Below are 115,343 nucleotides of genomic sequence, written 5' to 3'. Positions count from 1 at the left end.
AAGCCGAAGCCGGTGTCCGCGATCATGGGGATGAGCGAGGAGTAGGCGGAAAGCTGGAAGGTCGCCGCCGCGAGATTACGGGGGTGGAGGCGCTCCTTCAGGTAGGCGTCGGGGTCCTTCTGCGTGAGGCTCTCCATGCCCGTGCGAGCGGTGTAGAGCATCCCGGAGAACATGAGGGAGTAGAGCGCCCCGGCGAAAGCTTCCCCATCCTTCATGTGCCACCCATGCTGGATGTTCATGGTCCAGGCATTCAGCGCGAACCGCCGGAACTGCATGAGGACACGGAAGGTCGGTGAACGGTCCAGGAGGGTTCCGGCGCCGATGCGGTCGTGCTCCATCGTGGCGCGGGAGGCGGCCCGCCGGATGGCCTCTGCGAAGGCTTCGCGGGCCTGGGGGTCGGTCCAGCCGGCGGGGTTGAGGCCCATGATCTTCTCCTTCCCCATGAACCCCGTCTTCGATTGGGCATTGAGGTGGAGCTGGGCGAGGACGCGGGATAGCATCTCCTCGTCAAGGCCGAACCACTTCATACGGTCCAGTTCGGCGGGCTTCAGGCGGGAGAGGTCGAAGACCGGGACCTCCTTGCCGTCCGCAAGCTTCAGGAGGGTGATGCCATCGCGCTGGTAGATGCGCACGTCGGTGTCGTTGAAGAGGACGTAGTTGTGCAGGTCGGGGTTCGCCTGTTTGAAGGCGGCCTTCTGGGCGACGATGTCGGGGTCGTCGTTCCGGTGCTTGGTCTCCCCAGATAGTGAATATTCACTTGCGTCCATTTCCTTCTGCGTGAAATCCCCGAAGTGGACGTCGAGTTGCCCTCCGCCCTTCCCGCTTAAGTATTTTGTTCCACGGATGCCAACATCGTTAAGCATCTTGGAGACCTCTAACGCCTCTTCCCCCTCCGTTAACCCCCCGCCTGATTTTCTTTGCACCCAGGACCGCAACGCTTTCAGAATGGATACATCGTCGAAACCCTTGTACCAGTCCACGGTCTCGAAAATGGCTTGAACATCCTTCGGAAGCTTCTTCACCGCCGCTTGGATGTAGGGGGCCTGGGCGTGAAGAGGCATCTCCAGGTCCAGGAGATGCTCCTTCGGGGTGGTAATTTTTACTTCATAGAGGTGGGACTTGTTCTTGATGCTTGCGATGTCATCGGGGTTGAGGTCCGCCAACTGCTTCCTGAGGCGCTCCAGCAACGGCGCTTGTTCCCGCGCATTCTTCGCGAGGCTCTCCATAGGGCCATTCATAAGATCACGGCCCAGTTCCAGAAGCCTGTCGACTTCCTGGAGAAGGCGTTCGCGCAGGTGAACAGGTTTCTTGTTCACGGCCGGCATGTTGACAGCCCCTGCCAGGGACTCACGAACATAGGCGGGATTGTCCAGGCCCGTGTAGTCCAGTTCCACGGTGGACCCGTCCTTCATGGTGATGCCGGGGGCCTGATAGTCCTCCCGATATTTTTCCCCAACCTTCTTATGCGCCCCGAAGTAGAGCCCCCACCCCTCGTGCTGCGTCCCCTCCCCGGAGTTGATCCAGGACTTGGAGAACTTATCGAACTTGAAGGGGGAGCCGTGCCACCCGGTGTGCGTCCAGTCCGGCAGGCGCTCCGGCGGGGTGGTGTGCATGCCGTCGTAAGTGCGGCGCATGAGGTCGAAGAAGCGCTGCGCCATGAGGGCGGAGGCAGACTCCCGGATGCGCCGGTTGATCGCCTGCATCCCGGAGAGGCGCAGGACCGCGTCGGCGCCCATGCGGGAACTCCCCAGCGTGCGGTCGAGGAAGCCGTCCGTGTCGCCCGGAAGGCGGTCAATGCCATCCCCGAAGTCCTGCCCCATGCCGAGGGGCCTCCAGTCGTCGGCAAAGGCGAACATGGCGTCGAGGTCACGGGTCAGGGCGCGGGCGTACTCGCGGTTCCCAGCATTGTCGAGCATCATCCGAAAGCCGGGCATGTGCTGCGCCATAGCGCGTATGCCGGCAATGTCAGCGAGCCTCCCGAGGTCGAACAGCGCCGATACGCCGAAGGACGATCCGAAGATCATCGTGGCGTAGTTCTTGGCGATCTCGAAAAGCTTCTCGAAGGTCGACCCCTGCCCATCCTTCGGCACACCACGGATGCGGTCGAACTGCTCGCGGAGGAGCTTGGTGTCGGCTGCGATCTCCTTCGGGGACTGCCCAGCCTCCCGGCCGCGCTTGACCGTGGCGACGACCAGCCGCTCGAACTCGTTCACCGACCTGATACCGTCGATGATGCTGTTGCCGTCCTTATCGACGGCCTTGAGGCGGCCGAGCGCAATCCAGGAAGACGCCTGCCTGTTGTAGCGGTCGAACAGCTTGAAGGCGTCGGTCTCTACGAAGTGCTCCAGGCGGTGGCCGTTCAGCTCGAAGCCTTCATCCAGGTCGAGCTTGAAGTGGGTGAAACCAGGCTTCTGCCCCTTCGAGAGGCGGGCCAGGACCTCGTCAATATCCGCTCTGGCGATGCCCAGGCCCTCCATGACGTCCTTGAGCTGCCCGGCGGTGGCCCCGTTCCTGGTGAGCATGTCGTAATCGTTGAGGCCATAGAAGCGGTCCACGATCTTCTGAAACATGCCCTCGGCGATGGTGCCGGCCTTGTCGCCCAGCTCGGGATGCTTGGACAGAAGGGCACCCTCCAGCCACTGCCGGAACTTGAGGCCGTTTCCGTCCACCCCAAGGATTTTTCCGACAAGCCATGCACGGGGGCTGTAGTGGGGGTCCTTCGGGACGCTGCCGAAGCCGCCCTCACTGTCCCCGCCGAGCGGACGACCAGGGTTCTCGGGATCGACGTCGGCGCGGGGGCGGATGTTGCCGTCCAGGAGGGCGTCGTAGGCACGGGTCAGGGCCTCGTCCACGCGCTTGACGTGCTCGGAATAGCGCATGTCACGGTCAGGTGCGCGGTCTGCCCGGTAGCGCCAGACCTCTTGCGTAAACTCCGTCCACTCCCGCGACAGCCCAGGGGCGCGTTGCCAGAAGTGGGTGTAGCCCTTCTCCTTCGCCCATGCGTTGAATGCGGGGTAGGTGACGGCGTAGACGCGGTTGTTCCACCCCGATTGGATGGCCTGCATCATCTGCCCGACCGACTGCGGATTGACCACCTTCTCCCCATCCGGCCCGACCCGCCCCACAACATCGAACCCGAACAGGGCGCCCATGAGCCGGGCAAGCGGGTTCTTGGAGTTGCCGATCTGCCCTGCCATGTCGGGGCGGAGGCTCTCGATCCCGGTGCGGGACACGTCCTCCTGCCCCAGAGCGGCGGCAGGGTGCGTCGAGGGCGGGAGAGTGAGTTGGTCCGTTGCCTGCGCGGAGAGGCCGCCAGCGCCCCCGTAGGGCATCGCAGGGGCTTCCTGCGGAGAGGCGTGGGTCGGTGCCGCAGGCGCGGAAGGCGGGAGGGCCTCGGGGGTCCCGTGAGGGGCGGCGGGGCGATCCCAGGAGCCGGGGGCCGTGGCCTTGTTGAGGGCGTGCCCGGCCTCGTTTCGGATGTCGTTGGGCATCCGGCCCGGCAGCATGAAGCCGAAGCCGGCGCCGAAAGCCGCCGCGTAGGCGTAGTCCGATCCCTCGGTGGCCTTCCCGAAGGTGTCGGAGAGGGCGGTGGAGCCCACATTCCCGAGCGCTCCACCCGCCGCTCCGGCGAGCCGCGTCCCGATGCGACCAAGGCGCAAGGCGCCTCCGGCCCAGGTTCCGACGCCAGCGGACATCAGGCCGACTACGGCGTCCACGGGGTTTACCATGCCCACGAAGAAGTCTACGAAGCGCCCGCTCAACCCACCCGCTGCCAGGGTCTGCTCTACCTCGGCCTGCGCCTTCGCCTGGGCAATCAGGAAGTCCGTGTGCTCGGGGGAGACTCCGACCAGCCTGTCGTGGAACTTCTCGGGAAGCTCCTTCTGCGCCTGCCGGAGCACCTCGGGGTCGGGCCTGTAGCCGTCCTGCGCCTTGAACATCGGCGTGGAGGAGAAGACATAGGCGGTGGCCGACTGGCTCCAAGCGGCTTCCGTCATAGCCCAATATCCGGGAGAGGGCGCGACCGTGCGAGGGTCCGGTTGGGCGACGGCCTCCGGCGTTCCGGCGAGGGGGTACGGTACCGAGGTATCGATGCCGTGACGCCGGGTCCCGGTGTAGGCGTCTCCGCCGGCCGTGGCCGCCTTCGCCATCTTTCCCTCGGCCCAGCGGATCAGGTCCTCGTTGGTTCGGATGCCGTTCTCAGCGAGCCAGGGGTTGGCCTTGAACACCCGCCGTCCGTGCCCCTCTCCCCCGGTCGCCTCCAGGGTCGTGTAGAGAGCGCCCTTCGGGTCCTTCAGGATGGCGGGGCCGGCTCCGGCGCCCTGGTAATAGACCACGTACATCTCGCCGGCCGTGGGTTCCCGGCCGAGTGCCGCCTTGGCCCGCTCGTAGGCGTCCTTCATCTTGGGCATGGTGGCCCGAAGCTGCGCCTCGGGGTCGGTGCTGTCGCCGATGCCGGCCTTGTCCCGTTCCTCCTTCAGGAGCTGGCCGATGCCGAAGGCGGATGACGTCTTCGCCTGGAGGCTGGGGTCGAACCCGCTTTCCTGCTGAAGGATGGCGATGACGAAGTCGGGGTTGATCCCCGCCTCCTGCGCCATCTTGTAGGCACGGGTGGAGATGGGATTGGAAGCGACGTTGCTGGGAACCGATGGGTCCTGCGAGACACCGTTGCCAACCGGCCCGGCTCCCCCACGGAGAATCCTCGCGAGGGTCGTTCCTTCGTTGCCCGCCCGGTCGACCTGGAGTTCCCCGTGGCCGAACACGTGGTCGGTCTTGATGCCGTACGTGGTCATCAGGGACTGCCCGAGCTTCCGGGCACTCTCGATCTGGGCGGGGGTGGGATGCTCCCCGTCCCCGACAAGGGAAATCCCGATGGCGTCGGCGTTGGAGAGGTCCCCTCGGACGCGTTGCGTGGATGAGGGGTCCTTGACGTGGTTCGTCCGCTTCTCCATCGGCGCCGCCTGGACGACTTCTCCATCCCGGCCGATGTAGAAGTGGTAGCCGAATGCCCCTCCCCGCTCCGGGTCGTCCTTCAGCCCGTACGCCACGGCCTCGTCCACGGTGCTGTTCGACCCCGTATAGTGGAGGACGATGCCCCGGAACGGCTTGGCGTTGGCCGAGGCCGTGCGACCGTAAGGGGCTCCGGGGATGCCGGCGTATCGGAGCTGGATGCCGTCAGCGGAGAACTGCCCGGAGGTGGGGGCGGGCGGCCGCTGGGGCGCACCCCCGGTGCTCGGGCTTGCCGCAGCCGGGGCGTCAGGCGCGGGCGCGGATGGCTCCGCAATCGCCTGAGGAGCTTCTGGAGGGGCGGGAGGGGTCGCCGGAAGGTCTACGACCTCGATCTTGGAACCGCCGCCCTGGGGCTCGCTGTGAGCGGGGGGAAGGTCTGGGAGGTCCGGGATGTCGGCGGGAAGTTCCGGTAAGGCGGGCACCAGGGGCGGGGCGGTGCCATCCTTGGGAGGGGTCAGGGACGCGTCAAGCTGTTCGGTCGGGGTGAGTGGGTCCATGGTTCCTATGGCTTGGGGTGGCGGATCAGGCGGTAGAACGGGAGGTGGGAGACCCCTGACGGGGCGGGCGGGCCGTCAGGCAGGACGAAGCCAAGGGCGGCCCAGGATGTGAGCCGATGCGGGCTGCGGGCGTCCACGAAAGCCGCCACCGGGACGAGAAACGTCTTCCCGAGCCAAGCCTCTAGTGCATCCCGCAGTTCGGGGCTGTCGCGGTCGAGAGGCGGGCGAATGTATATACAAATGCCGTCCCTCCCCCAGCATACCCCAACAAGCTCTCCATCGTCGGCGTAGATGCCAGCGCCGCCGTAGCCGTCGAACCTCGCGTAACGGGCTATCCGTTTGATGTTGAGACGCGCATCGATCTCCCTAAGGTCTTCCTCCCGGAACTCCTTTACGACGCCACGCCAAGGTTCTTCACTTTCAATCTTCCGTATGTAGGCCACTGCATCCTCCTTTATCTATTCTGACTAGGCAGCTTCACGTACCCCTCTTTCGGGATGCTGAAGAGGTCCGAGAAGAATGTCTTGATCGCGGCCCCGGTCTGGGATTGCGGCGCCTCACGGAGCGCCTGCCCTACCGCGTTATCGCGCTTGATGGCTTCATACTTGAGGACGTGGCCGTCCGTGAAGGTGATCGGGGATCGCCCCCCATCCTTCGACGCGCTGTAGAGTTCCTTGCCGCGAGCGTCGGTGACGGTCCAGACGCCGTTCTCGTAGTGCACCGACATATCCTTCGGGCTGTTCACCCCCACCTCGTTGAGGGCCTTCTGGTGCTGTTCGTAGACACCGGAGAGGAGTTCCTCGAAAACCGGCTCACGCCCCTTTGCCAGGAGGGGGGAGCGGTTGAACTGGAGGATGCCGTTGATGACAGGGACGTCCTTGGTGATGCCCTCAGTGGCGGCCTTCACGGCGTCGGTGGCGGAGATGCCCTGAGTGCGCACCAGGAGCCGGGCTCGCTTGATGATCTCGCTGTTCGCGTCCCCAAGGTTGGTCGGGCTCCCCTGATACCAGTTCCAGGGGCCGTACCCCTTTCCGTCCGCCAAACTCTTCACGGCACTGTCGATCTCCTTGTAGGCGGCGCGGACCTGATCGCCATCCGCAGCATCCGGGGAGATGGCGCGGGAGGCACCCTTCAGCGCCATCTGGTCCGTGTTCCCCATCTTCCGCAGCGTATCATAGGCTTCGTAGAAGTCCCGCGTCTGTCCGTCGAGGAGCTGGGCGACGTAGGCCGGGTTCCGGTCCCGGAGCATGGTGTAGAGATTGGCGTTCTTCCGAAGCCGGTCGAGCGCATCCGGGTCCGTCACGGAGACCGCATCGGCGGCCCCGCGAACAGCGCTCGTCATGGAGTCCCGCCACGCCGGGAGCATGACGCCGTTGTTGACGAGGGTCTCCATCTTGGCGAGCGAGGCGGTGAAGTTCACCTTGCCGTCAGGTTCGGTCGGCATCTGCTTGCGGGTGGACGCGTCCACGGCCTGCCCGTAGCGGGTCGCGGCCTCCTCCTTGAGTTCCTTGGCGGAGAAGGTCGTCTCCTTCCCCGTGAACGGGTTCTTGACGATCTCGTCCGAGATGAAGTCGAAGTCCCCGTTGCGGAGCTGGAAGGCGGCTAGGGCGGCGGCGCCACGGGTGCGGCGTTCGTTCGCCTCCCACTCCTTTCCGAAGGTCTCGTTGGCCTTGGCCCGGAGCTGGTTGACGTCGTCCGCGAAGCGGGGATTGGCCCCGAGGCCCGGCCCGTCCTTCATCGGCGCGTCGAGCACCTTCAGGACGTTCCGGGCCTGCTGCGGCGTCAGGTTGGGCGCCTGCATGGCCGTCTTCAGGGTGCCCATGGCGAGGTCGTCGAGGTCGTTCCACTTGACGTTGGCGGCGCCTGGGAGCTGCTTCATCTCCCCGTAGACGGCCCCCATGCGCTCGCCGACCTGCTCCGGGGTCATGGAGGCGATGTCCCCGCCGAGGATCGAGCGCATTCCGGTGGACATGACGTAGCCGTTGCGCTTGGCGGAGAAGCCTGCGACCTGCTCCTGCTGGCGCTTCAGGAGCATCTCACGGGTGCCCTCGACGCTCCGGTAGAGGGCCTCGTTGCCGTGGAGGTCGCCGGGTCCGGTGACGGAGAACAGCCGGTCGCTGTAGGGCTTCGAGCGGTCGGCGAGGAACTTGTCGATGGGGAGGGGGCGGCCTTCCTCGTCCACGAGGGAAAGGGTTCCGTCCGGCCCCAGGTCGCGCTCCAGGTCGGCCCGGTACTGCGCCCCGATGTTCTGCCCGACAGCCGAGCTGTAGATGCCCTTGGCGGCAGGGTTGTCGATGGCGGGGACGGTGCCGCTGGCGACGCCCTTGTTCAGCTCCTCCTGGGAGGCGGAGGTGACATAGCGGTACGCCTGGGCCTTGTCGTACTCGTCCTGCTGCTTCTTGAGTTCGGCAGCGCGGCGGCGGGCCTCCGCCATCGTCTCGGCATCGGTGCGCTGGGCGAGGTGAGCGAAGCCGCTAGAGAAGGACGACAGAGCTTCCGACCAGCGGGCCATGTCATTGTCCTGGACGGGGCGTTCGGGGGAGACGTAGGTGTCCCCGCTGTCACGGGAGACCTGGAGGGGTGCGGGGCCGGAGAGGTCGCGGGTTTCAACGCGGCGGGTCGCCATGCTGGGGAGGCTCCTCAGTTCAGCAGCCGGGAGCGCTGCGCCGGCTCCAGCAGTTCAATGCGGGCAGAGGCTACCGTGAACGCTTCGATGATGACGTCGAAGGCGGAACCGGCGGCCTGGAGGTCTCGCCGGAGACGGTCGTTCTCCTCGGCAAGCCGGGCGTTTTCCTTTCGGAGTTCGGTGACGGTGTCGGAACGCATGGTCTTCACTCCTGGGGCTTCAGATGGTCGGGCCATGTGCGGCCGAACGGGGCGGGGTTGTCAGCCGCGTGGCGGGAGCGGGCCGACAACGCCCACTTCTCCGCCTCGGCTTTCGCCAGTCGGTCCACAGTCTCGTTGAGCCGGTCCCCGGCATGCCCCCGCACCCACTTGAAGGCGGCCAGAGGCCGGGTATCGAGGACGGCATAGAGGGCCTGCCAGAGGTCGCGGTTGGCGACGGGCTTGCCGGCGGAGCCACGCCAGCCTTTCCGCTCCCACCCATCGCGCCAGACGGTGGCGCCCTTGACGACATACTGGCTGTCGAGGTGCAGCACGCTCGGAACGTCGGCGGGCAGCGCCCGAAGCGCCTCGGTGGCGGCCATCAATTCCATGCGGTTGTTCGTGGTGCGGTCTTCGCCTCCCGTCAGGGGAAGGTGCGTTCCGTCCTCGGTGACGATGACGGCGGCCCATCCGCCGGGGCCGGGATTGTCGATGGCGGAGCCGTCCGCATAAGCAACGATCATGCGAGCACCGGAGCGGCAATGACGGGACATAACGAGAGGCTGCAAAGCCAATCGGGCATGGGAGGTTCTTTCTGTTTGGGGAGGTCGTGGGAGGAGAGGTGCCCGCCGCCTCCTGGAACCGGGAAACAGCGCGGGCGGTCGGCGGGAGGACGGTGTGGGTTCAGGGGCCGGCGGCGCGGCGTGGGCAGGGATCGGACCTGCGGCACGTCACGGGGACGATCTCACCAGTTGCGGGCGTCGTTCGTGTCGAAGCCGTCTTCGTCCAGGGCGGCGGGCCGGAGCGCCTGGGCAGCCTTCGGGGAAGCGGAGACGGCCTTGTGAAGCTGGCGCTTCAGTTCCGCCACTTCCTTCTTCAGCGCATCCCGGCCGGCTTGGGCATCGTCATACATTTCCTCGTAATCGCGGATGTCCCGGCGCAGGGTCGCAAGCTCCTCGGCTGTGATGAGAACGGGTGCCGGAGGATCGCCGGCCAAGCCGCAAGCGTCTTCGAGGGAGACCACCGGGCCGCCGGGGGCGTGCTGCAAGGTCTTGATGTGCGCTTCCGCAGTGGCGAGGGCGTCCCGCAAAGCCGTCTCGCGGCCTCGGGCGTCCTGAAGCTCGCCGGAAAGCCGCTCCACAGCCTCGGCAAGGCGAGTGATCTCGGCTTTCAGTTCGGACACCTTGGCGGTGGAGGGCTTGGCCTTGGGCGGGGTGGCCGGCGCGGGAACCGCCTCTTCCTCGGCTGCGGCGAGGGCCGGGGTGTCGGCATCCTCCGCCGGGGGCATGCCCGCCGTCAGGTGGTCGAGGAAGGCTGCCACAGTCCCGCCGTAAATCTCATCGGTGAGATTTTTGCCGACACTGGAATACTTCTTGGCGACCTGCATATAGCGGTGAGCGGTTGGATAAGAGAACGCGCAGTTCTCCTCGACCCATGCCTTGAACGCGCCGTGGGCGCATTCCGCCTTCGCCTGCAACAGCAGGTCCCCGGCCTCCTTGGCCTTGAGAAGCATGGTCTTGCCGGCCCCCTTCGCGGCGTCATGAGCGGCATTGATGGCCTCGGGGAGGGTCATCGGAGGAGCGAGCATGGGGGCGGCGAACGGTTCGGCAAGGGTCGTGGCGGTGATCGTGGTATCAAGCATGCGGGGAGTGCTCCTTCATGGGGCGTGAAGAGAGCGGCGCCGCGTCGGGGTGGGACCGAACGCGGTCGCATGGGTGCCACGGGCGCACGGAACCACCCTCCCCCGAGGGGAGAGGGCCGGACGATACGCCAGGGGAAACGAAGAGGTGTCAGCCCGCGCCGGGCGCGGGTGGCGCAGCGGCCGGCGGGATGATCTCGACAGGGCCGGAGAGGCCCTCAAGCCGGTGCATCCGCAGGCGGACCTTGCTGCCGTCCTCGCGCTTCTCCAAGCGGGTGGCGAACGGCGCCTTGCCCGTGGCGGCGATGACATGCCAGTTGTGGCCTTCCACCAGGGGCGCATCGGCGGCGGGGAGGCGGGCCGTGTAGCCCATGCTCAGGGGCACGAAGGCGAAGTCGCCATCGACCACCACGGGACGCACAATGCGCCCCTGGGAGGCGTCCTTGCCCGCGTCACGGGCGCGTTGCTCGCGCTGGCCCCGCGTCTTCCGGCCCCTCTTCTCGGCCTTCCGCGCGGCCTCCTGTTCGGACGGGGGCAGGAACAGCCGGCGACGCCACGCGGCGAGGCTCTCGAAGTCGGGCACCTGCGGCCGGATGATCCAGCCCGCCCAGTCGTCAAGCCCCCCGGTGGCGGCGATCTGCGCCAGCACAACGGCCTCCGCTCGCCAGATGCGGAAGATATGAAGCAGGGCGGAATGGCCGGAGCCGACAACCGGAGGCCATCCCGCCCACGGCAGGAAGCATTGGGGGTAACCCTTCGCGGGGTAGACGGGGTGATGACCGGCGGGCCCATAGGGCGTGCTCTCAGCCCATGTCTCCAGCTCGGCTTCATCCGCCCATAGGTGGCGGACATGCAGGCTTTCCACGTCCCGCCCCAGGGTCATGCAACGGAAGGAGCCGTCGAGGTGGGACCAGATGTCATCCACGCCGGCATGGAGCCGGGCAACGTGCGCTTCGCGCTCCCGGTGGGCTCGGTAGGCGACGACATGGGCGTTGTGGGGCTCACCCTGCTCCGGCTCCTCCGCGCTGGCGGCATCGTCCCCTTCGTCGAGCGGCGGCAGCTCCAGGCCATCCCACAGGCTGGCGGAAGCGAAGGGGTCTTCGTTCGGGAGGCAGGCGTCTTGGGCCGCGACATGGGGTTCCAACAACATCGGTGATCTTCCTGCACGGTGCGGCGCATGGGCCGGGGGAACGACCACGAGCCCTTACGGGCGTCCTTGAGAGGGCAGTCGGGGCCACGAAGGGTGGCGAGGGGGCGGGCATGGCCCACGGCGGGAAGGCGAATGTGGACACAAAAAAGCGCAGCATCATGCTGCGCATTGGCGGTCGGAGTTAGGCCCTCGTGCAACCTAAGTCGGCCCCCTGGAAACACAGGGTTTTCCCACCCGTGCAGCGGGCAAGGTACGACGGGGAGAGAGGACGGGAACGCCACCTTGGCTATCCCTCCCTACAGGTCCCCCTCAAGTGCTCTTTAAGATAACCTATAGTACAGACTGACCCCGGTTGAGGCTCCCGTGGGACAAAACCCGGCAGGCTCTCCAATGGCCTGGGAGCCCGCCAGAGTCGCGCCAGCGCCGCGCGGCTGGCAACGTAGCCAAGCGGCACGAATGGGCCTCAGGCGGACTCCCAGGCGATCCCAGGCCATGGCGGAGGAGGCCCCTCAGTCGCCCTCGCCCTCCGGCTGCGTTGACGGCAACAGCCGCTCGCGGATGCGGCCTTCCCCGACCCCCATCTCCGCAAGACCGAGGAGGGTGCAGAGCGACCCGCCATCGGGCCGCAGGTCCGCCCCAAGAGTGCGCGGGTGGGTCCGTCGCCGCTCCTGCCGATCTTGCGGGACGGCGAGGGGGGAGTGCATGGGGCGCCCTCTCACCGGTCCGCCTCCCGCAGGATGGGGTCGGGGAACAGGAGCACGGTGGCAATGCCCGCTTCCTGCGCCTTCACCGGGGCGGGCCATTCGATGGGCGTCATGCCCTCCTGCGCCATGAGGTCGAGGATTTTTCTCCTTGCCCCGTTCCCGAAGTCGCCCCGCGCAAATGCCGCGAAGAGTTCCGGCATGGGCGTCTCGAACCAATCGAACCACAGGGGGTGCGTCAGGGCCACCCAATGGGCGATGGAATACCAGCCGGGCGGCGGGGCGCGGTCGAGGCCGTCAGGCCGGTCGAGGTTGAGGCAGTCGCGCGGCGACCACCCATCCCAGGTCATGAGTGGGCGGCCGTTTTCCAGGTGAGTGGGGATGTCTTCCACGCGGCATCCGTAGGGCGTGGAGGAGAATGGAAGGGGGGATGAAGTCGGCATGGGGGCAGCGTTTGCCGCGACGGGTGGTGTCGGCATTGGGTTTGCTCTGAACCGCGTTTCTGTTTACGGTACAGAAACAATACGATGTGCAGATTTAGGCGTCAACAATTTCTGCACAGGGTTTAGAAAATGCTCGGTGTTCAGCTCAGGATGGCGCGTGCCGCACTCGGCTTGGGTGTGCGAGATGTTGCGGAGAGGTCGGGTGTTTCCGCCTTCACCATTGTCCGTATCGAGGCCGGGGAGCAGGTGAAGGACAGCACCCTGAACAAAGTCCAAGTAGCTCTTGAAGCCGCTGGTGTGATCTTCGTACCCGAGAACGGAGAAGGCCCGGGTGTGAGACTGCGGAAACCCAAGACGTAGTGAAGGCGCCTGCAATCGACAGAGAGGCCCTCAGGGGCGCTTCGGTGGCCGACAAGGAAAAGCTCCCAGCGAAGACGAAACGGGAGTCAGCGAGTCCCGCAGGCGATTGGGTGCGGCAGGAGAACGGGCACGGCCTCCTCGGTGGTATTGTCGAGATGATCGGAAGAGGTCGTGTTTTCAGCCGATAACTGCCGATGTATGACAACGATCAATCTTACGCTTACAGGTTCGCATCAGTGAGGTTGCGCGATGGGCACAAGGATCATCCCTTGGTATGTCGGTGTCGCAATGGTGGTTCTCCTCGGTCCCGCTCAGGCTCAGTCGAACCTATCGGCGACGGGCCTAACTAAGCACCGGCCATCACCCGACACCATTCAGCCTTCCCCAGCTATCGACTTCACCGGACCCAAGAGGCATTGGGTAGACACGGCTCCACCGTTCGCCCCCGCCGGCTCCCCGGAGGATGCTGCGGCCGGCGTCGCCAAGCGCACCTACACGCCGCCGCTGATACCGAACAACAAGTAGCTTCACCGAGTACCTTGGCCCGCTTCAGAGGCCAGTCCCTTCGTCGCCCGTGGCGCTGACGGCAAGCCCGTCACCAACTCGCGGGACGTGGCCCGATACTTCGGGAGGAACCACCGGGACGTCCTCGCCGCCATCGACGACCTGATGCGGCAGATGCCCGGAGGAGGGTCTGCGGAATTTTCCGCACACCCCTACGTCCACCCGCAGAACGGACAGACCTACCGCTCCTTCAACATGGACCGGGACGGCTTCACACTCCTCGCCATGGGCTTCACCGGACCCAAGGCGCTCCAGTTCAAGATGGCCGCGACGTGCGCGTGGTGACGATCAACGGCGCCCCGTGGTGGGTGGCGTCGGACGTGTGCCGCGCCCTCGGCGTCTACCTCCGAGCGGATGGCGGGGTGAACACGACTGCGGCGCTGACCAAGCTCGGCTCCGATGAGCGGATGAACCTGCCCTACGTTGAGGCCAAACGGATTGGCCTCCAGGCAGCAGCAAGCCGTGTGTGGGGCGTCTCTCTCATCTCCGAGAGCGGGCTCTACAAGCTCATCATGCGCTCCGACAAGCCCGAGGCATATCATTTGGTAGGCTCATGCAACCTTGCGGGCAGCGTAGATGGTGTGTTTACACCGCCCCCAATTAAGGGTATAGCTCAAACTCTCGCATGCTAGATTCTAGCATAAGCGATTTTCTCAGACATTACTGTTACTTGATGCGGCTCGGGCCGACGGACTGCCATCCGCCGCCCGAACCGTTGGCCCCTAACGAGTTGTGCCTCGCGTGGGCCACCAAGACAGAGGAGTGTTCCCCGCCGAGCAGCGCGGAACATACTCATTCTGGTTGCGGATACAAGCGCGGGGCTCCCATGAAGAGGCGTGCCCATGCCCGACTACCCGATGCTTCATCGACCGCTTCGCCGTCACTCTAAGCCAATGACAGCACAAATGGCGGAAAAGGCCCGCACCCTTGTTGCCTGTGGGTATACACAACAGGAGGCTGCGGCTTTCTTGGAGGTCAACCAAGGCCGCATCTGTGAGGCCGTGAAACGGGTGCGGAAGTTCCCAGACGAAGGTCACCAGCTCCCCCTTCCCGGCCTGGGCTGAAACAAGCGAGACCCTCTGCATCGGTGCTGGGGGTCTCCGCCCCCCTAGAGCGGCGCTAGGGGACAATTGCCGTAAGGCAACCGCTTCGCCTCCATCCCTGCCGCCCCGGAGCATCTCCCACGCGCCGATAGTGTGGGGCCTCATCATACGCAGCGGCCCCAGCGTCGTTGCCAGCTTGTTGGCGCAAGGGCACGGCTGTTCTCAGTCGGTGGCTTGTTCTGAACCGCCATCCTCGGGGCGTCGAGGCTCCCGATTGGTCCCCGCACAAGGTGCGTGCGCTGCGGCGGTCTTCATGAAGGTGATGCTAACCGCCTCGTCCTCGATCATGGAACGGGTCCACCATGACCGGGCGCCCGCGATTAGTTCCAGATTGTCCCGCAGCGCGGCGAGCATCTTCTCGCCCGTTTTGTCGCCCGCTTGCGCGGCGGCGGCGAGCATCTTGATAATGGAGGAGGATGCTACGGCAGGACATTTTGACGAAACAGGACCGGGCATGCAGCTTCTCACTTCCGCTCGTATTCGTCCGGTGGAGCGCATCTTGCGTTGCCACATTCCCCGCCTGGGGCAGCTTCACCGCCTCGACGCCTCGCCATGGGGCCGGCGGGCTACTCCCTCCGGGCGCGTCACCCTGCCCCCTGGAGTTGCGTGTAACGATTGACTTGCAACCGGGCAATGGGCATACGCTCGAAGCACCCTGGTAACATCTGAGGTCCCCATGAAAGCCCGCGTCCTTGCTTTCGCGATGCTGGCGCCCACCCTTGCGGGTTGCGGCCTAACACTGCCGGTTTCCGGGGCCTCAGAAAGCGGCGATGAAACCTTCACAGGCACGGCCACCGGAGGCGTTGACGGAGCGGGCACCCTGCAAATCGTCACCAGCCGGGGCCTTCGCTGCACCGGGGACTTTGTCTATGCCACCCGGCGGGACGGTCGCGGTACGTTCCGATGCGCCAACGGGCAAGGCGGAGCATTCGACTTCGTGTCCACCGGGGACAGAGGCACCGGATCGGGCAGCATCGGGGGCAAGCGCTTCACTTTCCAGTTTGGATGAAGGGCGTCTCGCGGGTTGCAAAGCCCACCCCGCGACGCTCACGCATCGGCCGCCCCCTACGCCGCCAGCTCATAGGGCGCGATAAGAAGCTCCGCAGGAATATCCCACTCCCTCTGCAACACCCGGATCATGTCCAGGCTCAAGGGGCGCTTGCGGTTCAGCAGCTCGGAGGCGCGGGACCGGGAGCCGAGGAGAGCCGCAAGGCCAGCCTGCCCGCCGTGCTCCGCCATCACGTGCCGGATAACGGCAACGGGGTCGGCCTGCGGCAGGGGATATTGCCGGTCCTCATAGGCGGCGATCAGGTCGGCGAGCACGTCGAAGCGGTCGGCATCCTTGGTTCCAGGCTCGGGCTCGCGGTCGAAGTACCGCGCGATCTCCTTGAGCGCCCATTCGTAATCGGCTTCGGTCTTGATCGGTCGGATATCCATCACACGGCCTCCGGGTCGATGGCGGCGTATTCCTTGTGGGTGCCCACGAACTTGATAAGCATGCGCCGGTAGCGATACGCGACATGGACGATGAGGCGGAACTTGTTGCCGCCGATGTCGAAGATGACACGATTGTCCCCGACGAAATCGACCGTGCTCCCGAACGCGGCCTTGATGTCCGCCGGCCCCGACCACTCGGCCTTGCTGGCGCGGGCATACCAGAGCAGCAACGGCACCTCGGCGGCGGGGTAGCGCGTCCAGAAAGCCTTCAGGGTCCGGCGGGCGATGATCTGCATGGGCGCCTTGTAGCACGTTCCCAATTGTGGAACAAGAAAATGTTCTCAATTTGGGAACAGAAGCAACGTGGGTGTTTGTTCCCCCGCAGCCTTCACCTGGGCAGCTTCACCGCCTCCACACACGCCCTCTTCGCCTCCATTCCTGCCGCCCCTGGATAGCGCCCAGACGCCGCTGGCGCGGCCATCGTCATGGGCAGCGGCCCGGCCTCCTTGGAGTGGCCTACCACGTCCGCCAGGGTCCAGGCCGTAAAGCCCTTGGCGCCCTGTTCAAGAGCCTCCCCGCTCACTCCGAGCGGCACTCTACCTTCGCCGGCAGCTTCACCGCCTCCACACACCGCCGCGCCTGTTCCCGTAGCGGCCCTGCCGAATACCGCCCCAGCGTCATGCCCTGCCGCTTGTGCCCGACCACCACCGCAATAATGCTCTCCGGCTGGTCCGCCCGCTCCGCCTGGGTGATGAACCACCTACGGAACGAGTGGAAGTTGACCAAGCTCCGGCGCTTGCCCGGAATGACCTCGTCCACCCCCACCTCCCGGCGATATTCGGTGAAGGCGTTCGATGCCTTGAAGGACCGCTCCCGCAAGCTGCCCTCCTTCTTGGGCGCCGGCCATTCCGGGAACAGGTCGTCCTCAGGCGCCTTGCCCGCCGTCCGGCGTGTCACGATGCCCGCCAAGGCGGGATGGATGGGCACGGCGCGGGGCGCCGGCTCCTTTTTCTGCGGCTTGAACACGAACAGGCCATCGGCGCAGTCGCTCACCTTCAGGTCCACGATGGCGTCGAGGCGGGCTCCAGTGAGCGCGGCAATCCGCATGAGGTCGTGCATGGCCGGCGTGGCAGGGCCATTGAGGAGGGCGACCACCTCATCTTCCGTGAAGGCCCGCTCCAACTCGTTGTAGGGCGTCGGTGGAGGAGCGATCTTGACGCCGTGCCAGACGTTCGACGCGACGTGCTCCCGCTTCTCCATCCATTGCCAATAGCGGGAGAGACGGCCAAGGTACTTGTTCAGCGTCACGGCACCCCGGCCACCGGCTATTGCCCCCAGGCCGTCCGCAAACCGCGCTGCCACTTTCCGGGTGATGGCTTCCACCACGGGGGCGACGTGCTCTTGCTCGCACCACTCCTTCAAGAACCCGATAGCCCGTGCGTCATCGGCCTGGGTGCGGGCCTTGGTGTGCTGCTGCGCCATGTAGGCTTCGTGGTGAGCGTCGAGCGGCGCGGCCTTGCCGGTGGCAATGTCGGCATATTGCCGTGCCCTCTTCTCCCGCCGGGGATCGAAAACGGCCATCGGCTGTCCGGTGTCCGGGTCCGCCTCCTCCGCAACGGGCGGCCCGACGATCTCATACGCCCTCTCCGTGATCGTGTCGGACAGCAGCGCCAGTTCGGCGGGATCATCCTCAACGCTCCGCCGGTAGGCTGCAAGGTTGAGGGCCTCATTGACCAGCGGGTCTTTGCCCTTGCTGCCGCCGGCCTCCTCGATCTGGCGCCGGAACTCGGCCACGACGGGCCACTTCAGCCGGTTCGCCACGGCGAGGCTATCGGTGTTCAAGGAGCGCTTCAGGCGCGTCCCGAGCTTGCCATGGAGCCTGCGGGGCACCGCGACGGACACCCGCCACTTCCCGTCCTTGAGTTCGAGCCAGCGGCGATCAGAGTTCGAGGAAGGAGCCATGGTGGGACCCGCTGTGACCATGAGCGAAAGGCCATGCGACCCCGCTTGCGTACCCGGTATGCGTACCCGGAGGATCGCCATAAGTCCATGAAATTAAACGAGAGAATGGACCATGGAAGCCAAAGGTAAGCCTCCCCTCGGCTCCACCAACCCGATCCGGCATCAAAGCCCCATTAGAAATCAATAATTTATAGAAGATCGCACAGTCGGTGCGGGCCCGATGCCGTTGGTGCAAACGGACAGATGGGCGGGGCTTTCGGGTGCGGGGGAACCGATTTCCCGCGCAGGCGAGAGACGCCCATCGCCGATCCCGGGCGCTGTTCACAAAAGCCCATCGCCCCATCACCTCCCGCGACGCGGGGCTCTCCTGCAAGCACAGCGGAACGCTCGCGCGGCCGATCCCGAGCCGCTCCCAGAATCTCCGTAGGGCTCCCCTTCAGCCGCCGGCCCTCCACCCGCTGCACAGCCGACACACCCCCGGCCGCCCGATCTGCTCCAAGCTTCGCTCCACGCCCCCGCACAGAGGGCGACGGGCGCGGCACCGGGCAGGCGATGACCTATCAGGCGTTTCGATCCACGCTCCTACACGGAGGGCGACATGCCCCCGCAGGGACGTACGGCCTTAGTTTCCGGTTTCGATCCACGCCCCCGCACGGAGGGCGACCATCCACCCCGCGCCCGTCGTCAGCAGCGCGCGCGTTTCGATCCACGCCCCCGCACGGAGGGCGACGCCATCGCGACCCGCGTGACCAGCACCACCTCGGAGTTTCGATCCACGCCCCTGCACGGAGGGCGACGCGAATTTCATGCTGTCCTCATGCATATTTTTAGACGTTTCGATCCACGCCCCCGCACGGAGGGCGCCCATCACTGACGACGCCGACCACCCCGAGATGCAGTTTCAATCCACGCCCCCGCACGGAGGGCGACCAGGGCAGCCATCCATGGGTATCCGGAGTGAGCAGGTTTCAATCCACGCCCCCGCACGGAGGGCGACGCTTGGCCATGGCGAGCGCGCGGCATAGGCTCGGATGTTTCAATCCACGCTCCTACACGGAGGGCGACATGCCCCCGCAGGGACGTACGGCCTTAGTTTCCGGTTTCGATCCACGCCCCCGCACGGAGGGCGACCATCCACCCCGCGCCCGTCGTCAGCAGCGCGCGCGTTTCGATCCACGCCCCCGCACGGAGGGCGACGCCATCGCGACCCGCGTGACCAGCACCACCTCGGAGTTTCGATCCACGCCCCTGCACGGAGGGCGACGCGAATTTCATGCTGTCCTCATGCATATTTTTAGACGTTTCGATCCACGCCCCCGCACGGAGGGCGCCCATCACTGACGACGCCGACCACCCCGAGATGCAGTTTCAATCCACGCCCCCGCACGGAGGGCGACCAGGGCAGCCATCCATGGGTATCCGGAGTGAGCAGGTTTCAATCCACGCCCCCGCACGGAGGGCGACGCTTGGCCATGGCGAGCGCGCGGCATAGGCTCGGATGTTTCAATCCACGCCCCCGCACGGAGGGCGACATCGGCGTGAAGGTGCCGGGGCGGAAGACTTCAATGGTTTCAATCCACGCCCCCGCACGGAGGGCGACGGCGGTAGTCAGCCTTACGGGCGGTGGAGCAGCGGGGTTTCAATCCACGCCCCCGCACGGAGGGCGACGGCGGTAGTCAGCCTTACGGGCGGTGGAGCAGCGGGGTTTCAATCCACGCCCCCGCACGGAGGGCGACCGGCGCGCATCGCTATCCGTGAAATAGTATTCACGTTTCAATCCACGCCCCCGCACGGAGGGCGACCCGCCGCCGAATTCGGCGCCACATGGAACTACGGGTTTCAATCCACGCCCCCGCACGGAGGGCGACTCGCGGTTTGAAGGTTAGCCCACACGCCGCGATTGGGTTTCAATCCACGCCCCCGCACGGAGGGCGACGAGCGCGGGGCGGAGGCAATGCGAAAGACGTGCACTGTTTCAATCCACGCCCCCGCACGGAGGGCGACCGGCTATTGCGGAGAGCCCAGCGTCGAGTCTTTCATGTTTCAATCCACGCCCCCGCACGGAGGGCGACTCGATGCGGAGCGTGGCGTTGGTGGCGATGCCGGTTTCAATCCACGCCCCCGCACGGAGGGCGACGCCACGCGCGGCGCGGCGACCTCACGCAGCAGATGGTGTTTCAATCCACGCCCCCGCACGGAGGGCGACTCATCCAGAAGCTCCAGGAGACCTACCTGGACGAGTTTCAATCCACGCCCCCGCACGGAGGGCGACGCACCTTCAGTTCTCCGGACGCTTCTACGAGCAAAGTTTCAATCCACGCCCCCGCACGGAGGGCGACGTCGGAACTCTGGCCACAGGTGGCGAGAATCCTCGTTTCAATCCACGCCCCCGCACGGAGGGCGACTCCGGGACATGAAGAACCCGGGGGAGAAGATCGGGTTTCAATCCACGCCCCCGCACGGAGGGCGACCGTTGTAGTAGGCGGGCATGTCATTCCGCCGCCTCGTTTCAATCCACGCCCCCGCACGGAGGGCGACACGCGCCGCGCCATCTGGTTGCGCTCGCGAAAGCGTTTCAATCCACGCCCCCGCACGGAGGGCGACGCCTCCGCCGAACTGGCGCAGCTGCGCGCGGAGTTTCAATCCACGCCCCCGCACGGAGGGCGACTCCGAACAATGCTCTGGTGAAGCTCCTCGAAAAGCTGTTTCAATCCACGCCCCCGCACGGAGGGCGACTTCAATGGTCTTCATGCGAGTTCACCCTCCCCCATGTTTCAATCCACGCCCCCGCACGGAGGGCGACCCCCTCCGCCATAAGGCATTCGCGGGGGAAGGGGAATCTCGCGCTCTGCGCGAACCGCAGGGGAGAGGACGGCGAAGCGCGGGCATCGCCGGTCGCAGATAACCTGCCCTCAAGCCGGATCAATGACTTGGCGCGGGTGCGAAGCGCGCGGCGGAACCACGTGTGCTTGCGGTTCGCGCAACGCCGGGACTTCCCCGGGGTCGGGCGGCCGGCGGCCGGGCGGCAGCAGCCCGCCCCTGGCCTCACGGGGACGGCGCCACTCAGGCCGGCGGCCGCGGCGGATGTGGGAACGCCCCATCCGCACCTCGGGCGCCGCGGCATCATCAGGAAGCCCTCGGGCAAGAGCGATGGCGTGCCTTGCGGCCCGCCGCAGCATCCCTGTGTCAGTCGAAGGCGTCCACGCGGATGCGCCCCTCGGCCAGCCAGCGGCCGATCTCGGCCCGAGCCTCCGCCGCGCCGAGCCCGCCTTCCGAGGCGAGGATGCCCGCGAGGGCCTCCTCCACGCCCCGCGCCATGGCGCGGCGGCCGCAGACATAGACCACCGCCTTGCGCTCCATCAGCCACGCATAGACCTCGCCGGCGTTCTCCTTCAGCCGCTGCTGGACATGGGCGCCGTCGTCCGGATCGCGGGAGAAGGCGGTGTCGAGGCGCGTGAGCGTACCGTCGCGCAGAGCGTCTTCCAGCAGGTCGCGCCACAGGAAATCCCCGGCCCGGTGCCGGTTGCCGAACAGGAGCCACGCCGGGCCCGCCCGTCCGCTCGCCCGCCGCTCGGTGATGAAGCCGGGAAACGGCGCGATGCCGGAGCCGGCGCCGATCATCACCACCGGCCACTGCGGATCGGCCGGCGGGTTGAAGCCGGGATGGGGATCGAGCCGCGCCTCGATCTGCCCGCCCGGCGCCGCCTCCCGCAGGAGAAAGCCGGAGACGCGGCCGTAATGCGGGGCGCCATCCTCGCCCGTCCAGGCATGCAGGCGCACCGTCAGCTCGATGCGGCGCGGATCGACCCGGCTGGAGCTGCCCACGGAATAGGAGCGCTCCCGCTCCCCGCCGCCGGGGGAAAGGCGCACGAGGTCGCCCGGCCGGAAGTCGAGATCGCGCGCGCTTTCGAGCACGATGCGCCAGGTTTCCTGGGTCGCATCCCGCGGCGTCGCGCTCTCCGCGCCGGCCGGCGCCGGCACGTCGAGCCGCTCGCGCGCCGCGAGCGTGAGGGTGACGGGCGGGCTCACCGGCGGAAGGCTCGGCACATCGCACTTCACGCCCAGCTCGGCGCGCAGCGCGTCCATCCAGCCCACCCAGGCGGCGGAAGGCTCTCCGTCCGCCTCGCGCATCTCCATGGCCTCCACCGCCCCGGCGGCGAGCAGGGCGGCGCGCAGGGCGCGCGCGCCGCCGCAGAAATTGGTGTAGGTGCGGTCGCCGAGGCCGAGCACCGCGAGCTTCACGCCGTCGAGGGCGCCGGGCTTCAGCCCGCCCGCCACATGGCGGGCGCCGGCCGGCACCTCGCCCTCGCCGGTGGTGGCCGCCACCAGCAGCACCAGCCGGAAACGGGCGAGATCCTGCGCCCGCACCGCGCCGAGGGGGGCGATGGTGGCCTTCTCCCCGGCCCGCACCAGTCCCTCGCAGGTGGCGGCGGCGAGCCGCGCGGCGGTGCCGGTCTGGCTCGCGTGGGCGACGAGGATCTCGGCCCCGGTGGCGAGCGGGGCCGCGCGGTCGCGCCGCCAGCGGCGGAACCAGGAGACGAAGCCCGTCACGGTGAGGCCCGCCAGGGCGATGGAGATGGCGAGGTTGAGGCTGCCGGACCACGCGCCGGCCCAGGTGCCCTCGTGGATCTGCTTCACCAGCCCCGGCCCGCCGACAAGGGGCGTCACACCGGTATCGGTGACCACGAAATTGCCGCCGCCGGGCCCCGCCACGCGGATCATGACCGTGCCGCCCCGGAACCGGCGCGCCATGACGAGGCGGCTGGTGTCGAGCTCGCGCGCGGCGGTGGCGATGGCCGCGCCGATGGCCACCGGCTGCTTCACCCGCGGCAATTGCGGGCGCGGGCCCGTGCCGATGCCGAGGATGAGCATCGCCGCCGTCACCGGCGCCACCAGCGTCACCGGCAGCAGGCACCAGCCCACGATCATGTGCCAGCCGATGAGGCTGTTGCGGAACCGCAGCCACGCCAGGAACGGCCCCGCCACCATGATGGCGAGCATGAGGAAGCTCGCGACCTCCACCACGATGCCGAGGCCGAGCAGGAGCGACTTGTGGAGGTTCTCGGCGGTGCGGAACACGTCGATGCCGCCGGCCGGCGCCGGTGTGTGTGTGCGCGTCGCGAGATCCCATGTGCCGGCGATCTCCGGCGCGCTCGAGGTGACGCTCACGGCGCGGCCACCGTCGGCCACCGACACCGCGCTCACCTGGCCGCCCGCCTCCAGCCGGCCGACGAGCGCGGCGAGGGCGCTCGCATCGACGCTGGCGCCTGCGCCCGCCCGCGGCTGCGCGGAGCCGAGCATGGGGCGGACCGAGAGGACGGCGCCGGACAGGATGATGACGAGGAAGATCGGTGTGAGGACGAGGCCGATCCAGCGATGCAGGGCGATCAGCGTCGGGCGGACGCGGGCGAACGACAGGGGTGCGAATGACACGGGCAGGCTCCGATGGGCCACCCGGCGCGAGGCCGGCCGGCGCATCCTCATTGAACGATCCGCACCGGGGAAGTTTGTCCTGCGCCGGCGAGATTGTAATTGTCCGTGGCTGTGGCACGGAGCTGATACGATTGGTTACACATTCCCGGTCGCCGGCGCAGCGCGGATCGGGCCATCCCGTTCTCGGCGCCCCGGAAAGGCGGGCCGGAAGGAAGCATGGAACGCACGCCGCATATCCTCGTCGTCGATGACCATCGCGAAATCCGCGAGCTGCTGGCGAAGTACCTCGCGCGCAACGGCCTGCGGGTCAGCGTCGCCGGCGGGGGCGCGGAGATGCGCCAGCTCATGCGCGCGGGAAGCTTCGACCTCGTGGTGCTCGACATCATGATGCCGGGCGAGGACGGCCTGACCCTGTGCCGCCAGCTGCGGCAGGCGAGCGACGTCCCGGTGGTGCTGCTCACGGCGGTGAGCGAGGAGACCGAGCGCATCGTGGGGCTGGAGATCGGCGCCGACGATTACGTGACCAAGCCCTTCAACCCGCGCGAGCTGCTGGCGCGCATCCGCGCCATCCTGCGCCGGGCGCAGAGCGCGCCGCGCCCGGCCGGGGAAAGCGACGCCAGCTACCGGTTCGACCGCTGGCTGCTGGACGCCGGCCGCCGCGCGCTGCTGGACGAGAGCGGGCGGGAGGCCCGCCTGGGGGCGGCCGAGTTCCGGCTGCTGCTCGCCTTCGTCACCCGCCCCGCGGTGGTGCTCTCCCGCGACCAATTGCTCGATATCACCGCCGGCCGCGCCGCCCAGGCGTTCGACCGCAGCATCGACAACCTCGTCAGCCGCCTCAGGCGGCGCATTGAGCGCGATCCCCAGCACCCGGCGCTGATCCGCACCGTGTGGGGCGACGGCTACGTGTTCGCGGCGCCGGTGGAGGTGGAGCCGTGAGGCGGCTCGGGCGCGTGCTGTGGCCGCGCAGCCTCGCCGGGCGGCTGGTGGTGCTGCTGGTGGCGGCGCTGGCGCTGGCGCAGCTCGCGCTGGTGCTGCTGCTGCGCAGCGAGCATGACAGCGTGGTGGGCGGCATCGTCCGCGGCCAGGCGCTGAGCCAGACGGTGACCCTCGCGCGGCTCGTCGCCACGGCGCCGCCGCAGGAGGCGGAGCGGCTCGCCAGCGCCTTCGGCGCCCGCGACGCCTGCGCCTGGATGAGCGGCGAGCCGCCGCCGGCCCGGCCCATGACTCCGGTGGAGCAGAGCCTCGCGCAGATGCTGAAGCAGCGCCTCCACGGCCTCGACACCGGCGCGCCCGAAGTGCGGCTCGACGCCCGTGGCGGCAGCGGCGCCGCCGACTGCCCCGGACGTGCCGCCGAGGCCTTTCCCTGGCTGCCCCGGGAAGGCGCTGGCAGCGAGCGCGGAGGCGAAGAGAGCGGCGGCCGGCCGGCGGAGGACGGGCGGCGGCGCGGCACCGGCGTGGTGGCGCTCAGCGTGCCCCTCCCGGACCGAGGATGGCTCCACTTCAGCACCACGGTGAGCCTGCCCGGCATCTGGAACCGCCCCACCCTGCTCTCGTTCCTCGTCTCCGCCCTCGTGGTCTCGGCCGTCACCTTCGCGTGCGTGCGGCTGCAGACACGCTCGCTGCGCGCGCTCGCCGACGCCTCCGAGCGCTTCGGACGCGGGGAGAGCGTGCCAGCCCTGCCGCCCGGCGGCCCCTCGGAGGTGGCGGCGGCCACCCTCGCCTTCAACACCATGCAGCAGCGGCTCAGCCTGTTCATGAACGACCGCATGCGCCTGCTCGCCGCCATCAGCCACGACCTGCGCACGCCGCTGACCACCCTGCGGCTGAAGGCCGAGTTCGTGGACGATCCCGCCGTGCGCGACGACATCGTCGCCACCATCGACGAGCTGGCGGCCATCTGCGAGGCCACCCTGGCCTTCACCCGCGCCGAGGCCACCAACGAAGCCACCTGCACCGTGGACCTCGACGCTCTGTGCGCGGGGGTGGTGGAGGAGTTCGCGGGACTGGGCGCCGATGCGGAGATGGCCGCGCACGCGGGCCTCACGGTGGCCTGCCGCCCGGTGGCGCTGCGGCGCGCGCTGCGCAATCTCGTGGACAATGCGGTGCGCTACGGCCGGCGGGCGCGCGTCTCCACCGCCCGCGCCGGCACGGGGCAGGTGGCCATCCAGGTGGATGACGCGGGGCCGGGGCTGCCCGAGGAGCTGCTGGAGGACGCCTTCCGGCCGTTCGTGCGCCTGGAGCCGTCGCGCAGCGCCGAGACCGGCGGCATGGGGCTGGGGCTCGCCATCGCCCGCAGCATCGTGAAGGCCCACGGCGGCGAGCTGACCCTCGCCAACCGCCCGGAGGGCGGGCTGAGGGCGCAGATCCTGCTGCCCGCGCACGCCGGGGCCTGATGCCCCCTCGCGCCCTTGGCCCATGTGCGGATCCCGCTCGCGTCCTTCGGCCTGCGACCCGCGCCCACGCGGATCGGCGGGGTCCGCCCCTTGCGCCCGCCGAATGACGAAGGCCAGCCGGCATTGCGCCGATGCCGGCAGAGATGCGGGCACCTTGCAGCACAGCCCGCGAACCCCTTTAGTTTTTAATCAGTCTAATTCAGATCAAGGCGATCCATGTGCATATCGCATAACGCAACGTCATCGCGTGTGACATCCCCTCTTCTCGAAGCGGCGATGGCGAATACAATCCGATGGAGTTTCTGCCCCAATGGAGTTCGCCATGCCTGACCCGGAGCGCGACCTGCCCCATGCGCCGCGCCGGGGGGAAGAGGTGCCCGCGACGGAACGGCTCGGCCGCGGGCGCCTGCTCGTGACCCTCGATGCCCTCCTGACCACCCGCAGCGTGACCGCGACCGCGCGCCAGCTCGGCATGCAGCCCTCCGGCGTCAGCCGCACCCTCGCGGAGCTGCGCCTGCTGCTGGACGACCCGCTGCTGATCCGCTCCGGGCGCGGCCTCATCCCCTCGCCGAAGGCCGAGGAGCTGCGACCGCGGATCGCCGCCATCGTCGGCGAGATCCACGGCGTGTTCGAGGGCACACCCGACCCCGCCGCGCCGGCCCCGCGCCTCGACGACCGCTTCAACCAGCCCCACCCCCATCCGGTGCCGCCGCTGGCGGTGCTGGCGGCAGATCTCTCGCCGGAGGCCCCGGCGCCCAGGCGCGGCCGGCGCCCGCGCGGGAGCGAGGAGGAGAGCGGCCCCACCCCCCTGCTGCGGCTGGCGGATGCCATCTGCGCCGTGGGGCCGAAGCACAAGAAGCAGGGTGGCATCCTCGATCCGGCCGTGGCCGAGGACGCCATGGACATCATCCTGGGCGGGGAGGCCGACCCGGTGCAGATCGGCGCCCTGTTCGGCATCCTGCAGCTGCGGGGCGTGACGGCGGCCGAGCTTGCCGGCTTCGTCACGGCGGCGCGCCGGCACGTGAAGGCGCGCTTCGATCCGGGCCGGGCGTTCTCAGTGGATCTCGACTGGCCGTGCTACGTCTCGCCCAAGGCGGTGCGCCCGCCGTGGTTCTTCCATGCCGCGCGGCTGCTCGCGCAGGCGGGGCACAGGGTGGTGCTGCACGGCCATTGCGGCAGCGGCGCCGTCTCCGGCCGCAACGGCCTCGCGGCGGCGACGCTGGACGTGCCGGTCTGCGCCACCGCGGCCCAGGCCCGCGCGGCGGTGGAGGCGCAGGGCATCGCCTACGTTCCCCTGCCCGATCTCTCGCCGCAGCTGTTCCGCCTGCTGGCGCTGCACGGGCTCACGGGCAGCCGCTCCCCGGTCAACGACCTCGTGCACCTGCTCTGTCCCGTGCCGGCGCGGGCAAGCCTGCTCGGCGTCAGCAAGCCGTCCTACCGGGAGCTCCACCGCGACGTGGCGACCATCCTGGGGCAGAAGCACCTCGGCATCGTCGAGAGCACCCGCGACGTGGCCGAGCTGAACCCGTTCCGCGCCACCACCATCATGCGCCTCGCCGGCGGCGTGCCGGCGGACGCCTTCATGCCCAGCGAGCCGGAGCCACGCGCCCTGGGCCGCACCGGAATCACCAGCATGGAGCACTGGCGGGGCGTGTGGACCGGCGAGGCGAGCGACCCGCGCGCCGAGCGCATCATCATCTCCACCGCGGCCGCCGCGCTGATGACGCTGAGCGGCCACCCCAAGGCCGTCTTCGCGCCGTTCCGGGCGGAGGCCGAGGCCCTCTGGCGGGGCCGCAACGCAGGCGGCGCGGCAGCGGCACGAGCGCAGCGGGCGGGAATGGGCGGCGAACGTGGCGCCACGGCAACACCCTGCCGCCCGAGCTGACGCGCCGTCCGGCCGCCGGCCGCCACCGGACCGGCGACCCTCGCGCAGAATGTTGTTTATGAAGGATTTTTGAACCCGCGCACGGCATCGGCCCCAGGCGGCGGCCCGCGGCGGGCGGGCGCGCACGCGCGCCATCCTGCGCGGCATGGTGGCGAAACGGGCCTCGTTTCCGTGCGCCTGCCGAAATTTAGAACGAGTTCAAATCATTGCGATTGATTGGCATTTTCGCCTTGGCAAATATCCGCCCCGACTTCTCTTCCTTGGGTAAGCCAGAAGTATTGCAGACGTATTATTGGGAGACATTGATGCCTCACCTTGGTGCAGGGCGGTGCCTGAGGCCGCAGATTTCAGACATGGCGACCGCGGCGGGCGCGCTTCTCGGCCTGACCGTTCTTCCGGCCTCCGCCGTCGCGCAGAGCGCGTCCACCCCTGCCGCGCCACAAGGCGGCAACGACACCGAGACGGTCGCCCTCGACACCGTGGAAGTGAACGCGCGGGCCAATGAGGCCAACACCAATCTCGCCCCCCTCGGCATCTCGCGGCTTCCCTCCACCGTGCAGGAGATGCCGCAGACCGTCACCGTGGTGCCGCAGGAACTGATCCAGCAGCAGCAGATCACCACCCTGCAGCAGGCGCTGCAGAACGTGCCCGGCGTCACCATGTCCACCGGCGAGGGCAATGGCGGCGCCAACGGCGACCAGTTCCGCATCCGCGGCCTGCCGGCGCGCGGCGACATCTATTCCGACGGCCTGCGCGACTTCGGCGTCTACACGCGCGATACCTTCGACACCGAGAGCGTCGAGGTCATCATGGGGCCCAACGGCGAGGCCTTCGGCGTCGGCAATGCGGGCGGCCTCATCAACCAGACCACCAAGCGCGCGCACCTCGGCAGCGTCACGAGCATCGACCAGCAGATCGGCTCGGGGATGCTCTACCGCACGACCATCGACAGCAATTTCGAGATCGACAAGACCACCGCGATCCGCCTCAACGGCGTGTACAACAAGCAGGACATCGCCGACCGCGACAACATCTTCTCCGACCGCACCGGCTTCGCGGCGAACCTCGGCTTCGGCATCGGCACCGACACCAACTGGTTCGTCAACTACATGTACCTGCATGGCAACAGCATGCCGGACATGGGCACGCCCTTCCTGCAGGGACGCGACGGCATCTACCGGCCGATCACCGACTTCGGGCTGCCGCAGATCGACGCGTCCACCTCCTACGCGCGCAACTTCAACCACGACATCACCGACGTGAACGTGGTGACCTCCAACTTCTCGAAGGAGGTGAACAGCTGGTTCACCTTCAACAACGACACGCGGCTCGCCATCTATGACCGCGATTTCAACGCCACCAATCCGGCCGCCTGCACCGGCACCTGCGCCGCCACCATCCTCTCCGGCGGCAACTATCGCCTGAGCTACGGCGCCGGCGGCGGCATGGCCTACCAGCAGACCGGCTGGGGCTTCCAGAACGTGGCGAGCGGCCGCTTCGAGTTCGAGGTCGCGGGCTTCAAGAACAAGGCCATCGTCGGCCTCGACACGGTGTACCAGGAAGATCAGCGTCATCAGTTGACGGCCGTGAACCGCGTCAACAACCAGATGATCGTGAACCCGACCTTCGGGTATCCGCAGACCTACTTCTACTACAACGGCTACAACGCGCGCCTCGCCAACGCCACCGACATCGGCCTGTTCGCCAGCGACCGCTTCTGGTTCACCGATCAGGTGTCGCTGCAGGCCGGCCTGCGCTGGGACTACTTCAACAGCGAGTTCAACGGCGTCGCCTCCAGCATCCAGGGCAGCGCCACGGCGCGCGAGCTGAGCCCGTCGGTGAGCCTCATCTACGAGCCGACCAAGGACTACACGGTCTACGCCTCCTTCTCGCGCACCTACCGCCCGCTCGGCACCGATATCGGCGCCGCCGTCGGCGGTGTCGCCTCGGAAGTGCCCGCCGGCTCCGACGTGAACGAGCCCGAGCGCTCCGACCTCTACGAGCTGGGCATCAAGGCGAACTTCCTGGATGGCCGCCTCGGCGCCACCGCCGCCGTCTTCCGGGTGGACAAGACCAATTCCTACACGGTCGATCCCGCCACCGGCGACTACGAGCCGGGCTTCTCGGACGCTGGCCTCGGCCTGCGCGTCTCCGGCGTCCAGCTCGGACTGAACGGGCGCATCACCAGGCAGTGGACCGTCAACGCCGGCTATTCCTATCTCGACGGCGAGGTCACCTATTCCCAGACCTTCGCGCAGATCGGCAACACCGCGCCCGACGTGCCGCCCAACAACTTCAGCTTCTGGACCAGCTACGATCTCGAATCCCTGGTCCACCAGGGCACCAAGCTCATGGTCGGCGGCGGCGCGCGCTATGCCTCGGCCTATTGGTCGGACGCGGCCAACCTGGCGGAAGTGCCCGAGACCTTCGCGCTCGACGCGATGATCTCACTCGAAAGCCTCGACAAGAAGTGGCGACTGGCCCTCAACGCCTACAACCTCACCGACCACCTCAACTACGCCTCGTCGTTCAACACGGTTCGCGTCGTGCCCACCTCCGGGCGGACCTTCCTCGTGAACCTCGGCACCACCTTCTGAAACCCCTCCCCCCGCGCCGCGCCGGCGCGGGGGTCCCCTGCCGTTCCGGGCCCCTGCCATGCTGCTCACCATTCCCGATATCCTCACCCCCGACGAGCTGCGCCACGTTCAGGCCGAGCTCGACGGAGCGGGCTGGATCGACGGGCGGCGGACGGCGGGAGACCTCGCGGCCAAGGCCAAGAGCAATGCGCAGCTTCCGGTGGAAAGCCCGCTCGCCCTGTCGCTCGGAGAGCTGGTGCTGCGGGCGCTGGCGCGCAGCGCCACCTACAATTCGGCGGTGCTGCCGCTGCGCATCCTGCCGCCCATGTTCAACCGCTATGATGCGGGCATGGCGTTCGGCCTCCACACCGACAACGCCATCCGCGCCATTCCCGGCACCAACGGCTTCCGCATGCGCGCGGACGTCTCCTCCACCCTGTTCCTGTCGCCGCCGGAAGACTATGAGGGCGGCGAGCTCATGATCGAGGACACCTACGGCACGCACGCGGTGAAGCTGCCCGCCGGCCATCTGGTGCTCTACCCTTCATCGAGCCTGCACCAGGTGGCGCCGGTCACGCGCGGAAGCCGGCGGGGCGCGTTCTTCTGGGCCCAGTCCATGGTGCGCGACGATGGCCAGCGGGCCATGCTCTACGATCTCGACGTCGCCATCATCGGCCTGCGCCGCCGCATCGGCGACGACGACCCGGCCGTGCACGGGCTCGTCAACCACTATCACAACCTCCTGCGGCGCTGGGCCGAGCTGTGACGCCCCCGCCCGCCGCCCCGGCGCGCAAGCCCACCATGGACGAGGCGCACCTCGCCCTCGGCCAGATGTGCCTGGACCGCGGCGACGGCGCCCACGCGCTGGACTGGTTCCGTGCCGCCGCCCGCGCAGGAAACGCCTGTGCCTTCAACATGATCGGCCGCTGCCACGACCTCGGCTGGGGCACCGCGCCCGACCCGGCGGCGGCGGCCCCCTATTTCCGCCGCGCCGCCGCCATGGGCGACGGCTGGGCGCTGTTCAACCTCGCGGACCTTCACGCGCGCGGCCGGGGCGTCGCCCACGACGACCCGGTCGCCTACGCCCTCTACCTGGAGGCCGCGCGCCGGGGCATCGGCCGCGCCTACAACATGCTGGGCCTGTTCCACGAAGCCGGCCGCGCGGTGCCCGCGGACAGGGAGAAGGCCGCGGATTTCTTCCGCGCCGGCGGCGAGATCGGCGATTGCTGGGCCGCCTTCAACCTCGGCCGCCTGCTGCTGGAGGACGGCGCACGGGACGCCGCCCTGCCCTGGCTCGAACGGGCGCTGGAGACCGGCTTTCCCCACTTCCACCAGGCGATGGCCGAGGCCATCGGCGAGCAGGACGACCCCCGCCTCGCCGCCCTGGCGCGCCGGGCCGCCGCGCGCGCGGCCGGCCGGAGGGCGTGAGATGGCGGTGCCGCCCGACTGCGTCAGCCTGCCGGACTACGAGCGCCACTTCGCTCGCCGCGCCGACCCGGCCGTGCGCGCCTATGTGGACGGGGCGGCCGCCGACGGCATCACCCAGGCGCGCAACCGGGCGGTGCTCGATGCGCTCTGCCTGCTGCCGCGCGTGCTGCGGGACATGCGCGGGGCGAGCGCCGCCATAGACCTTTTCGGGCAGCGCCTCGCCCATCCCATCATCGCCGCGCCCACCGCCTACCATCGCCTCGTCCACCCCGAGGGCGAGCTTGCCTCGGCGCGGGCCTGCGGCCTCACCGAAACGCCGTTCGTGGCGAGCACGCTGGCGAGCACCCCGATCGAGGCCATCGCCGCGGCGACCGCCGGCCCCCTCTGGTTCCAGCTCTACGCCCAGCCCCGCTGGGACGACACGCTGGCCCTGGCACGGCGCGCGGAAGCGGCCGGCTGCACGGCGCTGGTGCTGACCGCCGACGCACCCGTGAGCGGCATCCGCAACATGGAGCAGCGCGCCGGCTTCCAGCTTCCGGAGGGCGTCCGTGCGGTCAACCTGCCGCCCGCCCCGGCATCCGCGCCGCCGGCCGCCGGCAGCCCCGTGTTCCAGGGCATGCTCGATGCGGCGCCGACGTGGGAGACGGTGGAGCGGCTGTGCCGGGAAACGCCGCTGCCGGTGGTGCTCAAGGGCGTGCTGGCGCCCGACGACGCGGCGCGCGCCATCGACGCCGGATGCCGGGGCATCGTGGTCTCCAACCACGGCGGGCGGGTGCTGGACACGGTTCCCGCCGCCATCGAGATGCTGCCCGAGGTGGCCGCGCGCGTCGCCGGGCGGGTGCCGCTGCTTGTCGATGGCGGCATCCGCCGGGGCACCGACATCGTGAAGGCGCTGGCCCTGGGCGCGACGGCGGTGATGATCGGCCGGCCGGTGCTGCACGCCCTCGCCGTGGGCGGCCTGCCCGGCGTCGCCCACATGCTCACCGTGCTCAAGACCGAGCTCGAGGCCACCATGGCGCTGACGGGTTGCCCGCGGGTGGCGGACATCGACGCCGGCCTGATCCGGGGCGGGCGCTGACCCACGGGCGGCGGGCCGGCCGCAACGACCCTGCGCGATGCCCGGCGCGGGCGGGCGGTCGAGCTGGAGGCGCATGCCCGCCAAACCCGTGCCATGCGGGCCGATGCCGCTCTGGCACCGGGGGGACCGGAGGTCTACACCTGATCCGGTAGCCGAAGCCCTCCATGCCCGAGAGCCGAACGTGACATCTCCAGTGCCGAAACCGGGTTTGCGCGGCCGCCTCGCCCTCCTTTGGGCGCATCGCTGGTTCGTCCTCGCGGCGCTGGCGCTGGCGGCGCTGGGCGCGTGGCAGGCGGCGCGGGCCATCCTGGGGCCGGCGGTGGTGGTCGAGCAGGTGGAGCGCGGCGACCTTGTCCAGACCGTGGTGGCGAGCGGCCATGTGGAGACGCCCTACCGGGTGGAGATCGGCGCCCAGATCACCGGCATGGTGGGCGAGGTGCTGGTGGAGGAAGGGCAGAGCGTCACCCGCGGCCAGCCCCTCATCTCCATCGAGCGGGAGGAGCTGAACGCCATCCTGGTGCAGGCCCAGGGCGCGGTGGCGCAGGCCGAGGCGCGCCTGCGCCAGCTCACCGAGCTGACGCTGCCGGTGGCGAAGGAGAACCTCGCCCAGGCCCAGGCCCTGCTGAAGAACGCCCAGGCCACCTACGACCGCACCTCGGAGCTGGCAGGCCACGGCAATGCCACCCGCGCCGCCCTCGACGACGCCCAGCGCGCGCTCGACCAGGCCCGCGCGCAGGTGAACGCCGGCCAGTTCCAGGTCTTCACCGCCAGCCCCGGCGGCAGCGACCAGGTGGTGGCCCAGACCCAGCTCGATCAGGCCAACGCCGCTTTGGAGGCCGCCCGCTCGCGCCTCGCCTATGCCACCATCACTGCCCCGCGCGACGGGGTGCTCATCTCCCGCAGCGTGGAGCGGGGCACCATCGTGCAGCCGGGGCGCACGCTGCTGGTGCTCGCCCCCGCCGGCGACACCCAGCTCGTGGTGGACGTGGACGAGCGCAACCTCGGCATGATCGCCCTGGGCCAGCCGGCCCTCGCCTCGGCCGACGCCTATCCCAGCCAGCGTTTCGCCGCGAAGGTCACCTACATCAACCCCGGCGTCGACATCACCCGCGCCACGGTGCAGGTAAAGCTCACGGTGCCCGATCCGCCCGCTTACGTGCGGCAGGACATGACCGTCTCCGTGGACATCGAGACCGCGCGGCGTTCCGGCGTGCTGGTGCTGCCGCGGCGGGCGGTGCGGGACCTCCAGTCCGGCCAGCCGTGGGTGCTCGCCATCCGCGACGGGCGGGCCTACCATCAGGCAGTGAAGGTAGGGCTCGCCGGCAACATGCGCCTGGAGATCACCGAGGGGCTGAAGGCCGGCGATCTCGCCATCCCCGAGGGCGCCGGCATCGCCGCCGGGCAGCGGGTGAGGCCGGTGCTGCCATGAAACCCAGATCATGAAACCCAGATCATGAGCCCACGATCATGAGCCCGCTGCTGCCGTTCGAGTGGGTAGTGGCCATCCGCTTCCTGCGCGAGGGGCGGATGCAGACGCTTTTCATCCTCGTGGGCATCGCCATCGGGGTCGGTGTCATCGTGTTCATGACGGCCATGCTGGCGGGGCTGGAGCAGAACTTCCTGAAGCGCGTGCTCACCTCCCAGCCCCATGTGCAGCTCCTGCCGCCGGACCAGATCGCCCGTCCGCTGCGCGACGCGCCCGGCGTGCTGGAAGACCCGGTGGTGCAGCGGCCGAGCCAGCGCATCATCTCCATCGACCAGTGGCGCAAGGTCATCGACGCCGCGCGGGCCATGCCGCAGGTGCTGGATGCCTCCCCCACCGCCGCCGGCTCGGTGCTCGCGGCGCGCGGGGATGCGAGCCGCTCGGTCACCATGAGCGGCGTGGAGCCGGAAACCTATTTCCGCATCGTGCGGGTGCCGGATTATATCGTCGCCGGCCAGCCGCGCCTCACCAGCGAGGACATCATCATCGGCACCGAGCTGGCGAAGGACCTTGGCGCCAGCGTCGGCGACAAGCTGAACCTGCGCGCCGCCAGCGGGGCGACCCGCGTCCTCACCATCTCCGGCCTGGTGGACCTCGGCAACAAGAGCGCGAACCAGCGCACCACCTTCGTGGCCCTGCGCACCGCGCAGTCGCTGCTCGGCATCATCGGCGGGGCCACCACCATCGACATCACCGTGCGCGACATCTACGCCGCGGAGGCGGTGGCGCAGGAGATCGGCGCCTCCCAGCGGGTGGAAGCGGACAGCTGGATCAAGACCAACGCCCAGTTCTTCACCGCCGTGCAGGCGCAGAAGAACACCAACCTGCTCATCCGCGTGTTCGTCGGGCTCTCGGTGGCGTTCGGCATCGCGGCGGTGCTGGTGGTGTCTGTGATCCAGCGCTCGAAGGACATCGGCATCCTGCGCGCCATGGGCACGCGGCGCGGGCAGGTGCTGGCGGTGTTCCTGCTCCAGGGCGGGGTGCTGGGCTTCCTCGGCTCGCTCGCCGGCGCGGCCCTCGGGGCGGGCGCGCTCGTCTACTGGCACGGCATCGCCCGGCAGGCGGACGGCTCGGAGCTGTTCCCCCTCATCCTGGAGCGGAGCCTCTTCTTCGAGACCGCGCTGCTGGCGACGCTGACGGGCCTCGTCGCCGCGACCATCCCGGCCCTGCGCGCGGCCGATCTCGACCCGGTGGTGGCGATCCGTGGCTGAAGCGATCCTGAAGCTCGAGGAGATCCGCAAGTCCTACAACGTGGGGCTGCCGTCGCAGACGGAGGTGCTCCACGGCATCGATCTCTCCCTCGCCAAGGGAGAGTTCGTCGCCCTCATCGGCCCGTCCGGGTCGGGCAAGAGCACGCTGCTCAACATCATCGGCCTGCTCGACCGGGCGACCTCCGGCCGCCTCATCATCAAGGGCGCGGAGACCGGCACCTTGCCGGAGCACGAGATCACCCGGCTGCGCGGCCATTCCATCGGCTTCGTATTTCAATACCATCTGCTCATCTCCGCCTTCACGGCGCTCGAGAACGTGATGATGCCCATGCTGGCCGACCGCCGCTTCGCCAGCCCCGAGATCGAGGAACGGGCGCGCGCGCTGCTGGCCGAGGTCGGCCTCTCGGCGGTGGCCGGCAACAAGGCCACCAACCTCTCCGGCGGCCAGCAGCAGCGCGTGGCGGTGGCGCGGGCGCTGGCCATGCGGCCGGACCTCGTGCTCGCCGACGAGCCCACCGGCAACCTCGACACCGCCTCGGCGGACGAGGTCTTCGCGCTCATGCGCCGGGAGAATGCGCGCCACGGCACCTCCTTCCTGCTGGTGACGCACAATCTCGATCTCGCCGCCCGCTGCGACCGCATCATCAAGGTGGTGGACGGGCGCATCGCGCCCTGAGCCCCGGCGTCCGCTTCCACCTCCCGCTCCGCGCACGCTGCCTGGTGGCCTTCCGCCAGCGCGGCGGCGCGCGCCTGAACGCGGGCCTTTCGTTATTTCGAATAATTTGAAATTCTCAATTTTTCCAATGCACCTATTGAATCAGACCTATTTTCGATATATCTAACTCACATCGAAATGAAACGGAGGCGCAGATGCGCAGTTTTTCAAGAGGACAAGGCCACGGTGGCAGCGAGGGCCGTGACGGACACCATGGCGCGAACAGGCACGGGCACGGCGGCCGCCAGCATGCCGGCCCTGGGGAGGAGCACGATCGCCACCGCCATGGCGGCCACGGCGAAGCGCGCGGCGGTTTCATGCGCGGCGGGCACGAGGGGGCGGAGGGCCGCGACGGGCGGCACGGGCACGGCTTTGCCGGACGCCCCGCGCATCGACACCGCGGCGAACGGGCCGGACACGGGCCGACGGAGGGCGGCGCCCTGCTGGTGCAGGCGGCGCGGGCGCTCTACGAGGCCGCGCGCGCGCTTTACGGGGAGGAGCGCCGCCCGGTCGAGGCGCGGGCCACCCAGCATGAGCCCCAGGCCCCGGTGCGGATCTCGGTGTGCACGGGCCGCGGCTGCCGCATGCGCTGGGACAGCGCCTCGCTGGTCGAGGACCTGCGGCGGGCGGCTGCGCGCGGGGAAGCGGTGACGGTCACCACCTGCCGCTGCCTCGGCATGTGCGATGAGGGGCCCGTCGTGGTGGCCGCGCCCGCCGAGGGCTTTGCGGCTTCATCCGGGGCTCCGGCCGAACGGGTCTTCGTGAACGTGGGAAAACGGGATATTCAGGAGATCATCGAGGCGGCCGGGGGCCGCAGGCAATGAGGTGGCGTTGGTGTCTCGTTCCAGTTCCGGTCCGCGCGATGAGTCCAGCCGGCATGGCGGCCGAGGCCGGGGACCCGACGACCACGGCTGGGACCGCCCGGCGGGGCGCGGCGGCGGCGGCCGGCTGGGCCGGCTGTTCGCGCATGGAGACCTGCACCTCCTGGTGCTCTCCATGATCGCGGAGAAGCCGCGCCACGGTTACGAGGTCATCAAGTCCATCGAGGCGCGGGTGAACGGCGCCTACAGCCCCAGCCCCGGCACCATCTACCCCGCCCTCACCCTGCTGGAGGAGCAGGGCTATATCCGGGTCGAGGCGAGCGAGGGCAGCCGCAAGCTCTATGCCGTCACCGGCGAGGGCGAGGCCTACCTCGCCGCCAACCGCCCGCAGGTGGAGCACATGCTGGCGCGCATGGACGAGGTGCGGACCCGGCGCGGCGACGCTCCCGCCCCGGTGGTGCGCGCCATGGAGAACCTGAAGCTCGCCCTGCGCCTGCGCCTGGAGCGCGGCCCCCTTTCTCCCGCCGAGGCCCAGGCCATCGCCGAGGCGCTGGACGGGGCAGCCGTCGCCATCGAGCGGAGCTGACACCGTGAAGCCCTGGATCCGCGACCGGCTGCGCGCCCTGGCGTCAGCCAGCAGGCTCGGGACGCGCGACGAGGCGGCGCCGCGCGAGGCCATGCCCGCAGAGCCCGCGCCGCCCGGCACGGGGCCTGCCCCGCATCGTCCCCCGGCTCCCGTCCGCCGGCTGGAGCCCACCTCCTGAAGCCTCCGGCATCCGCCGGGCCGCTTCCCTGATTTTTCCCGAACCCACGCGCACCCCACGAGCCGCCCCCGCGGCCCGCGCGCCGGCGCGCGCCCGCCATGGAGAATGCCATGTCCAACGCCCTGAACCGCCACCAGGCGGAACGCGTCCGCCAGGAGCCGAAGCGGCGCATCCTCACCGTCGCCGCCGTTCGCGACATCACCCCCCGCATGCGGCGCATCGAGCTGACCTCGCCGGACCTCGCCGACTTCGCCAGCCGCGCGCCGGACGATCACGTCAAGCTGTTCCTGCCGGACGCCACGACGCCCTCGGGCGAGGCGATGCGCGACTACACGCCCCGCCGCTTCGATCCTGAACGGCGGCTGCTGACCCTCGACTTCGCCCTGCACGAGGCCGGCCCCGCCACGCGCTGGGCGCTGGCCGCCGCGCCGGGCGACCGGCTCGCCATCGGCGGGCCCAAGGGCTCGGTGATCGTGCCGGACGATTTCGACTGGTACCTGCTGGTGGGCGACGAGAGCGCCCTGCCCTCCATCGGCCGGCGGATCGAGAGCCTGCGGCCCGGCGTGCCGGTCACCAGCGTCGTCATCGTGGAGGATGCGGCCGACATCCAGCATTTCGACACGGCGGCCCGCCACGAGTCGGTGTGGGTGCTCCGCTCCGGCCGGGCGGGCGCGGATGCCGCCCTCCTGCGCGAGGCCCTGGCGCGGTGGCGCGCACCCGAAGGCGAGGGCTATGCCTGGATCGCCGCCGAGGCGCAGGTGGCCCGCGCCGCGAAGGCCTACATGCTGGACGAGCGCGCCCACCCCAAGGCGTGGCTCAAGGCCTCGGGCTACTGGGTGCGGGGCGCCGCGGGCGCCACCGACAAGATGGAGGGGTGACGCGGAACGCCCCGGCCACCGAGGCCGGGGCATTCCGCAGCTCGCGCCGCGCGCAGCATCGGCGCGTTGAGCATCTTGACCAGGAGCGGGCGCTTCAGCGGCGCAGCGAGGGAAGGGCCGAGAGCGGCACGATGATATTCGCCCACACCCGCGTGTCGTTGCCGCCGTAATTCTCCTGCCATACGTCGGTCGTCAGCTTCAGCTGCACGTTGACGAGCCCGAAATCGTAGCCGACGAGGCCGCCGACCGCGAACTGCCGCTGCCGCGCGTAGCCGGCATAGGGCGCGGTGAGGTCGGTGGAGCCGAAGGCCACGGCGCCGATCTCGAACTTGCCGAACTTGTGGGTGGCGGTGAGGTCCACGTTGAACCAGGACGGCCCGCCGTCGAGGCCGTCGCTGCCGGTGCCGTAGACGAAGGTGGACGACAGGTTCCATCCGTCCTTCAGGTAGCTGAGCGCGGCGAGCCCCTGGAAGGAGGCGAAATCCCGGCCCACGTCGGTGCTGGTGGGCAGGTAGATGCCGGCCTGGAAGCCGCCGTAGAAGCCGCCGCCCAGGTCCCATTTCAGCTGGGCATCCAGGATCGCATTGGCGAAGCCCGAGAACTGCGGGCCGCCGTGCACGTCCACGTTCACATAGGGCATCACCGTATCGAGCAGGAGCCGGCCGCCGGCGATGGTCCATGGCGTGGACCAGATGAGCCACGCCGGCACCAGGGCCGTCACGTCCTGGCGCGGGTCGGAATCGCGCGAGCCGTAGGTGGGAATGGTGATGCTGTAGAGCCCTTCCGGCAGCGGGAAGCCCATGGGAATGCCGGTGGAGATGCCCGGCATCAGTTCCGAGCCCGCCTGGGCGGCGGCGGGAAGCGCCAGGGCCAGCGCCCCGGCGATGAATGTGCGGATGGTCTTCATGTCCTCCCCCAGCGCGCTGTTGTTCAGCGGGCGGGCCGGCTCCGCGCCGGCATCGCGCCCCGCATGCGCGTCGAGGGGGAAGCTAGAAAACGGGAACTATGCCGTCTAATACTTGATCGTATGCAGCTTCATACCTTCCTGGGTATGAGCATATCGCGCCCGCAGCCCGGATCTTCCTTCCGTCCGGCGAAAGCCGGGCCGGAACTTCAGCCCCGCCCCGGCGCGGCCAGGTCCGGCGCCGCCTCCGTGTCCTGCTTCAGGCGGTAGGCGAGCTGGCGGCGGGTGATGCCGAGCAGCGCCGCCGCCTGGGTGAGGTTGCCGCCCGCCCGCTCCACGGCCCGCTCCAGCAGGCGCCGCTCGTGGCTGTGCAGGTCGAAGCCCTCGCTCAGCAGCGTGTCGTAGAGCCGCTCCCGCCCGGCCTCGTCGCTGCGGCCGAGGGCGCCGCGACGGTCGATCACCGCGCCCGGCGCGGCGGGCGGCGCGCCGCCCGCGAACAGGTGCTCCACCTCGATCTGGCCGCCGGCCGGAGCCAGGAGAATGCCGCGCTCCACCAGATTCTGCAGCTCGCGCACATTGCCGGGCCAGTCGTGCGCCATGAGGGCCCGCATGGCGCGGTCGCTCACCCCGCGCACCTGCTTGTGGTAGCTCGGACCGATCTTCTCGATGAGGGCCGCCACCAGCAGGGGAATATCCGGCTTGCGCTCGCGCAGGGGCGGGATCACCACCGGATAGGTGGCGAGGCGATAATAGAGATCGGCCCGGAAGCGGCCCTCGGCGATGGCGCGGCTCAGGTCCACGTTGGTGGCGGCCACCAGCCGCACGTCCACCTTGCGCGCCTCGCTGCCGCCCAGGCGCTCCACCTCGCCGGTCTGCAGCACCCGCAGCAGCTTCACCTGCGCGGAGGGAGAGAGATCGCCCACCTCGTCGAGGAAGAGGGTGCCGCCGTCGGCCCGCTCGAAGCGGCCGGGGCGGGACTGCTGGGCGCCGGTGTAGGCGCCCTTCTGCACGCCGAACAGCTCGGCCTCGATCAGCTCGTTGGGCAGGGCCGCGCAATTGACCGCGACGAACGGCTTCTCGGCGCGCGGGCTATTCTCGTGCAGCCAGTGGGCGAACACCTCCTTGCCGGCGCCGGTCTCGCCCAGGAGCAGCACGGTGATGGGGCTGTTGGCCGCCTTGCTCAGAAGATCGAAGGCGGCGCGGAAGCCGGGGGAATCGCCCACCAGCCGGCCGCGGCTGCACTGCTCCTGCAGGCGCCCGCGCAGCTGGGCCAGTTCCTCCTCCATCTGCTTGAGCTGGCCCTCCACATTGTCGGGGCGGAAGTAGTCGAGATAGGCGTCCTCGCCCCACGCCTCCGCCGGCTTGCCGACGATGACGCATTTCGCGTCTCCCCGGCAGACGCACTGCACCTCCCGGAACACGATGAGCCGCTTGAAGAACTGGGTGGTGTAGCCGGAGGCGTAGCCGACCACGCTCCAGCAGGCCGGCTTCTCGCTCTTGCCGAAGACCTGGAGGTGGGATTCCGCCTCCCACGAGCTTTCGAGCTCCACCTCGCCCTCGAAGCTGCCGGTCTCCCAGTCGATGTCCGCGCGGGTGATGGTGGATTTCACCACCCCTTCCACCGCGTGCAGCTCGGGGCCGATGCGGAACACCTCCTCGGGGGCGCCCGCACCGGTGAGCTTGTGGGCGAGGTCGGCATCCTGCCGCCCGGCGGCGAAGCCCATGCGCAGCAGCAGCCCCTGGGCCCGGCGCGCGCCGAGCGTGTCGAACAGCTCGCGCCGCAGCGCCCCGAAGGCCTGCGTGTGCAGCAGCAGCATGCGGCTCTCGTCGAGCCAGATGTGGGCGTTGTCCAGGTCGAATCTCAGCCGGGAGCGCAGGTCGAACTGCTCGATCAGCTTGCTCTTCGCCATTCTCGGTTCTCCTCCCCCGCCCGTCCTCCGGTTCGGAGCGGCGCGGGTGTGGCCCCCGCTTGCCCTCCGTCCGGTTTCGTTGTCCGCGGCATGCCGCCGTCTTCTAGCACATGCCGCCGGAGCGACACGGGTGAGGCGGCGCCAGGGCGGCGCGCGGCCGAGGCTATCGGGGGTGGGAAAGTCCCTCCAATATCATTGAATGGGCCAATTCATACCTTTAAGGTATGGCGAGATGATAGAGACGCGAGCCGCGCCACCCCATGGACCTGAGGCACCTGAGATATTTCATCGCCGTCGCCGAGGAGAAGAACATCGGCCGGGCGGCGGCCCGCATGCACATCTCCCAGCCGCCGCTGACCCGCCAGATCCAGCAGCTGGAAGCGGAGCTGGGCGTGACCCTCTTCATCCGCACCCCGCGCGGGGTGGAGCTGACCGAGGCCGGCGAGCTCTTCCTGGCCGAGGCGCGCAACATCCGCGCCGTGGTGGAGCAGGCCACCGAACGCACCCAGCGGGCGGGCCAGGGCAAGCTCGGCCGGCTCGACATCGCCATCTTCGGCTCCGCCATCCTCGACGTGATCCCGAAGCTGCTGCGCGCCTACAAGGCCGACTTCCCGAACGTGAAGATCGTGCTCCACACCATGAACAAGGGCGAGCAGATCGAGGCCCTGCGCCAGCGCCGCATCGGCATCGGCTTCAACCGCATCCTCAGCCCCACCCCCGGCATCACCGCCGAGCTCGTGACCACCGAGGCGCTGGTGCTCGCGGTCAATGCCGCCCATCCGCTGGCGGCGCGCGAGGTGGTGCCATTCGAGGCGCTGGCGGGCGAGCCGCTGGTGCTGTTTCCCACCGGCGCGCGGCCGAGCTTCGTCGATACGGTGATCGGCCTGTGCCGCAGCGCCGGCTTCGTGCCCGAGGTGTCGCAGGAAGTGGGCGACGCGGTCACCGGCGTCGCCCTGGTGGCCGGCGGCTTCGGCCTATGCCTGGTGCCGGAATCGGCGACTGTGCTGGCCTTCCCCGGCGTGGTCTACCGTCCACTCAGCGGCGTTCCGGCGCCGGCGCGGGTGGACCTGAGCTGCATCTACCGCACCGACGACCAGTCGCCTCTGCTCGCCGCCTTCCTGCAACAGGTGCGCCGCTTCCGCTCCGGCCTCAGGGGCTGAGCGGGCTTATACCATCGTCCCCGGTCTTTGACCGCTGCCAAGTGGGACCGCTCAAGCGCCGCGCGGGCTTGACCAAAGGCCCATGAGTCAACCTCATGGGCCTTTGGTGTTACGCTTGCGGCGGGCGCGGGCGGCAGGCGTTCTTGCGCAGGGCGCCCACCACCTTCAGCATCAGCGGGCTCTCCGGCCGGATGCGGCAGGCGAGCGCCTGGCGATCGCGCTCCTCCTCCACGCTCACATGCGCGCGGCTCATGGCGCCGGCCTGGTAGCGGCCGTCCAGCACCTCCACCTTGCATACGCCGCAGCCGCCGCCCCGGCAGCCCAGCGGAATGCCCTTGCGGCCGAGGCGCGCCATGCCCGTCAGCACGGATTCGCTCTCGTCGCAGAGGTAGGTTTCGCCGGTGTCGGCGATATGGATCTCGTGCTTCATGGCGTTCCTCCTTTGTGTTTCGTCCTGCGGGCGCATCGGGGCGTTCTCGCCCTCTTCCCGCGCGTCTCGCGGGCCCGGGCGCGCCGGCCCGGGCCCCGGCCCCTTGAGGGGGGCAGGCTCAGGCGGCCGCGTCCTTGATGAGGCCGCGGGCCTTGGCCATGGTCATGGCGGTGTCCAGGATCATGTCTTCCTGGCCGCCGATCATCTTCTGGCGGCCAAGCTCCACCAGGATGTCGCGGGCCGGCACGCCGAAGCGCTCCCCCGCCTTTTTTGCGTGCAGCAGGAAGGTGGAATAGACGCCCGCGAAGCCGAGGGTGAGCGCCTCGCGGTCCACCCGCACCAGATGATCCATCATCGGCACGATGACGTCCTCGGCGAGGTCCATCAGCTTGAAGAGGTCCACCCCGGTCTCGATACCCATGCGCTCGCACACCGCCGCGAACACCTCCAGCGGCGTGTTGCCGGCCCCGGCGCCGAGGCCCGCCACCGAACCGTCGATGCGGCTCGCCCCGGCCTCGATGGCGGCGATGGAATTGGCGATGCCCATGCCGAGATTGTGGTGGCCGTGGAAGCCGATCTCGGTGGCGGGATCGAGCACCTCGCGCAGGGCGCGGACACGGGCGCGCACGTCGTCCGGCAGCATGTAGCCGGCGGAATCCGTGACATAGACGGTCTGCGCGCCGTAGCCCTCCATCAGCTTGCCCTGGCGGGCGATGCCGGCGGGGTCGTTCAGGTGGGCCATCATCAGGAAGCCGGTGGTGTCCATGCCGAGCTTGCGGGCGAAGGCGATGTGCTGGGGCGCGGTGTCGGCCTCCGTGCAGTGGGTGGCCACGTGCACCGAGCGGGCACCGGCATCATAGGCGGACTGAAGCTCACGCATGGTGCCGAGGCCGGGGATGAGCAGCACCGAGACCTTGGCCTGCTTCATGCGCCCCGCCACCGCGGCGATGTATTCCTCGTTGGCGGCGAGGGCGAAGCCGTGCTGCAGCGAGTTGCCGCCGAGGCCGGCGCCGTGGGTGACCTGGAGATAGGGCACGCCGGCATCGTCGAGGCCGGTCGCGATCCTCACCATCTGGTCGATGCTGATCTGCTCGCGCTTGGCGTGCATGCCGTCGCGCAGGCACATGTCGTGCAGGATGACCTTTCGGCCCTTCAGGCTTTCGGAAGAAGTCGTCATCACGCGGCCTCCACGGCTTTCGGCTTGATGCGCCCGGAGAGGATCTCCTCGGCGAACATCTCGGCGGTTCGGGTGCCGGCGGCGGTCATGATGTCGAGGTTGCCGGCATAGCGGGGCAGGTAGTCGCCGAGGCCGGCGACCTCCATGAAGACGGACACCTTATTGCCGTCGAAGATCGGCCCGTTCACGAGGCGATAGCCCGGAACATACTTCTGCACCTCGCCGATCATCTTCAGGATGGAAGAGGTGATGGCCGCTTCGTCCGGCGCATCGGCGGTGAGACAATAGATGGTGTTGCGCATGATCATCGGCGGCTCGGCCGGGTTGATGATGGCGAGCGCCTTGCCCTTCCTCGCCCCGCCCACCTTCTCGATGGCGCTGGAGGTGGTGTAGGTGAACTCGTCGAGATTGGCGCGCGTGCCCGGCCCCACCGATTTCGAGGCGAGGCTCGCCACGATCTCCGCATAGTCCACCGGCTGCACCTGCGACACGGCGGCGACGATGGGAATGGTCGCCTGCCCGGCGCAGGAGATCATGTTGACGTTCATCTCCAGCCGGTCCGCGTGCTGGCGCAGGTTCACCGGCGGCACGCACAGGGGGCCGATGGCGGCCGGCGTCAAGTCGATCATGATGACGCCCAGCGCGTTGAGCTTGCGGCTGTTCTCCGCGTGCACATAGGCGCTGGTGGCGTCGAAGGCGATCTGGATGCCGTCCGCCTCCACGTGGGGCAGAAGGCCGTCCACGCCCTCGGCGGTGGTCTTCAGCCCCAGCTCTCGGGCGCGGGCGAGGCCCTCGGAGGCGGGGTCGATGCCCACCATCCACACCGGCTCAAGCACGGCGCTGCGGCGGATCTTGGAGATGAGGTCGGTGCCGATGTTGCCCGAGCCGATGATGGCGCACCTGATCTTGCTCACGGGTTCTGCTCCTCGAGGCCGGGGTGGTGGGTGCCGTTGGCGGCGGCGCGCTGCGCCTGGGTGAGGCCGGCAACGAAGAAGGCGTCCTTGCCGTGCTCCGTGATGAGGATGCGTACCGTCTGCGGATCGCACGGCAGGCTCTCGCTCACGGCCTTGGTGACGGCGGCGGCGACCCGGCGCTTCTGCTCGCCGGTGCGCCCCTCCAACATGTGCATTTCAATAATGGGCATGGGAAAAGACCTTGCTTGCAACGGGTTGAGACGTCATTCCACGAACCGCACGCCCACCGAGCCGAGCTCCTGGAAACGCGCGATCACATGGTCGCCCGCCTTCACGGGGATGGCCTCGGTGATGCCGCCGCTCATGACGAAGCTGCCGGCGGGGAGCGTCTCGCCCAGCTCCGCGAGGATGTTCACGAGCATGGCGATGGCCTCGGCCGGGTGGCCGAGCACGGCGGCGGAGGCGCCCATGGCGGCGATCTCGCCATTCTTTTCCAGCACCACGCCGAGGGTGCGCAGGTCGAGATCCCCGGCGTAGCGCGCCCGCCCGCCGCCGACGAAGCGGGCGGAGGAGGAATTGTCGGCCACCACGCTTTCGAGGTCGAACTTGAACCCGGCGAAACGGGAGTCGATGATCTCCAGCGCCGGCAGCACATAATCGGTGGCGGCGAGCACGTCGGCCGCGGTGCAGCCGGGCCCCTTCAGCTCCGCCTTCATGACGAAGGCCACCTCGCACTCGATCCTGGGATGCACGAGGTCGGACAGGGTGATGGCGGAGTTCTCCGGCCGCGCCATGCGGTCCGTCAGGAAGCCGACGGAGGGCACGGAAACCCCCATCTGCCGCATCTTCGCCTTGGAGGTGAGGCCGGCTTTCCAGCCCACCAGACGGTGGCCCTGGGCGATGAAGCGCCGGCGCAGCTCGTTCTGCACCGCATAACCGTCGGCCATGGTCATGGCCGGGTATTCGTCGGTGAGCTTGGGAATGGCGACGGCCCGCTTCTGCGCGCCCTCGATGCGCTCGGTGAGGCGCACCACGTCCTCCCGCGACAGGGTGATGGAAGCGCTCATGCCGCGGCCTTTCCGGAAAAGCGCACCCGGCAGCTTCCGAGGCCGCCGACGGTGCACACCAGTTCGTCGCCGTCCTCGACCGGGATCAGCGTGGATTGCGAGCCGGAGAGGATCACCTCCCCGGCCTTGAAGGGAATGCCGAGCTCGCCCAGCGTGTTGGCGAGCCAGGCCACGGCATTGGCGGGAGAGCCCTGCACCGCCGCCCCGACGCCGGTGGCGACCACCTCGCCGTTCTTCTCCACCACCATGCCCGCGAGCGTGAGGTCGAGCCGGCGCGGATCGCCCTTCGCTTCGCCGAGCACGTAGACTCCGCAGGAGGCGTTGTCGGCCACCGTGTCCTGGATCCTGATGGCCCAGTCCGTGATGCGGGAATCGACGATCTCGAAGCAGGGGCGCACATGATCGGTGGCGCGGATGACGTCCATGGCGGTGACGCCCGGCCCCTTCAGGTCCTCCTTCAGCACGAAGGCGAGCTCCGCTTCCGCCTTGGGCTGGATGAGGCGGGAGAGGTCGACTATGGCGCCGTCGGCATGCGCCATGGCCGAGGTGAGCATGCCGAAATCCGGCTGGAACACGCCCAGCAGCTCCTGCACCGGCCGGCTGGTGGCGCCGATCTTCTTGCCGACGATGATTTCTCCCGCGCCGAGGCGCCGCGCCACGAAGCGCTCCTGGATGCGATAGGCATCGGCGATGGTGAGGCCAGGCGCGCGCGCCAGCAGCGGCGGCACCGGCCGGCGGGCGAGGAAGGCGGCGTAGAGCGCGTCGCCGTCGGCGTTGATCTCGTCGAGGGTCATGTCCGCCTCACAGCTTCACGCACACGTTGCGCAGCTCAGTGTAGAATTCCAGCGAATGCACCCCGCCCTCGCGCCCGATGCCGGATTGCCTGGCGCCGCCGAAAGCGGTGCGCAGATCGCGCAGGAACCAGCTATTCACCCAGGCGATGCCCACCTCGACACGGGCCGCCACGCGGTGAGCGCGCGCGAGGTTCGAGGTCCAGATGGTGGTGGCGAGGCCGTATTCGGTATCGTTGGCAAGGGCCACCGCCTCCGCCTCGTCGTCGAACGGGCGGATGTGGCAGCAGGGGCCGAAGATCTCTTCCCGCACCACCGCCGCCGTGTCCGGCAGGCCGGTCCAGATGGTGGGCTCCACCCAGGCGCCCTCGGCCAGCTCCGCCGGCACCTGCGGCACGCCGCCGCCGGTGACGACGGTGGCGCCCTCCTCCACCGCCCTCTTGTAATAGGAGAGCACCTTGGCGCGGTGCTCGTGGCTGATGAGCGGGCCGTAATTGGCGTTCGGATCATCCGGGCGGCCGAACCGCACCGTCTCCACCCTGGCCTTCAACGCCGCGACGAACCGCTCGAAGATGGGCCGCTCCACATAGACGCGCTCGGTGCCGAGGCACACCTGGCCGGAATTGAGGAAGGACGAGCGGAAGATGCCCTCCACCGCCGCCTCGAAATCGCAATCGGCGAAGACGAGGCCGGCATTCTTGCCGCCCAGCTCGAACGACACGTCGCGCATGCCCTCGGAGGCGGCCTTCATGATGGTGGCGCCGGTGCGCGTCTCGCCGGTGAAGGTAATGGCGTTCACGCCGGGATGGCGGGTGAGGAACTCGCCGGCGGAATCCGGGCCGAAGCCGTGAACGACGTTGTAGACGCCCTTCGGCATGCCCACCGCGTTCATCACCTCGCCGAGCAGGGTCGCGGTGTTGGGCGTCTCCTCCGAGGGCTTCACCACCACCGTGTTGCCGCAGGCGAGCGCGGGGCCCACCTTCCATGTCATGAGCATGAAGGGCGCGTTCCACGGGCACACCACGCCCACCACGCCCTTGGGCACCCGCAGCGCATAATTGAGGGCGCCCGCGCCATCGGGCGTCGCCATCTGGAAAGCTTCCGTGGGCACGTTCTTGATGACGTCGGCGAACACCTTGAAGTTGGCGGCGCCGCGCGGAATGAAGACATTCGTCATCACGTGGCGCGGCTGGCCGGTGTCGGCCATCTCCGCTTCCACGAAATCCTCGAACCGGCGGGTGATCTCGTCGGCCACCGCGTAAAGCAGGGCCACGCGCTGCTCGGTGGAGAGGCGCCCCCATTCGCCGTGGAGCGCGGCGCGGGCGGCGCCGACGGCGGCGTCCACCTCGGCCCGCCCGGCCTCGGCGATGGAGGAGATGACGCGGTTGTCGAGGGGCGAGCGCTTGTCGAAGCGCCGCCCGTCGGCGGCCGGAACGAACGCGCCGGCGATGAAATTGTCGATCCGGCGCACGCCCGAAGGTGAGGGCAGGTCTTGCGCGCGACTGATGCTGGAGAGCGCCATGGCTGGTGGAACCTTCTGGAACCTTCACGGAGGGCTTTTGGCCCCGTGAAATGAGGGTATGGCGGGCTGGAAATACCGTCTAATACTATCGGGTCGCCCGCGTGATATCTGGAAGGTATGGCTCGCGCCGCGCGCGGGCCACGCCCGGCGGCGTCAGATGGCCTTGAACAGGGGGCTGCGCACCTGCTGCGCGTCGGCGGCCGAGATAAACCTCTCGGTGTAGATGTCGCGCTCGAACAGGCGCCCCTGCATGAGGGTCGCGATGGCGGCCTCGATCATGGCCGGCGGCCCGCACAGATAGGCCTTGTGGCCCCGGAAATCGTTGCCGAAATGGGCCTTCGCCGCCTCGTGCGCGAACCCGCGGAAGCCACGCCAGTCCGACCCCGCCGGCTCCTGCGAGAGGGCGGCCACGTAAGTGAAATTGGGGTGCTTCCGGGCGAGCTCCATGAACTCCAGGTGATAATAGAGCTCTTGCCGCGTGCGCTGGCCGTAGACGAGTGTGATGGGCTTCTCGAACCCCTCCGCGAGAAGATCGAGGATCATGGCGCGCGGGCTGGAAAGGCCGGAGCCGCCGGCCATGAGGATCACCGGCATATCCGCCGATTTCTTCACGAAGAAGCGCCCGTAGGGCCCCGTCAGCGTCACCCTGTCGCCCACGCGCAAGGTCTCGTGCACGTGGGTGGTCGCCCGTCCGCCGGGAACGCGGCGGATGTTCAGCTCGATCTCCCGCGCCTCTGCCGGCGGGCTGGCGATGGAGAAGGCCCGCGTGCCGATGCCCTCGGGCAGCTCCAGATTGACATATTGCCCCGCCTGGAAGCGAAGGCCGGCGGGGTCGTCCAGGGTGATCCAGACCCCCTTGATGGTGGGGGTCAGGTCCTCCATGCGGCTGACGGTGCCGGGAAAATCCCGCACCGGCAGGTTCAGCGCGTCCGCGTCTTCCTCGATCTCGGCCTCGATCACGAGGTCGCCCTCGGCGCGGGCGCAGCAGGCGAGGCACATGCCCTCCTCGCGCTCGAAGTCCATGAGGGCGAAGCTGGAGGCCTCGCCGTGGTCCACCGCGCCGTCCGCCACCTTCACCTTGCAGGTGGCGCACAGGCCGTGGCAGCAGGCGTGCGGCAGATAGATCCCGGCCCGAAGCGCGGCATCGAGGATGGTCTGCCCCTCCGCGATGGAGATGGTCTGGCCCAGGGGCTCGATGGTGAGATCGTGGCTCATGCCGCGGCCTCCGCCATCAGGGCGTTGAGCCCCGGCGTGCGCATGCGCAGCTGGGTCTTGTGGGTGATGCCGTTCTCGTCGAGCGTGCGCTCGAAATCGGGCGTGAAGGGCGCGTTGGCCTTCAGCCATTCCACCTTGGACCAGTCGAGCACGGCCGCATCCGGATCCGGCGCGAGCAGGGCGGAGAGCGGGCCCTCCACCAGCTCGCGGAAGGTGGCCTGCGGCGGCACGCAGATGAGGAAGGGCGCGGCGAACAGCAGGTGGTCGTCCCAGCTCACATAGACCAGCCGGTTGCCGCCGAAGTTCGCCTCGATGTCGCGCGCAATGCCCACATAGGGCTTCATGGAAGTGGTGGTCATCGCCCGCCCTCAGCTGTTGGAGGTGGCGAGGCCGCGCCACGCCTCGAAATTCTGCCGGTCCTGAGAGAGGGAATAGTCGCCGTTGTCGGCGCCGTCCCTCAGGCTCACCCAGTCCATCCACGCGCCGAGGTCGCCCTTGATGGGCTCCTGGAACAATTGCGGCATGGGCAGCCAGGCCTGCACATACTTCTCGGGCTCCGCCTCGAAGACTTCCTGGCAGCCGTCGGAGCAGAAATGGTAGGTTTCGCCCTTGTAGACGGCCTCGCGGTGGCACAGGGTGGTGGGGTCGTCCGGCTCGGTGAAGACGCAGGGGAGCTGGCAGCACTGGCACAGCTTGGCGAGGCCATAGTTCTTGAAGGGCGTGCCCGCGGCGGCCAGCTTCTTGATGTGATCCCAGCGCGGCCTGTAATACCTGTCGAACGTGGTGGGATACTTGGCGGAAAGCCAGCTCATGTCGTCATCGGACGGAATCCAGCTATGGAAGGCCGTGCCGAAGCTCCACTGGTAGAGGCCCAGCATGAACTGGTGGGACATGTGGTCGATGGCCTTCTCCGCGTCGTCCCAGTGCTTGGGCGGGCGGATGCCGTAGCGGGAAAGATCCCGGAACAGCGCGCTGCCGTTCTCCACGCCGTAGATCTGCCACGCCTCGCGCCAGGACATGACGCGCTTCGGCAGCATGTAGTCCATCATGGTGGAAACGAGGCCGAGCACCCGGAAGCCGCGCCAGAACCACTTGTCGATCCAGCCCTGAACGATGGGCAGGTTGTCCGGGTCCTGCTCCAGCATGAACTTGATGCATTCGAGGCCCAGCGTCATGTGCCGGGCCTCGTCGGACTGGGCCGAGAAGCCGAAGGTGACGGTGGCCATGTCGCCATTGTAGGCGGCGCCCGACATGAACGGCACGAACAGCAGGTTCGTCAGCACGTATTCGAACGAGAAGCCGATGGCGATCATGAACTCGAACGGCCCGGCGCTCATGGCGTCATCGAAGAACGAGCGCGCCACAGAAGTATACCAGATGCGGTCGCGGGCATCGGCGAAGGCGTGGAAGCCGGTGTAATACTTGTTGTAGTTGGAGAGGGCGTGGATCTGCGTCTGGGCATGACGCAGCTCGTCGATGGCCTGCATCTGGCAGGCGACCTGGGTGCCGACGCCGGGAAACTCGCGCCCCACGCGGGCGAAGCCCTTGTGCGCGGCATACTCGCCGGGGCTGATGGCCTGCAGGAAGATCTTCAGCGCCGAAAGATAGCGCGCATCGGTAATGTTGAGATGCCCGTTGTTCTGGGCGTGGGCATCCACGATGGCGTAGAACTTGCGCTCCTTCTCGGCCTGATACTTCCAGTAGGCATCCATGGTGAGGCGGAAGGGGTCCTCCCACTTCTCCCAGTCGTGCACCTTGATGCCCTCGTAGGCGGCGTAGGGAAATATCTTCTCCTTCGGCTGGTAGCTCGGCTCCCAGCCGAGGTCCCGCGTCATCAGGCGATACTTCTCCTTGAGACCGATCTTCTTCCTCTCGACCTTCGCATCCATGGTCGTCTCCTCGGGATTTGCTTTTGTCTTTCGGCCTTTCCGGCCTTGATGGCAGAACGTTCAGCGGCGCCAGCTCAGGGTGAGGCAGTCCTCGTCCTCGCTCACGTTGCCGGCGAGGGTGATGAGGTTGATGTGCAGCTCCTGCAGGTCGAACGCGCGACCCAGGCGCTCCTCCACGCTGGCGCGCTGGATGACGAGGCAGTCGGGCGCGTCGATCTTCACCATGGCCGGCTGGCGGTTCACCACCGCATGGGGATTGTCGTCGGCGATGGCCTCGATGATGGGCCGGGTGTCCTCATTGGCCTGGAGGGCGATGAACACGGTGGACATGGGGCATCCCTCCTTCAGATCATGATCCCGGATTTCTCGAGCCGGGCGCGCAGGGCCCCCGCCTGTTCCTCCACCGCCGGCACGGCGGCGGCGCCGAGGGCGATGCGCGCCACCGGCTCCAGCGCCTCGGCGGCGCGGGCGCTCCAGTCGCCGCACCATTCGGCGAGCACGGTGCGGTTGTGGGCGGATTCCGCCGCGGTGGTCTTCAGCACCGCGTCCACCCACTTGCGGGTCTCCTCGAACCACGCGCCCATGAACTGGGTGAGCAGCGCCACCGCCGCGCCGCCGCGGACGGGAAACTCGTCCTCCACGATGCGCGCGTAGACGAGGGGATAGAGCAGGCCGTCGAGCGCCACGTTCTGGGCCACGAACAGCTCGAACGGATCGCGCACCACCAGCGTGTCCTCCACGTAGCGGCGCAGCGGTTGCCACGCCGGGCCGTGGAGCCAGGCCGCCTTGCCCGCCTCCAGCGCCTCCACGTCGCCGAGCAGCAGGCCGAGCCGCGACAGGTATTGCGCGATGCCGAGCTGGTCCATGGCCGCGAACATGCACGGCTGGGTGAAGGCGACGCCGTAGCCGTAGCCGCACACGAAGGTGTCGTTCTGGTTGGCGCCCCACGCCGCGTGGCGCAGCGGCACCAGCAGGTCGAGGGTGATGCGCCGCAGGTCCTCCGGAAGCAGGCCGGCGAGGCCGCGCGCCTCCGCGAAGGTGAAGTTGGCGTCGGCGGTTTCCTGCTGGCGGGCGCGGGCGACGGTGTAGCTGCTGTAGTAGAACTGGCGCGGGTCCTTCAGCGCGTACCAATCCTCCATCACGATGCGGGTGATGCGCGGGTCGTAGAGCTCCTGGTCGGGGTCCCAGCTCGGCCGGTAATGGAGGTTCTCGGCGGCCTGGATGTCGTAGCTGCCTTCCTGGTAGCGCGAGGCCGGCTTGTCGCCGAAGCGGCGCGCCAGATGGTCGAAGGTGTTGCGCAGCGGCTGAATGGAGACCGTGCGAAGGTCGATCTGCATGGGCGGCTCCTGAAGGGGCGTTCCTCGGGTCGGGTTCTTTTTGGGGGCTTGGGCGTTTCGGGGCTTGGGGCGATGCCCTGGAGGGGCGCTCCGCGCGGGGCGGAGCGCCTTGGATCACCGGGTGCGGCGGCCGGTGGCGTCGCCGAGACGCCAGTCGAAATCGCCGCGCGCATCGGCGCGCGCCGGGTCGGGCGGGAACGGCTCCACCCGGTTGTCGGCGCAGAACGCCGCGAAGGCCTCGCGGCCGAGGATCATCTCGACGAACAGCTCCGGCTCGCCGATGGCGAAGTCGAACTCCACGAAGCCCGCCGCCCGCTCGTGGGTGACGCGGACGAAGCGGCGGCTGATGTCGAGAGGCGCGGGCTCGATCTCCCGCGGGGGATCGCGGAGCTCCACCGGCGCCGCCTCAGGTCACCACCGTCAGGAAGCTGTCGTGCAGCTTGCCCTTGGGGAAGTCGAGGCCGTGGGGGAAACCCTCGAAGGTCCAGGTGATGGTGCGCCCGTCGGGATAGGGCTCGTAGCCGCCGGCGAAGGTCTCGAACCGGTTGCCCGAGGGGTCCCAGGCATAGATAGTCTCGCCGCGGGTGACGCCGTGGCGGGTGGGGCCGATGTCGATGGGCACCTTGTTCATGCCCATGATGTCGCCGGCGCGCAGCACGCGCTCCCAGGTCGGCATGCGGAACGAGAGGTGGTGCAGCTTGCCCGGCTCGGGATACTCCACGAAGGCGATGTCGTGGGTCTTGTGCGAGCAGGAGAGGAACAGGCCGATCTCCGGCTCGCCCGCCTCCACCGGCCCCAGGATGCGCTCCACCAGGTGGAAGCCCAGCACGTCCACGAACAGGGGCTTGTTGGCGAGCACGTTGGGCCCGTAGAGCAGGCAGTGGTCGAGCCGGGTGGGGGCGATGCCGCGGTCGGCCTCCGGCGCCCACGGCGGCGGATTCACTTCCGGCAGGCCGTTGCCGACCCAGGACTTGGTGGCATAAAGCTCGAACAGGTGGCCCGTGGGCAGGCGGAAGCGCACGCGCTCTCCGGTCTCCAGGAGCTCCCCGGCCGGCAGGCGCTCGGTCTCGATGCCATAGGCACGCACGTCGCGCTCGAGCTGGTCGAGGGTCGCCTCGTCCAGCACCTTGAAGCCGATGAAGTCGATGCCCGCATGGTCGCTCTCGCGCAGCACCAGGCTGTGGTGGTCGCGCTCGTCCCAGCACTTGAGATAGGCGCGGCCCTTGTCGTCGCGGCCGGTCTCCACCAGCCCCAGCACGTCGCGATAGAAACGCACGGCCTCGTCGAGGTTCAGCACGCGCAGCTGGGCGTGCCCCGGACGCAGGATTCCGGTCATGGCCATGTCTGGTCTTCCTCCCATTGGACATTGCTTCTTGTCACCGGGCGGAAAAACTTCACGATCCCGCCCGGCGCTTGCCACTTCTCATGGCAAGAGCGATGCCAACTCATGGAAAACCGCGCCATTGCTGGCTTTGCCCGCAGAGAAGGGCGACGAAGGGGGGTGGGAGGCCTGACTATTTTGTGCGGCGGGCCACGACGCATGACAAAAACGTAAAGCTGCAATGCAATAAGTGCAATGCAGCTCCAGCCGCGCGGCGAGGGCGCCCTCAGCGGGCGGCCCAGGCCATGAGGTCCGCCGTGTCCGGCTCGTCCTCCGCCAGCTCGGCCGGCCATGCGCCCTCGCGCACCAGCTTCACCAGGGTGGCGTGGGCCAGCTCCTCGATGGCGCGCACGGCATTGGACAGCGGCCTGTCGGAAGGGCGCACGAGGTAGAGGTTGCGCGAGAGCACCGGATCGCCCATGGGCCAGATGCGCAGCACGCCCTGCGCCACCTCCGCCCGCAGCGCCGTGCGCGGCAGCACCGAATAGCCGAGCCCGCCCGCCACCAGCAGCTTGATCTGGCCGTAGGTGTCGATATCGATGACCGTGCTCAGGCGCACGTTCTCGGCAAGGGCGCGCTCCTCCACCAGCTCCCGCAGGCCGTGGCCGGGGCTCGGCAGGATCAGGGGCAGGTCCCCCGCCGCAGCGAACGAAACCGGCCCCTCGGGCGGGTGGGGCAGCTCGGCCGAGCGCGCCGGGCCGAGCAGGCACAATTCCTCCGAGAGCACGCGCCGCGCCTGGAGCGTGCGATCCGACACCGAGCGGTAGAGCACGCCGAGGTCGATCTTGCCCTCGCGCAGCCAGTCGAGCACGAAGCCGCTCATGGCCTCGGCCACGCGCAGCTTGATCTTGGGGTAGCGCCGGCGCGCCTCGCTGAGGAGCGGCACGCACAGCATCTCGCTCACCGTGCCGGGCAGGCCGAAGCGCACCTCGCCCTCCGGCTCGCTCTGGCCGCGCCGCACCGCCTCCTGCGCCACCTCCACCTGGGTGAGGATGAGCCGGGCGTGGCGCACCAGCGTCTCGCCCGCCTCGGTGGGGCGCACGCCCTGGGGGCTGCGGAACAGCAGTTCCACCCCCAGGTCCAGCTCCATGTTGCGCACGTGCTGGCTCAAGGCCGGCTGCGCGACGCACAGGCGGTGGGCAGCCTTGGAGAAGGAGCCCATCTCCACGATGGTCACGAAATAGCGCAGCTGGCGCAGGTCCATGGCGTCTCCCCTTTTTTGTTAGAGGAGAAGCTTATAGCACTTCGTTCGGGATCGGCTGGAAATTATGGGCGATCACCCTCCGGCCGGGCGAGCAGCACCGCACGGTGGGGCTGGTCGAGGCGGATGGCCGCCCCCTCCGGCCGCCCCCAGCGCGCCATGAGGGCCTCCACCTCGCCCCTGAGGGCGCGCGCCGCTTCCGCGCGGGCGGGATCGACGGCCACCACCTTGGCGAGGAAGGCGTCCACATCCGCGAAGCGGCGAACGTCGTCGAACTCGTGCGCCCTCACGAGGCGCGCGCGCCCCTGCGTCACATGCCCGGCGATGACCGCCTGCGCCGCGCGGCGGATGTCCGTCTCGTCCTCCACCGGCCGCATGACCTCGAAGAAAGGTCCCTCGGCCAGGGGCTCCACCACCAGCACCGGGCCGCGCGTGACGCGCATCGCCTCGTCGAGGGCCGCCGACATCAGGGCGGGCGGCACATGGTGGAAGCTGTTGAGCAGCACCGCCGCGTCGAAAGCGCCGTCGGCGAAGGGCAGCGCCTCGGCGCCGGCCTCCATGAACGCGCCCTCCGGCACCAGGACGCGCGCGGCCGCCACCGCCTCCGCCAGCGGATCGACACCGCTCACCCGCGCCCCCAGCGCCGCCAGATCGCGCGCCAGCGCCCCGCCGCCGCAGCCCACATCCAGCACCCGCCGGCCGGCGAGAGGCGAAAGCCAGTCCGCGATGAGCGCGAGCGGCACGCCCTCGGGCCGCGATGCCGCCGTGCCGGCGGTCCCTGCCTGCTCCATGGTGTCCTCCTTTGCCTTTCCGCGCTCTCAGGCGCGCGCCGCGAACTCGCGCCGCAGCGCCTCGCTCTGCGCGCCGAGCGCCGGCACCGGCCCGAAATGCGGCACCGTACGGTCGAACAGCGCGCCGGGCGCGAGGCAGCGCACCGGGCCCGTGGGGGTTTCCACCTCCACATAGCGGTTCTGCGGATGGTCGGTGAGATCCTCCATGGTGCTCACGCGGCCATAGGCGATGCGCGCCTTCTCCAGCCGCGCCACCATCTCGTCGCGCGGGTGGGCGGCGAACACCGCGCACACCCGCGCCTCCAGCGCCGGCCGGTTGGCGACGCGCTGGCTGTTGCCCGTAAAGCGCGGATCGGTGGCGAGATCGGGCTCCTCCAGCACGCCGGCGCAGAAATTCACCCATTCGCGCTCGTTCTGGATGGAGAACAGCACGGACTTGCCGTCGGCGCAGCCATAGGCGCCATAGGGCGCGATGGTGGGATGGCTGAGGCCGGCGCGCTCCGGCACCTTGCCGCCATAGGCGTATTGCAGGAAGGGCACGTTCATCCAGTCCGCCAGCGCGTGGTAGAGCGACACCGAGATGTGCCGCCCCACGCCGCTCCGCGCGCGGCCGATGAGGGCCTGGAGCACCGCCTGGAACGCCGTCATGCCGGCGGCGATGTCGCACACCGAGACCCCCACCCGCGAGAGCCCCGCCGCATTGCCGGTGATGGAGGAAAGCCCGCTTTCCGCCTGCACCAGCAGGTCGTAGGCCTTCAGGTCGCGATAGGGGCCGTCCTCGCCGTAGCCGGAGATGGAGCAGGTGATGAGGCGCGGGTTGCGCGCGCGCAGCTCGTCCGGCGCGAAGCCCAGGCGATCAATGACGCCCGGCGCGAGATTCTGGATGAACACGTCCGCCTTCTCGACCATCGCCGCAAGAACGGCGGTATCGGCCGCGTCCTTCAGGTCGAGGCAGATGGATTCCTTGCCCCGGTTCAGCCACACGAAATAGGCGCTCTCGCCATGCACCAGCGCATCGTAATTGCGGGCGAAGTCGCCTTCCGGGCGCTCCACCTTGATGACGCGCGCGCCCGCATCCGCGAGGCGGCCGGAGACGTAGGGCGCCGCCACGGCCTGCTCGACCGAGACGACAAGTATTCCTTCGAGATCACGGGGCATCGGAACACCGGAAAGCTTGATTCTGATGGGGGCTGGGGGCCTCGCCGCGCGCGCCGGCTGCCGCGGCCGGATGGCCCCTGCTCCCGCGCAAGGTCGCCGTGCCCGGCGGAAAATACAAATAGGACTGAAAACTAGGCGGCATAGCGCAATGTTATGGCCCCGCGCGCGAAAGCTTTTCCGGCGGCTATAGGCTTCGCCTCTAAAGGCCAGCGCAAATCCGTATTTCGCCGCGCGCCCGGTTTGCGGCAACTCTCCCTCCACCGACACGCGACACCGCCGCGCCCCGCTGGGCGCGCGCGTCGCAAAGCGCAGGACGCCGCCCATGACCGCCGCCTCCCGCCCCTCCCCGCTCCGGAGGGGGCGGCTCGCCGCCCTGTTCGTTCCCGCGACCCGTCCCGAGCGCTTCGCGAAGGCGGCGGCCGCCGGCGCCGATGCCGTCATCATCGATCTCGAAGACGCGGTCGCCCACGCGGAGAAGGCGGCGGCCCGCGCCGGGCTCGCCGCCGCCCTGGGCGCCGGCCTGCCCGGCGGCGTTCCCCTGCTGCTGCGCATCAACGGCGCCGGCACCCCCTGGCACGCGGACGACCTGGCGCTGGCCGCCCGCCTGCCCCTGGCCGGCGTGGTGCTGCCCAAGGCCGAAACCGCCGACGACCTGATCCACGCGTCGCAGCGGCTTGGGGGAATGCCCCTGGTGGCGCTCATTGAGAGCGCGGCGGGACTGGCGCGCGCGCGGGCCCTCGCGGCGCTGCCGCAGGTGGAGCGCCTCGCGTTCGGCTCCATCGATTTCGCAGCCGACCTCGGCTGCGCCCATACCCGGACGGCGCTGCTGGCTGCCCGCTCCGAGCTGGTGCTCGCCGCCCGTCTCGCCGGCCAGGAAGGGCCCGTGGACGGGGTGACCACCGCCCTTGCGGATGCCGCCCTCGCCACCGACGACGCCGCCCACGCGGCCGAGCTGGGCTTCGCCGGCAAGCTCCTGATCCACCCGAGCCAGATCGCCCCGGTGCTGGCGGGCTTCGCGCCCTCCGCGGAGGAGATCGCCTGGGCGCGGCGAATCGTGGCCGCCATCGCGGAAGGCGGCGCGGTGGTGAGCGTGGACGGTGCCATGGTGGACGCGCCGGTGCGCCTGCGCGCCGAGCGCATCCTCGCACGGGCCTGAGCGCCCCAACCAGAACAAGACCCAGGGACAAAGACCCATGAAGACCGTCGGCAGCGACCAGTACGAGGACATCCGCGACGCGGTGCGCGCCCTGTGCGCGGACTTTCCCTCCGAATACCACCGCAAGGTGGACGAGGCCCGCGCCTATCCGGAAGCGTTCGTGGACGCCCTCACCAAGGCGGGGTGGATGGCGGCCCTGATCCCGGAGCAGTACGGCGGCTCCGGCCTCGGCCTCACCGAAGCCTCCGTCATCATGGAGGAGATCAACCGCGCCGGCGGCAATTCGGGCGCCTGCCACGGCCAGATGTACAACATGAACACCCTGGTGCGGCACGGCTCGGAGGAGCAGCGCCGCCGCTACCTGCCGAAGATCGCCTCGGGCGAACTGCGCCTCCAGTCCATGGGCGTCACCGAGCCCACCACCGGCACCGACACCACCAAGATCAAGACCACGGCGGTCAGGAAGGGCGACCGCTACGTCATCAACGGGCAGAAGGTCTGGATCTCCCGCGTGCAGCATTCGGATCTCATGATCCTGCTCGCGCGCACCACGCCGCTGGCGGAGGTCGCCAAGAAGTCCGAGGGCCTCTCCATCTTCATCGTGGACATCAAGGACGCCATGAAGAGCGGGATGAGCGTGCGCCCCATCCTCAACATGGTGAACCACGAGACCAACGAGCTGTTCTTCGACAACCTGGAGATCCCGGCCGAAAACCTCATCGGCGAGGAGGGGCAGGGCTTCAAGTACATCCTCACCGGCCTCAATGCCGAGCGCACGCTGATCGCGGCCGAGTGCATCGGCGACGGCTACTGGTTCATCGACAAGGTCACCGCCTATGCCGGCGAGCGCACGGTGTTCGGCCGGCCCATCGGCCAGAACCAGGGCGTGCAATTCCCCATCGCGGAAGCCTTCATCGAGGTGGAGGCGGCCAACCTCATGCGCTTCGAGGCCTGCCGGCTCTATGATGCGCACGAAGCCTGCGGCGCCCAGGCCAACATGGCAAAATACCTCGCCGCCAAGGCCTCCTGGGAGGCCGCGAACGCCTGCCTCCAGTTCCACGGCGGCTTCGGCTTCGCCTGCGAATACGACGTGGAGCGCAAGTTCCGCGAGACGCGCCTCTACCAGGTGGCGCCCATTTCCACCAACCTCATCCTGAGCTTCGTGGCCGAGCACATCCTCGGCCTGCCGCGCTCATTCTGAGGAGCCACGCCATGAGCGACACCCCGAAGCTCGACCTCGACCACCTGCGCGGCTGGATCGGCCGCGAGGAGGTGGCGTGCGAGCCCGTCACCGCCGCGCTGGTGCAGCGCTTCCGCGCCACCTTCGACGAGGAGCCCGGCGCGCCGGCCGAGGGCGAGGCGGCGCCGCGCGGCATCCACCTGTGCCTCGCCCCGCCCGCGGTTCCCATGCATACGCTGGGGCCGGACGGCCACCCCGCGCGCGGCGGCTTCCTGCCGCCCGTGCCCCTGCCCCGCCGCATGTGGGCGGGCGGGGAATTCGTGTTCGAGGGCGACCTGAAGGTGGGCGACACCATGCGCCGCACGTCGCGGGTGGAGGACCTCTCCATCAAGGAGGGGCGCACCGGCACCCTCTGCTTCGTCACCGTCCGCCACACCATCGCGGCGGGGGAGCGCACCGTGCTCACCGAGCGCCAGGACATCGTCTATCGCCGCCTCGACACCCCCGGCGGCACGGCGCGGGCCCTGCCGGCGGCGGAGGAGGGAGAGTTCCGGCGGGAGGTCGATCCTTCCCCAACGCTGCTGTTCCGCTATTCGGCGCTCACCTTCAACGGCCACCGCATCCACTATGACCAGCCCTACGTGACGCGGGAGGAAGGCTATCCCGGCCTCGTGGTGCACGGGCCGCTGCAGGCGACGCTGCTCTACCGGTTCGCGGCGGAAACCCTGGGCCGCCCGCCGGCGCGCTTTTCCTTCCGCGGCCTCTCCCCCCTGTTCGACACCGGCCCCTTCCTGCTCCATGCGCGCGAGGAGGCGGCCGGCGCGGTGCGGCTCTGGACGGCCGCCCCCGGCGGCCCCCAGGCCATGGTGGCGGAGGCGCACGCTTGAAGGGCCGTCAGACGCGGCGGAGACCGCCCGCGTCAGGACGCAACGACAAATAACCCCTGTAGAATCATTGACCTGAGGCATTTGTCTTGGACTGGGAGTGCGGCGGCCGCCCGCACAGCCTTGCTCCGCCACGCGCCCCAGGTAAACGGCCGGCGCGGCAGGTGAATGCCCCACAACCCAGGTTGAGCGATCCCCGCACCGCAAGCATCGCAACGCAACGGGTGCACCGCACACATGGTTATAAGCGCATTCTATCTCCGCTAGGCTCATTCTCTATTGGCGCGCATGGCCCGCTTCCGGATAATGCGCAGAACGAACGCACCAGCTTCTGCAAGAAGTGCGGCAAGGAGGGGATCGGCACGCAGCGCGCCGACCGCCCCTCCGGCAACAGATCGGGAGGAAACATCATGAAGTTCACGCTCATCGGCGCCGCCGTGCTCGGCGCCGCACTCTTCGGCGCACCTGCGGCCATGGCGCAGCAGACGGTCATCAAGTTCAGCCACGTCACCACGCCCGATACGCCGAAGGGCAAGGGCGCGGAGAAGTTCAAGGAGCTTGCCGAAAAGTATACCGATGGCAAGGTGAAGGTCGAGATCTACCCCAACTCCCAGCTCTACAAGGACAAGGAGGAGATGGAGGCGCTCCAGCTCGGCGCCATCCAGATGCTGGCCCCCTCCCTCGCCAAGTTCGGCCCGCTGGGCGTGCGCGCGTTCGAGGTGTTCGACCTGCCCTACGTGTTCCCCGACAAGGAGGCGCTGCGCCGCGTCACCGACGGCGAGGTGGGCAAGCAGCTGTTCGCGAAGCTGGAACCCAAGGGCATCAAGGGCCTCGCCTATTGGGACAACGGCTTCAAGATCATGACGGCCAACACGCCGCTGGCCCAGCCGAAGGACTTCCAGGGCCTCAAGATGCGCATCCAGTCCTCCAAGGTGCTGGAGGCCCAGTTCCGCGCCCTCGGCGCGCTGCCGCAGGTGATGGCCTTCTCCGAGGTCTACCAGGCCATGCAGACCGGCGTGGTGGACGGCTCCGAGAACACGCCTTCCAACATCTACACCCAGAAGCACTATGAGGTGCAGAAGAACGGCCTGGAGACCAACCACGGCTACATCGGCTACGCCGTGATCGTGAACAAGGCCTTCTGGGACGCCCTGCCGGCCGACACCCGCGCCCAGCTCGAAAAGGCCATGGCGGAAGCCAGCGTCTACGCCAACTCCATCGCCCAGACCGAGAATGACGAAGCTCTGGAAGCGATGAAGAAGTCCGGCAAGATCGCCATCGCCAAGCCGACACCGGAGGCCACCGCCGCCTTCCGCAAGGCCATGGAGCCGGTCTATGCCGAGATGTCCTCGCGCATCGGCCAGGACACCATCGATCAGGTCCTCAAGGCCACCCGGTCCGTCGGCCAGTAACCTCCCGGCCGCGTGCGGCGCGCTCCGCTCCCGTCGGAGCGCGCCCCTTTTTTCCCTCCGCCCGGCCTTCGGCCGGCTCCGGGATTGGGAGGACCCATGGAAGACCCGCTCCACAAGCTCTATGTCATGCTCGCGGTACTCGCCGCCACGTTCCTCGGCTATCTCGCCTACCGCATCCGTGCGGAGGGCGTGGCCAAGGCGCTCGCCCACACGCTCGACTATCTGGAAGAGACGCTGATCTCGGTGCTGATGGCGGCGGCGACGCTGCTCATCTTCGTGGCCGTGAGCCAGCGCTACGCGGCCGGCGTGCCCATGCTCTACCCCTATGTGCGGGGCATCAACCTGGGCTGGGCCCAGGAGGCCTGCATCATCATGTTCGTCTGGATGGCCAAGATCGGCGCCGCCTACGGCGTGCGCACCGGCATCCACGTGGGCGTGGACGTGCTGGTGAACGCGCTCTCCCCCTCGCGGCGCTACTGGCTCATCCTGTTCGGGCTCCTGTGCGGCGCGGTGTTCACGGCGGTGGTGGGCTCGTTCGGCCTCAAGTTCGTGCTCGCCCGCTACGGCTTCGGCGACATGACGGCGGAAATGGAGCTGCCCTCCTGGATCGTCTATCTCGCCATCCCCATCGGCTCCTACCTCATGTGCTTCCGCTTCCTTCAGGTGGCGTGGTCGTTCCTGCGCACCGGCGCGCTGCCGGTCCATGACCACGGGCACGTGGCGGGGCTCGACGAGCTGCCCGGCTCCGACAAGTCCGCCCTCTTTCCGCAGGATGTCCGCCGATGAGCGCCGCCATCATCTTCGGCCTGTTCCTGGTGCTCATGCTCACGGGCATGCCGATCTCCATCGCGCTCGGCATGACGGTGCTCACCTTCGTCTATACGCTGACGCACATTCCGGTCGACATCGTCGCCCAGAAGCTGTTCACCGGCATCGAGAAGTTCGAGATCATGGCGATCCCGTTCTTCATCCTCGCCGGCAACTTCCTCACCCACGGCGGCGTGGCGCGGCGGCTCATCGGCTTCGCCACCAGCCTCGTCGGCCACTGGCACGGGGGGCTGGGGCTTGCCGGCGTGCTGGCCTGCGCCCTGTTCGCGGCGGTGTCGGGCTCCTCCCCCGCCACCGTGGTCGCCATCGGCTCCATCCTGCTGCCGGCCATGGCGGCGCAGGGCTTTCCCCAGCGCTTCGGCGCCGGCGTCATCACCACCTCGGGCGCGCTGGGCATCCTCATCCCGCCCTCCATCGTGATGGTGATGTACTCGGTCGCCACCACCGGCCTGCAGATGACGGGCCCCAACGGGGAGCGCGTCACCTCCGCCTCCATCGGCGACCTGTTCATCGCCGGCATCGTCCCCGGCCTGCTGCTGGCGCTGCTGCTCGGCGCCACCACCTGGTACCGGGCCTGGAAGAACGACTACCCCCGCCTGCCGAAGGCGAGCCTCAAGGCGCGCTGGACCGCCTTCCGCGAATGCGTGTGGGGCCTCGCCCTCATCATCATCGTCATCGGCGGCATCTACACCGGCGCCTTCACGCCCACCGAGGCGGCGGCGGTGAGCGCGGTCTATGCCTTCATCATCGCGGTGTTCGTCTACAAGGACATGGGCCTGAAGGACGTGCCGAAGGTGCTGCTCTCCAGCGCCAACATGTCGGCGATGCTGCTCTACATCATCTCCAACGCGGCCCTGTTCTCCTTCCTCATGACCAACGAGAACATTCCGCAGGCGATGACGGAGTGGATGGTGGGCCTCGGCCTCGGCGTCATCGGCTTCCTGCTGATGGTGAACATCCTGCTGCTGCTCGCCGGCAACGTGATGGAGCCCACCTCCATCGTGCTCATCATGGCGCCCATCCTCACCCCGGTGGCGGTGCGGCTCGGCATCGATCCCATCCACTTCGGCATCATGATCGTGGTGAACATGGAGGTGGGCATGTGCCATCCGCCCGTGGGTCTCAATCTCTACGTGGCGTCGGGCATCACGAAGCTCGGCATCAGCGAGCTCACGGTGGCGGTGATGCCGTGGCTGCTCGCCATGCTCGGCTTCCTCGCCCTCATCACCTACGTGCCGGGCGTGACCATGCTCGTGCCGCGCCTGCTGGGCATGTGAGGCCCGCCCATCCGCCGGCCGCGCCACACCCGGCGCGGCCGGCGTCTTCTTCCAGAGGCCGGAGGGCTTTTCTCATGAGCCTTCGGCCAAGCCCGCGCAGCACTTAGGAAAATAGCCGGCCGGCGCCGTTCGAAGACGGGAGCCGATGGTATAATTCCGCAGCGCGCGGCACATCGCGCCCGCCGCCATTTCCGAGGACACGACCATGACCCAAGCCACCGCCCCCTCGGCCCCCGCACGTTTCAACCTTGCGGAACACTGCCTCGCCCGGCAGGCGCAGAGCTTCGGCGGCCGGCGCGCGCTGGCCCTGGTGGGCGCCGCCGGCGCCACCGAGGAATGGACCTACGGCACCCTCGACGCCACGGTGCGGCGCATCGCGGCCGGGCTCCAGGGCCTCGGCCTGCCGCCGCAGGCGCGCATCCTCATCCGCGCCGGCAACGATTCCAGCTTCGTCCTCGCCTTCCTCTCCATCATCGCCGCCGGCTATGTGGCCCAGCCCACATCGGCCCAGCTCACCGAGGAGGAGGTGGTCGCCCTCTCGCGGGATTCCGGCGCGGCGGCCGTGGTGCTGGGGCGCGACTATCTCGCCGAGCGGGCGGCGTTCGGCCACTGCATCGTGCTCGACCCGGACGACATGGCGCGCCTTTCCGCCCATGCGCCCCTCGCCGACTATGCCCGCACCGGGCCCGACGACCCGGCCTATCTCGTCCATACCTCCGGCACCACCAGCCGGCCCAAGGGCGTGGTGCACGCCCAGCGCGCCGTGCTCGGCCGCCGGCCCATGCACAAGGACTGGCTGGGCCTCGCGGAAGGCGACGTGCTGCTCCACGCCGGCGCGGTGAACTGGACCTACACCCTGGGAGTTGGCCTGCTGGACCCCTGGGCCTGCGGCGCCACCAGCGTCATCTACAACGGCCCGCGCGATCCGACGGTATGGCCGCGGCTGATCGAGGAATGGCGCGCCACAATCTTCGCCGCCGTGCCCACCGTCTACCGGCAGATCCTGAAGAACTGCGACCTTACGGCCTTCGACCTCTCCAGCCTGCGCCACGGGGTGGCGGCGGGCGAGGCGCTGGCGCCGCAGCTGCTGGCCGACTGGCACGCCGCCACCGGCACCTGGATCTACGAATCCCTCGGCATGAGCGAGATCTCCACCTTCATCTCCAGCCGGCCGGGCGAGCCCATCCGCCCCGGCTCCCCCGGCCGGCCGCAGACCGGCCGGCGCATCGCCATCCTGCCGGTGGATGGCGGCACCACGCCGCTGCCGATGGGAGATACCGGGCTGCTGGCCGTCCACCGGTCCGATCCCGGCCTCATGCTCGGCTACTGGAACCGGCCGGAGGAAGAAGCCGCCGTGTATCGCGGCGAATGGTTCGTGGGCGGGGATCTCGCCGCCTTCGACGCCGACGGCTGGCTGTGGTTCCACGGCCGCAACGACGACCTGATGAACGCGCTCGGCTACCGCGTCTCGCCCATGGAGGTGGAGAAGGTGCTGGCCCAATGCCCCGGCATCGCGGAGGCGGCGGTGGCGGAAACACGGGTGCGGGAGGATGTGAGCATCATCACCGCCTTCGTGGTCCCCCGGCCGGACGATGCCGTGGCCGAAGAGGCGATTCTCGCATATTGCGCCGCCCACCTCGCCACCTACAAATGCCCCCGCAAGGTGGTGTTCGTGGACCATCTGGAGCGCACACCCAACGGCAAGGTGAGCCGCAAGGCCACCGCCCGTCGCTTCGCGCCGCCCCCCGCCGCCGCCGCGGCCGGCTGAGGCGGGCGGGCCCGGCGCCCCGGCGTTCACGCCGCGACGACCGCTTCGAAGGGATCGCGTGACCCGCGTTTTCTGCACACGCAACGACGCCCGCTTCGTTCGGAAACGCGCCCGCTACGGCCACAAGGCCAGCGGGCGCGCCGTTGTGTCCCTCAGGCCGCGGCCGCGCGGAGCGTGACCGGGATGGACTTGTAGGCGGGCACGCCGCATTCGCGGTCGTAATCCCCATGGTCCACCAGCACGTTGGCTTCCGGGTAATAGGCCGCGACCGAGCCCCTGGCGATGGGATAGGTGACTGCCGTCAGCCCCTCCAGCACGCGGCCGGCGCGACCCACCACGTCTACCCTGTCGCCCTCGGCGAGGCCCAGCCGCGCGAGGTCCTCGGCATTGACGAACACCACGTCGCGGCGCCCCGTGATGCCGCGATAGCGGTCGTTCATGCCGTAGATGGTGGTGTTGTACTGGTCGTGGCTGCGCAGGGTGGTGCACACCAGGGTATCGTTGTCGAGCCCGTCGTCCTCGTCGGTGCCCGGCGCCACCAGGAAATGGGCCTTGCCGTCGGGCGTATCCCACTTGCGGTTGGAGGCATCCACCCGCAGCCGGAAGCCGCCGGGCTGGCGGATCCGGGCGTTGAAGTCGAAGAAGTCGGGAAAGACTTCCTCGATCTTGTCGCGGATCTTGTCGTAATCGTCGGCCATGCCTTCCCAGTCGATGCTGCTGCCGGGGAACGTGGCACGCGCCAGGGAGGTGAGGATCACCACCTCCGAGAGCAGCTCGTCCGAGGCCGGCTTCAGCCGCCCGCGCGAGGCGTGCACCATGGACATGGAATCCTCCACCGTCACCGCCTGCGGCACGCCGTTGCGCGCGTCGAGCTCGGTGCGGCCGAGGCAGGGCAGGATGTAGGTGTTGGTCGCGGTCAGCAGCGCCGAGCGGTTCAGCTTGGTGATGATCTGCACGTTCAGGTCGAGCCTGCGGAAGGCGCTGAAGGCGGCCTGCGGGTCCGGCATGGCCACGGCGAAATTGCCACCGAGGCCGATGAAGGCGCGCGCCGAGCCGTCCACCATGGCGGCCAGCGCCTTCACCGCATTGTGCCCGTGCGCGCGCGGGGCGGAGATGCCGAACGCCTTGTCGAGCCGCGCGAGGAAAGGCTCGGCCGGGATCTCGGTGATGCCGACGGTGCGGTCGCCCTGCACGTTGGAATGGCCGCGCAGGGGGCAGATGCCGGCGCCGGGCTTGCCCATGTTGCCGCGCAGCATCAGCAGGTTCACGATCTGCCGCACGTTCTCCGTGCCGTGCCTGTGCTGGGTGATGCCCATGCCGTAGCAGGCGATGACGCGCTCGGCCGACCAATAGACCCGCGCGATGGATTCGACGGCCGCGCGGGCAAGGCCCGAGCGCTGCTCGATCTCATCCCAGCCGGTGGCCGCGATGTCCGCCACAAGGCCCTCGAGGCCCACCGTGTGCTCGGCAATAAAGGCGCGGTCGAGAAGCCCGTCCTCTCCCCGCGCGGCGCGGGCGGCGTCCTCCGCCAGCAGCGCCTTCATGATGCCCTTCAGCGCCGCGACATCGCCGCCCACCTTCACCTGGTGGTAGGCCGAGGCCAGTGGCGTGGAAGACAGGGTGAGCATCTCCACCGGGTCCTGCGGCGGGGCGAAGCGCTCCAGCCCGCGCTCCCGCAGCGGGTTGAGAACGACGATGGGCTTGCCGCGCAGCGACACGGCGCGCAGCGTGGAAAGCATGCGCGGATGGTTGGTGCCGGGATTGTGGCCGATGCAGAACACCAGGTCCGCGTGGTCGAAATCCTCCAGCGTCACCGTGCCCTTGCCGACGCCGATGGACTGCGGCAGGCCCACGCTGGTGGGCTCGTGGCACATGTTGGAGCAGTCCGGGAAGTTGTTGGTTCCGAGCGTGCGCGCGAAAAGCTGGTAGACGAAGGCCGCCTCGTTGGAGGCGCGGCCCGAAGTGTAGAATTCCGCCTGCCCAGGATGCTCCAGGGCGTTGAGCCGGGCGGCGATGCCGGCGAAGGCCTCGGCCCAGCTCACCGGCACGAAGCGGTCGCTGCCGGCGTCATAGCGCAGGGGATGAGTGAGGCGGCCGGCATCCTCGAGCGCGTGGTCCGGCCACGCCCAGAGCTCGCTGACGGTGTGCTGCGCGAAGAAGTCCGGCGTCACGCGCCTGGAGGTCGCCTCCCAGGTCACGGCCTTGGCGCCGTTCTCGCAGAACTCGAAGGAGGAGGTGTGCCTGGGGTCGGGCCAGGCGCAGCCGGGGCAGTCAAAGCCGTCGGGCTGGTTCATCTCCATGAGGGCGCGGGCGTTGGCGCTCGCGCCCATCTCGTTGCGCACCGCCTTCGCCACCGCGGCCAGCGCGTCCCATCCCCCGGCCGGACCGGAATAAGGCGCGACGCCTTCGATCGGGGATTTGCTCATGGCACACCTCTCCCTTCAGGGCGGCGCCGGGGACGGCGCCGCGGATGCTGCGTCATGCGAGCCGGGCGGACGGCAGCGAAAGCACGTCGCCGCGCCCTACGGCCCAGGGGGCGGCGACGGCCCGCGCGGTCGCCGCGAGGTCAGCCGATGAGGCCGCCCGAGGTCGGGTCCGCCGTCTTCGGCGCACGCATCGCGCCCACCGCCAGCACCAGCGAGATGAAGCCGGCGAGAAACAGCGAGGCGTGATCCACGACACGCAGGTCCACGTAGAAGCCGACCGCGCCGCCGGCGGCGAAGCCCACCAGCACCGAGAAGAAGATACCGGCCCACATCAGGTTCGGCTCGCCGTTGATGCCGTCCTTCCGGAACAGGCTCTGCGCGACAAAATTGAAGGCCATTTGTACCACGAACGTCACCGCGACATTGCCATAAAGCATGCCGTGGTTCTTGTGGTAGGCGTTGCCCTGGGCGCCGGCGACGAAGCTGACGGCGTAGGCCACCGTGTGGGGATCGATCAGCCCCATCCGCGAGGCGACACCGAGCGCGACGAGCGCGATGCACTCGAACCACAGCACCACCGGCGTGAAGATGCGGCCATGGCGCAGCCGCGTGGTCATCAGCACGCCGCACACCGCCGACCCCAGCCCGAACGCAACGACGGAGCCGATGGCGAAGATGAAGGCCGGCCAGTCCCCCTCCACCAGGCGATAGCCGCTCTGCACCACGTTGCCCGACTGCACGGTGGCGAAGGTCTGCGCATGGGCCAGGGTCCAGGCGTTCATCAAGCCCGCCATGAAGGCGAGGAAGAACCCGACGGTCCGCTTCTCCATCAGCGGGAAGCGGATCTTCTCCGGATGATCGTGAATGATTGCGGTGCTCACTAGGCGCCCCTTTCCTTTATCCAGCCCTCGTCTTTCCGAGACCGGCCGCGGGCCGCGGCCGTTTTGGCCGGGGGCCGCCCGGAGAAGCCCCGCCGGCAGGGGCGAGGTGACGCGGAGCGTCTTCTCGCAGCCCGCACGGAAATCCTGGCCTCGACACATGACTGCTTTGCAGATTGGGGATATCCGCTCAATATCCCATGTTGGATACTTCTTTCATCACTGAAAAAGCTGCACGCGGGCATGGGAGCGTACCGGCGCTCCGGAAGGGACGCAGCGAAGAATCCAGGATGACGGCCGATCGCCGCGCGATCAGGCCTCGAACTCGCGCCGCAGCGCCGCGCCGTGCTGGTCGAGGGCGGGCGCGGCGGGGCGCTCCAGGGGGTCCTCGTAGCCGCTGAGCTTGATGGGATTGCCCGGCATGCGCAGGCCGCCCGCCTCGATCACCATGTTGCGCGCCGCCGTCTGCGGATGCTCGATGGCCTCCGCCACGTCGAGGATGGGGCCCACCGGCACCCCGGCCTCGTGCAGCGCCTTCAGCCAGTGCGCCGCCGGCTGCGCCTTCAGCGCCGCCTCCAGCTCCGCCTTCAGCGCCACCACATTGTGGTTGCGGTCCGGATTTGTGCGGAAGCGCGCGTCCTCCACCAGATCCCCCCGGCCGACGGCGGCGCAGAGCTGCGCGAACAGGTGGTCGGAGCCGGTGGCGATCACGAACGGCTTGTCGGCCGCCTCGAACACGTCGAACGGCGCCATGTAGGGATGGCGGTTGCCGATGCGCGGGGGCGCCTTGCCGGTGGCCACGTAGGCCATGAAGCCGTGCTCCAGGAAGGAGAGCGTGGCGTCGAACATGGAGATGTCCACGTGCGCGCCGCGCCCGGTCTTCTCGCGGGCGTAGAGCGCGGAGGTGATGCCGGCGTACATGAAGATGCCGCCGCACAGGTCCGACATGGAGGTGCCGACGCGGGTAGGCGGGTCCGTGGGCAGGCCGGTATCCATCATGATGCCGCTCATGCCCTGGATGATGGTGTCGTAGGCCGGAAACTGCGCCATGGGCCCGGTCTGCCCGAAGCCGGAGGACGAGGCGTAGATCAGCCGGGGGTTGATGGCGGACAGCTCCTCATAGCTGAGGCCCAGGTGGGCCATGGTGCCCGGCTTGTAGTTCTCGGCCAGGATATCGGCCTTGCGCACCATGTTGAGGAAGATCTCGCGGTCGCCCTCGGCCTTCAGGTCGAGGATGATGCTCTCCTTGCCCCGGTTGAGGAACGAGAAATACAGCGACTGGTCTCCCACGAACGGCCCATAGGTGCGCGTATCGTCGCCGTGGCCGGGCTCCTCCACCTTGATGACCCGCGCGCCGAGATCGGAGAGGATCATGGTTCCGAACGGGCCGTTGAGGATGTGCGTGAGGTCTATGACCAGCAGGCCCTTGAGCGGGCCGTCGGGAGAATTGGCGCCGGCGGGCGCGTCGGCTTCGGACATGGGCACCTCGAAGGGGATTGACGGCTCGCGGGAAGAACACGCGGGGCCCTCCCTCCGCGCGGAGGGAGGGCCCCGCCGATGGGGCTCAGCCGTGGTTCACGGCGCTCTGCGGATTGAGGTTCGTGAGGTGTCCGCTCTCGGTGCCGGCATGGGGATCGATGACGGCGTTGATGAGGGCCGGCTTGCCGGAGGCGAGCGCCTCCGCCAGCGCGGCCGCGAGCGCATCGGGCGTCTCCACGTGATAGCCCTTGCCGCCGAAGGCCTCGATCACCTGATCGTAGCGCGCCTTGAGGTCGAGCACGGTGGGGGCGGGATCGCTGCCGCCGCTGCGGTTGTGGTCGTCGCCCTTGTAGATGCCGCCGTTGTTGAGCACGACCAAAGTGACGGGCAGCCCATAGCGGCAGATGGTCTCCACCTCCATGCCGCTGAAACCGAAGGCGCTGTCGCCCTCGATGGCCAGCACCTGCTTGCCGGTGGTCACCGCGGCGCCGATGGCGTTGCCGAGGCCCACGCCCATCACGCCCCAGGTGCCGACATCGAGCCGGTGGCGCGGCAGATGCTGGTCGATGAGGTTGCGGCCGATGTCGAGGGTGTTGGCCCCCTCGCTCACGATGTAGAGGTCGGGCTTGTCGGCCACCACCTTGCGGATGGCGCCGAACGCGCTGAAGAAATCCATCGGGCTCGGATTGGCCGCGAGGTGCTTCTCCATCTTCTCGCGGTTGACCGCCTTGTGGGCCGCGATGGCGTCGTTCCACGCCGCCTGCGGCGTCACGCCCGCGGCCGGCAGGCCGGCCAGCATCGCCTCCACGCTGGAGAGGATGTCGCCCACCACGGGGGCGGCGACGGCGCGGTTGGAATCCATTTCGGCGGCGTGGATGTCCACCTGGATGAGCTGGAAGTCCGGCGCCCACTCCGGGCTTTTGCCGTGGCCGAGCAGCCAGTTGAGGCGCGCGCCCAGGAGCAGGACCACGTCCGCCTCCTTCAGCACCAGCGAGCGGGCGGCGGCGGCGCACTGGGGGTGGGTATCCGGCAGCACGCCCTTGCCCATGGACATGGGCAGGAAGGGAATGCCGGTCGCCTCCACGAACTGGCGGATGGCATCCTCGGCGCGGGAATAGGCGGCGCCCTTGCCGATCACGATCAGCGGTCGCTTGGCATGGGCGAGCAGCGCCAGGGCGCGGGCGAGGGCGTCGGCGGCCGGCAGCTGGCGCGGCGCGGGGTCCACCACCTGGATGAGGGAGCGCTTGCCCGCTTCCGCGTCGATGGTGGCGCTGATGACATCCGCCGGCAGGTCGAGATAGACGCCGCCCGGACGGCCCGACACCGCCGTGCGGATGGCGCGCGCCACGCCGAGGCCGATGTCCTCCGGTCGGTTCACGCGGTAGGCCGCCTTCGCGTAAGGCTTGGCCGCGTTCATCTGGTCCAGCTCCTCATAGTCGCCGCGCTGAAGGTCGACGATGGCCCGGTCGCTGGAACCGGAGATGAGGATCATCGGGAAGCCGTTGGTGGTGGCGTTGGCGAGCGCCACCATGCCATTCAGGAAGCCCGGCGCCGACACGGTGAGGCAGATGCCCGGCTTGCCGGTGAGAAAGCCGCTGACGCCGGCTGCGTGGCCGGCCGGCTGCTCGTGGCGGAAGCCGATGTAGCGCAGGCCCTCCGCCTGGGCGAGGCGGGCGAGATCGGTGATCGGGATGCCCACCACGCCGAAGAGGGTTTCGATGCCGTTGAGCTTCAGCGCGTCGATGACGAGGTGCGCGCCGTCGGTGAGGTTTTCCGTTTCGCCTGCCATTGCCTGCCTCGATCTTCCGGGAAACGCGCCGGCCGCCATTCGCTTCGGGAACGGCGGCCGGCGTGCGAACGTGGTGCGGTCAGATCACCTTCTTGGCGCGGAGATCCTTGATCTCGTCGGCGCTGTAGCCGAGATGGGTGAGCACCTCGTCCGTGTGCTCGCCCAGCAGCGGCGCGCTGGTGATGTCCGGCGTGAAGTCGGAGAACTTGATGGGGCTGCCGATGGTGAGGAACTTGCCGCGCAGCTTCTGGTCCACCTCCACCACGGAACCGCTCCTGCGCAGGGATTCGTCGTGGGCGATGTCCTTCATGGAGAGCACCGGCGCGATGGGGATGCCGAACTTGCGCATCTCCTCCACCGCCTCGAACTTGTCCATGGTCACCAGCTTTTTCTCGATCTCGGCGAAGATGTCGAAGATGTGCGGCTGGCGGGCCTCGGGGGTGTTGTACTTCGGATCATCCTTCCATTCGGGATGGCCGATGGCCTCGGCGGTGGGGCCCCAGTCCTGCTCCTGGATGGTGAAGTAGACATAGGCGTTGGGGTCGGTCTCCCAGCCCTTGCACTTCAGCACCCAGCCCGGCTGGCCGCCGCCGCCGGCATTGCCGCCGCGCGGCACCGCATCGCCAAACGGCGTGTTCGGATACTGGGGGTATTCCTCCAGGTAGCCGAGCTTGTCGAGCCGCTGCTGGTCGCGCAGCTTCACGCGGCACAGGTTGAGCACGCTGTCCTGCATGGAGACGGTGACGCGCTGGCCCTTGCCGGTCCGCTCGCGCCCCACGAGCGCGGTGAGCAGGCCGATCAAGAGGTGCATGCCGGTGTTGCTGTCGCCCAGCGCGGCGGCGCTCACGGTCGGTGGGCCGTCCCAGAAGCCGGTGGTGGAGAGCGCGCCGCCGGCCGCTTGGGCCACGTTCTCGTAGCTCTTGATGTCGGCGTAGGGAGATTCGTCGTTGAAGCCCTTGATGGAGCCGAACACCAAGCGCGGGTTCAGCTCCTGCAGGCGCTCCCAGGTAAAGCCCATGTGATCCATGGCGCCGGGGTGGAAATTCTCGACGAGAACGTCCGCCTCCTTGATGAGCTGCTCCATGATCTTCTCGCCCTCGGGAGTTTTCGTGTTCAACTCCACCGAGCGCTTGTTGGCATTCAGCATCGTGAAATAGAGGGCATCGAGATCGGGAATGTCCCGAAGCTGGCGGCGGGTCACGTCGCCGACGCCGGGACGCTCCACCTTGATGACGTCGGCGCCATACCACGCCAGCATCTGCGTGCAGGAGGGACCGGACTGAACACCTGTGAAATCAATGACCTTTATGCCGGTGAGTGGCAAAGTCATGGCGCTCCAAGCCTCCATCAAGATGTCCGCATCGCGACGATAGCGGTAGTTGGCTCCCCTGGCGACCAGCCAGAGCGGGGCGAGATGACGCAATAAGCCGGCCTCGGGGAGAGGCTGGCGGAAACGCGCCGCATGCTTCGCCGACTGAGGGGAATTGAAACCACGGGATCCCGTGGACCGATCGCCGAGACGTAATTAGTGCCGAAAGCTCGACTGTCCATACCTCATATGGGAGCCGGGGATTCGGCAATCTATACTGGCGTATTATCGATTTTTTCGATGAGGGGTCCCGACTCGACCAGATGCCATTCGCGTGCGTGGGATGCTCACACACCTCCGAGCTTCGAGAGCTGGAGCACGAGCTCCGTCTGCCGGTTGATGCCCAGCTTCGAGAACACGCGCTTCAGCACCACCCGCGCCGTGCCCTGGGTAATGCCCAGCTTGTCCGCGGCCTGCTGCAGCGCAACGCCGCTGCCGATGAGCGCGGCGAGGCGCGCCTCGCCCAGGGACAGGCCGAACATGTCGCGGATAACCGCGGGCGCCACCATCTGCTGGTGTTCCAGCGGCACGGCGACGATCAGAACGCGCGCCTCCCCATCCTGCCCGCCGATGCGCCGGCACGATTCCGCCGTGACCGGAAGCGCCCACACCGCGAGGCGCTGCCCCTCCTTCCCCGTGACGATGCAGGAGCGCGGAGGCTGGTCGGCTTCGCATGCCCGCCGGGCGGCCTCCACCATGGCCTGGAAGCGGGCTCGCTCGGAGGGCTGGCGGGGCGCCATGCGGCCGTCCGGATCGCAGAAGAAGTCCTCGAACTGGGCGCGGGCGCTCTTGTTGGCCAGCACCCGGCGCCCGTCCGCGTCGAGCGCGCAGATGCCGGCGGAGACCGCATCGAGCGCCGCGAGCATGGCCACCTGCGAGGTGTCGAGATTGGCGATGCGCATGGAAAGCCGCAGCGCCTGCTCCACATGCCGGCTCAGCATGCGCAGCATCTCCATCTCCTGCGCGCCGAAGGGCCCCCTGGCCTTGGCGCGCGGCACCGAGAGCGCGACGAGGTAGCCGAAGTCCGGCAGCATGATGGCCGACATCAGCCAGCCGAACCCCACGCTGCGGAAGAACTCGGTGTAGATGGGATGCGTCTCCATCTCGTCCAGCGAGGCGATGGTGAAGTCGCTCATCACGTCGCCGTCGCGGAAATGGTGCTCGATGGCCCGCAGGGCATGGAGGTCGCGCGTCCACCACTCGCCGTCGAGATAGGCGCGCACCGCCCCCTCCAGCTCCGGCGCGTGGATGAACTCCGAGCGCGCGTCCTCCTTGTAGAACAGCACGATCGCGCCCTCCCCCTCGAAGGCGCCGCCGATCTTCGAAAGCACGGCCGGCCACTGCTCCGGGTCCAGGGCCGCGCCATAGATCGCATAGATAACGTCGTCGAACTGGCCTATCGATGCCATGGAGATGAAGCCACTCCTTCATTCAACGCCGCAGAGATGGCACGCGCCCACCCCGGCGCAGCGGCGGGCGGAGCGCCGCTGGCGGAAGAAGCCGGAGCATCATGGCCTCTCGCGCGTTCCGAGGGAAGGCGCGAATGGCGCACGCCCTGCCCACCGCCCCATGCCGCCCCGGCGCGCACGAGCGCGTGATCGCCCTTCCCGCGCCCTGCCCCTCCAGGCGCCCTTGTGCATTCCGTGTCGTTCTTTCCCAGCGGGGAGAAGGACGCGCAAATTCCACATATTGCACGGTAATTAGCTGGGCCGTATTGAGCTTTCCCAAGAAATAACAAGCGATGCCAACACCGAAAGGGTAACCGATGGCCAACACGACGGCAGAACTCGAGGCGCTCCTCATGCAGCGCTCGCTGACCGACCCGCAACTTCTGGCGGCGGCCGACACGGCCGCGGATTTCCGGATCCTGCCCGATGCGACCGTGATCAAGATCGGCGGACAGAGCGTCATCGACCGCGGGCGCTCGGCGGTCTATCCGCTGGTCGACGAGATCGTCACCGCCCGCAAGGCGCACAAGCTCCTCATCGGCACCGGCGCCGGCACCCGCGCCCGCCACCTCTATTCCATCGCGGCGGAGCTGAACCTGCCGGCGGGCGTGCTCGCCCAGCTCGGCGCCTCGGTGGCGAACCAGAATGCAGAGATGCTCGGCCAGCTCCTGGCCAAGCACGGCATCACCACCGTGAGCGGCGCCGGCATGTCGGCGGTTCCGCTGACCCTGGCCGAGGTGCACGCCGTGGTCTTCAGCGGCATGCCCCCCTACTCGCTGTGGACCCGCCCGGCGGCCGAGGGCGTCATCCCGCCCTACCGCACCGATGCGGGCTGCTTCCTCCTGGCCGAGCAGTTCGGCTGCAAGGCCATGATCTTCGTGAAGGACGAGAACGGCCTCTACACCGCCAACCCGAAGACCTCCAAGGATGCCACCTTCATCCCGAAGATCTCGGTGGACGAGATGAAGTCCCGGGGGCTCGCCGACTCGATCCTCGAGTTCCCGATGCTCGACCTGCTCAAGTCCGCCCGCCACGTGCGCGAGGTCCAGGTCGTCAACGGCCTCGTGCCCGGCAACCTGACCCGCGCGCTCAATGGCGAGCACGTCGGCACCATCATCACCGCGAGCTGAGGAGCGAACGCCATGTCCGAAACCACCAGCGCCATCAAGCACGTCGCCTCGCCGCTCGCGAGCCAGACCCTTCTCGACAGCCACCTCACCCGCCCGGTGGCGGGGGTGCGCCCCATCCGCCTCCTGCCCTGGCTGCAGGTTGTGAAGATCGGTGGCCGCTCCATCATGGACCGCGGCCCGGAGGCCATCCTCCCGATCGTGGACGAGCTGCGCAAGCTCCTTCCGGAGCACCGCATGCTCATCCTCACCGGCGCCGGCGTGCGCGCCCGCCATCTCTACAGCGTGGGCCTCGATCTCGGCCTGCCGGTGGGCTCGCTCGCCCCGCTCGCCGCCAGCGAGGCCGGGCAGAACGGCCACATCCTCGCCTCGCTGCTAGCGCCGGAAGGGGTCTCCTACATCGAGCACCCGACCATTGCGGGCCAGCTCTCGATCCATCTCGCAGCCGCCCGCGCGGTGGTGGGCAGCGCCTTCCCGCCCTACCACCACCACGAATTCCCCGGCACCCGCATCCCCGTGCACCGGGCCGATACGGGCGCCTTCCTGCTGGCCGACGCGCTCGGCGCCGCGGGGCTGACGATCGTGGAGGACGTGGACGGCGTCTACACCGCCGATCCGAACGGTCCCGAGGGCGGCAAGGCGCAGCTCCTGCAGGAGACGACCTACACCGACCTCGCCAGGCAGGAGGGCCCCCTGCCCTTCGACCGCGCCCTGCTGGAGGTGATGGCCACCGCGCGCCACATCGAGCGGGTGCAGGTGGTGAACGGCCTCGTTCCCGGCCGCCTCACCGCCGCCCTGCGCGGCGAGCAGGTGGGCACGCTGGTCCACACCGGCGCGCGCAAGGCCTGAGCCCTTCCGACCTCATACCATCGGCCCCGGTCTTTGAGCGGGGCCGAGTGGGTCCGCTCAAGCGCCGCGCGGGCTTAGCCAAAGGCCCATGAGTCGAACTCATGGGCCTTTGGTTTCAGGATAAGAACCAGCCCCCTCCCGCCACGCGGGAGGGGGCTTTTTCGTGCTCCGCGGGCTGGCGCCGCCCACACCTTAGAATGATTATAATTACAATGATTTTCAGCTACTTACACAAGATGCCCTAAAGTGCTACAGGTTGGATCACCTGTCGGGCACCCGGTTGAGGACGGGTCCCGCTCCTGAGCATGGCGGACGGCATGATGGCGATGAACAAGGGGACCTCCCTGCGGGAGCAAGACCTGCCCTCCGGGCACCTTGCCCGCCTCGCCCGCCGGCCCGGCTCATGTCCGCAATTTTCCAGGATCGCTTGCGCCCGCGCGCGCCGACGAACGCTGTCGTCCCGTCCGCGCGCCTTGCGTGCGCAGGCCTGCCCCATTCATCCCCGCCCGATCTTCACAGGCACGCCTTTCATCTTCCCCGACATTTCCGGCTCCGAGGTTTGAGATGCACGATTCATCCCCGAAATTCGCCCATGCGGGCCAGATCACGACCCTCGCCAACCTGCAGCCCGGTGAGAGCGGGGTCGTGGAATCGGTGGAAGCGGGCATCTTCGAGCACGGCCTGTCGGTGCGCCTGCGCGCCATGGGCGTGAGCGCGTCGCGCCAGGTGTCCATGGTGCGGCGGGGATGGTTCGGCGGCCCCCTCGTCGTCCGCGCGGGCAAGGCGACCGACATCGCCATCCGCCGGGCCGAGGCGGCGCAGGTCAAGGTCCGCCGGATCTGACGCCCGCCGGAAGCGAGGACGACGCGAAGGTTCGCGTATTCAGGACGATTGCCGCCAGCCGCAGCCAGCGTCAGGCGATCCGGGACCGGCCGGCCCCACCGGTCCGCATCACGGCGCGCGGCACCCGCCGCCGCTCCCAGGGCCGCCCCGGCACCCGCCAGGGCGGATGTGGACCGTCAAAGCAACCGCGTCCGCGCGGCTCCCCGCGAGCTGCGCCGGGATGCCATCCGGCTGGGAACCAAGATGGATTGCTGCTCTCCCGAAGTTAAGCTCGCGCCCACGCTGAACAACATTCCGCGCGTCGCCCTCATCGGCCAGCCCAATACGGGCAAGTCGATGCTGTACAACCGGATCACCGGGGCCAACGCCTATGTGGGCAACTGGCCGGGCATCACCGTCAGCCTCTCCAATGCGCGCGTGAAGCTGGGCGGCCGCGAGGTCGAGTTCATCGACCTGCCCGGCATCTACGACCTCGAGGGCTTCTCCGAAGACGAGACGGTGGTCGCCAACTTCCTGAAGGCCTATCCGGTCGATCTCGTGATCGTGGTGGTCAACGCCAGCCAGATCGACCGCCAGATCCTGATGCCGCTGCAGGTGAGGCTGCTGGGCCTTCCGGCGGTGGTGATGCTGAACATGGAGGACGAGGCGCGCCGCGCGGGCATCGAGATCGACCCCGCCGCGCTCTCGGCACGGCTCGGCCTGCCGGTGCACCTCATCAGCGCCAAGTATGGCCACGGCTTCGCCGAGGGCATGGCCTCGGTCTCGCAGGTGCTTGAGCAGCGCGCGGGCACTCCGCCCGTTCTCGCCAATTACGAGAACCTGCGCGCCACCCTCATGACCGAGGAGACCCTCTCCGAAACCATCGCAGGGGCCGTCGCCTACCCGCACGAGCCGCCGAAGACCCTCACCGAGCGCCTCGACCGCTGGCTGCTGCACCCCATCCTGGGGCTGCCGATCTTCTTCGCGGTCATGCTGTTCGTGTTCTATGTCGTCTGGAGCGTCGGCCTGCCCTCCCAGGACTGGGTGGGCGCGGTGACCGACTGGATCCAGGCCGATATCCTGGAGCCGGTGCTAGGCCTGGGGCCGAGCTGGCTCCAGAATTTCGTCATCAACGGCATCTGGCTGGGCGTCGCCACCGTCGCCTCGTTCGTGCCGCTCATCATGCTGTTTTTTTTCTGCATGGCGGTGGTGGAGGACAGCGGCTACCTCTCCCGCGCCGCCTATCTCATGGACACCTGGATGCGCCGGCTCGGCCTCGACGGGCGCGCCTTCGTCATGCAGATGATGGGCTTCGGCTGCAACGTGCCGGCCCTGATGGGCACGCGGGTGATGCGCTCGCGGCCGCTGCGGCTGCTGTCCATGCTCATCATTCCGTTCTCGCTGTGCTCGGCGCGCCTCGCGGTGTTCGTGTTCATCATCTCCGCCGTGTTCCCGCCGGCCCAGGGGCCGCTGGTGCTGTTCTCGCTCTACGTCATCAGCTTCCTGGCGGCGTTCCTGGCGGCGGCGATCTTCAGCCGGTCGAAGCAGTTCAAGAGCACCGAGCCGTTCGTGCTGGAGCTGCCGCCCTACCGCGTGCCGACGCTCCGGCAGGTGTGGCTGCGCGGCTACGGCGAGCTGCGCGAATTCCTGCACCGCGCCACCAGCTTCATCATCCTCGGCACCATGGGCGTGTGGTTCCTCACCAACTTCCCCACCGACGCCGAGGGCCTCGACACCTGGGGCGGGCAGATCGGCCAGTTCCTGCAGCCGGTCATGGCGCCCATCGGCATCGATCCCTACCTCACCCTGGCGCTGATCTTCGGCTTCATCGCCAAGGAAGTGGTCATCGGCTCGCTGGCGACCATCTATGCCATGTCCGCCGGCCTCGTGGCGCAGCACATCTCGGTCACCGTCTCCCCGGCGGCGGCCTACAGCTTCTGCCTGTTCTGCCTGCTCTACACCCCCTGCCTGACCACGGTGGCGACGGCGAAGGCGGAAAGCCGCTCCTGGGGGTTCATGCTGTTCTCCCTGGGCACCTCGCTGGTCTATGCGTGGCTGGTGGCCTTCGTCTTCTACCAGTCCGCGCTTCTGCTGGGGTTCAAGTAGGCGCGCTGCGCCCCCGCGGGGGCGCAGCCTTTGCCCGGGACCATGCCTGCGCGGGGCTTGCACCCGCGCAATTCCCAGGCTACCGCCGGAAATAGCGATCCGCTAAGCTTCGCCCCAGCGCATCTTGCGGACGACGGGCGGTCCCCCAACGATTTGCGGCCTCCCGCCACCCAGGCGCGCAGCATCGCGCGGCGGCCCTGCTCCCGCCGCGCCGTCGCGGGATCGGGCTGGCCGGTCGGGGCCTGGGGGAATCAATGTCGTTCAAGAACTGGTCGCTGACGCTGAAGGTCGTGAGTCTCCTGCTGCTGCTCGCCATCCTCTCTTTCGGCGCCATCCTCTACGCCTCGTTCCAGATGACCGCCATCAACGCCGTCGGCACCGCGATCATCGAAGGGCCCGCCCCCGCCGCCGCCAATCTGGCCCGCACCAACCGCCTCCTGCGCCAGGTCGACATCGGCCTCTACCGGCTGATCGTGGCCGACACCCCGGCCAAGGACGAGGAGGCGACCCAGCTCATCGAGAAGGCCCTCGACGACTACAAGTCCCGGGTGGATCTCATCAAGGCGGAGACGCCCGAGTTCGCGGCGGAGATGGACCAGCTCCTGCAGCGGGTGAAGGCGACCATGGCCGCCGAGTGCGGCGCTATCCTGCGGCAGGCCCGCATCGCCGCCTCCGCCGAGGAGATCGCCCGCCTGGGCGAGACCATGCGGACCACCTGCTCGCCCAAGCTCGATGCCCTCGCCGACGCGACCACCGGCATCAACAAGCGGCTGACCGCCTCCATGGAGGCGCAGCACGCCGCCGCCACCGCCCTCGCCCACCGCACCGCCTGGCTGCTGGTGGTGGGCATGGGCCTCGGCACCCTCGCGGTGATCGCGCTCGCAATCGTCATCACCCGCCGCAGCATCGTGGGGCCGGTGAAGGATTCCATGGACGTGATGGCCGCCCTCGGCCACGGCAGCCTCGAGGTGAGCGTGCCCCACGCCGACCGGCACGACGAGGTCGGCGCCATCGCCAAGTCGCTGGTGGAGCTGCGCGGCCAGCTCCAGGATGCGGCGCGCATGCGGGTCGCCCAGGCCGAGGCGGAAACGGCCTCCAAGGCGCAGATCCTGCGCCGGGGCAAGCTCGCCGAGGAATTCGTCGCCCACATGCGGCAGCTCGTCTCCGCCTTCGTCCACTCCTCCGGAGAAGTGGCGGACGCGGCGCGGAACCTGTCGGCCACGGCGGAGGAAACCTCCCGCCAGGCCCAGGCGGTGGCGGCGGCCTCCGAGCAGGCTTCCACCAACGTGCAGACCGTGGCCTCCGCCTCCGAGGAGATGGCGGCCTCGGTGCGGGAGATCAACGGCCAGGTGGCCCATTCCGCCACCGTCGCCGACACCGCCTTTATGGAGGCGGAGACCTCCAACAGCCACATCGGCGCGCTGGCCAAGGCGGCGGTGGACATCGGCGAGGTGCTGGACCTCATCAAGGACATCGCCTCCCAGACCAACCTGCTCGCCCTCAACGCCACCATCGAGGCCGCGCGCGCGGGCGATGCCGGCAGGGGCTTCGCGGTGGTGGCGTCCGAGGTGAAGCAGCTCGCCGAGCAGACCGCCAAGGCCACCGACGAGATCTCCTCCAAGATCTCCGAGATCCGCGATGCCACCGACAGCACGGTGAAGTCCATGGCGGAGATCGTGCGCGTCATCACCACCATCAAGGAGACCGCCACCGCCATCGCCGGCGCGGTGGAGGAGCAGGGGGTGGCGACCTCCGAAATCGCCCACAACTGCCAGCAGGCCGCCTCCGGCACCAGCGAGGTGGCGCAGAACATCACCGGCGTCGGCCAGGCCGCCAACATGACGGGGTCGGCCTCGAACCAGCTCATGGGCCTCTCCGGCGGGCTCTCCGCCCAGGCCAATGAGCTGCGCGACGCGGTGGACACCTTCATGAAGGATCTCGCCGCGGCCTGACGCCGGCTAGGGCGGCCGCGCGCCGCCCTTTCCAGCCGCCGTCGCGGGCGAACCTGCGCGCGGGCTTGCGGTTCTGCGGGCGCGGGCGTGCGCCGATGCACGCAGGCGAGGGGATGCGGCCGCCGCAATCGGCACCTACCTTCAGGGGCACCTTCCCCCCTCGCGCGGTATCCATCGTGAAGAAGATCGGCTTTCTGTCCTTCGGGCACTGGACCCCCTCCCCCAGCTCCGGCACGCGCTCCGCGGCCGATGCGCTCATCCAGTCCATCGAGCTTGCGGTCGCGGCCGAGGAGCTGGGCGCGGACGGCGCCTATTTCCGCGTCCACCATTTCGCGCGCCAGCTCGCCTCGCCCTTCCCGCTGCTGGCGGCGGTGGGCGCGCGCACCCGCCGCATCGAGATCGGCACCGCCGTCATCGACATGCGCTACGAGAACCCGCTCTACATGGCGGAGGATGCGGGCGCGGCCGATCTCATCGCCGGCGGCCGGCTCCAGCTCGGCATCAGCCGCGGCTCGCCGGAGCAGGTGATCGACGGATGGCGCCACTTCGGCTACGCGCCGGCGCCCGGCGAGAGCGCCTCCGACATGGCGCGGCGCCACACCGAAGTGTTCCTCGACGTGCTGCGCGGCGAAGGCTTCGCCCAGCCCAATCCCCGCCCCATGTTCCCGAACCCGCCCGGCCTGCTGCGGCTTGAGCCCCATGCGCCGGGCCTGCGCGAGCGCATCTGGTGGGGCGCCGGCTCCAACGCCACGGCGGAATGGGCGGCGCGGCAGGGCATGAACCTGCAAAGCTCCACTCTCAAGGACGACGAGGGCGGGCTACCCTTCCACGTGCAGCAGGCGAACCAGATCCGCGCCTATCGCGCCGCCTGGAAGGCCGCCGGCCACGTGGGCGAGCCGCGCGTCTCGGTGAGCCGCAGCATCTTCGCGCTGGTGGACGACCGCGACCGCGCCTATTTCGGCCATGGCGGCGAGGCGCGCGACCAGGTGGGCTTCATCGACGAGACGACGCGCGCCATCTTCGGCCGCTCCTATGCCGACGAGCCGGAGGCGCTGGTGCGCCAGCTCGCGGCCGACGAGGGCATCGCCGAGGCCGACACGCTGCTCCTCACGGTGCCCAACCAGCTCGGGGTGGACTATAACGCCCATGTCATCGAGGCGATCCTGAAGCATGTCGCGCCGGCCCTCGGCTGGCGCTGATCGGGCTCCGGGATCGCGGGATTTCACACGGCCCCCGCGCGCCCATGGCCGCGCGGGGGCCGTGTGGGAATGAAGCCAGGGAACGGACGGCATGTCCAAGGCCACGCGCGCCACCCGAGCGCTGGAGCAGGCGAAGATCGCCTTCACCGTGCACACCTATGATTACGACCCCGATGCCGACAGCATCGGCCTGCAGGCGGCCGAGGCCATCGGCGAGGCGCCGGAACGGGTGCTGAAGACCCTCATGGTGCTGGTGGACGGGCGCCCCGCCTGCGCCGTGGTGCCCTCCGACCGCGAGGTCTCCATGAAGAAACTGGCGGCGGCCTTCGGGGGCAAGTCGGCGCAGATGATGAAGCCCGCCGAGGCCGAGCGCATCGCCGGCTACAAGGTGGGCGGCATCAGCCCCTTCGGGCAGGCGCGCCCGCCGCGCGTGGTGATGGAGGAGCAGGCGCTCGCCCAGCCCCATGTCTTCATCAATGGCGGCCAGCGCGGGCTCCAGGTGCGGCTCGACCCGCGCGCGGCGGCGCAGGCGCTGAACGCCATCGTCGCCCCCGTGGTCGCCTGAGGCCGGCGGCCCGCCCCTGCGGCAGGTTGCGCGGGCGCGGCGCGGGCGCCAAAGTCTCGCTGCGCGGCGCATGTTCGCGGCGCGAGAACGGACGAACCGCGCCCCAAGACGCGGCCACCGGGAGGACGAGGCCATTCACACGCAGACGCGCCCGGCGCGGGGAAGAACGCGCGCCGCCATCGCCGCGGGGCTGGTGCTGTGCGCCCTGCCCGCCGCCGCCAATGACGATGTGCTCCGGCGCGCCGCCAGCGGCCGCGAGCAGGTGCTGCAAACCGTGGACTACGCCAACACCCGCTATTCCCCGCTCGACCAGATCGACGCCGGCAATGTCGGGCGGCTGCAGGTGGCCTGGACCTTCTCCACCGGGGTGCTGCGTGGCCACGAGGGGGCGCCGCTGGTGGTGGGGGACATCATGTATGTCCACACGCCCTTCCCGAACGTGGTCTACGCCCTCGACCTCGCCCACGACGGCCGCATCCTGTGGAAATACGAGCCGCGCCAGTCGCGCGAGGTGGCTGCGGTGATGTGCTGCGACCTCGTCTACCGGGGCCTCGCCTATGCCGAGAGCATGGTGTTCCTGCACCAGGCGGACACCACCATCGTCGCCCTCGACGCCCTGACAGGGGAAAAGCGCTGGTCGGCCGTCAACGGCGATCCCAGGGTGGGCGAATCCAATACCGCCACCGTGATGCCGGTGAAGGACAAGCTGATCGTCGGCATCGCCGGGGCGGAGTTCGGCGCGCGCGGCCACCTCACCGCCTACGGGCTGAAGGATGGCAAGCGCCTGTGGCGCGCCTACAGCACCGGGCCGGATGCCGACATGCTGGTGGACCCCGAGAAAACCACGCAGCTCGGCCGTCCCATCGGCCCCGACTCATCCCTCAAGAGCTGGCAGGGCGACCAGTGGAAGACCGGCGGCGGCGCCACCTGGGGCTGGTTCGCCTACGACCCGAGGCTGAACCTCATCTATTACGGCACCGCCAACCCCTCCACCTGGAACCCCTCGCAGCGGCCGGGGGACAACAAGTGGTCGCAGTCCATCCTCGCCCGCGACCCCGACACCGGCATGGCGAAATGGGTCTACCAGATGACGCCCCACGACCAGTGGGATTACGACGGCGTCAACGAGATGATCCTGACCGACCGGGAGGTGGAGGGGAGGACGCGCGCCCTCCTCACCCATTTCGACCGCAACGGCTTCGCCTACACCCTCGACCGCGAGAGCGGCGACCTGCTGCGCGCCGACAAATACGACGCGAGCGTCAACTGGGCGTCCGGCATCGACATGGACAGGGCGAGCCCCGGCTTCGGCCGCCCGATGCTCGATCCCGCCTATTCCACGCAGGCGCGGGGCGAGGACGAGACCTATACCGGCATCTGCCCCGCCGCCCTCGGCACCAAGAACCAGCAGCCGGCCGCCTTCTCGCCGAAGACGCGCCTGTTCTACGTGCCGGTGAGCCGCATGTGCATGGACTACGAGCCATTCCACGTGGACTACGCCCCCGGCCAGCCCTATGTGGGCGCGACCCTCACCATGTATCCCGCCCCCGGCGGGGAGGGGCGCACCGGCGGCTTCCTCGCCTGGGATGCGCGCGCCGGACGGCCGGCATGGTCGCGGCCGGAGCAGTTCTCGGTATGGTCCGGCGCCCTCGCCACCGCCGGGAACATCGTGTTCTACGGCACGCTCGAAGGCTATCTGAAGGCGGTGGACGCGCGCACGGGGGAGGAACTCTACCGCTTCAAGACGCCGTCCGGCATCGTCGGCAACGTCACCACCTACATGCACGCCGGCCGGCAGTATGTGGCGGTGCTCTCCGGGGTGGGCGGCTGGGCCGGCATCGGGCTCGCCGCCGGCCTCACCGATCCGGAGGACGGCTCGGGCGCCAACAAGGCCTATGCGACGCTCAGCAGCTACACCGCGCTCGGCGGCCAGCTCACCGTGTTCGCCTTGCCCGACGGCGAATGAGGCTCAGGCGCACCACTGTCGTGGTCCTGTCATCGAACCGAACCACATCTGCCACCGGATCAGCGCGGGTGCCCCATGGACTATTTCAGACGCTTCACGTTCCTGTTCGCGACCCCGACCTTCGACGCGGAGGACCTGGAAGGCGCCCGCTACAACCAGATCGTGGCGGAGATCGAGCGCTCCGGCTTCGAGGTTGTGCGCGCGCGCAACCTGGAAGACGCGGAGATCGCGGTGCAGACCGATGCCGCCATCGGCTGCATGATGGTGGACTGGGGCAAGAAGGGCCTGGAGGGCAAGACCGCCGCCCTCATCAACCTGATGCGCCGGCGCGGGCTCGATTTCCCCATCCTCCTGCTCATCCGCCGCAAGCGGCTGGAGGATGTGCCGGTCGAGGTGCTGGATTTCATCGACGGCTATGTCTTCCTCTCCGAGGAGACGCCCGCCTTCATCGCCAAGAACCTCATCAGCCGCCTCAAGAAATATGCGGAGACGCTGAAGACCCCCTTCTTCGGCGCGCTGGTGGACTATGCCCAGGAGGGCAACCAGCTGTGGACCTGCCCCGGCCACAACGGCGGCATGTTCTATTCCCGGAGCCCCATCGGCCGGGTGTTCATGGAGCACCTGGGCGAGGCGGTGTTCCGCGACGACCTCGACAATTCGGTGCTCGATCTCGGCGACCTGCTCACCCATGAGGGGCCGGCCCTGGCGGCGCAGAAGGAAGCGGCGAAGATCTTCGGCGCCGAGAAGACCTATTTCGTGCTGAACGGCACCTCCACCTCCAACAAGGTGGCGCTTTCCGCCCTCGTCACCGACGGCGACCTGGTGCTGTTCGACCGCAACAACCACAAGGCCGCCCACCACGGCGCGCTGCTGATCTCCGGCGGCATCCCGGTCTATGTGCCGACCGCGCGCAACGCCCACGGCCTCATCGGCCCCATGGACTTCGCCGCCTTCGACGAGGACGCCCTGCGCGAGCGTATCCGCACCCATCCGCTGGTGAAGGACAAGGACGCCTGGAAGAAGGAGCGCCCTTTCCGCGTGGCGGTGGTGGAGCAGTGCACCTATGACGGCACCATCCACAATGCCGAGATGATCCTGAAGAAGATCGGCCACCTCACCGACTACATCATGTTCGACGAGGCCTGGGCCGGCTTCATGAAGTTCCACCCGCTCTATGCCGGGCGCTTCGCCATGGGGCTCAAGGACCTGGGGCCCGACAGCCCCGGCATCATCGCCACCCAGTCCACGCACAAGCAGCTCGCGAGCTTCTCCCAGGCCTCGCAGATCCACATGAAGGACCGGCACATCAAGGGCCAGAAGCGACGGGTGGAGCACCGGCGCTTCAACGAGAGCTTCATGCAGCACGCCTCCACCTCGCCCTTCTACCCCCTGTTCGCCTCGCTCGACGTGGGCGCGCAGATGATGAAGGGCCGCTCCGGCGAGGTGCTGTGGGACGACACCATCCGCCTCGGCATCGAGCTCAGAAAGAAGCTCCGCGCGGTCCGGCGCGAGTTCGAGGAGAAGGAGCAGCGCCCCGAGCGGCAGTGGTTCTTCGAGCCGTTCGTGCCCGACCGGGTGCAGATTCCCGACGCGGCGCGCCCCGGCGGCGTGCACGACGTGCCGTGGGAGAGCATCTCCACCGACCTGCTCGCCTCCGATCCCGCCTTCTGGCAGCTCACGCCCGGCGCGGCATGGCACGGCTTTTCCGGCATGGAGCCGGGCTTCGCCATGACCGATCCCAACAAGCTGACCCTGCTCACCCCCGGCTTCGACCCGAAGACCGGCGCCTATGCCGCGCACGGCATCCCGGCGCCCGTGGTCGCCCAGTATCTGCGCGAGAACCGCATCGTCGCCGAGAAGAACGACCTCAACTCGCTGCTGTTCCTGCTCACGCCCGGCGTCGAGGCGTCGAAGGCGGGCACGCTGATCTCGGGCCTCGTCGCCTTCAAGAAGCTGCACGACGACAACGCACTGCTGGAAGAGGTGATCCCCGAGTTCTTCCGCCGCCGCCCGGCCCGCTACGCCGGAGCGCGCCTGAAGGACCTGTGCGGCCAGATGCACCGCTTCTTCCGCGACGCCAACGTCAGCGCGCTCCAGGCCAGGCAGTTCCGCGCCGAGCACCTGCCGCCGATCGCCATGTCGCCCCACGACGCGGCCCGCTGCCTGGTGCGCAACGACGTGGACTACCTGCCCATCGGGGACGTTCTCGGCCGCATCGCCACCACGCCGTTCGTGGTCTATCCGCCGGGCATCGCCACCATCGTGCCGGGCGAGCGCATCACCGAGCAGGCGAAGCCCATGATCGACTACCTCAAGATGTTCGAGGCGTGCTTCAACACCTTCCCCGGCTTCGAGGTGGAGATCCAGGGCGTCTATCGCGAGACGGATGCGTCCGGGCGCGTCAGCCTCCATACTTACGTGGTCGCGGAATAGAGCGGGGGAGCCTCGGGTTCGGTCATGGAGCAGGAACAGGAGAAGGCGAGGGGCATCGTCGTCCGCCCCTCGCGGGACACCGACGTGGACGCCATGCTGACGATCTACCGCCGCCACATCCGCCGCGGCGTGGAGGACGGGGTTGAGGACGACGGCACGCCGGAGCCCGACGACCTGCGCGACCGCCGCAAGAACCTCAAGAACCGCCGCCTGCCCCACCTCGTCGCCGCCCTGGACGACCAGGTGGTGGGCTATGCCTATGTGGTGCTATTCCGCAAGCGGCCGGCCTATCGCTACACGGTCAAGCACTCCATCTACATACATCACGAGCACACCGGCCAGGGGGTGGGGGCGCTGCTCATCAACGCGCTGATCGACGCCTGCGCCGCCGCCGGCTTCCGCCAGATGATCGGCTACATCGACGCCGACAACACCGCCTCGCTGGCGCTGCACGAGCGGGCGGGCTTCACCCGGGTGGGGCACCTGCCGGCCGTGGCCTATCGCTATGGCCGCTGGGCCGACAGCGTGATGATGCAGCGCGCGCTGGGGCCGGGCTCCACCACGCCACCGCCGCCGCTGCCGCTCTCCACGCGCTGAGCCGCCGCGCGGCCCCGCGACGGCGCGCGCCCTGCGCCCGCGCCGTCGCAGAAGCGCCATCCGAGCTTCATCCTGCCGTCAAGCAAAACAAAGAAAACCGGCACGCGCTCCATTTCGCCCATGGGGCGGGCTGGAGCAGACGCGGCCGGATATGAGCGAGCACCCCATTCCGCCCTTCGAGGACGCGCGCAGCGCCGCGCTCCTCCTGTCTCTCTCCCCCGCCTCGCCGATCGGCGCCGATGTGCGCGGCCTCCCGGCGTTCGAGGAGATGGAGGCGGACGTCCGCCTCATCGAGACCGAGGGCCCCGGCGGCGTGCCGTGGGAGCGCGTGGCGCGCATCGGCCTCGAGCTTCTCTCCAGCCAGGGCCGCGACCTGCTGGTGGGCGCCTGGACCACGGTGGCGCTCACCCACAGTGAGCAGTGGCGCGGCCTCGCCCTCGGCCTCGACGCGCTGTCCGCCATGGTGAAAGAGTGGTGGGATATCCTGCCCCCGAAACGCGAACGCGCCCGTGTCGGCGCCCTCGAATGGATGGTGGCGCGGCTGACGCCGGTGGTGTCGGCCCTGGCGGTGGGCGAGGACGACATCGCCGCCGTGGCGCACGCCTCCACCCTGCTGGAGGACTTGCACACCCTTCTCCCGCAGAAGCTCACTCGCGAGCAGATCGCGTTCGGCGACCTGGTGCGCGCCGTGCGGCCCAAGGCGGAGGAGGCGAAGGGCCTCCTCGCCCGCGCCGCCGCCGCGACCGAGGCGCGCGCGCGCCAGGAGGCGGCGCAAGCCGCCGCCGCCAGCGCCCCGCAGCCGGACCCTGCGCCCACGCCCCAGGCCGCCCCGGCGGCGCCCGCGCCGGCGACTTCGCTTCCAGATGCCGCGCCCCCGCCTCCGCCCGAGGTTCCCGCCGGCGCCGCCGGGCCCGAGCTCGACCGGGCGCTGGGCGCGCTCGCCGACAGCATGCGCCGGCACGCACGGCAGCTGCGCGAGACCCATCTCGCCGATCCGCGCAGCTATCGCCTCACCCGCGCCGCCGCGTGGCTCGACATCTCCCTGCCCCCGCCCGCGATCGGCAGCGCCACCCAGCTCGCGGCCCCTTCGGCCGAGCGGCTGGAAGGCATCGCGGTGATGGGCCGGGTGGGCGAGCATGAGGCGCTGGTGCGCACGGTGGAAGGGATGATCGGCTCGGCGCCCTTCTGGCTGGACGCGAACCGCCTCGCCTTTGAATCCCTGGCCGCCCTCGGCGGCCGCCACGCCCTGGCGGCGGAGGCGGTGGTGGAGATGACCTGCGCCTTCATGCGGCGGCTTCCCGCGCTGGCGGAGATGACCTTCTCGAACGGCATGCCCTTCGCCGGCCCCGCCACCCGCGCGTGGCTGGAGCAGCAGGCGGGCTCCGGCGCCGCCGGCGCGCCGGCGGAAGGGCAGCAGGCGGACGGCCTTCCGGAGCTGGCGGAGGAGATCCGCGGGCTCGTCGGCGCCGGCAAGAAGGCGGAGGCGCTGGACCGCCTGGGCGCCGCCCGCGCCGAGGCACGCGGCGGGCGGGCGCTGTTCGAGCTTCACATCATCGAGGTGCAGGCCTGCCTCGACCTCGACATACCCGGCGTCGCCCTGCCGCTGGCGCAGCACCTGGAGGCGGAACTGGAGCGGCATGCGCTCGACGCCTGGGAGCCCGGCCTCGCGCTGCGGGCGACGCGCCTCGCCCTGCGTGCCTTTCGCCACCCCGCCGCGGAGAAGCTGCTGGGCGGCCCGGCCCTGCGCGCCGCCGCCGAAACCGCCCAGCGGCGGCTCGCCCGCCTCGATCTTCGGACCGCCGTGCGGCTGATGCACGCCTGACGGCACTGGTGAGGAACATGGACATGGCTGATTCCGTCGTACCCAAGGAACGCGTCAACATCCGCTACCGCCCCGCCACCGGGAACGTGAAGGAGGATGTCGAGCTTCCGCTCAAGCTGCTGGTGGTGGGCGACTTCACGCAAAAGCCCGACGAGCGCCCGGTGGAGGAGCGCGAGCTCTCCAACGTGAACAAGGACAATTTCGACGAGGTCCTCAAGAGCCAGCATCTTTCGCTGGACCTGTCGGTGGACGACAAGCTGAACGACGGCGGCGCCGACGAGAAGCTGGCGGTCAATCTCAAGTTCGAGCGGCTGAAGGACTTCGAGCCCGAGGCGGTGGTGCGGCAGGTGCCCGAGCTGAAGGCGCTGCTGGAGCTGCGCGAGGCGCTGGTGGCGCTCAAGGGCCCGCTCGGCAATGTGCCCGCCTTCCGCAAGATGATCCAGAGCGTGATCGACGACGAAGCCGCCCGCCAGCGCCTGCTGTCCGAGATCACCGCCTCCGGCGACAAGCCGGCCTGAGCGGCCTTGACGAGGCTCAAGCCGTCGAACCTTTCGGAGAAATGTCCATGAGCACGCCTGATACCGTTGCCGAGGCTTCGACCGGGACGGCCACGCTGGAAGAGGCCTCCATGCTGGACCAGATCCTGCAGGAGACCAAGCTGCGCCCGACCGACGAAGGCTATGACGTCGCCCGCCGGGGCGTGGCCGCCTTCATCTCCGAGCTGATGAAGCCGGCCCGCGCCGATGAAAAGGTCAACAGCGCCGCGGTCGACCAGATGATCGCCGCCATCGACCAGAAGCTGTCCGCGCAGCTCGACGTCATCTTCCATTCGGAAGGCTTCCAGGAGATGGAATCCGCCTGGCGCGGCCTGAAGTTCCTGGTGGACCGCACCGACTTCCGCCAGAACATCAAGGTGGAGATGCTCTCGGTCGCCAAGGACGAGCTGCTGGCCGACTTCGACGATTCCCCCGAGGTGGTGCGCTCGGGCCTCTACAAGCATGTCTACACGGCCGAGTACGGCCAGTTCGGCGGCCAGCCCATCGGCGCGGTCATCACCAATTACGATTTCGGCCCCGGCGCGCAGGACATCAAGCTGCTGCAGTATCTCGCCAGCGTCGGCGCCATGTCCCACGCGCCGGTCATCGGCGCCGCCTCGACCCAGATGTTCGGCGTGGACAGCTTCGAGGAAGTGCCCAACCTCAAGGATCTGCAGTCGATCTTCGAGGGGCCGAAGTATGCCAAGTGGAACAGCTTCCGCCAGAGCGAGGATGCGCGCTACGTGGGCCTCACCGCCCCGCGCTTCCTGCTGCGCCTGCCCTACGGCCAGGACAGCAACCCGGTGAAGGCCTTCAACTATAGCGAGGCCTCGTCCGGCAGCACCGCCAACTACCTGTGGGGCAACACCGCCTTCGCCTTCGCCACCCGCCTCACCGACAGCTTCGCCAACTACCGCTGGTGCCCCAACATCATCGGCCCGCAGTCCGGCGGCGCGGTGGAGAACCTGCCCCTGCACACGTTCGAGTCCATGGGCCAGCTGCAGAGCAAGATCCCGACCGAGACCCTCGTCTCCGACCGGCGGGAATACGAGCTGGCCGAGCAGGGCTTCATCGCCCTCACCATGCGCAAGGGCACGGACAACGCCTCCTTCTTCTCCGCCAACTCGGTGCAGAAGCCGAAGTTCTTCGGCAACAGCGAGGAAGGCAAGGCGGCGGAGCTGAACTACAAGCTTGGCACCCAGCTTCCCTACATGTTCATCATCAATCGCCTGGCGCACTACATCAAGGTGCTCCAGCGCGAGAACATCGGCAGCTGGAAGACCCGCGTCGAGCTCGAGACCGAGCTCAACAAATGGATCCGCCAATACGTGGCCGACCAGGAGAACCCCTCCGCCGACGTGCGCTCCCGCCGCCCCCTGCGCAATGCGCAGATCACGGTGGAGGACGTGGAAGGCGAGCCCGGCTGGTATCGCGTCTCCATGGCCGTGCAGCCCCACTTCAAGTACATGGGCGCCGACTTCACCCTCACCCTGAAGGGCAAGCTCGACAAGGCCTGAGGCCGGAAACGACGGCGGGCGGGCGCTCCCCGCCCGCCCGCGCCGGGGGATGACGCAGCCATGGCCGCACGCTCATGACCTACCGCTCGCTCATCGAGCGCCTCAGGGAACCGGACGCGGAGGCCGCCGCCCCCCACGCCGCCGACCTCGTGGGGAGCATCCTCGACAACCTGCGCTGCGTCCTGAACTCGCGGGTGGATTGCTGCCTCTCCCGGCCGGACTTCGGCATGCCGGACTTCAACGACCTCGTCGGCCGCTTCCCCGACGCGCTGGCCATCATCGCCTCGGCGGTGCGGGCGCAGATCGAGATGTTCGAGCCGCGGCTCTCGGAGGTCGCGGTGCGCCATGTGCCGGACCTCAGCAATCCGCTGAACCTCGCCTTCCGCATCCACGCCACCCTGGCGCTGGAACAGGGCGCGCGGCGCCTGTCGTTCGACACCGTCCTCAACAACAACGGCTATGTGAACCTGAGCGACTGACCCCGCACCGACCTTCCAGCATGGGCACCGCAACACCGTGACGCTGAACCGCTACTACCAGGACGAGCTGGCTTACCTGCGCGACCTCGGCGACATCTTCGCCCAGGAGAATCCGAAGCTCGCCAGCTTCCTGTCGCGCAAGGCCAGCGACCCGCACGTGGAGCGCCTGCTGGAAGGCTTCGCCTTCCTCACCGCGACCCTGCGCCAGCGGCTCGACAACGACCTGCCCGAGCTGGTGCACGATCTCCTGCGCCTCATCTGGCCCGCCTACCTGGAGCCCGTGCCGCCGGTGACGACGCTGGCGTTCCGACATGCGCCGGGTAGCGACGGCACCGCCCTGCGCGTGCCGCGCGGAACCCAGGTGCGCTCGCGCGCGCTCGAAGGCACGAGCTGCCCCTTCGCCACCTGCTTCGACCTTTCGGTGCTGCCGTTCGAGCTCGGCGACCCGGCGCTGGAGAACACCGCCTCCGGCGCCGAGATCGCCCTCGACCTCGACTGCCTGCCCCACGCCTCCTTCGCGCCCCTGGCCGAGCACCGGCTACGCCTGCATTTCGCCCCCCAGGGCGACCCGGCGCAGGCGGGCCACCTCCATCTTTGGATGCTGGCGCACCTGCGCCGCATCCAGGTGCGCCACGGCGAGGAGACGGTGCTGAGCCTGCCGCCCACGGCCGTCACCCCCGGCGCGTTCACACGCGAGGAGGCGGTGCTGGCGCAGCCGGGCAACGCCATCGAGGGCTTCCGCCTGCTCCAGGAATACCTGCTGGTGCCCGACAAGTTCCTGTACGTGGACATCGCCGGCCTCGCGCCGCTGGCGCAAACGGCGGCCCGCGGCCTGCGGCTGGTGTTCCAGTTCGCGCGGCCGCTGCCGCAGCAGGTGCGCCTGCCGCCCGGCGCCATCCGCCTCAACTGCACGCCGGCCGTGAACCTCTTCCACACCGATGCGCGCCCCCTCAGCGTGGACGGCGGCAAGACCGAATACCGCCTCGTCCCGATCCAGGGCGAAGGGCTCTCCATCCACGCGGTGGAGGGCGTCTCCGGCTACGTCCAGGGCGCCTCGGAGCGCATCGTCTACACGCCGTTCGAATCCTTCCGCCACGACCTGCCGGGCGAGCGCGCGCACCGGGCCTATTACCGCCTGCGCGCCAAGCCGGCGGTGAGCGGGCGGCGGATCGACCACTACCTGTCCTTCGTCAACCGGCTGGACGAGCGCGCCGTGCCGGCGGCGGAGACGGTCTCCATCGGCCTCGTCTGCTCCAGCGGGCGCCTCGCCGAGCGCGTGCCGGCGGGCGCCGTGAGCCAGCCCGGCAACAACACGCCGAGCGGCGTCCTGTTCGAGAACATCGCGCCGGTCGCCCCGGAGATCCCGCCGCCGCTGGCCGACGGCCTGCTGTGGCGGCTGGTGGCGGCGCTCGCCTGCAATTTCAGCTCCGTGGCCAATGTGGAGGCGCTGCGCCAGCTCATCGCCACCTTCGACTTCCGCGCCGTGCAGGACGACCAGATGCGCCAGCGCCTCGCGCTGCTGCTCGCCGGCCTGGAGCGGTTCGAGAACACGAGCGGGGACATCATGGTGCGCGGGGTTCCCGCGCGCATCCGTCGCTTCACCCTGGTGTGCCAGGAAAGCAAGGTGGGCGGCGAGGCGGAGATGTTCCTGCTCGGCAGCGTGCTCGACCGCATGCTGAGCGCGTTCGCCACCGTGAACAGCATGCACCAGTTCGCCGTCCGCGGCAGCGAAGGCAACGTGAGGTACGAATGGGCACCGAGGCAGGGCGTGAAGCAGCTCCTGTGAACACCCCCGCCGCGCCCGCCCGCCTTCCGCGGGAGGCCGCCGCGCCAAAGGGGGGCCTGCCGGACATCGAGGGCCTGGAGACCTGGGCCTTCCTGGCGCTCACGCGCCTGCTGGAGGAGACCTTCCCCGATGCGCCGGCCTTCGGCGCCACCCAGGACCCGAGCCGCGAGCGGGTGCGTTTCCGCGCCAATCCGAGCCTCGGCTATCCCGCGCGCGAGGTGGAGCGCATCCGCGTGGATGCGGACAGCGGGCTGGTGGAGCTGACGGTGAACTTCCTCGGCCTCCACGGGCCGTCCTCGCCGCTGCCGCCCTTCTACACGGAGCAGGTGATCGAGGATGCCGCGGATGGCGGCGTGCTCGGCACCTTCCTCGACCTGTTCAACCATCGGCTGGTGTCGCTGCTGGTGCGCGTGCACAAATATCACCGGCACGACCTGCGCTACGAGGCCGGCGCGCGCGATCCGGTCTCGCTGATGGCGGCGGCGCTGATGGGGCTGCTGCCGGGGCCGGCGGCCGAGCGCCGCGTGATGCTGATGCCCTATGTGGGCCTCCTGAGCTGCTACAGCCTCTCGGCCTCCATCATCGCCGCGCTCATCGGCCACTGCACGGGCCTGCCGGTGCACATCGAGGAGTTCGTCGCGCGCACCGTCACCATCCCGGCGCCGCTACGCTCCCGGCTCGGCGCGCGCGCGCCGGAGCTCGGGGGAGACTTCATCCTGGGCGCCGACGTCACCGACAGGATGGGCAAGTTCCGCCTCGTGGTCGGCCCCCTCGACCGGGCGACCTTCGACCGCCTGCTGCCGGACCAGCCCCTGTTCGCCGACGTGCTGCGGCTGCTGATGCTCGCCCTGAAGGACCCGCTCGCCTTCGATGTCCGCCTGGAGCTGGCGCCCGGCGCGCTGCCGGCCCTCGCGCTGGGCAGCGGCCGGCTCGGCTGGAACACGTGGCTCGCGCCCCCGGCCGGCGCCGACGGCGCGGCCGACTTCGCCGCCGACCGACTGGCCGCAAGCCTGTGAACGGGCGGGCTCCGGCGGCGCGCGCCTGTAATCGGCATGTCGCAATTTGCACCGATAAGGTCCCCGATCGTGCCGGCCGCATGCCTGCTGCCGAGCCGCTTCCGTCTGCCATGGCGGTGATGCCTTCTCGCGGCGGACCGCCGCCGGCGAGGCGCGCCCGATGGGCTCCTGCGACGGGGAGGACGTTGTGCTGCGTGCGAGGCTGACCGTCACCAGCGAGCAGGGGCGCGAGCTCGGTGCGCAGGCCACGCACGACTTCGACGCGGCCGGCGGCATCATCGGCCGCGCCGGCACCTGCGACTGGCGCCTGCCGGACACCAGCCACACCCTCTCCTCCCGCCATGCCGAGATCCGCTTCAACGGCCATGGCTTCATGGTGGTGGATCTTTCCACCAACGGCGTCTACGTCAACACCACGGACGCCCCGCTCGGGCGCGGCAATGCCGCCATTCTGGTCAATGGCGACCAGCTCTATCTCGGCACCTATGTGATCGCGGTCGAGCTCCTGCGCGCGGCCCAGGCGCCCGCCGCCGGGCCGCCGGCTGCCAACCCGCTGCCGCCGCCGGCGCGGGCTCCCTCGGCGTTTCCCCCCGCCCGCAGCGACTTCGCCCCGCAGCCCCTTCCCGGCGCCCGGCCCGCCACCCGCGATCCGCTCGCCGCCCTCGACGGCGCGAGCATGCTGCAGGACGGCGACAACCCCTTCGGCGACCTCGGCATCGGCCATCCCGATGGCATCCGCCATCTCGACGGCCACGGCGCCGAAGCCGGCCCGCGGGCGCCGTGGCCGGGCGGCCTTCCCGCCGGCCTCCCGCCCCAGGGCGCGCGCCGGCTGATGCCTGATCCGGCTGCGGGGACCGAGGCACTGCCGGAACCCGTCCGCCCGCTGCTGCCGGCGCGTGCCCCGGAAGCCGCGACGCCCTCGCCTTTCCCGTCGGCGCGGACGCCGCCGCTGCCCGCCCCACCCGTCGCACCCGAGCCTCCCGAGGCGGCGGTGATCCCGCCCGACTTCCTCGACGAGCTTTCCATCCTGATTCCCCGGCTGGTGGAGGCGGGCGCCGCCGCGCCGCCGGCGGAGGTCCCGCCATCCCTCGACGACCCCGAGGAAATGGTCACGCTGCTGCGGATGCGCGGCAAGGGGAAGACCCCCACGCCCCCCACGCCGGCCCGGCCGGCGGCGCAGCCTTTCCCGGCGAGCCCGGCTCCGGCCGACCTTGCTCCGGCCGCCCCCCGCCCCGCACAAGCCACCACCGGGGCGCCGCTCACGGTTCCCTTCCCGGCCACGCCGTCGGAACCGCCGGTGCTCGCCGCCGCGCCCCTCCAGGCGGCACCTCTCGTCGCACCGCTCCAGGTCAGGCCCCTCCAGGTCTCGCCGATGGAGGTTGGATCGGCCTTCCCGCCGCTTCCGCCGCCCGGCGCGCCGGAGCCGGGCCGGGCGGCGGAAGCCGGCTTCTGGGCCCTGCTCGGCGTGGACGCGGCCCGCCTCTCCGGCGCCGAGCGCGGGCGCCTTCTGGGCGAGGTCGCGGGCCTGCTGCGGGCCGTGCTCCAGGGCCTGTTCGACCTGCGCGACATGCAGGCGCACCTGAAGCGCGAGCTGCAGCTCGGCGGCCCCGTGGGCGCGGACAACCCGTTCGTCACCGCCGCCACGCCGGAGGAGGCACTGGCGCGCACCCTCGGCCAGCGCGGCCGGGCGAGCCCCGGAGAGGGGCGCGGCTTCGGCCCCGGCGCCACCGCCGCGGCGGCCCAGGCGATGCTCGACGAGATGTGCCGCCACGAGATGGCCGCCGGCAACGCCCTTCCCGCCACCATCGCCAGCCTCCTGGAGCGGGTGAGCCCGGCCGCCATCGCCTTCGATATCGAGGAAGAGGGGCCGAGCGGCGGCATCTTCGCCAGGAAGGCCGACAAGGCGAAGCTCTGGGACCGTTACCTGATGATGCATGAGCGGCTCGTGGACGCCCTCGACGTGGTAGGCGCCGAGCAGATGGGGCGGGCCTTCGCCCGCGCCTACAACCAGGATGGCGGGCATCCGCCCCCGGAGGAAACCTGATGGCGCTGCGCATCACCCGTCGCCAGGCCCTGCGGGGCGCGCTCGCCGGCCCGTTCGCGCTCTCGGTCGGCGCCTGCGCCACGCCGGGGCCGCCCCCGGTGGTGGTGACCCCCACCAACATCACCGTCCGCGCCGACGAGAACATCAATCCCAACCAGTCGGGCGTGCCCTCGCCGGTGGTCATCAAGCTCTATGACCTGAAGGCCACCACCAACTTCATGGCGGCGAGCTTCTTCGAGCTGCTGGACCACGACGTCACGCGGCTGGGGCCCGAGATGATCTCCAAGCAGGAGCTGGAGATCGTGCCCGGCGCCACCCGCGACGTGGACCACGAGATCACCGGCGACGTGAGATATCTCGGCGTCATCGCCGGCTTCCGCGACATCTCCGCCGCCCAGTGGCGCGCCCTGGTGGAGCTGACGCCCGGAAAGACCAACTACCTGCTTGTCACCGTGACGAGCCTCGCCGTCACCGTCGAACTCAACGCCACGCGCGGCAAGGGCTGGTTCGGCCTGTAGCCGCGCGCCCCGCCCCGTCCACGCCTCGGAGTCAATGAACGCATGTCCGTGACGAGCAAACCCCTTTGGACCGAAGGCATGTTCGTCAAGCCCCAGCATTTCCAGCAGCATGACCGCTGGCTGGAGCATCTGGTGGAGGCGCGCGGCGCCGGCCTCATCCCCCATGCCTGGGGGCTGCGCGCCATCGCCATCGACGAGCACCTGCTCAAGCTCGGCCAGTTCGCGCTCACCCGCTGCCAGGCCGTGATGCCCGACGGTTCCGTCATCGACGCGCCCGGCCAGATGCCGGCGCCGGAGCCCCGCCGGGTGCCGCCCACCCACAAGCAGGCCCTCGTTTTTCTCGCGGTGCCGGCGCGGGCGGGCGACGGCGCCGAGATCGCCGAGCCGGGCGCCGCTGGCCGTCGCTTCGCCCCCCTGCAGCAGCCGCTGCGCGACGCCAGCGCGCCGGACCGCGAGCCGGCGGACATCACGCTCGGCCGCCTCAACGCCACCCTCGTGCTGGAGGGCGAGCCGGCGGACGGGCTCATCCTGCTGCCGCTGGCACGCATCACCGAGGTGACCGCCGCCGGCGAGGTGAAGCTTTCCTCCACCCATGTGCCGCCCTGCCTCGACTACCAGGCCTCCGCCCGCCTGCGCGAGGTGCTGGCGGAGGTGCACGGCCTGGTGCACGCCCGCGCCGAGGCGCTGGCCGAGCGCACCGACCCCTCGCGCATGGCGGCCGACAGCGCCGGGCTCATCGACCTGCTGCTGCTGCGGGTCATCAATGCGGCGGACGCCGTGCTGCACCACCTCTCCCGGCTCCCCGGCGCGCACCCGGAGGTGCTTTATCGCGAGCTGGTGCGCCTCACGGGCGAGCTTGCCACCTTCAACGCCCAGCACCGCCGCGCGCCGCATTTGCCGCCTTACGCGCACGACGACCTGGAGGAGAGCCTGGAGCCGGTGCTGCGCCTGCTGCGCCAGGCGCTCAACCTCGTCATCGAGCGCAACGCGGTGCCGCTGCCGCTGCAGGACCGCGGCTACGGCATCAGCACCGCCACCATCAACGACCGCACCCTGTTCTCCGGCGGCCGGTTCGTGCTGGTGGTGAGCGCGGGCATCCCCCACGAGGTGCTGCGGGCGCAATTCCCGGCCACCACCAAGGTGGGTTCGGTGGAGCAGATCCGCGACCTCGTGAACCTGCAGCTTCCGGGCATCCCGCTGCGCTCGCTGCCGGTGGCGCCGCGCGAGCTGCCCTACCTGCAGGGCGCCGTCTACTTCGAGCTGGACCAGGGCCACGAGCTGTGGCGCACCCTCACCCGCTCCGCCGCCTTCGCCTTCCACGTGAGCGGCGGCTACCCCGAACTGCACATGGAATTCTGGGCGATACGGGCGGCGCAGTCGTGAGCTACGAATCCGACATGGGGGACGACGAGCCGACGGTGATCGGCCACCGGCCGGTGGCCGCGCCCCGCGCCGCCACCGGCCGTGAGGGCGCCCCCGCGCCGCGGCCCGCCCGCGCGGGGGAGGCGCCCCCGCCCCTGCGGGGCCCGGCAACGGCGGACGCGCCGGCCGAGGGCAGCCTGCCTGGCCTTTCCGCCATGCCCGATCCCGACCGGCCGGAGGAGGCCATCGCCGCCGCCGCGACCCCGCTGCTGGCCCTGGTGGCGCAGCTGCGGCAGGCGGTGGAGCAGGCCGACATCGCCGCGCTGCGGGCCGAGACGGTGGCGCAGATCAAGCGGTTCGACGAGCGCGCCATCAAGCTCGGCGCCCGCATGGCGGACGTGGGCGCCGCGCGCTACGTGCTGTGCTCGGTGATCGACGAGGCGGTGATGACCACCGCCTGGGGCGCCGCCAGCAACTGGAGCGCCCACAGCCTGCTCAACCAGTTCCACGGCGAGACCTGGGGCGGCGAGAAGGTGTTCGCCATCGTGGACCGGGTGCGGGCCAGCCCGGCCCAGCACCTGGCGCTGCTGAAGCTGATCGACCTGTGCCTCGCCTTCGGCTTCGAGGGCAAGTACCGGGTCATGGAGGGCGGGCAATACCAGCTCGAGGAGCTCCGCGACGAGCTCGGCCGCATCTGGCAGAGCCACGTGAAGCCGGCGCCCGACGAACTCTCGCCCCATTGGCACGGGGTCTCGGCGCGCCGCAAGCTCTCCACCGCCGTGCCGCTCTGGGTGGTGTTCGCGGTGGCGGGGGCGCTGCTGCTCGCCATCTATTCCATGTTCGCCTACCACCTCGAACAGAATATCGCGCCGGTCGAGCAGCGTCTCAACCACATCGTTGCCCCGCAATCCTGAGACTGCCCGATGTTCCAGGCCCTCCTCGCCCATCTCCTGCGGGTCCGCACGCTGCTGATGCTGGTGGGATTGTGCTGCCTTTCCATCCTCGTCTGGTTCGTGGGGCCGCATGTCTCCATCGCCGGCGCGGCGCCGCTGGCGGCGGCGGAGAACCGCGTGCTGGTGATCGCGGCGCTGTTCCTGCTCGCCATCGCCGGGCTGGTGGTCCGCATCTACCTGTCGCGCCGGGCCAATGCCCGCGCCATCAAGACGCTGCTGGATTCCGACGGCCTCGCCCTGCTGGCCGGCGCGCATTCCTCCGACGAGGTGGAGATCATCCGCGAGCGCTTCGAGGGCGCGATGCGCACCCTCAAGGAGAACGCCATCGGCAACGCCGCCGGCCGCGACTACATGATCCAGCTGCCCTGGTACGTGATCCTGGGCCCGCCCGGCGCCGGCAAGACCACCATCCTGAAGAACTCCGGCCTCAACTTCCCCCTCGCCGACCAGATGGGCGACGACCCGGTGGCGGGCATCGGCGGCACGCGCTACTGCGACTGGTGGTTCACCGACGAGGCGGTGCTGATCGACACCGCCGGGCGCTACACCACCCAGGACGTGAACAGCGAGGCCGACAAGGCCGCTTGGCGCGGCTTCCTGGACCTGCTGCGCACCCATCGCCCGCGGCGGCCCATCAACGGCGTCATCGTCGCCATCAGCCTCGCCGACATCATCGCCACCAGCGAGGCGCAGCGCCGGGCCCACGCGGACAACGTGAAGAAGCGCCTGCAGGAGCTCATGCGCTATTTCGGCATGGCAGTGCCGGTCTATGTGCTCGTCACCAAGTGCGACCTCCTGAGCGGCTTCGGCGAGTATTTCGGCGAGCTCGACGACGTCAGCCGGGCCCAGGTGTGGGGCATGACCTTCCCGCTCGACATGCCGCCCACGCAGCTGGAAGGAGAGCTCCACCGCGATTTCTTCCAGCTGGTGGAGCGCCTGGAAGGCCGGCTGATGCGGCTGCTGCACCAGGAGCGCGCGCTCGCCCGGCGCTGCCGCATGTTCAACTTCCCGAAGGAGTTCGCCAGCATCTCCGGCCCGCTCGGCCATTTCACCGCCGAGGTGTTCAGAACCTCGCGCTTCGAGATGCGGCCGCTGCTGCGCGGCATCTACTTCACCAGCGGCACCCAGGCCGGCGCCCCGGTGGAGCGCCTGCTCGGCGCCATGAGCCGCAACTTCGGGCTCTCCGGCGGCTCCCGCCGCAGCCAGACCGGCATCGGCAAGGCCTTCTTCATCAAGCGCCTGCTCAGTGACGTGATCTTCGACGAGCAGGGCCTCGTGGGGGTGAACCGCAAGCTGGAGCGCAGCCTCTCCACCATGCGCGCGGCGGCCTACGTGGGCGCCGCCGCCGTCACCCTCGCCCTCAGCTCCATCTGGATCTCGGCCGCGTCCCGCGCCGACCTGCGCATCGGCGAGACGCGCGAGACGATGGAGGACCTGGACGGCCAGCTCAAGCGCCTGAAGCCGCGCGCCACCTATGCGGAGCTGCTGCCGGTGCTGAACACCGGCGAAGCGCTGACCCAGGTGGCCGGGGTCGACAATTCCTGGATCAAGGCCGACCTGCTCGGCCTTGCCGCCGCGCCCCGGCTCGGCGCCGCCGCGCGCGGCGCGTATGACCAGATCCTCGTCACCCGCCTCCTGCCCGCCTTCGCCCGGCGCCTGGAGGACCGCATCGCCCACGACATCCAGACCGGCACGCCGGGGGCGCTGGAGGACATGCGCGCCGCCCTCGCCGGCTATCTCATGCTCGGCGAACCCGCCCGCTTCGACCGCGCCGCCGTGCTCGACATCGCGAACAACGAGGCGGCCGTCACCTTCCCGCTGGACCCCAAGCACCAGAAGGCCCTCGCCGGTCACCTCGACGCCATGGTGGCGCTGCTGCCGCAGCCCTACCCCCTCGACGCGCGGCTGATCGAGGCGGCGCGGGCGCGGCTCTCCACGGTGCCGCAGGTGGATCAGGTCTATGCCCGCCTCCTGCGCGAGGGCTACCAGAACCCGCAGCTCGCGGGCGTCGATCTCGCGCAGGTGATGGGCACGCGCAGCCTCGCCGGCGGCGCCGAGGCGCAGGCCTCCGGCGCGCTGGCGATCCCCGGCGTGTTCACGCGCGCCGGCTTCTACAATTTCTTCCTGCCGCGCCTGCCGGTGCTGGTGTCCGATGCGCTCGGCAGCGACTGGGTGGTGGGCGCCGGCGGCAAGCCGCAGGCCCAGGCGCTGGCCCGCCAGATCGCCGACCTCTACGTGCGCGACTACACCGCCGCCTGGCAGGGCGCGCTTTCGCGCATCACCGCCCTGCGCTTCGACACCATGCCCCAGGCTCTGGGCGTGCTGCAGAACCTCGCCGGGCCCCAGTCGCCGCTCGATGCCCTCGTCGCCGCGGTGAAGGAGAACACCGACCTGCCGGCGCCCGGCCAGCAGAGCAACGTGCCGATCCCCACCGGCCCCGGCCTGCAGGCCACCCCGGCGCCGGCGCTCTCCCCAGCAGGCCTCGCCCAGCAGGCGACGGGGGCGGCGGGGGATGCGGCCGTGGGCGCCGCGTTCGGCGAGGGGCCGTGGCCCGGCAAGGCCATCACCCAGCCCTTCATCCCGCTCATCCAGCTCGGAACGCCCGGCGCCTCCGGGCAGGCGCCGGCGCTGGCGCGCATCCGCGATCTCGTCAGCAATGTCTACGGGGTGCTCTCTGGGGTCGCCAACGCCTCGCAGCCGCCGGTGGCCGCGTTCCAGATCATCGCCGCCCAGGGCCGCGGCCAGGGCGGCGACGCGTTCGGCGCCCTGCGCACGGATTCCGCGCTGCGGCCCGAGCCGGTGCGCACCGTGCTGCGAAGCGTCGCCGACAATGCCTGGGCCACCCTGCTCGGCCTCGCGCGAGACAACGTCAACCACGCCTGGAAGCAGGAAATCCTGCCCGTCTGCGAGAGCGCCATCGCCCGCCGCTTCCCGGTCTACGCCGACGCGCGGGACGATATCACCCTCACCGACTTCACCGACTTCTTCCGCCCCGGCGGCACCATCGACAGCTTCTTCCAGCAATATCTGGCGCCGTTCGTCGCCGACCGGCGCGGCGCCTACGTGCCGCTTGCCCAGGACGGCGCGCGCGCGCTCGTCAGCCCGGAGACGCTGGCCCAGTTCAACCGCGCCCGGCAGATCCGCGAGGCCTTCTTCCCCAACAAGGGGCCCACCCTGCTCGTGAAATACGGCGTGCGGCCGGTCTACCTCTCGCCCAACGCGCTGCGCGCGACCCTCAGCATCGACGGCACCGACATCGTCTACCGCCACGAGGCGCCGCGCACCTACGACATGGAGTGGCCCACCAAGGGCGAGGCCAGCACCGTCACCGTCACCCTCACCCCGGTGGAGGGGCGCGAGACGCAGGTGCAGCGGACAGGCCCCTGGGCCCTGTTCCGCTTCACCTCGGCATTCGCAGCGCGCAGCCGCGGCGACACCCAGACCGTGCGCGTGCAGGGGCCGGACGGGCAGGCCGTGGCCTACGAGCTGCGGGCCGCGAGCGTCAACAACGCCTTCGCCCTCGGCGCCCTGCGCGGCTTCCGCTGCCCGGACGACCTGTGATGCCGCCCGACACGCTCCGAGGGGAGCGATCCGGCGGGGCGGGCTGCGGCCTGTTCGGCAAGATCCCCTCCAAGGACGATTTCCTGCGGCGCGGCCTGCCCATGTCGTTCGTGGCACCCTGGGATGCCTGGCTCACGCGCATGATGGCCACCGGCGCCGAGCCAACCGATGCCGCCTGGACCGCCGCCTACCTCACCAGCCCGCCCTGGCGCTTCGCCCTCGATCCCGGCCTCGCGGGGCCGCAGGGGTGGATCGGCGTGGTCGCCTCCTCGCTGGACCGCTTCGGCCGCGCGTTTCCCCTCACCCTCGCCGCGCCCTTCGCGCGCCCGCTCGGCATCCTCGACCTCCACGAGGAGACCCGCCCCTTCACCGACGCCATGGAGGCCATGGTGCTGCAGGTGATCGAGGGCGCGCTCGACGTGGACGCGGCGGCCGCCGGCCTGCCCGGCCTCGCCGCGCGGCTGCTGCCGCCCGCGGCGGAGAACGCCGTGCGGCGCATGACCCCGGAGGGCGCGAGCCGCGCCGACCGCACCTGGGTGCTCACCGGCCGCCCCCTGCCCTCGGTGGGCGGGGCGGCGGCCGACCTGCTCACCTGGTCGCTGCGCGCGGGCGCCGGCGGGCCGGTGGGCCTCTCCTGCTGGTGGCACGAGGGCTGGGAGGGCGAGCCCCCCGCGTGGCTGATGACGCGCGGCCTGCCGGCGCCGGAGATGTTCCTGCGCATGATGGACGGCCGGTGGTCCCGGGCGGCGGGGGCCGAATGCCCATGACAGCGCCGGCGGGCCGGACGCCCGAGGGCAGACCCGCGCATGCCGCGCCGGCCGCCCTCTCCCTTTCCGCCACGGCTGCCAGCCGCGCCGGGCCGCGCCACCGGCAGAACGAGGACGCCCACGCGGTGGTGGCCGAAGCCGGCCTGTTCGCGGTCTGCGACGGCATCGGCGGCCTGTGCGACGGGGCGGTGGCCAGCCGCGTGGTGGCGGAGCTGCTGCAGCGCGCTGTGCCCCCCGGCGCGGCCCTGGACATCCGCGTGGCCGAGGCGCGCGAGGCGCTGGCCCGCGCCAACGCGGCCCTGTTCCAGGCGGGAGAGGAGACCCGGCGCCCCATGGGCGCCACCGTGGTGCTCGCCATCGTGGGCGAGGCCTGCGCCGTGTGCCTGTGGGCCGGGGATTCGCGCGCCTACCTCATGCGCGCGGGCGCCCTGCTGCAGCTGACCCAGGACCACGCGGTCCTCGGCCGCCCGCATGCCGATGCGCCGCCGCGCATGGTCGTCACCCGCGCCATCGGCCCCGACGCCGCCGTGGACATCGACTGCGCCATCGTCGATCTCAGGCCCGGCGACTGCCTTTTGCTGTGCTCGGACGGTGTCTCGGGCACCGTTCCGGCGGCCCGGATCGAGGCATTGCTGGCGGCGACGCCCGCCGCCGGCGCGCAGGAGCTGGTGGCGGAGGCCGTGGCGCGGGGCACCCGCGACGACGCAACGGCAGTGGTGGTCCGCGTGCACCCGGCGGAGGCGAGCCATGTCGCGCCCCGTTGACCCGCAGGCCCTCAAGGCCAGCGCCGGCGCGCGGCCGAGCGTGCTGCCCCCCTACCTTGGCATCCGCCTCAAGGACCGCTACGAGCTGATCCAGGTGATCGGGCGGGGAGGCATGAGCACGGTGTTCCACGCGGTGGACCATGTGCGCCTGCGCGCCCGCGCGCCCAGCTCCGACGTGGCGATCAAGATCGCCACCCTCGCCGCGCCCTACGACACGGCCGCCCGCACGCTGATCCACCGCGAGGCCCAGCGCATGCTGGAGCTGGTCCACTCCAACATCGTGCGCGTCTATGACAGCGACCAGGACGGGGAGAGCCACTTCCTGGTGATGGAACTGCTGCGCGGGCGCACCCTCGCCGCCGTGCTGAAGGAACGCGCAGGCGCCGGGCTCGACTGGCCGCAGACCAGCGGCTTCGTGCGCGCGGTGGGCGCGGCGCTGGCGCGCGCCCACGCCTCCGGCCTCGTCCACGGCGACCTGAAGCCCGGCAACATCTTCATCTGCCGCGACGGCGGCGTGAAGGTGCTGGACTTCGGCCTCGCCCGCCGCCCCCTCGACACCGACGCCGACGATGCGGATTCCACCATCCGCCTGCTCGACATGGTGGGCGCGCTGACGCCGGCCTTCGCCGCGCCCGAACGGCTGGAGGGCCATCCCCCCTCCCCCGCCTGCGACCTCTTCGCCTTCGGCGTCCTCACCTATCTCGTGCTCACGGGCGTCCACCCCTTCCCACGCCGCGACGTGCTGGCGGCGCGCGCCTCCGGCGCCCTGCCGCGCCGGCCCGAGGGGCTCGCCGCCCACCGCTGGCGTGCCCTGCGGTCGGCGCTCGCCTTCGCGCCCGCCGAGCGCCCGGCGCGGGTGGAGGACTTCACCCGCCGCTTCCTCGCCGGACGGTGGACGCTGCAGCGCCTGCCGGCCCCCTGGCGCGCCGGCGCCGCCTTCCCCGCCGCACGCAGGTCCCCGCCATGACGGACGCCCAGACCGCCGAAGCCCAGACCCTCCAGAAGCTCGACCGGCTCTGCCGCCAGATCGCCCGCGGCAACTATGACTATACCGACGAGCTGTTTGCCCTCACCTGCGCCGAGGAGGCTTCCGACACCATCCGCGAGCTGGCGGAATCCTTCGGCTTCATGCTGGTGCAGGTGGAGGCGCGCGAAACCCGGCTCACCTGGCTGGTGGAGGAGCTGCAGGAGGTGAAGGCGCAGCTTGAGGAGGCCAACGGCCGGCTGCGGAAGGAAAACGCCACCCTCACCAGCGCCGTCGCCCAGCTCACGGTGGAAATCGACCGCCAGAAGTTCAAGCGCGAGGTGGGCGCCATCGCGGAGTCGGAATACTTCCAGAATCTCCAGCGCCGCGCCCGCGCGCTGCGCGAGCGGCACAAGGCCGCCGAACCGAGGGACCGGGAATGACACGCATCGTCTCCACGCACTCCTACCGCGGCGGCACCGGCAAATCGACCATCACCGCCAACATCGCCTGCCTGCTCGCCCGGCAGGGCCTGCGCGTGGGGGTGGTGGACACGGACATCCTCTCCCCCGGCATCCACGTGCTGTTCGGCCTCGACGCCGACGCCGCCCACTTCACCCTCAACGACTACCTGTGGGGCCGCTGCGCCATCGAGCAGGCGGTGGTGGACGTGACCGCCCATGTGTTCCCGGAAGGCGCCCCCGCCGGCGCCAGCATCAGCCTCCTGCCCTCCAGCATGCAGACCGGGGAGATCGCCCGCGTGCTGAAGGAGGGGTTCGAGGTGGACCTGCTGAACGAGGGCTTCCACGCTTTGTGCGAGCGCCTCGACCTCGACTACCTGCTGATCGACACCCACCCCGGCGTGAACGAGGAGACGCTGCTTTCCATCGCCATCTCGGACACCCTGCTGCTGGTGCTGCGGCCCGACCACCAGGACTACCAAGGCACGGCGGTGACGCTGGAGCTGGCCCGCCGGCTCGACGTGCCGCAGCTGCTGCTGGTGGTGAACAAGGCCCTCACCGCCTTCGACACCAAGGAGCTGTCCGACCGCATCTGGACCGCCTTCCGCACCCCGGTGGCCACCGTGCTGCCGCTGAACGAGGATCTGGTGCGGCTCGGCAGCTCCGGCGTGCTCGCCGCCCTGGCGCCGGAATGCGACTACGTGCAGGCCCTGAGGCCGGTGGTGGAGCTGGTGCAGCAGTAGCGGCCGCGAGGCGGCCGCGTCAGCTCCCCTGGAAGGCCCGCAGGAAGGCCACCGCATTCGCCGGGCGCGCCGCGCGCTCGAACGACAGGGCCGCCGCGAGCGCGCCCTGCATCGCCTCCGTCAGGCCGGTGATGGGCGGGGGCGCGAGCCCCTGGGCCATGGCCTCGGTGGCCGGCCGGCGGTTGAAGGGATGCCTGCGGGTGAGCAGCAGGTGGACGATGCAGCCGAAGGCGTAGACATCGTCCCTGGGGTCGCGCGGGGCGCCCTGGAGCTGCTCCGGGCTGGCATAGGTGGGCGTCACGGCATCGAACGCCATGGGGTCGAAATCGCCCGCCCGCGCCGCCGAGGCAATGCCGAAGTCGAGAATCTTCAGCCGCCCGTCCGCGCACAGGAACAGGTTGGCGAGCTTCAGGTCTGCGTGGGTCACGCCCTGCGCATGGGCGTGGCCGAGGCCCGCGAACATGTCGCGGATGGCGGTCCAAGCGGCCGGGCTCCCCGCGAAGGCGGCATCGTCGCGCAGGCGCACGTCGAGCGAGGTGCCCTCCAGAAGCTCCATCACCATGAAGGGGTTGGCGCCGTCGCGGTCGAAATCGTGGACGGCGACGATGTTCGGGTGCGAGAGATCCTGGGTGCGCCGCGCCTCGGCCTCCATGGCGCGCAGGGCGTCGGGGTGGGCGCCGAAATCGCCGTGCAGCAGCTTCACCGCCACATAGGGCCGGCTTCCGGCCGCCTCCACCCGGCGCCGGTCCACGGCGCGGTAGACCACCCCCATGCCGCCGCGCCCCAGCTCGGCATCGAGCACGAAGCGGTCGCGCAGGATCTGCCCCACCCGGCTTTCCTCGCTCCCGCTGCGGCCGAGCACCAGCGGCCGCCCGTGCCCGTCGGCGCTGCTGCGGGCGTCGCGCCGCAGCCGCGCGCTGCGGAACGAGGCCAGGGCGTCGTCGAGCTGGCGCTGGTTCTGCCGCTCGCGCGCCTCCCCGCCCTTGCGCAGGTCCTTGAACTGGCCGAGCAGAGCGGAAAGCACCACCGCGTCCACACGCTCGCGCAGGGCGTCCTCGTCGCCGGCGGGCGGCGCCCCGGACGCGGACGGAGCGGCAGGAACGGCGGGCGCGACCGGAGCGCGGCTCGCCTCCTGGAACAGGAGCATGGCGAGATCATAGGGGATGCGCCCGAGGTTGATCTGCTCCTGGAGGGCGGCCGAGAGGCGCGCATTCGCCTCCGCGTGCGCGCCCTCCGCCTCCGCCGCCCCTTCCCGACACAGGGCACGCAGGGCCGCGGCGAGCTGGTCGAAGGTACGCCGGCCGGCGAGGAACTCGGAGAACAGGGTGTTCATGCGGGGGTCGATGATGCCCTCCTCGGCTCCAAGTCAGTCTGGCTCTCACATGCGCTGCGGCTGGCGGATATCATAGCGCGAGAGCTTCTCCACCAGGCTGCGCCGCGAGATCTTCAGCAGGTCGGCCGCCCGGCTCTGGTTCCATCCGGCCTCGCGCAGCTTCACCTCGATGATGGCGGCCTCGTAATTCTGCACCATCATGCGCAGCCCCGCATCCGCCTCGCCGGCCTGCGCCACCGGGGCCGGAACGGCGGAGGCGGCGCGCAGGTCGTCGGGCAGGTGGCGCGGCTCCAGCCGGTCGCCGTCGCACAGCAGCACGGCCCGCTCCACGATGTTCCTGAGCTCGCGCACATTGCCGGGGAAGCGCCAGCGGGCGAGGCAGGCGAGCGTCTCGGGCGCCAGCGCGGGCGGCCGCCGGTCGAGCCCGGCGCAGGCCCCCGCCAGGAAATGATCCACCAGCGCCGGCAGGTCGGCCCCCCGCTCCCGCAGCGGCGGCAGGGTGATGGGGAAAACCGAGAGGCGGTAGTAGAGATCCTCCCGGAACCGGCCCTGCGCCATCCCGGCCGCGAGGTCCGCATTGGTGGCGGCGACGATGCGCACGTCCACCTTCTCGGTCCGCGTGTCGCCCACCCGGCGCACCTCGCCCTGGCCGAGCAGGCGCAGGATCTTAGATTGCAGGCCGGGAGGCATGTCGCCCACCTCGTCGAGGAAGAGGGTGCCCCCGTTCGCCGCATGGACGAGGCCGGCGCGGTCCGCCGTGGCGCCGGTGAAGGCGCCGCGCCGGTAGCCGAACAGCTCGCTCTCCAGCAGGTGCTCCGGCAGCGCCGCGCAGTTCTGCGCCACGAACGGGCGGGCGCTGCGGGTGCTGGCGGCGTGGAGCAGCCGGGCGAACACTTCCTTGCCTGTGCCCGTCTCCCCCAGCAGCAGCACCGGCACCGCGGCCGGCGCCGCGCGGCGCAGCAGCGCCAGCGCGTCCTGGAACGGCGCGCTGGCGCCGATCACCCCGCTCGCGGGGCCTGCCTGGACGCTGCGCAGGCGGGTGTTCTCCTCCTCCAGGTCGCTCCGCGCCCGGTCGAGCTGGCGGATCAGCCGGCGGTTCTCGTCGAACAGGCGGGCGTTGGAGATGGCCACCGCCGCGTGGGCGGCGAAGCAGCGCACGATGCGCTCGGCCGGCGGGCTGAGGGCATGGACCCCGTCGCCGGCGTCCATGCGCACGTTCACGAGCTGGAGCACGCCCAGGGTGAAGCCCTCCGCCGATCGCAGCGGCGCCACCACGAAGGCGCGGGTGCGGAAGCCCGTCCCCTCCTCCCGCGCGCACAGATGCGAGAAATCTAGGGCGCTGTAGGCCCGCACGTCGGCGATGTTCACCACCCGGCCGGTCACGGCCGCATAGACGCTGGGGTCGTCGAGGTCGAAGGAATTGGCGGCGCGGTAGAGCGGTACGCTGCGGTCGAGCCCCGCCAGGGCGGGCGCCGCCTCGTTCTGGCCCACGAGGCACACCATCTCCCGGCCCGTGTGGTCGAGCGCCAGGATGCGCCCGCCCTGCGCCCCGGTGAGGCGGCGGGCGGCGCTGACGATGGCGTTGAGGAGGCTCTCCAGGTGACGCTCGGTGGCGAGCGCCGAGGTGACCTCCATCAGCTCCTCGAGCGCGGTCAGGGGATCGTGCGCGGCCTCGTCCACGGTCGCGCGGTCCTAGGCCAGCGCCTCTTCGGGCGCCGGCGCGCGGCCTGCCTCCCCGCCCTCGGCCGGCGCGCCGTCGAGGCGATAGACGAAACGCCCGTCCGCCCCCACGTCCACGCGCACGCCGGTGACCGGCTTTTCCTCGCTCATGCGGGCGAGCAGCTCGGTGGCGATCTCGGGCAGCAGGGTGCGCGAGACGATATGGTCGATGTTGCGCGCGCCGGTCTCCACCTCGGTGCAGCGGCGGGCGATCTGCTCCACCACGGCATCGGTGTAAGCGAACGACATCTTCTGGCTGTCCGCGAGGCGCCGGCCCACGCGGTCGAGCTTCAGGCGCACGATGTCGCCCAGCGTGTCGCCCAGCAGCGGAGAGAAGGGCACGATCTGCATGCGCGCGAGCAGCGCCGGCTTGAAGTAGCGCGACAGCTCCGGCCGGATGGCGCCGACCAGCTCCTCGGTGGACGGCCGCGCCGCGCGGGTGCCCATCTCCGTGATGAGGTCGGTGGCGAGGTTGGAGGTGAGGATGACGATGGTGTTCTTGAAGTCCACCACCCGGCCCTCGCCATCGGAGAGGACGCCCTTGTCGAACACCTGGTAGAACAGGTTGAGCACTTCCGGGTCGGCCTTCTCCACCTCGTCCAGCAGCACCACGGAATAGGGCCGCTGGCGCACCGCCTCGGTGAGGATGCCGCCTTCCCCGTAGCCCACGTAGCCGGGGGGCGAGCCCACCAGCTTCGACACCGTGTGGCGCTCCTGGAACTCGGACATGTTGATGGAGACGAGGAAGCGCTCGCCGCCGAACAGCAGGTCCGCGAGCGCGGTCGCAAGCTCGGTCTTGCCGACGCCCGAGGGCCCCACGAACAGGAACACGCCCATGGGCTGGGTGGGGCTGTTGAGGCCGGCCTTGGCCGCCCGCATGCCCTCGTCGATGGCGGCGATGGCCTGGCCCTGGCCCTTGATGCGGCGGGAGAGGTTGCCCGACAGCGCCAGCACCGAGGCCGCCTCGTCGCGCACCATGTTGCCCACCGGAATGCCGGTCCAGTCGGCGATCACCTGGCCGATGGTCTCGGGCGTCACCTCGTAATGCAAAAGGCCGGCGCGGCCCTGGTGGGCACGCAGGCTGGAAAGGGTTTCGGACAGCGCAGCGCGCAGCTCCGCCTCCCGCGCCGCCGCGCCGGCGGGCTCCTCCCCCGCCGCCTCGGCCTCGGCGGCCTCCGCGTCCAGGGCGCCGAGCTGGCGGCGCAGGTCGAGCACGCGGTCCACCAGCGCCTTCTCCGCCTGCCAGCGGGCCTCCAGCGCCGCGATGTCGGCACGGAGCACGGCGATCTCGGTGCCGATCTCGGCGCAGCGCGGGTCCTCGGCGGTGCCGAGGGTGCTGCGGTCCCGTGCGAGGGCCGAGAGCTCGCGCTCCAGCACGGCGATGCGGCGCTCGTGCACCTCCAGCAGGCGCGGCCGGCTCGACAGGGAGAGCTTCACCCGCGCGCAGGCGGTGTCGAGCACGTCCACCGCCTTGTCGGGAAGCTGCCGGCCGGAGATGTAGCGGGCCGAGAGCCGGGCCGCCGCGGTCACAGCGTCGTCGCGCACATAGACATTGTGGCTGCGCTCATAGATCGGGCGCAGGCCGCGCAGGATGGTGGCGGCCTCCTCCGGGCTCGGCTCGTCGAGCTTCACCACCTGGAAGCGGCGCTCCAGGGCGGCGTCCTTCTCGAAATACTTCTTGTATTCGCTCCAGGTGGTGGCGGCGATGGTGCGCAGCTCGCCGCGGGCCAGCGCCGGCTTCAGCAGGTTGGCCGCATCGCTGCCGCCGGCCGGGCCGCCGGCGCCCACCAGCATGTGCGCCTCGTCGATGAACAGGATGATGGGGGTGGGGGAAGCCTTCACCTCATCCACGATGCCCTTGAGGCGGTTCTCGAACTCGCCCTTCACCCCCGCCCCGGCCTGGAGCATGCCGAGATCGATGCCGATCAGCTCCACCTGCTTCAGGAAATCCGGCACGTCGCCCTGGGCGATCTTGAGGGCGAGGCCCTCCACCACCGCCGTCTTGCCCACGCCCGGCTCGCCCACGCAGATGGGGTTGTTCTTCCGCCGCCGGCCGAGGATGTCGATCATCTGCAGGATCTCGCGGTCGCGGCAGAAGACCGGGTCGATCCTGCCCGCCCGCGCGAGGGCGGTGAAATCGGTGGCGAAGCGGCCGAGCACGCTGTCGGCGGGGCGGCCGGACGACGCACGCCCGGCGGGGGCGGCACCCGTGGAAGCCGGCGCCGGCGCTTCCGATGAAGCGGCCAGAAGATCTCCGAACCGCGCCTTCAGCTCCGCCGCCGGCACCCGGCGCAGGATGTCCCACCAATCGGCGAGGCCGAAACGGGTGGAGTTCTGCAGCACGGCCAGGAGCAGCGTGCCCGAGCGCACCGCGCCCTGGCCCAGCTCCACCGAGCCCAGCAGCCACGCATCGGTGATGATCTCGATGAGGCTGGGCGCGAAGACCGGGCGGCCGGGATTGCCGGATTTCATCTCCTCCACGGCGCGCTGCAGGGCGCGCTTCAGCGCCGGCACGTCCGCCTCGAACTGGCGCAGCGCGATGGGCAGGTCACGCCCGGCATCGTCCACCATGGTGAGCAGGAGGTGCTCCACCGTGACCTCATAATTGCCCCGCCCCACGGCGAGGCCGGCCGCCGTCTCCAGCGACCGCTTCGCATAGGGACCGAGGCGATCGAGGAGGGACTTGAGGTCGAGCGACAGCATGTTCACAACCCTCACGGTGCGCATTTACCAGCGCCATGGCGCGGGCCGGCGGATGAGGTTCCATGAACCCGACCCGGAACGGCGGGACGCCACGGCTGCGGGGGATGGGGCCGGCGCCGCAGGCCGCGCCGCGCGGGCGACCTGGACGCCCACCCCGGAGCGGCGGGCGCAGAAGACCGGCAATCCGTGACCTCGAAATGACATGGAGGCGCGCGGCCGGCTTCCATCGCCGGCCCTGCGCGAAAAAAGCGCCGGACCGCGGCTCCCCGCGCGCCTTGTGGGCCTTGCCGCAGGCCCGCGCGGCATTTGAACCAAACCCGCCCGCGGGCGGAGCCCGCCGGGCGCGGACCGGGGCCGAGGGGCATGGCCTTCAAGAAAAAAGCCCTCCCGGCGGACGCCGGAAGGGCCTTGGATCAGGCGGAAGAGGCGGGAGCCTCGCCCCTCCCCTGCGGCATCACTTGCCGCGCTTGAACGCGTTCCAGGTCTTGGTGATGACCCGCTGCACCGCCGGCTCGTTGGTGGTGACGATGAACAGGCGCGAGAAGGTGTCCTTATCCGGATAGATGGACGGGTTGTCCAGGATTTCCTTGTCGATGAACTTCTGAGACGCCAGGTTGCCGTTGGCGTAGGAGATGTAGTTGGAGTTCTTCGCCGCGATTTCCGGGCGCATCATGTAGTTGATGAAGGTCAGCGCCTCATCCACATGCTTGGCATCCTTCGGAATGGCGAAATTGTCGAACCACATCAGCGCGCCTTCCTTGGGGATCTGGTACCCCACCTTCACCGGCGGCTTCTTGGTCTTCTTGGCGGCTTCCTCGGCGCGGGTCTTGGCCTGGAAGACGTCGCCCGACCAGCCCACGGCCAGACAGATGTCGCCGCGCGCCAGGGCATTGATGTAGCCCGAGGAATCGAACTTCTTGATGTAGGGGCGGACGGTCATCAGAAGATCGCCGGCCTTCTGGATGTCCTCCGGCTTCTTGGAATCCGGATCGAGGCCCAGGTACTTCATGGCGGAGGGGATGATCTCCTCCGGCCCGTCCAGCATGTAGACGCCGCAGTCCTTCAGCTTGGAGATGTTCTCCGGCTTGAAGACGATGTCCCAGGTGTTCAGGGGCACGTCGCCGAGCCGCTCCTTCACCTTGTCCACGTTGTAGCCGATGCCGGTGGTGCCCCACATGTAGTTCACGGCGTGGGCGTTGCCGGGGTCGTAGACGGCGAGGCGGTCGGTCACCTCGGGCCAGGCATACTGCAGGTTGGGGATCTTGGACTTGTCGAGGGGCATGAAGATGCCCGCCTTGATCTGCCGCTGCAGGAAGGAGCCGGAGGGCACCACCACGTCGTAGCCGGTCTTGCCCGCGAGCAGCTTGGTCTCCAGCACCTCGTTGCTGTCGAACACGTCGTAGCGGACCTTGATGCCGGTCTCCTTGGTGAAGTCCTCGAGCACCGTCGGGTCGATATAGTCCGACCAGTTGAAGACGTTGACCACCTTCTCCTGGGCGAACGCCGGCCCGGTGAGGGCCACGCCGGCGCCGAGCACCACGCCCAGCCCCACGCCCATGACGGCCGCTTTGAAAGCGCGACTCATCC

The 115,343-nt window shown here is 69.5% G+C and carries 95 protein-coding genes and 1 CRISPR repeat array (1 of these 96 cut by a window edge); of the genes, 53 read left to right on the top strand and 42 right to left on the bottom strand.

The window, feature by feature from the left end; genetic code table 11:
• The 8 genes from V5F75_RS08095 to V5F75_RS08060 all read right to left on the bottom strand — a co-directional run.
• Nucleotides 1–5,057, bottom strand: partial view of an N-acetylmuramoyl-L-alanine amidase gene (locus tag V5F75_RS08095; RefSeq protein WP_509212161.1) — the 5' portion only. Its footprint begins 301 nt before the window's first position; only the first 5,057 of its 5,358 coding nucleotides appear in the window; it begins with the start codon at nucleotides 5,055–5,057; the stop codon falls past the left edge of the window.
• 452 nt (nucleotides 5,058–5,509) lie between these two features.
• Entirely contained in the window at nucleotides 5,510–5,947 is a 438-nt protein-coding gene (locus V5F75_RS08090) for a hypothetical protein (RefSeq protein ID WP_394034875.1), read from the bottom strand.
• Nucleotides 5,948–5,958: 11 nt separating this feature from the next.
• Nucleotides 5,959–8,130 carry a hypothetical protein gene (locus V5F75_RS08085; protein ID WP_394034876.1) on the bottom strand — a complete coding sequence of 724 codons (2,172 nt, stop codon included), beginning with the start codon at nucleotides 8,128–8,130 and terminating at the stop codon, nucleotides 5,959–5,961.
• 14 nt (nucleotides 8,131–8,144) lie between these two features.
• A complete protein-coding gene (locus V5F75_RS08080; RefSeq protein ID WP_394034877.1) occupies nucleotides 8,145–8,330 on the bottom strand; it encodes a hypothetical protein in 186 nt (61 codons plus the stop codon).
• 5 nt (nucleotides 8,331–8,335) lie between these two features.
• Nucleotides 8,336–8,851, bottom strand: coding sequence for a ribonuclease H family protein (locus V5F75_RS08075; RefSeq protein WP_394034878.1), 516 nt, complete (start codon nucleotides 8,849–8,851; stop codon nucleotides 8,336–8,338).
• A gap of 221 nt (nucleotides 8,852–9,072) precedes the next feature.
• Complete coding sequence (locus tag V5F75_RS08070) at nucleotides 9,073–9,969, bottom strand: DUF3102 domain-containing protein (protein ID WP_394034879.1); 897 nt, start codon at nucleotides 9,967–9,969, stop codon at nucleotides 9,073–9,075.
• Between the two features lie 148 nt (nucleotides 9,970–10,117).
• A complete protein-coding gene (locus V5F75_RS08065; RefSeq protein ID WP_394034880.1) occupies nucleotides 10,118–11,116 on the bottom strand; it encodes a hypothetical protein in 999 nt (332 codons plus the stop codon).
• 715 nt (nucleotides 11,117–11,831) lie between these two features.
• Nucleotides 11,832–12,167, bottom strand: a complete 336-nt coding sequence (locus V5F75_RS08060) for a hypothetical protein (protein WP_509212160.1) — start codon at nucleotides 12,165–12,167, stop codon at nucleotides 11,832–11,834.
• A gap of 222 nt (nucleotides 12,168–12,389) precedes the next feature.
• On the opposite strand from V5F75_RS08060, the gene V5F75_RS08055 reads away from it, so the two are divergent.
• From V5F75_RS08055 to V5F75_RS08045, 3 genes are all read left to right on the top strand, one after another.
• Nucleotides 12,390–12,620, top strand: coding sequence for a helix-turn-helix domain-containing protein (locus tag V5F75_RS08055; protein ID WP_394034882.1), 231 nt, complete (start codon nucleotides 12,390–12,392; stop codon nucleotides 12,618–12,620).
• Nucleotides 12,621–13,232: 612 nt separating this feature from the next.
• Nucleotides 13,233–13,469 (top strand): Rha family transcriptional regulator, encoded by a 237-nt coding sequence (locus V5F75_RS08050; RefSeq protein WP_509212159.1) that lies wholly within the window; start codon nucleotides 13,233–13,235, stop codon nucleotides 13,467–13,469.
• A complete protein-coding gene (locus tag V5F75_RS08045; protein WP_394040973.1) occupies nucleotides 13,457–13,816 on the top strand; it encodes a BRO-N domain-containing protein in 360 nt (119 codons plus the stop codon). The genes V5F75_RS08050 and V5F75_RS08045 overlap by 13 nt, the downstream gene beginning before the upstream one ends.
• Before the next feature lie 633 nt (nucleotides 13,817–14,449).
• Here the strand turns inward: V5F75_RS08045 and V5F75_RS08040 are convergent.
• On the bottom strand, nucleotides 14,450–14,800 hold the full coding sequence (locus V5F75_RS08040; protein ID WP_394034883.1) for a hypothetical protein: 351 nt from the start codon (nucleotides 14,798–14,800) through the stop codon (nucleotides 14,450–14,452).
• Between the two features lie 163 nt (nucleotides 14,801–14,963).
• Between V5F75_RS08040 and V5F75_RS08035 the strand changes: the two genes are divergently transcribed.
• Nucleotides 14,964–15,296 carry a hypothetical protein gene (locus V5F75_RS08035; RefSeq protein ID WP_509212158.1) on the top strand — a complete coding sequence of 111 codons (333 nt, stop codon included), beginning with the start codon at nucleotides 14,964–14,966 and terminating at the stop codon, nucleotides 15,294–15,296.
• 56 nt (nucleotides 15,297–15,352) lie between these two features.
• Here V5F75_RS08035 and V5F75_RS08030 read toward each other — a convergent pair whose 3' ends face one another.
• The 4 genes from V5F75_RS08030 to V5F75_RS08015 form a co-directional block, all read right to left on the bottom strand.
• The gene (locus tag V5F75_RS08030) at nucleotides 15,353–15,724 is read right to left on the bottom strand and encodes a helix-turn-helix domain-containing protein (RefSeq protein ID WP_394034884.1); all 372 of its coding nucleotides are present in this window, start codon (nucleotides 15,722–15,724) and stop codon (nucleotides 15,353–15,355) included.
• Nucleotides 15,724–16,020 (bottom strand): type II toxin-antitoxin system HigB family toxin, encoded by a 297-nt coding sequence (locus V5F75_RS08025; protein WP_394034885.1) that lies wholly within the window; start codon nucleotides 16,018–16,020, stop codon nucleotides 15,724–15,726. The genes V5F75_RS08030 and V5F75_RS08025 overlap by 1 nt, the downstream gene beginning before the upstream one ends.
• A 283-nt stretch (nucleotides 16,021–16,303) precedes the next feature.
• A complete protein-coding gene (locus V5F75_RS08020; protein WP_394034886.1) occupies nucleotides 16,304–17,686 on the bottom strand; it encodes a DUF6538 domain-containing protein in 1,383 nt (460 codons plus the stop codon).
• Nucleotides 17,687–18,185: 499 nt separating this feature from the next.
• A CRISPR array of direct repeats spans nucleotides 18,186–20,489; the repeat unit is 32 nt; unit sequence GTTTCAATCCACGCCCCCGCACGGAGGGCGAC.
• A gap of 383 nt (nucleotides 20,490–20,872) precedes the next feature.
• On the bottom strand, nucleotides 20,873–23,119 hold the full coding sequence (locus V5F75_RS08015) for a PepSY domain-containing protein (protein ID WP_394037263.1): 2,247 nt from the start codon (nucleotides 23,117–23,119) through the stop codon (nucleotides 20,873–20,875).
• Between the two features lie 216 nt (nucleotides 23,120–23,335).
• Here V5F75_RS08015 and V5F75_RS08010 point away from each other — a divergent pair, with 216 nt between their 5' ends.
• From V5F75_RS08010 to V5F75_RS07945, 14 genes are all read left to right on the top strand, one after another.
• A complete protein-coding gene (locus V5F75_RS08010) occupies nucleotides 23,336–24,055 on the top strand; it encodes a response regulator (protein WP_394037261.1) in 720 nt (239 codons plus the stop codon).
• Entirely contained in the window at nucleotides 24,052–25,512 is a 1,461-nt protein-coding gene (locus tag V5F75_RS08005; protein WP_394037259.1) for an ATP-binding protein, read from the top strand. The genes V5F75_RS08010 and V5F75_RS08005 overlap by 4 nt, the downstream gene beginning before the upstream one ends.
• A gap of 322 nt (nucleotides 25,513–25,834) precedes the next feature.
• Nucleotides 25,835–27,397, top strand: a complete 1,563-nt coding sequence (locus V5F75_RS08000; RefSeq protein ID WP_394037257.1) for a glycosyl transferase family protein — start codon at nucleotides 25,835–25,837, stop codon at nucleotides 27,395–27,397.
• A 353-nt stretch (nucleotides 27,398–27,750) separates the two neighbouring features.
• Complete coding sequence (locus V5F75_RS07995; protein WP_394037255.1) at nucleotides 27,751–29,994, top strand: TonB-dependent receptor; 2,244 nt, start codon at nucleotides 27,751–27,753, stop codon at nucleotides 29,992–29,994.
• A gap of 58 nt (nucleotides 29,995–30,052) precedes the next feature.
• On the top strand, nucleotides 30,053–30,739 hold the full coding sequence (locus tag V5F75_RS07990; RefSeq protein WP_394037253.1) for a Fe2+-dependent dioxygenase: 687 nt from the start codon (nucleotides 30,053–30,055) through the stop codon (nucleotides 30,737–30,739).
• Entirely contained in the window at nucleotides 30,736–31,401 is a 666-nt protein-coding gene (locus tag V5F75_RS07985; RefSeq protein WP_394037251.1) for a tetratricopeptide repeat protein, read from the top strand. Before V5F75_RS07990 ends, V5F75_RS07985 begins: the two co-directional genes overlap by 4 nt.
• Nucleotide 31,402: 1 nt before the next feature.
• On the top strand, nucleotides 31,403–32,479 hold the full coding sequence (locus V5F75_RS07980; protein WP_394037249.1) for an alpha-hydroxy acid oxidase: 1,077 nt from the start codon (nucleotides 31,403–31,405) through the stop codon (nucleotides 32,477–32,479).
• Between the two features lie 181 nt (nucleotides 32,480–32,660).
• On the top strand, nucleotides 32,661–33,908 hold the full coding sequence (locus V5F75_RS07975) for an efflux RND transporter periplasmic adaptor subunit (protein ID WP_394037247.1): 1,248 nt from the start codon (nucleotides 32,661–32,663) through the stop codon (nucleotides 33,906–33,908).
• A 38-nt stretch (nucleotides 33,909–33,946) separates the two neighbouring features.
• A complete protein-coding gene (locus V5F75_RS07970; RefSeq protein ID WP_394037245.1) occupies nucleotides 33,947–35,173 on the top strand; it encodes an ABC transporter permease in 1,227 nt (408 codons plus the stop codon).
• Nucleotides 35,166–35,849, top strand: a complete 684-nt coding sequence (locus V5F75_RS07965) for an ABC transporter ATP-binding protein (RefSeq protein ID WP_394037243.1) — start codon at nucleotides 35,166–35,168, stop codon at nucleotides 35,847–35,849. The genes V5F75_RS07970 and V5F75_RS07965 overlap by 8 nt, the downstream gene beginning before the upstream one ends.
• Before the next feature lie 194 nt (nucleotides 35,850–36,043).
• Nucleotides 36,044–36,712 (top strand): (2Fe-2S) ferredoxin domain-containing protein, encoded by a 669-nt coding sequence (locus tag V5F75_RS07960; RefSeq protein WP_394037241.1) that lies wholly within the window; start codon nucleotides 36,044–36,046, stop codon nucleotides 36,710–36,712.
• Nucleotides 36,713–36,722: 10 nt separating this feature from the next.
• On the top strand, nucleotides 36,723–37,295 hold the full coding sequence (locus V5F75_RS07955) for a PadR family transcriptional regulator (protein WP_394037239.1): 573 nt from the start codon (nucleotides 36,723–36,725) through the stop codon (nucleotides 37,293–37,295).
• Nucleotides 37,296–37,299: 4 nt separating this feature from the next.
• Nucleotides 37,300–37,473 carry a hypothetical protein gene (locus tag V5F75_RS07950; protein ID WP_394037237.1) on the top strand — a complete coding sequence of 58 codons (174 nt, stop codon included), beginning with the start codon at nucleotides 37,300–37,302 and terminating at the stop codon, nucleotides 37,471–37,473.
• A gap of 110 nt (nucleotides 37,474–37,583) precedes the next feature.
• Nucleotides 37,584–38,351 (top strand): siderophore-interacting protein, encoded by a 768-nt coding sequence (locus V5F75_RS07945; RefSeq protein ID WP_394037235.1) that lies wholly within the window; start codon nucleotides 37,584–37,586, stop codon nucleotides 38,349–38,351.
• 94 nt (nucleotides 38,352–38,445) lie between these two features.
• Here the strand turns inward: V5F75_RS07945 and V5F75_RS07940 are convergent, their stop codons facing one another.
• Both V5F75_RS07940 and V5F75_RS07935 read right to left on the bottom strand, forming a co-directional pair.
• Entirely contained in the window at nucleotides 38,446–39,258 is an 813-nt protein-coding gene (locus V5F75_RS07940) for a transporter (protein WP_394037233.1), read from the bottom strand.
• Nucleotides 39,259–39,464: 206 nt separating this feature from the next.
• Nucleotides 39,465–41,165 (bottom strand): sigma 54-interacting transcriptional regulator, encoded by a 1,701-nt coding sequence (locus tag V5F75_RS07935; RefSeq protein WP_394037231.1) that lies wholly within the window; start codon nucleotides 41,163–41,165, stop codon nucleotides 39,465–39,467.
• A gap of 260 nt (nucleotides 41,166–41,425) precedes the next feature.
• On the opposite strand from V5F75_RS07935, the gene V5F75_RS07930 reads away from it, so the two are divergent.
• The gene (locus tag V5F75_RS07930; RefSeq protein ID WP_394037229.1) at nucleotides 41,426–42,325 is read left to right on the top strand and encodes a LysR family transcriptional regulator; all 900 of its coding nucleotides are present in this window, start codon (nucleotides 41,426–41,428) and stop codon (nucleotides 42,323–42,325) included.
• Between the two features lie 109 nt (nucleotides 42,326–42,434).
• Here V5F75_RS07930 and V5F75_RS07925 read toward each other — a convergent pair whose 3' ends face one another.
• From V5F75_RS07925 to V5F75_RS07845, 17 genes are all read right to left on the bottom strand, one after another.
• Nucleotides 42,435–42,755 (bottom strand): 2Fe-2S iron-sulfur cluster-binding protein, encoded by a 321-nt coding sequence (locus V5F75_RS07925; protein ID WP_394037227.1) that lies wholly within the window; start codon nucleotides 42,753–42,755, stop codon nucleotides 42,435–42,437.
• 118 nt (nucleotides 42,756–42,873) lie between these two features.
• Nucleotides 42,874–43,932, bottom strand: coding sequence for a 4-hydroxy-2-oxovalerate aldolase (dmpG, locus tag V5F75_RS07920; protein WP_394037225.1), 1,059 nt, complete (start codon nucleotides 43,930–43,932; stop codon nucleotides 42,874–42,876).
• Nucleotides 43,932–44,846, bottom strand: coding sequence for an acetaldehyde dehydrogenase (acetylating) (locus V5F75_RS07915; protein WP_394037223.1), 915 nt, complete (start codon nucleotides 44,844–44,846; stop codon nucleotides 43,932–43,934). Before V5F75_RS07915 ends, dmpG begins: the two co-directional genes overlap by 1 nt.
• The gene (locus tag V5F75_RS07910) at nucleotides 44,843–45,076 is read right to left on the bottom strand and encodes a tautomerase family protein (RefSeq protein WP_394037221.1); all 234 of its coding nucleotides are present in this window, start codon (nucleotides 45,074–45,076) and stop codon (nucleotides 44,843–44,845) included. Before V5F75_RS07910 ends, V5F75_RS07915 begins: the two co-directional genes overlap by 4 nt.
• A gap of 33 nt (nucleotides 45,077–45,109) precedes the next feature.
• A complete protein-coding gene (dmpH, locus tag V5F75_RS07905) occupies nucleotides 45,110–45,913 on the bottom strand; it encodes a 2-oxo-3-hexenedioate decarboxylase (protein ID WP_394037220.1) in 804 nt (267 codons plus the stop codon).
• Nucleotides 45,910–46,707: a 2-oxopent-4-enoate hydratase gene (gene dmpE / locus V5F75_RS07900; protein WP_394037218.1), complete on the bottom strand. Its 798-nt coding sequence runs from the start codon at nucleotides 46,705–46,707 to the stop codon at nucleotides 45,910–45,912. Before dmpE ends, dmpH begins: the two co-directional genes overlap by 4 nt.
• Nucleotides 46,708–46,714: 7 nt before the next feature.
• Entirely contained in the window at nucleotides 46,715–48,226 is a 1,512-nt protein-coding gene (locus V5F75_RS07895; RefSeq protein ID WP_394037216.1) for a 2-hydroxymuconic semialdehyde dehydrogenase, read from the bottom strand.
• Between the two features lie 153 nt (nucleotides 48,227–48,379).
• Nucleotides 48,380–49,441, bottom strand: a complete 1,062-nt coding sequence (locus V5F75_RS07890; protein WP_394037214.1) for an NADH:ubiquinone reductase (Na(+)-transporting) subunit F — start codon at nucleotides 49,439–49,441, stop codon at nucleotides 48,380–48,382.
• Nucleotides 49,438–49,800, bottom strand: coding sequence for a phenol hydroxylase subunit P4 (locus V5F75_RS07885; protein WP_394037212.1), 363 nt, complete (start codon nucleotides 49,798–49,800; stop codon nucleotides 49,438–49,440). The genes V5F75_RS07890 and V5F75_RS07885 overlap by 4 nt, the downstream gene beginning before the upstream one ends.
• A 9-nt stretch (nucleotides 49,801–49,809) precedes the next feature.
• Complete coding sequence (locus V5F75_RS07880; RefSeq protein ID WP_394037210.1) at nucleotides 49,810–51,330, bottom strand: aromatic/alkene/methane monooxygenase hydroxylase/oxygenase subunit alpha; 1,521 nt, start codon at nucleotides 51,328–51,330, stop codon at nucleotides 49,810–49,812.
• 60 nt (nucleotides 51,331–51,390) lie between these two features.
• Nucleotides 51,391–51,660: an MmoB/DmpM family protein gene (locus V5F75_RS07875; RefSeq protein ID WP_394037208.1), complete on the bottom strand. Its 270-nt coding sequence runs from the start codon at nucleotides 51,658–51,660 to the stop codon at nucleotides 51,391–51,393.
• Between the two features lie 14 nt (nucleotides 51,661–51,674).
• Entirely contained in the window at nucleotides 51,675–52,667 is a 993-nt protein-coding gene (locus V5F75_RS07870; protein ID WP_394037206.1) for an aromatic/alkene monooxygenase hydroxylase subunit beta, read from the bottom strand.
• A 114-nt stretch (nucleotides 52,668–52,781) separates the two neighbouring features.
• Nucleotides 52,782–53,063, bottom strand: coding sequence for a phenol hydroxylase subunit (locus V5F75_RS07865; protein WP_394037204.1), 282 nt, complete (start codon nucleotides 53,061–53,063; stop codon nucleotides 52,782–52,784).
• Nucleotides 53,064–53,073: 10 nt separating this feature from the next.
• Nucleotides 53,074–54,009, bottom strand: coding sequence for a catechol 2,3-dioxygenase (locus V5F75_RS07860; RefSeq protein WP_445329415.1), 936 nt, complete (start codon nucleotides 54,007–54,009; stop codon nucleotides 53,074–53,076).
• A gap of 265 nt (nucleotides 54,010–54,274) precedes the next feature.
• The gene (locus V5F75_RS07855) at nucleotides 54,275–55,252 is read right to left on the bottom strand and encodes a LysR family transcriptional regulator (protein WP_394037203.1); all 978 of its coding nucleotides are present in this window, start codon (nucleotides 55,250–55,252) and stop codon (nucleotides 54,275–54,277) included.
• Nucleotides 55,253–55,314: 62 nt separating this feature from the next.
• Entirely contained in the window at nucleotides 55,315–56,040 is a 726-nt protein-coding gene (locus tag V5F75_RS07850; protein ID WP_394037201.1) for a class I SAM-dependent methyltransferase, read from the bottom strand.
• Between the two features lie 27 nt (nucleotides 56,041–56,067).
• Nucleotides 56,068–57,198: a CaiB/BaiF CoA transferase family protein gene (locus V5F75_RS07845; RefSeq protein WP_394037199.1), complete on the bottom strand. Its 1,131-nt coding sequence runs from the start codon at nucleotides 57,196–57,198 to the stop codon at nucleotides 56,068–56,070.
• 322 nt (nucleotides 57,199–57,520) lie between these two features.
• Here V5F75_RS07845 and V5F75_RS07840 point away from each other — a divergent pair, with 322 nt between their 5' ends.
• The 7 genes from V5F75_RS07840 (at nucleotide 57,521) to V5F75_RS07810 (ending at nucleotide 65,703) form a co-directional block, all read left to right on the top strand.
• Nucleotides 57,521–58,354, top strand: a complete 834-nt coding sequence (locus V5F75_RS07840) for an HpcH/HpaI aldolase/citrate lyase family protein (RefSeq protein WP_394037197.1) — start codon at nucleotides 57,521–57,523, stop codon at nucleotides 58,352–58,354.
• A gap of 37 nt (nucleotides 58,355–58,391) precedes the next feature.
• A complete protein-coding gene (locus tag V5F75_RS07835) occupies nucleotides 58,392–59,555 on the top strand; it encodes an acyl-CoA dehydrogenase family protein (RefSeq protein WP_394037195.1) in 1,164 nt (387 codons plus the stop codon).
• 11 nt (nucleotides 59,556–59,566) lie between these two features.
• On the top strand, nucleotides 59,567–60,421 hold the full coding sequence (locus V5F75_RS07830) for an HTD2 family dehydratase (protein WP_394037193.1): 855 nt from the start codon (nucleotides 59,567–59,569) through the stop codon (nucleotides 60,419–60,421).
• Nucleotides 60,422–60,828: 407 nt separating this feature from the next.
• Complete coding sequence (locus V5F75_RS07825; protein ID WP_394037191.1) at nucleotides 60,829–61,830, top strand: TRAP transporter substrate-binding protein; 1,002 nt, start codon at nucleotides 60,829–60,831, stop codon at nucleotides 61,828–61,830.
• A gap of 249 nt (nucleotides 61,831–62,079) precedes the next feature.
• Nucleotides 62,080–62,616, top strand: a complete 537-nt coding sequence (locus V5F75_RS07820; RefSeq protein WP_394037265.1) for a TRAP transporter small permease — start codon at nucleotides 62,080–62,082, stop codon at nucleotides 62,614–62,616.
• On the top strand, nucleotides 62,613–63,935 hold the full coding sequence (locus tag V5F75_RS07815) for a TRAP transporter large permease (protein ID WP_394037189.1): 1,323 nt from the start codon (nucleotides 62,613–62,615) through the stop codon (nucleotides 63,933–63,935). Before V5F75_RS07820 ends, V5F75_RS07815 begins: the two co-directional genes overlap by 4 nt.
• 205 nt (nucleotides 63,936–64,140) lie before the next feature.
• Complete coding sequence (locus V5F75_RS07810; protein WP_394037187.1) at nucleotides 64,141–65,703, top strand: acetate--CoA ligase; 1,563 nt, start codon at nucleotides 64,141–64,143, stop codon at nucleotides 65,701–65,703.
• A 152-nt stretch (nucleotides 65,704–65,855) separates the two neighbouring features.
• On the opposite strand, the gene V5F75_RS07805 is transcribed toward V5F75_RS07810, so the two are convergent.
• The 6 genes from V5F75_RS07805 to V5F75_RS07780 all read right to left on the bottom strand — a co-directional run bounded on the left by V5F75_RS07805 (nucleotide 65,856) and on the right by V5F75_RS07780 (nucleotide 75,053).
• Nucleotides 65,856–68,129, bottom strand: a complete 2,274-nt coding sequence (locus V5F75_RS07805; protein ID WP_394037185.1) for an FdhF/YdeP family oxidoreductase — start codon at nucleotides 68,127–68,129, stop codon at nucleotides 65,856–65,858.
• 140 nt (nucleotides 68,130–68,269) lie between these two features.
• Entirely contained in the window at nucleotides 68,270–69,010 is a 741-nt protein-coding gene (locus tag V5F75_RS07800; RefSeq protein WP_394037183.1) for a YoaK family protein, read from the bottom strand.
• Nucleotides 69,011–69,319: 309 nt separating this feature from the next.
• Nucleotides 69,320–70,486, bottom strand: coding sequence for a CoA:oxalate CoA-transferase (yfdE, locus tag V5F75_RS07795; protein ID WP_394037181.1), 1,167 nt, complete (start codon nucleotides 70,484–70,486; stop codon nucleotides 69,320–69,322).
• A gap of 85 nt (nucleotides 70,487–70,571) precedes the next feature.
• Nucleotides 70,572–72,275: an oxalyl-CoA decarboxylase gene (gene oxc / locus V5F75_RS07790; protein ID WP_394037179.1), complete on the bottom strand. Its 1,704-nt coding sequence runs from the start codon at nucleotides 72,273–72,275 to the stop codon at nucleotides 70,572–70,574.
• 79 nt (nucleotides 72,276–72,354) lie between these two features.
• Nucleotides 72,355–73,605, bottom strand: coding sequence for a formyl-CoA transferase (gene frc, locus V5F75_RS07785; protein ID WP_394037177.1), 1,251 nt, complete (start codon nucleotides 73,603–73,605; stop codon nucleotides 72,355–72,357).
• Nucleotides 73,606–73,931: 326 nt separating this feature from the next.
• The gene (locus tag V5F75_RS07780; RefSeq protein WP_394037175.1) at nucleotides 73,932–75,053 is read right to left on the bottom strand and encodes a helix-turn-helix transcriptional regulator; all 1,122 of its coding nucleotides are present in this window, start codon (nucleotides 75,051–75,053) and stop codon (nucleotides 73,932–73,934) included.
• 356 nt (nucleotides 75,054–75,409) lie between these two features.
• Here V5F75_RS07780 and V5F75_RS07775 point away from each other — a divergent pair, with 356 nt between their 5' ends.
• From V5F75_RS07775 to V5F75_RS07645, 27 genes are all read left to right on the top strand, one after another.
• Nucleotides 75,410–76,222, top strand: coding sequence for an amino acid kinase family protein (locus V5F75_RS07775; protein ID WP_394037173.1), 813 nt, complete (start codon nucleotides 75,410–75,412; stop codon nucleotides 76,220–76,222).
• Between the two features lie 12 nt (nucleotides 76,223–76,234).
• Nucleotides 76,235–77,068 carry an amino acid kinase family protein gene (locus tag V5F75_RS07770; RefSeq protein WP_394037171.1) on the top strand — a complete coding sequence of 278 codons (834 nt, stop codon included), beginning with the start codon at nucleotides 76,235–76,237 and terminating at the stop codon, nucleotides 77,066–77,068.
• A 317-nt stretch (nucleotides 77,069–77,385) separates the two neighbouring features.
• The gene (locus V5F75_RS07765; protein ID WP_394037169.1) at nucleotides 77,386–77,631 is read left to right on the top strand and encodes a hypothetical protein; all 246 of its coding nucleotides are present in this window, start codon (nucleotides 77,386–77,388) and stop codon (nucleotides 77,629–77,631) included.
• Between the two features lies 1 nt (nucleotide 77,632).
• Nucleotides 77,633–77,911 carry a FeoA family protein gene (locus V5F75_RS07760; RefSeq protein WP_394037167.1) on the top strand — a complete coding sequence of 93 codons (279 nt, stop codon included), beginning with the start codon at nucleotides 77,633–77,635 and terminating at the stop codon, nucleotides 77,909–77,911.
• Between the two features lie 168 nt (nucleotides 77,912–78,079).
• Nucleotides 78,080–79,996, top strand: coding sequence for a ferrous iron transport protein B (gene feoB / locus V5F75_RS07755; protein WP_509212157.1), 1,917 nt, complete (start codon nucleotides 78,080–78,082; stop codon nucleotides 79,994–79,996).
• Between the two features lie 254 nt (nucleotides 79,997–80,250).
• Nucleotides 80,251–81,948 carry a methyl-accepting chemotaxis protein gene (locus tag V5F75_RS07750; protein ID WP_394037163.1) on the top strand — a complete coding sequence of 566 codons (1,698 nt, stop codon included), beginning with the start codon at nucleotides 80,251–80,253 and terminating at the stop codon, nucleotides 81,946–81,948.
• A 176-nt stretch (nucleotides 81,949–82,124) separates the two neighbouring features.
• Nucleotides 82,125–83,147: an LLM class flavin-dependent oxidoreductase gene (locus V5F75_RS07745; RefSeq protein WP_394037161.1), complete on the top strand. Its 1,023-nt coding sequence runs from the start codon at nucleotides 82,125–82,127 to the stop codon at nucleotides 83,145–83,147.
• Nucleotides 83,148–83,238: 91 nt separating this feature from the next.
• Entirely contained in the window at nucleotides 83,239–83,712 is a 474-nt protein-coding gene (gene ybaK, locus V5F75_RS07740) for a Cys-tRNA(Pro) deacylase (RefSeq protein WP_394035796.1), read from the top strand.
• A 70-nt stretch (nucleotides 83,713–83,782) separates the two neighbouring features.
• Nucleotides 83,783–85,678: a methanol/ethanol family PQQ-dependent dehydrogenase gene (locus V5F75_RS07735; RefSeq protein WP_394035527.1), complete on the top strand. Its 1,896-nt coding sequence runs from the start codon at nucleotides 83,783–83,785 to the stop codon at nucleotides 85,676–85,678.
• A 75-nt stretch (nucleotides 85,679–85,753) separates the two neighbouring features.
• Nucleotides 85,754–88,111 carry an Orn/Lys/Arg family decarboxylase gene (locus tag V5F75_RS07730; RefSeq protein ID WP_394035529.1) on the top strand — a complete coding sequence of 786 codons (2,358 nt, stop codon included), beginning with the start codon at nucleotides 85,754–85,756 and terminating at the stop codon, nucleotides 88,109–88,111.
• Nucleotides 88,112–88,135: 24 nt separating this feature from the next.
• The gene (locus V5F75_RS07725; protein ID WP_394035531.1) at nucleotides 88,136–88,708 is read left to right on the top strand and encodes a GNAT family N-acetyltransferase; all 573 of its coding nucleotides are present in this window, start codon (nucleotides 88,136–88,138) and stop codon (nucleotides 88,706–88,708) included.
• A gap of 151 nt (nucleotides 88,709–88,859) precedes the next feature.
• The gene (gene tssA, locus V5F75_RS07720) at nucleotides 88,860–90,530 is read left to right on the top strand and encodes a type VI secretion system protein TssA (RefSeq protein ID WP_394035533.1); all 1,671 of its coding nucleotides are present in this window, start codon (nucleotides 88,860–88,862) and stop codon (nucleotides 90,528–90,530) included.
• Between the two features lie 23 nt (nucleotides 90,531–90,553).
• On the top strand, nucleotides 90,554–91,048 hold the full coding sequence (gene tssB, locus V5F75_RS07715; RefSeq protein WP_394035535.1) for a type VI secretion system contractile sheath small subunit: 495 nt from the start codon (nucleotides 90,554–90,556) through the stop codon (nucleotides 91,046–91,048).
• A 47-nt stretch (nucleotides 91,049–91,095) separates the two neighbouring features.
• Nucleotides 91,096–92,583 carry a type VI secretion system contractile sheath large subunit gene (tssC, locus tag V5F75_RS07710; protein ID WP_394035537.1) on the top strand — a complete coding sequence of 496 codons (1,488 nt, stop codon included), beginning with the start codon at nucleotides 91,096–91,098 and terminating at the stop codon, nucleotides 92,581–92,583.
• A gap of 74 nt (nucleotides 92,584–92,657) precedes the next feature.
• Nucleotides 92,658–93,062, top strand: a complete 405-nt coding sequence (tssE, locus tag V5F75_RS07705) for a type VI secretion system baseplate subunit TssE (RefSeq protein ID WP_394035539.1) — start codon at nucleotides 92,658–92,660, stop codon at nucleotides 93,060–93,062.
• Nucleotides 93,063–93,099: 37 nt separating this feature from the next.
• The gene (tssF, locus tag V5F75_RS07700) at nucleotides 93,100–94,848 is read left to right on the top strand and encodes a type VI secretion system baseplate subunit TssF (RefSeq protein ID WP_394035541.1); all 1,749 of its coding nucleotides are present in this window, start codon (nucleotides 93,100–93,102) and stop codon (nucleotides 94,846–94,848) included.
• Complete coding sequence (gene tssG / locus V5F75_RS07695) at nucleotides 94,845–95,864, top strand: type VI secretion system baseplate subunit TssG (protein ID WP_509212156.1); 1,020 nt, start codon at nucleotides 94,845–94,847, stop codon at nucleotides 95,862–95,864. Before tssF ends, tssG begins: the two co-directional genes overlap by 4 nt.
• A 187-nt stretch (nucleotides 95,865–96,051) precedes the next feature.
• Nucleotides 96,052–97,908, top strand: a complete 1,857-nt coding sequence (locus tag V5F75_RS07690) for a type VI secretion system-associated FHA domain protein (protein ID WP_394035545.1) — start codon at nucleotides 96,052–96,054, stop codon at nucleotides 97,906–97,908.
• Nucleotides 97,908–98,426 (top strand): type VI secretion system lipoprotein TssJ, encoded by a 519-nt coding sequence (gene tssJ, locus V5F75_RS07685; protein WP_394035547.1) that lies wholly within the window; start codon nucleotides 97,908–97,910, stop codon nucleotides 98,424–98,426. The genes V5F75_RS07690 and tssJ overlap by 1 nt, the downstream gene beginning before the upstream one ends.
• Before the next feature lie 78 nt (nucleotides 98,427–98,504).
• Nucleotides 98,505–99,809 (top strand): type VI secretion system baseplate subunit TssK, encoded by a 1,305-nt coding sequence (gene tssK / locus V5F75_RS07680; protein WP_509212155.1) that lies wholly within the window; start codon nucleotides 98,505–98,507, stop codon nucleotides 99,807–99,809.
• Nucleotides 99,806–100,702 carry a type IVB secretion system protein IcmH/DotU gene (gene icmH, locus V5F75_RS07675; protein WP_394035551.1) on the top strand — a complete coding sequence of 299 codons (897 nt, stop codon included), beginning with the start codon at nucleotides 99,806–99,808 and terminating at the stop codon, nucleotides 100,700–100,702. Before tssK ends, icmH begins: the two co-directional genes overlap by 4 nt.
• Before the next feature lie 9 nt (nucleotides 100,703–100,711).
• On the top strand, nucleotides 100,712–104,302 hold the full coding sequence (tssM, locus tag V5F75_RS07670; RefSeq protein ID WP_394035553.1) for a type VI secretion system membrane subunit TssM: 3,591 nt from the start codon (nucleotides 100,712–100,714) through the stop codon (nucleotides 104,300–104,302).
• Nucleotides 104,302–105,069: a type VI secretion system-associated protein TagF gene (gene tagF, locus V5F75_RS07665; RefSeq protein ID WP_394035555.1), complete on the top strand. Its 768-nt coding sequence runs from the start codon at nucleotides 104,302–104,304 to the stop codon at nucleotides 105,067–105,069. The genes tssM and tagF overlap by 1 nt, the downstream gene beginning before the upstream one ends.
• Nucleotides 105,060–105,833, top strand: coding sequence for a PP2C family protein-serine/threonine phosphatase (locus tag V5F75_RS07660; protein ID WP_394035557.1), 774 nt, complete (start codon nucleotides 105,060–105,062; stop codon nucleotides 105,831–105,833). The genes tagF and V5F75_RS07660 overlap by 10 nt, the downstream gene beginning before the upstream one ends.
• The gene (locus tag V5F75_RS07655; RefSeq protein ID WP_394035559.1) at nucleotides 105,817–106,800 is read left to right on the top strand and encodes a serine/threonine-protein kinase; all 984 of its coding nucleotides are present in this window, start codon (nucleotides 105,817–105,819) and stop codon (nucleotides 106,798–106,800) included. The genes V5F75_RS07660 and V5F75_RS07655 overlap by 17 nt, the downstream gene beginning before the upstream one ends.
• Nucleotides 106,797–107,240 carry a hypothetical protein gene (locus V5F75_RS07650; protein WP_394035561.1) on the top strand — a complete coding sequence of 148 codons (444 nt, stop codon included), beginning with the start codon at nucleotides 106,797–106,799 and terminating at the stop codon, nucleotides 107,238–107,240. Before V5F75_RS07655 ends, V5F75_RS07650 begins: the two co-directional genes overlap by 4 nt.
• Complete coding sequence (locus V5F75_RS07645; RefSeq protein ID WP_394035563.1) at nucleotides 107,237–108,001, top strand: MinD/ParA family ATP-binding protein; 765 nt, start codon at nucleotides 107,237–107,239, stop codon at nucleotides 107,999–108,001. The genes V5F75_RS07650 and V5F75_RS07645 overlap by 4 nt, the downstream gene beginning before the upstream one ends.
• 19 nt (nucleotides 108,002–108,020) lie before the next feature.
• Here the strand turns inward: V5F75_RS07645 and V5F75_RS07640 are convergent, their stop codons facing one another.
• The 4 genes from V5F75_RS07640 to V5F75_RS07625 all read right to left on the bottom strand — a co-directional run bounded on the left by V5F75_RS07640 (nucleotide 108,021) and on the right by V5F75_RS07625 (nucleotide 115,341).
• Nucleotides 108,021–109,334 carry a serine/threonine-protein kinase gene (locus V5F75_RS07640; RefSeq protein WP_394035565.1) on the bottom strand — a complete coding sequence of 438 codons (1,314 nt, stop codon included), beginning with the start codon at nucleotides 109,332–109,334 and terminating at the stop codon, nucleotides 108,021–108,023.
• Nucleotides 109,335–109,379: 45 nt separating this feature from the next.
• A complete protein-coding gene (locus tag V5F75_RS07635) occupies nucleotides 109,380–111,014 on the bottom strand; it encodes a sigma 54-interacting transcriptional regulator (protein ID WP_394035567.1) in 1,635 nt (544 codons plus the stop codon).
• 12 nt (nucleotides 111,015–111,026) lie between these two features.
• Nucleotides 111,027–113,756 (bottom strand): type VI secretion system ATPase TssH, encoded by a 2,730-nt coding sequence (gene tssH, locus V5F75_RS07630; RefSeq protein ID WP_509212154.1) that lies wholly within the window; start codon nucleotides 113,754–113,756, stop codon nucleotides 111,027–111,029.
• A gap of 454 nt (nucleotides 113,757–114,210) precedes the next feature.
• A complete protein-coding gene (locus V5F75_RS07625; protein ID WP_394035571.1) occupies nucleotides 114,211–115,341 on the bottom strand; it encodes a polyamine ABC transporter substrate-binding protein in 1,131 nt (376 codons plus the stop codon).
• Nucleotides 115,342–115,343: the final 2 nt, after the last annotated feature.

The organism is Xanthobacter albus, from assembly GCF_043194895.2.
In the GTDB taxonomy this organism is placed as follows: Bacteria; Pseudomonadota; Alphaproteobacteria; order Rhizobiales; family Xanthobacteraceae; genus Xanthobacter.
Note: the sequence above shows the minus strand (reverse complement) of the source record. Positions and strands in the feature narration are given on the sequence as shown.

Excerpts from the sequence above, each read along its gene's own strand:
- V5F75_RS08085 (WP_394034876.1), bottom strand. The coding sequence starts at position 8,130 with ATGGCGACCCGCCGCGTTGAAACCCGCGACCTCTCCGGCCCCGCACCC.
- V5F75_RS08080 (WP_394034877.1), bottom strand. The coding sequence starts at position 8,330 with ATGCGTTCCGACACCGTCACCGAACTCCGAAAGGAAAACGCCCGGCTT.
- V5F75_RS08075 (WP_394034878.1), bottom strand. The coding sequence starts at position 8,851 with ATGATCGTTGCTTATGCGGACGGCTCCGCCATCGACAATCCCGGCCCC.
- V5F75_RS08070 (WP_394034879.1), bottom strand. The coding sequence starts at position 9,969 with ATGCTTGATACCACGATCACCGCCACGACCCTTGCCGAACCGTTCGCC.
- V5F75_RS08065 (WP_394034880.1), bottom strand. The coding sequence starts at position 11,116 with ATGTTGTTGGAACCCCATGTCGCGGCCCAAGACGCCTGCCTCCCGAAC.
- V5F75_RS08060 (WP_509212160.1), bottom strand. The coding sequence starts at position 12,167 with ATGACCTGGGATGGGTGGTCGCCGCGCGACTGCCTCAACCTCGACCGG.
- V5F75_RS08055 (WP_394034882.1), top strand. The coding sequence starts at position 12,390 with ATGCTCGGTGTTCAGCTCAGGATGGCGCGTGCCGCACTCGGCTTGGGT.
- V5F75_RS08040 (WP_394034883.1), bottom strand. The coding sequence starts at position 14,800 with ATGTGGCAACGCAAGATGCGCTCCACCGGACGAATACGAGCGGAAGTG.
- V5F75_RS08035 (WP_509212158.1), top strand. The coding sequence starts at position 14,964 with ATGAAAGCCCGCGTCCTTGCTTTCGCGATGCTGGCGCCCACCCTTGCG.
- V5F75_RS08030 (WP_394034884.1), bottom strand. The coding sequence starts at position 15,724 with ATGGATATCCGACCGATCAAGACCGAAGCCGATTACGAATGGGCGCTC.
- V5F75_RS08025 (WP_394034885.1), bottom strand. The coding sequence starts at position 16,020 with ATGCAGATCATCGCCCGCCGGACCCTGAAGGCTTTCTGGACGCGCTAC.
- V5F75_RS08020 (WP_394034886.1), bottom strand. The coding sequence starts at position 17,686 with ATGGCTCCTTCCTCGAACTCTGATCGCCGCTGGCTCGAACTCAAGGAC.
- V5F75_RS08010 (WP_394037261.1), top strand. The coding sequence starts at position 23,336 with ATGGAACGCACGCCGCATATCCTCGTCGTCGATGACCATCGCGAAATC.
- V5F75_RS08000 (WP_394037257.1), top strand. The coding sequence starts at position 25,835 with ATGCCTGACCCGGAGCGCGACCTGCCCCATGCGCCGCGCCGGGGGGAA.
- V5F75_RS07995 (WP_394037255.1), top strand. The coding sequence starts at position 27,751 with ATGGCGACCGCGGCGGGCGCGCTTCTCGGCCTGACCGTTCTTCCGGCC.
- V5F75_RS07990 (WP_394037253.1), top strand. The coding sequence starts at position 30,053 with ATGCTGCTCACCATTCCCGATATCCTCACCCCCGACGAGCTGCGCCAC.
- V5F75_RS07980 (WP_394037249.1), top strand. The coding sequence starts at position 31,403 with ATGGCGGTGCCGCCCGACTGCGTCAGCCTGCCGGACTACGAGCGCCAC.
- V5F75_RS07970 (WP_394037245.1), top strand. The coding sequence starts at position 33,947 with ATGAGCCCGCTGCTGCCGTTCGAGTGGGTAGTGGCCATCCGCTTCCTG.
- V5F75_RS07960 (WP_394037241.1), top strand. The coding sequence starts at position 36,044 with ATGCGCAGTTTTTCAAGAGGACAAGGCCACGGTGGCAGCGAGGGCCGT.
- V5F75_RS07945 (WP_394037235.1), top strand. The coding sequence starts at position 37,584 with ATGTCCAACGCCCTGAACCGCCACCAGGCGGAACGCGTCCGCCAGGAG.
- V5F75_RS07940 (WP_394037233.1), bottom strand. The coding sequence starts at position 39,258 with ATGAAGACCATCCGCACATTCATCGCCGGGGCGCTGGCCCTGGCGCTT.
- V5F75_RS07935 (WP_394037231.1), bottom strand. The coding sequence starts at position 41,165 with ATGGCGAAGAGCAAGCTGATCGAGCAGTTCGACCTGCGCTCCCGGCTG.
- V5F75_RS07930 (WP_394037229.1), top strand. The coding sequence starts at position 41,426 with ATGGACCTGAGGCACCTGAGATATTTCATCGCCGTCGCCGAGGAGAAG.
- V5F75_RS07925 (WP_394037227.1), bottom strand. The coding sequence starts at position 42,755 with ATGAAGCACGAGATCCATATCGCCGACACCGGCGAAACCTACCTCTGC.
- dmpG (WP_394037225.1), bottom strand. The coding sequence starts at position 43,932 with ATGACGACTTCTTCCGAAAGCCTGAAGGGCCGAAAGGTCATCCTGCAC.
- V5F75_RS07910 (WP_394037221.1), bottom strand. The coding sequence starts at position 45,076 with ATGCCCATTATTGAAATGCACATGTTGGAGGGGCGCACCGGCGAGCAG.
- dmpH (WP_394037220.1), bottom strand. The coding sequence starts at position 45,913 with ATGAGCGCTTCCATCACCCTGTCGCGGGAGGACGTGGTGCGCCTCACC.
- dmpE (WP_394037218.1), bottom strand. The coding sequence starts at position 46,707 with ATGACCCTCGACGAGATCAACGCCGACGGCGACGCGCTCTACGCCGCC.
- V5F75_RS07895 (WP_394037216.1), bottom strand. The coding sequence starts at position 48,226 with ATGGCGCTCTCCAGCATCAGTCGCGCGCAAGACCTGCCCTCACCTTCG.
- V5F75_RS07890 (WP_394037214.1), bottom strand. The coding sequence starts at position 49,441 with ATGAGCCACGATCTCACCATCGAGCCCCTGGGCCAGACCATCTCCATC.
- V5F75_RS07885 (WP_394037212.1), bottom strand. The coding sequence starts at position 49,800 with ATGACCACCACTTCCATGAAGCCCTATGTGGGCATTGCGCGCGACATC.
- V5F75_RS07880 (WP_394037210.1), bottom strand. The coding sequence starts at position 51,330 with ATGGATGCGAAGGTCGAGAGGAAGAAGATCGGTCTCAAGGAGAAGTAT.
- V5F75_RS07875 (WP_394037208.1), bottom strand. The coding sequence starts at position 51,660 with ATGTCCACCGTGTTCATCGCCCTCCAGGCCAATGAGGACACCCGGCCC.
- V5F75_RS07870 (WP_394037206.1), bottom strand. The coding sequence starts at position 52,667 with ATGCAGATCGACCTTCGCACGGTCTCCATTCAGCCGCTGCGCAACACC.
- V5F75_RS07860 (WP_445329415.1), bottom strand. The coding sequence starts at position 54,009 with ATGGCCATGACCGGAATCCTGCGTCCGGGGCACGCCCAGCTGCGCGTG.
- V5F75_RS07855 (WP_394037203.1), bottom strand. The coding sequence starts at position 55,252 with ATGGACCTGCGCCAGCTGCGCTATTTCGTGACCATCGTGGAGATGGGC.
- V5F75_RS07850 (WP_394037201.1), bottom strand. The coding sequence starts at position 56,040 with ATGGAGCAGGCAGGGACCGCCGGCACGGCGGCATCGCGGCCCGAGGGC.
- V5F75_RS07845 (WP_394037199.1), bottom strand. The coding sequence starts at position 57,198 with ATGCCCCGTGATCTCGAAGGAATACTTGTCGTCTCGGTCGAGCAGGCC.
- V5F75_RS07840 (WP_394037197.1), top strand. The coding sequence starts at position 57,521 with ATGACCGCCGCCTCCCGCCCCTCCCCGCTCCGGAGGGGGCGGCTCGCC.
- V5F75_RS07835 (WP_394037195.1), top strand. The coding sequence starts at position 58,392 with ATGAAGACCGTCGGCAGCGACCAGTACGAGGACATCCGCGACGCGGTG.
- V5F75_RS07830 (WP_394037193.1), top strand. The coding sequence starts at position 59,567 with ATGAGCGACACCCCGAAGCTCGACCTCGACCACCTGCGCGGCTGGATC.
- V5F75_RS07825 (WP_394037191.1), top strand. The coding sequence starts at position 60,829 with ATGAAGTTCACGCTCATCGGCGCCGCCGTGCTCGGCGCCGCACTCTTC.
- V5F75_RS07820 (WP_394037265.1), top strand. The coding sequence starts at position 62,080 with ATGGCGGCGGCGACGCTGCTCATCTTCGTGGCCGTGAGCCAGCGCTAC.
- V5F75_RS07815 (WP_394037189.1), top strand. The coding sequence starts at position 62,613 with ATGAGCGCCGCCATCATCTTCGGCCTGTTCCTGGTGCTCATGCTCACG.
- V5F75_RS07810 (WP_394037187.1), top strand. The coding sequence starts at position 64,141 with ATGACCCAAGCCACCGCCCCCTCGGCCCCCGCACGTTTCAACCTTGCG.
- V5F75_RS07805 (WP_394037185.1), bottom strand. The coding sequence starts at position 68,129 with ATGAGCAAATCCCCGATCGAAGGCGTCGCGCCTTATTCCGGTCCGGCC.
- yfdE (WP_394037181.1), bottom strand. The coding sequence starts at position 70,486 with ATGTCCGAAGCCGACGCGCCCGCCGGCGCCAATTCTCCCGACGGCCCG.
- oxc (WP_394037179.1), bottom strand. The coding sequence starts at position 72,275 with ATGGCAGGCGAAACGGAAAACCTCACCGACGGCGCGCACCTCGTCATC.
- frc (WP_394037177.1), bottom strand. The coding sequence starts at position 73,605 with ATGACTTTGCCACTCACCGGCATAAAGGTCATTGATTTCACAGGTGTT.
- V5F75_RS07780 (WP_394037175.1), bottom strand. The coding sequence starts at position 75,053 with ATGGCATCGATAGGCCAGTTCGACGACGTTATCTATGCGATCTATGGC.
- V5F75_RS07775 (WP_394037173.1), top strand. The coding sequence starts at position 75,410 with ATGGCCAACACGACGGCAGAACTCGAGGCGCTCCTCATGCAGCGCTCG.
- V5F75_RS07770 (WP_394037171.1), top strand. The coding sequence starts at position 76,235 with ATGTCCGAAACCACCAGCGCCATCAAGCACGTCGCCTCGCCGCTCGCG.
- V5F75_RS07765 (WP_394037169.1), top strand. The coding sequence starts at position 77,386 with ATGATGGCGATGAACAAGGGGACCTCCCTGCGGGAGCAAGACCTGCCC.
- V5F75_RS07760 (WP_394037167.1), top strand. The coding sequence starts at position 77,633 with ATGCACGATTCATCCCCGAAATTCGCCCATGCGGGCCAGATCACGACC.
- V5F75_RS07750 (WP_394037163.1), top strand. The coding sequence starts at position 80,251 with ATGTCGTTCAAGAACTGGTCGCTGACGCTGAAGGTCGTGAGTCTCCTG.
- ybaK (WP_394035796.1), top strand. The coding sequence starts at position 83,239 with ATGTCCAAGGCCACGCGCGCCACCCGAGCGCTGGAGCAGGCGAAGATC.
- V5F75_RS07735 (WP_394035527.1), top strand. The coding sequence starts at position 83,783 with ATGTTCGCGGCGCGAGAACGGACGAACCGCGCCCCAAGACGCGGCCAC.
- V5F75_RS07730 (WP_394035529.1), top strand. The coding sequence starts at position 85,754 with ATGGACTATTTCAGACGCTTCACGTTCCTGTTCGCGACCCCGACCTTC.
- V5F75_RS07725 (WP_394035531.1), top strand. The coding sequence starts at position 88,136 with ATGGAGCAGGAACAGGAGAAGGCGAGGGGCATCGTCGTCCGCCCCTCG.
- tssA (WP_394035533.1), top strand. The coding sequence starts at position 88,860 with ATGAGCGAGCACCCCATTCCGCCCTTCGAGGACGCGCGCAGCGCCGCG.
- tssB (WP_394035535.1), top strand. The coding sequence starts at position 90,554 with ATGGCTGATTCCGTCGTACCCAAGGAACGCGTCAACATCCGCTACCGC.
- tssC (WP_394035537.1), top strand. The coding sequence starts at position 91,096 with ATGAGCACGCCTGATACCGTTGCCGAGGCTTCGACCGGGACGGCCACG.
- tssE (WP_394035539.1), top strand. The coding sequence starts at position 92,658 with ATGACCTACCGCTCGCTCATCGAGCGCCTCAGGGAACCGGACGCGGAG.
- tssJ (WP_394035547.1), top strand. The coding sequence starts at position 97,908 with ATGGCGCTGCGCATCACCCGTCGCCAGGCCCTGCGGGGCGCGCTCGCC.
- tssK (WP_509212155.1), top strand. The coding sequence starts at position 98,505 with ATGTTCGTCAAGCCCCAGCATTTCCAGCAGCATGACCGCTGGCTGGAG.
- tssM (WP_394035553.1), top strand. The coding sequence starts at position 100,712 with ATGTTCCAGGCCCTCCTCGCCCATCTCCTGCGGGTCCGCACGCTGCTG.
- tagF (WP_394035555.1), top strand. The coding sequence starts at position 104,302 with ATGCCGCCCGACACGCTCCGAGGGGAGCGATCCGGCGGGGCGGGCTGC.
- V5F75_RS07660 (WP_394035557.1), top strand. The coding sequence starts at position 105,060 with ATGCCCATGACAGCGCCGGCGGGCCGGACGCCCGAGGGCAGACCCGCG.
- V5F75_RS07655 (WP_394035559.1), top strand. The coding sequence starts at position 105,817 with ATGTCGCGCCCCGTTGACCCGCAGGCCCTCAAGGCCAGCGCCGGCGCG.
- V5F75_RS07650 (WP_394035561.1), top strand. The coding sequence starts at position 106,797 with ATGACGGACGCCCAGACCGCCGAAGCCCAGACCCTCCAGAAGCTCGAC.
- V5F75_RS07645 (WP_394035563.1), top strand. The coding sequence starts at position 107,237 with ATGACACGCATCGTCTCCACGCACTCCTACCGCGGCGGCACCGGCAAA.
- V5F75_RS07640 (WP_394035565.1), bottom strand. The coding sequence starts at position 109,334 with ATGAACACCCTGTTCTCCGAGTTCCTCGCCGGCCGGCGTACCTTCGAC.
- tssH (WP_509212154.1), bottom strand. The coding sequence starts at position 113,756 with ATGCTGTCGCTCGACCTCAAGTCCCTCCTCGATCGCCTCGGTCCCTAT.
- V5F75_RS07625 (WP_394035571.1), bottom strand. The coding sequence starts at position 115,341 with ATGAGTCGCGCTTTCAAAGCGGCCGTCATGGGCGTGGGGCTGGGCGTG.